The organism is Tsuneonella sp. HG222 (genome assembly GCF_053819185.1).
Genome location: NZ_JBSOQZ010000001.1, coordinates 556643 through 652500 on the forward strand (window position 1 = coordinate 556643; position 95858 = coordinate 652500).

Genomic DNA, 95858 nt, shown 5'->3' on the forward strand with positions numbered 1-95858 from the left:
CGCACTATCGATTGCCTTAGTGACGAGGCTTCCAATGCCCGAGTTGAGCACGATTATGATCAGAGCAAGCCATCCGGTAAGCCTTACCGTTTCCGGCCAGGAGAACGTGCGCTGCCGAGCAAGCGCACCACTACCGACGATCATCGCGACAGCGAGTATCAGCTTCCAAGCGAAGGAGAGATCGGATTGCGCTAGCATCAAAGCGGCCACGATGAAGGCGATGCCACAGCCGACATCGAAGGCTCTAATGCGAGCGAGATCCATTATTCCCTCCAACCGTCCCGCGGGCATCTAAACACGGCACATCCCTAGCCACAAGGCTGCGGTCAGTCCGTGCATTTGTGTGCAGTCTTAAAAATCGACCGACAACCACAGAACCATTACAGAACCTACGTTTCCGCACACTGTCCGTCAGCGCTACGCGCATGACCCCAACCTATCTCCCTTGGTTCCACTATCGGGAAGCCGGTCGAAGGTTGGGGTCATGCGCTCCACTTCGTTTCGCTTAGACGGACAGGTGCGGACCATTCGCTAAAGGACAAAACTTTTTCACGGTACAATGGTACTGGACCACAGTTCTTGCCCGGTCCGTACAAGCCGCACATCCTGTTACTGCACGGTGATCCCTGCGGCTCGGGGCGGCGGGCACTCGACACATGCACAACCATTACATTGGACAACCTGGCACTGGCAAAACCGAACATATTCTCACAACTACCGACGCAGCGATCCAAGCTGACGAAGCGGTAATTTTCATAGACCCAAACGGTGATGCGGTGGATCGGCTCGCCACGATCATTCCCCCACGACGGTACAATCACACCGTTCTTTTCGACTTTTCCAGAGAAGATGAGGTACCGGTTTTCAACTTCCTCGGTGACGGCAAAAACGCGCCATTGATCGCTTCAATCAGCGCTGAAATGGTGAAAGACGTTTCCGGCTATGAGGACACCGCCACGCCGGTTTTGTGGAACTACCTGTTCTTTTCCTTTGCTGCGCTCAGCGAGGCCAAGGAGCCGTTGTATGGCTGGCGCTACATCCTCACTGACCCGATGTACCGATCGAGCGTCCTTGACCGTGTAACGGACATAGAGGTCCTGTCCTTTTGGGAGGACCATGAAAGCTACAAACCTCAGAGGCAGTCAGAGCTCATTGCTTCCTGTTTGAACAAGGCCACGCTCTTGATGAGCGACCCGCGTATCAGACGATCGCTCGCGATGTCCGAGATGTCCTTTAACGTATCGGACACGCTTAAGCGGGGCATTCTTTTGGTGAAGCTACCTCAGCGCATTCTCTCAAAGCCGCGGGTGGAGCTCTACGGCTCCCTGTTGATCTCTGGTTTGCTCCACCATGCTGAACGCCGCAACGGGGCGATCCCGCTCAATTTCATCACCGATGATAGCTGGCTGTTTGCGCCGTCAGTGATCAAGCAGCTCGTAGCCTCTCCACCAGGGGCGAACATCCGCGCGACCGTGGTCCAGCAGTACATCAAGCAGCTCAAGCCCGCTTGCTACGATGCCGTGGTGGGCGCCGCTCAGATGACCTATATTTTTCGTACCTCACGTGACGATGCCACGGCTTTGTATGACCGCATGGAGCTCGATCAGAAGCGCACCACACGCTTCGATCAACTGGTGCCATATCAGTTCCGCTTTGCCCCGTTCTGGTCCTCTCACCGCGCCGAATTTGCGGCGCTGCAAGATGGCCGCTATCCCGATGCTATAAAGGACATCCGCTGGCGAGCACGACGGGGACGGGTTGTGACGCCGCAGGAAGCGGACCGGGCTATTAGATCGCTCCGAGGGGGTTAGGCTTGATCTACGTCATCATCGCGATCGCAGTGCTCAACACCATTTTCAACGGTCGGCTAGCGCTGCGCTACATCAAAGACAGTCCAAACATCCCTGGCCTTCTCGTGTTCGCCAGTTGGGCGTGTGTACCGGCCGCGATCGCGCTGACCAATCCCCTCATTCACCAACTCCTTGTGGCTGTAGGGGCGGTGGCGCTCCTCTATCCGCTGATCTTGATGGTGATCGATCGCCATGTGGAGAAGCCAGCAGCCATCCAGGCACCACCTGAGCCAGTGGTGGAGCCAAAGGTACATCCTCAGCTCCCGGACGATCTACGCACCTCGCATACGGTGATTGTTTCCCTGTCTGGCCACGGCAAAACCCAGCTACTTCAAAGTCTGATCCTCGATGACATCGATAAGGATCAAACCGTCGTCGTTCTCGACAGCCAGACACACCTCATTCGCAACCTATTGAACGTGGTCCCAGCTAACCGCCTCACCTATCTAACGCCTACTGACACCGATTATCCGCTCGCGCTCAACCTCTTTGAGAAGGGGCAGGACCCCGAGCTCTTTGAGTATATTTTCAGTGCGCTCGATGCAGACATGACCTCGAAACAAGCGATGCTCTACCGCTACCTGGCGCGTCTCGTTTCGGCCATTCCCGGTGGCAACATCGCGACGATGCAAGAGCTCTTGGAGCGAGGCGGAACGGGCAAGTATCACGCCGAGCTCTCGACCTTGCCGCCGACCGTTCAGGCATTCTTTCAGAACGAGTTCAACACGCGCCAGTACGAGGAAACCAAGCAGCAGATCGGCCGCCGCCTCTACACCTTGCTCGAAAACGACAGCTTCCGGGCCATGTTCACGGCTAAGGAAATGAAGCTCAATCTCGCCCAGGAAATGGGCGAGGGCAGGGTAATCTTGATCGACGCCAGTAAGCGCGTTCTCAAGGGCAGCGCCTTCAAGATTTTCGGGCGCTTCTTCATCGCGCAGATCGCGAGAGCCATCTTCGAGCGAGAGCACCCATACGCCAAGCGGGTCTCCATCTACATCGACGAGTTCCAAGAGTACGCTCGGGAAGAAGAGTTCGTGGAGGAGCTGTTCACCCAGGCCCGCAAATATAACGTTGCCCTGACCGTGGCTTTCCAGTTTCTTGATCAGCTCCCTGTGGCCGTTCGGGCAGCTATCCTCTCGAACACGATCATAAAAATGGTCGGTGAGACATCTTCGGCAGACCGGCGGGCTATGGCGAATGAGATAGGGGTCCCTCACGAAAATCTCGCGCTCTTGCACAAGGGCACCTTCATGACGAAGGCGGGGCAACAGCGGTTCGGCTTCAAGGTCCCATTTGGACGTTTGGAGGCTGAGGGGCAGCGCACTAAAAAGGAGCTCAACCTAATCCGCGATGCTATGCGGCAGCGCTACGCCACAAGCGAAGATGACATTGTGCCGGAGCCGCTACCAAAAGGCGCCGATCCTTTCGCTGATGAGCCTACCTAGTTATCCACTTGACTGATTGCTGGTTATGTATGCGAGTGGTGTAAACCCTTGCGTACTTGTATGCGTTGTATATACTGTATGCATACAAGTTAACAACAAACAAGTATGAAATTAAACGATCTAAAGACCTACGAGCTCACATTCAGTTTTGACTACCTAAGCGGACCTAAAGATACTGAGGCTAGCCGGTTCGAGAAGGGCGAGCTCTTCTTCAACAACAACGAGTACGGTGTGTTCTATTCTGTAAAGGATGGTGCGCAAATCTCTCACGCTGTAGCCGCCAAGATGGGCCGAGAGATGAAAGCGAAGATGTTTATCGAGGCAACCGTTCAGCTTGTATGATGGAAACAGACAACAAGCAAATCCGCATCAATGCGGAAACCCACCGGAAGCTACTCGATTTGAAGGTTCAGGCAGTCCAGGTCCACGGCACCATGCCGTCCTATGACGATGTAATTTGCGACCTGATTGAAATTGCGAAAAACAACGACACAATTTACAATCGCTTCCGCTCCTCATAGTGACCTTACTCACCCATAGTACATAATCCCGCCCGTCCTATTTCGGGCGGTTTTGTGATGCTACAATGAGTGCATGACTGCACGCACTGAACTACCAGAGGAAGTGAAGACCGCGAGCGCAAAAGCGGCGAGCTTGGACGTGCTCCAGGTTATCTACGAGCACAACCTCATCCGGTCCCGGCTCATCCAAACGCTCTTGCCGCAGCGCCACGCCAGGGGCGTCTTGAACACCCTCATGATCCTCAAGAATGCGCGGCTCATCACCCGCATCACGATCGATCGCTACGACCCCGACGTGTATATGATCACGAGCGAGGGTGAGGACTTCCTTTTCAAGCACCGCGGCCGCCCCGACGTGGCAGTAAACTTCTATCGGCCTCGCGAGGATTACCGGATCGAGTTCGATCACAAGCTCGGTATCAGCCAGACGATCGGCAACGTCCGCGCTGGCCTCATGGAGACCACGGCCCGTTTCATCCCCCATGGCGAGATCACCAGGTTAGCGGGCATTCCCGACGACGTACCGCTCAAGCTCCGCGTTGAAGGTGGCTGCATGATCAAGGGCCAGTGGCGAGCCCTGCCGCCAAAATCGTACATCGAGCCCGATGGCATCTTTGGCGTGGAGTATGCGCCAGGCCAGGCAAACTACTTTGCCCTTGAGTATCAGCGCACCGGCAAGGTCCGCTCAGACACCCTCGTTGGGGTGTCTTCGATGCGCAAAAAATACGTGGGCTACGGCGACATCATCATCAACAAACGCTTCAAAGAGTGGGGCATCGCAAACCTCGCCGTGTTGAGCGTTTTCACTGAGGAGAAGGACCTGACAGCTTCGCTCAAGCTGTGCGGGGAAATGCACCCGATCGAGCAGTACCCGACAGGCGCGAGACCCTTCTATCACACGCTCCAGCTTCCCTTCCGGCTCACTGAGAACGGCTACAGCCGTGCAGCCTTACCGAACCCCGACTTGGCAACGGACAAGTGGCAGCGCGTCGGTTGTGACGATCGCGCCATCTATGAAAAAGGACCCGCTGTTTAGGCGGGTCCGGTATTAGAGCGAGCTGACGTACGCTTCGGCGCGTTCGAGCACCTTGGCGGCGTTCAGCAGATCGCCGGTGTTGAGAGCACCCGTGTTCTTGAGCTCGTCCCCGTCCTTGTAGACGCGTTCAAGCGTGACCGAGTGCCAGTCGCCGTTGGTACCGGCGTTCTTCCACACCGAGGCCGTGACGGCGCCGATGCGGAACTTCTTTACGGGAGCGTTCCCGGACATAAGGGACTACCTTTCTCCAGCGACGTGCTGGTGGGGAGCGCCCTTACGGAGTTGTGGCCCGCAGTCCTTCGGGTGACTTCCACACTAGCGTAATATCCCAGGGCGAGCCCCATCAACACACCGCTTTGCTGTGCTATCCGCCAAGACCATCGCAACGGGTTCGATCTCCCACGATGGTATTAGCGGTCTATCACGAGAGCCGAACATAAGCTCGGCGGACAGCACAGCAATCTACACCAATAGTACCACAAAAATGCTAGAATGTAGCAAGGTAGTACACAAAGGAGGCTGTGATGCCGTACCTCGACTTTGCTGCAATCAAGGAAGATCACACCATTGAGAGCGTCGCTGATCGCTTGGGCCTTGAGCTCAAGAAGAACGGCGCTCAACTCCGCGGGCCATGCCCGAGTGGGAAGGGTGGCGAGCGAGCGCTTGTCATTACCCCGGAGAAGGGAGCCTGGTACAGTTTCGGGCTCAACAAGGGCGGCGACTGCATATCGCTGGTGTCGCTCGTACACGGTCTATCCCCGAAGGACGCCGCCGCGTGGATCGTCGGGGATCAACAGCCAGAGAAGAAGAAGCCGGAAGCGGCCGAAAAGGAACGAGCGGCCGAAGAGCCCAGTGAGGGTTTCAAGCCGCTCGAATACCTAGTGTCCGATCACGATGCCGTTACTGCGCTTGGTTTCGACCCCACGTTCGCAGCATCGGTTGGTATCGGGTACGCCCCTAGAGGCGTCATGCGTGGCACCATAGCCGTTCCAGTAAGGAGTAGCAAGGGAAAATTGCTTGGTTACATCGGAGTGACCGACGCCAAGCTACCAAGCAACTGGCACCTCTAAAAACTTTTCTAAGCCCCGCCTAGTGCGGGGTTTTTTTCCAATTTCAGCCATCCGTATATTGGGGGTACATTACACTTTTTTTGCATTGGGGCACTCGGGAGAAATTTTTGCGCTTCTCATGCTTCCTCATAAGGTACTGTTTGATCTTACCTTCTCATCCGAACCGTTTTCAGATCCGAAAATATGTGATCAATAAGCGTTCCCTAGCAACGAGAGGAAGGGAACCAATGACTACTCGGAAACGCCGTCGTAAGACGAAGCCCACATGGGCTGCCTACCGTAAGGGTGTCAAGAAGGAGTTCAAGAGCATCGGCCGCGCCTACGCGAAAGAGGCGAAGAGCTGGTTCGGCTTCTAAGAGAGTGCCATGGCCAGCAAAGCCGATCCCCGAGCCCGCGGCTTCAACTACGGCTCACCTTCACGCGCAGGCGATCGCCCACCCATCTACTTCGAGGCAATGAAGATCGCCAACGCTCTCAGTCAGGAGGCAGCCCGCGCCGGTCAAGAAGCGTGGAGCCTCCAAATGGCGGCCAGGCATGTCCGAATGGCTTGTACGCCAGAAGAGCTGGAGCGAACAGTCGAAAACCTAGAACGGGCAGTGAAGCCCTACCTCAACTGATACAACTAACCCCGCTCTCACCAAGCGGGGTTTCTTCTTGCATGGTACAATTTTGGTAGTTTGGTCTTTAACAAGAGGAGACTACCAATGGGTTTGATGCTTCATGCGGGCGCCGAGCCCGTTCCTTATGGCGAGCTTCGCCACCTTCCCATCCCCGCAGCCACTGCAACCCACGTCCCGATCGCCCACCAGGCGGTCGTCGATATGGTGAAATACAGCCTGGGCTTCTTCGGCCATGAAGTCGTCGAGGAAGACTACGGCGTCACCCCGGACGGCGCGCGCTTCTTCGGCCTTCTCTCGCTTCGCAGCCAGTACGGTGATTACACCGACACGGTTGGATTGCGGAACAGCCACGACAAGAAGTTCCCGATCGGCATCAGCTTCGGCAGTCGCGTCTTCGTTTGCGATAACCTCGCATTCGCGGGCGATCACGTCATCCGCCGCAAGCACACCGCCAACGCCAAGCGCGACCTTCCCGGCCTCGTTGCCGAGGTGGTGGAGCCGCTTCGCGATCAGCGGTTGCTTCAAGCTCAGGTGTTCGACGGCTACCGGCGTCGGCGTCTCGAAGTACATGAGGTCGATGCTGCGATCATGCAGCTCTACCGCCGCGAGGTCATCAACGTGACCAGGATCGCGGATGTGCTCGAAGCCTACGAGAAACCACCCCATGATTGGGGAGGGGAAACGGCCTGGCGCCTCTTCAATGCCACCACGTTCGCTCTTGCGGGCAAGGTGGCAGAAAACCCCGCCAGCACGCGTGCGCTGCACGATGTCATCGACGGCTACTGCCCTCCGGTGAACACCAAGCAGCTCGCATTGCCGCACTTTGCTTAAAGCCAGAGCCATTCCTTCGGGGATGGCTCTTTCTTTCGCATTTGCAGGCTACTGCCGACTGTAGTCCTGACTATCGTCGGCAAGGTAAACACCATCGCCGAGGTGATTTCTCGCCCGCTGCGTCGAGAGAACCCTAATCTTGTTTTGTGCGACCGGCCGTAACTGCAGGCCGGTTTCCTCGTGCACGTAATACCCGACCGTTCTGTCCCAATCCAACCGGACTGGCACCGCCTCACTCTCCCCTGCTTCGCAATACCAAGCTCTGAGTTCAATCGCTCTGTTGCTAGTGCGCGACTGTTTGATTGAGATACACCCTGGTCCACCATCCTCCCATTTGGTTCCAACCATGGTGCGAGTGAATGCTACCTCGCTCGCTACACGGGCCTCATGGCCAGGTCCTGTTCCAGGATGGGGAGGGGGTGGAGCCCAGGTTCCATTCTCGGGCTTTACAATTGGCGTAGTTCGCAGAGTGTTTGTGCCATTCGTCTTCACGGTCACAGTTTCTCGAAGGCCAGGTCGGGCGGGAGGGGAGATTACTGCATTTTCCTCAGGACGGCATTCAAGGCGAGCCTTTAGGAGGGAGCTCTTCCGATTGGCCCAAGCGACATCCTTCTCCACCTTCGTCCGGCGGCTGATCGGGATGGTCTCCAGAATCTCCGGCTTACCTTTCTCATCATGGACTATCACGTCGCAGGTGCCAGGCCGACCAATTACGTTTGTCGGTGCCGTGCTAATCGCGACTTTTGCGGCAGAATTTGCATGGGCCTGGGCTGAAGTTGGGCTTACACCTGATCTCGGCGGCAGCGATCCTTGCCAAGTGGGCGACAGCGAGCTTTCCGGGCAATGAGTGTAAGTTTGGCCACCAAAATTATAGCTGGTTGGGCTGATCACTCGCACCCTGATGGGCACCTCTTTGCCAGTCTCGCGATCAAAGACGTTATCGCCCCAGGTCGAACCGCTTATAGGCTTGGGATAGACATTGGGGATCCTCCCCGCCGAGATGAACTCGCCATTGAACCATTGCAGTGTCGCATTGGACCCTTGGCTACAGCGCGTCCCGGAAGCGACGTAGGCTCCAACTTTGACCGGCATTTCTTGCGCCGCAGCGTTGGAAGACGCCAACCATAGGGCACTTGCGGCCGCCACGCAGATCGCAGAATAACGTGCCTGACGCTTGATCATACGTTCGCCCTCCCGGAGCCTCGAATAGAGCCCGAATTGCATAGAAGAGCAAGCTACAACGGGACTACGACTGGCTCCAGCCAGGCGGGATGATCGGCCCCGCTAGCTTCGCAAGTCTAAGCTCAAGTTGGGTAGACAGCTCCGCCAAACCCTCATCGTTGTTTAGGTACCCTAGGTACCGATGATGCTGCACATCAAAGGGCACATCGGTTTTATGCTGCGCGATGGGGACCACTGTCTTCCCGAGCGTATGGGCGATGCCACACTCGTAAAATACGTTCGGGTTTCGGCCGCTAAAGTCGCAAATGACGATGCTGGAGCGCCAGATCAGCGAGAACACGTCCTGGATGATGGTAGAGTGCTCCCAGATGTCATCGACGCGCTTGCAGGACAGCCCAGCAGCCGCACAGGCCGCTTTGATCGCCGTGTAAACTCGGGAGAAGCCAGGATCGAACGGCATCATGACAGCGACCAAAGAGGGATCGACGGGCGCGTCAGGCACCTCAAAGATCGTCGGAGTGAAGAACACGCGCTTCTTGCCGTTGGCACCAGGTAGGACCACGCCACCACCAGCTTTATCGAGCACGAAGTTTTCGATTACGTCGATATTGCCTTGGCTTTTTGAGACCATCGTAACTAGCATATCGAGGACATGGCCGGGGTAGTCATCGTCGCCAAAATCCCAGCTTCTCAGCAGCCGTTGGTGACCCTTGACCTCATTGAGGCAGCCGGTGAGCAGACCGAGTTCAAGCCAGTTTTCCCGGTCGAATTTCTCAGCGATCGCAACCTTAAGAGGGATGATCCGGCGCTGTTCGTCTTCGTTGAGGTGCATCGCTCTCGCCTATCCGAGATTTCTAGGACGTGCCAGTTCCCTCCCCTGCCGAGCTGTGTCACTCCTCCGAGCCATATTTAGAGCCATCGAAGGCAGCAGGGTAGTGGTGAAGGGGTTTGAGCTATCCCCATGCAGCAGACCAGGTTGGGCTGCACCAGACTGTTATAATCAACGCAAGGTCGCGGTTTATCAGCCAATCTTCATCTATTGAAACTCACTGATCGAGCACACCTCATTGTCTTAGCTTGGTACGAGCGGGGCATTGAGCGCGGGGTCTACCTCCGGGATGTACCCTTTCACGATTTAACGCCCGAGCACCGGGACCAGCTCTTTCAAGAGGCTCAGATACTAGCCCGCCGAACTCCCCTGCTACCAGTCCGAAAACGCAAGCAATGGGATCGCCGCCGCTGGATATGGATGGAGCATGGAAGCAAGCGATGATACAATTTCTATAATGTCAACTACCAAGTCCAAACCAAAGAAAGCTGCGCCCGTCGGCCGTCCTAGCAAATACACTCCTGTCGTATTGACGCAGACGCGGGAGTACATCGCATCGTGCCGGGACAGCGTGAAGCTCTTTCATAAGACCCGCGGCGACAAGTCTGACACGTTCGAGCGACTGGTGTTCGCCAATATCCCGACCAAGGAAGGGCTAGCGCTCCACTTAGGCGTGCACCGGGATACTGTGCAGGAGTGGGCCAAGCATCACCCGGAATTTTCCGTCGCTTTAGAGCAGCTCGATCAAAAACAGCGCGACATGCTCATCAAGGGAGGGCTCTCAGGCCAGTACAATCCCATGATCACAAAACTCGTTCTCTCATCCAACCACGGCATGAGGGAGAAGACCGACGTGACTAGCGACGACAAGCCGCTGCCAACCCCAATCATCAATGTTTCAGGAGACAACAGCCACCCGGAAGATCAAGCGGCTTAGCAAGCGCATACGGGCCGTTCAGGGCGGTACCTCAGCCTCTAAGACCATCAGTATTTTGCTGATCCTGATTGCCCTGGCGCAATCAGACGATCCTAGCTCCCCCACTCTCACGTCAATCGTTTCCGAGAGCCTACCGCACCTCAAGCGAGGTGCCATTCGTGACTTCCTACGCATCCTCAAGGAGCATGGGTACTACGACGACACCAGGTGGAACCGGTCCGATTTTGTCTACACCTTTGAGACCGGCAGCCAGATCGAATTCTTCTCGGCCGATCAGCCAGACAAGCTCCGCGGGGCACGTCGCCAGCGCCTCTATATCAACGAGGCCAACAACGTCGATTTTGACGCCTTTGAGCAGCTTGAGGTGCGTACCAGCGACGCCATTTGGCTCGACTGGAATCCGAGCTCCGAGTTCTGGTTCTACACCGACGTGGTGGGGAAGCGGGACGACGTTGACCACATCACGATCACGTACCTGGACAATGAGGCGCTAGACCCACGGACCGTCGCATCGATCGAGCAGCGCAAGAACCGGCCGCAGTGGTGGAAGGTCTACGGCTTAGGCGAGCTAGGGGAGATCGAAGGCCGCATCTACACAGGCTGGCAGGTTATCGACGAGCTGCCGCACGAAGCCAGGCTCAAGAGCATCGGACTCGACTTCGGCTACACCAACGATCCAACCGCAGCGATAGCAATCTACGAGTATAACGGCGGGCTCATCTTCGATGAGGTGATCTACCGCAAAGGCATGAGCAACAAGGCTATTGCCGACGCTTTAGGGACCTACGAAGGGGCCCTTGTGCTCGCCGACGGCGCAGAACCCAAATCTATTGATGAAATCAGACTGTACGGCATCAACATCATGGCCGCGACCAAGGGACCGGGGAGTGTCAACCAAGGCATCGCTTTCATCCAGGACCAGAAGGTGTCCGTCACCAAGCGGTCCACTTGGCTCTTAAAGGAGTACCGAAACTACATGTGGCTCAAGGACAAAGCGGGCAAGGTCACTAACAATCCGCAGGACTATGACAATCACGGGCTGGACGCCTGCCGGTACGGCAGCGGTGCAAAGCGGGCAGGGCTGCTATTCGCCTAATGTATAATCTTCTTATATGCGCAATCCCTTTCGAGGACTACTAAAAACCAGAAGCAAGTCGGTCACAATCCACAAACTGCCAGGCTTAACCGGCTTTGATGGCCTCAAGGACATCGCCAGCCTCAGCTCATACAAGGACAGCCTGTACCTCTTTATCGGCGTATCAATGATCGCCAAGCGCGTCGCTGGCATCCCGTTTGAGCTTTACAAGATCAAGAACAAGAAGGGCGACGTGGCGGAGGTGTTCGATCACCCGCTTCTAGCGCTCATCAATGACCCCAACGACTTCCAATCACCCCGAGAGTTCATGGAGCTTTCGACGGCCTACTACCTGCTTTCCGGGGACTGTTTCTGGTTGCTCGATAGGGAAGGCAGCACCATCAAACAGATGGCCACCCTCAAGCCGGACCTGGTTGAGATCGCCCTGGCGCCGGACGGCCGTACCATCGTTGGCTACGAGTACCGCACGGACACATTGCAGCGCTTCGCGCCCGAGGACGTGCTTCACATCCGCAACATTGATCCAAACAACCCGCTCCGCGGTATCGGCATTGTGACCCCGGCTCGATCCCGCATTCTGACCGAGACTGAGGCCACCGCCTACCAGGCCAATTTCTTCAAAAACCAAGGCCGACCGGACATGGCCGTGTTCGCGGACGTGGACGTGACTGAGGGCCAAGCCGACGATTTCCGCACCCGCTGGCGCAACGTGTTTGGTGGACGGGGCAGCAGCACGGGTAGCGTGGGGATCTTCGGCCGCAACGTGAAGTCGGTCCAAGAGCTCAACAAAACGCCGAAAGAGATGGATTTCATCGCGACCCAGCAGTTTCTTCGCGACGATATTCTGGCAGCGCTCCGCATCCCCAAGGCCATGGTCACGAGCGACGACGTGAACCTCGCAAACGCCAAAGAAGGCTACCGTGTCTTTCTCCAGGAAGCGGTTATTCCCGTCTTTGGAGCCTTCCTAGACGCCATCAATCACCGGCTTGTGCCCCAAGTGGATATTTCAGTTTTTTTCAGTTTCACGGACCCTGTGCCGGTCGATCGTGAGGTGCTTTTGAAGGAGGCTACCGAACTCAAGAGCAAAGGGATCATCACCGCTAACGAAGCCCGGTCCCTATTCAACTACGAGGCGCTTGAAGGCGCTGACGAGCTCGCCACCCAGCAAACCAATCCAGCGCTCACCGAGACTGCCAAGCAGTTCATCCGCAAACGTCCGCTACTCGTGAAAAAGCTCGACGTGATCGAGAAGATGGCAGGGGTGCTTTTGCGCGAAGAGCCCAAGCGCCAAATGAACAGCATCTTCACCAGCCAATCGCAAAAAGAAGCCTACGCTAAGGCATTCAATGACCGCGCCGATCGCAAGGCTGAGAAGGTCAAGGAAGCGCTCGATACCTTCCACGACGGCATGTTGAAGCGCATCCTCGATAACGAGCTCAGTCCGACCACGTTCATGGACCTGATTGGCGAGAAATCAGCGGCTAAGGCCACGTTCGGTCCGATCATGACGAACCTGTACAAGGAGGCGGGCCAGGAGGCTCTAGATGCTCTTTTCAGGAAGTCTGGCGAGCACTTCTTCGTCGATGCGGTCCTACTCGCAGCGATCGACGGCCGAGTGAGCTTCTTCACCAACTCAATGGTCGAGACCACCTTCCAGGTGCTCAAAGAGAAGATCACAGACGGCATCAAAGAAGGCCAGAACCCCGAGAAGATCGGCCGCAACATCCGAGACTACTTTGATGACATGAGCGTCAAGCGCGCTCGCACGATCGCGCAGACCGAGACCAACTTCGTACTCTCGAAAGCGACCGATGACGCCTACCAGCAATCCGCCATCGTGACGGGTAAGGAATGGCTGACCGTAGGCGATGAGAAGGTCCGGCCGGAGCACGCCGACAACAACGGGCAGATTGTCCCGAAAGGTGCCGCGTTTCCGAACGGTGAGAGCCACCCTGGCGAACACTCAGTGAATTGCCGCTGCGTGCTTCTACCAGCGGTTTAGCAGGAGCGTTTCTTCATCATGATATAATTTTCAGTATGAAAACAGAGTACAAGGCCAAGGCTGCGGAGAAGGTAGGAAAGCGAGTTGATTTAGACCTTACCACCAAGGCCGTCTCAATCGATGACGACAAGCATACCGCGACCTTTGTCATGTCCACTGCCGCGATCGATCGCCACGGCGACATCGTTGACCAGGACAGTTGGATTCTGGAGCACTTCGCCAAGAATGCTCCCTTGTTTTGGGGCCACCGGTCCAACGATTACCCCCTCGGGAAGTGGTTGAAGGTTTGGCTTGAACCAGACCTCGATAACCCCGGCCAGAAGATGCTTATGGGCGTCGCTGAGTTTGCCGTTGAGGTACACGCAGACATCAAGCGAGCCTGGGATCACGTCGTTCGCGGCGATCTCAACATGGTCTCAGTCGGTTTCATCCCGCATGTCGTTGAGTACGATGAGCACAAGGACGCGTTCATTCTCAAGGAGTGCGAGCTGATCGAGTGTTCCCTTGTCGGTATTGGCGCCAACCGTAGCGCTCTGATCAAGGACGCCGATCTAAAGGACAGGCTAATAGACATCAAAAAGGACATTGAGGACAGCATTGAAGCAGCCGACCCGGCCGCCATCCGAAAGCGCAATGCTATACTCATGTTGAATAAGGCAGTCCGACAACTCCAAAAGTGAGCGATACCACCGTACCCCTGCAATGGGCGCTCTATTAACACCTAACTACCAATTTAATGTTGAAATTTTTCAAGCTCATCAATGGTAAGAAGATTTACTGTGATGAGAAAGGCGCCCTTATCCAGAAGGATGGCGCAGATGTAGAGGTTGAAGCAGAAGACACAGAAGCAGTCGATATCGACAGCGGTGTTGATGAAGCCACCAAGATGCTCGCGGAGGCGATGCGGAAGGCGGTTGAACGCGGCGACAAGGCTGCGGAAGCGTCCCTCACTAAGACGATGGAAGCCGTCGAAAAGTTCTTCGACGCTTTGGAGGAAAAGGCCAAGGGCCGCACCAGCAAGGTGACGGTGGATGCTGATAAAAAGGCTTCATTCGACGTTGAAAACGTCGTCAAAAGTCTAGCCGAGGTGAAGAGCGGTAACCGTCAATCGGTTGCGTTCGAGATCAAGAGCAAAGCGGACCTCGATTACCTCGCGAAGAGCACTGCCAAGGATGACCTCACTGGCGATGTGATCCTTCCAGACCTGCAACCAGGCATGGAGCGAGCACCGGTCCGTGAAATCTTCATCGAGCAGATCGCTGACACCCAGGAAACCACGTCAGACTACGTCTCGTACGTGGAAGTGACTGGATCGACGGGCGATCCGGCGACCACCGCTGAGCTCGGCACCATTCCAGAGAAGGACTTCACCTTCCAGGAATACAAGAAGCCCGTTCAAAAGATCGCTGTTGCTAACAAGCACTCAGTCGAAATCTTGAGCGACGGTCCAGAGCTGGTGAACGCCATTCGTGGCTTCCTCGCTGAGGACGTGAACCTTGTAACCGACACTCAGCTCCTCTCCGGAAACGGCACAGCGCCGAACCTCCAGGGCGTGCTTGGTGTTGCGGTCAACCTCAACACGTTGATCACTTCGTCAGGTCAAATCCTCGCCAACGCCACCCACGCGGACGTGCTCCGTATTGGTGCGACAGCGATCAAGAGCGCTGGAAAGGGCAAGTTCCGCCCAACCCACGTTTTGCTTCACCCAACCGATGTTGAAACCCTAGAGCTCACTAAGGACTCAAACGGTCAATACGTCCTTCCTCCGTTCATCACGGCTGACGGCACTCGCATCGGCGGAGCGGTTGTAATCGAGAACACAGCAATCACTGCGGGGACCTTCCTCATGGGAGACTTCCGCAAGCTGCACGTTCGCCGCAAGGGTGGAGTTGAGGTTGAGATCACAAACTCAGACGGTACTGACTTTGTGAAGGACATCATCACCATCAAGGTACGTCGCCGTCTAGTGTCTTACATCAAGACCAACGACAACGCAGCGTTCCTCACTGGTACATTCGCTACTATCAAGACTAACCTCGCTTCATAGGTATGAAGGCCGGAGACATTCTTGAGAGCTACGGTGTCAAATTCGCCAAGGTAGTTCGGGTCAGTGAAGACGGCGGCATGTTTAGCCTCAGCGCGTGGGTACCGTCCCGCGAAGCCGCAGAGGTTGAGACAGTCGCAGTGATCACCCTCAACGAATTTGGACTTTCCCAGGTTGTGAAGGGTGGGGCCAACGTCCCAGGAGCAGTGCCAGCGGAAACGGTGCCAGTCACCACCCGCCGCGGCCGAAAGCCCGCTGCCAAAGTAGAGGAGGAAGCTGAAGACGCTTCTGAGGAGGAAGCTGAATAGCTTGTAGGGGAGGGGAGTTCGCTCGCCTCTCCACTCAAGCGATGAGCTTGGTATTAAAAGGATTAAGACAATCGGCTTATAGCAGCATTTAACAAACTCAACGGCTTCGTTGAGCACGTCGCAGAAGGCGTCCACAACCTCGGCTCAGGGCAGCTCGCGGTTGCTCTTACAAACACCGCTCCAGGATCAGAAGGCACTCCGCCTACAGGCGCCACGGGGACCAACATCCTCGCGAACCTGACGCAGATTTCGTACACGAACCTTTCGTCTCGAAACGTCACCACGTCCGCATCCGCGCAGTCAGGTGGCACGTACAAGCTCACCCTGGCAGATCTTACGCTCACCGCATCAGGTGGTTCAGTCGGTCCATTCCGCTACATCTACCTGTACAACGACACCCCAACGTCGCCAGCGGACCCGCTCATCGGTTACTACGATTACGGCAGCTCGATCACGCTAGCCGACGGTGAAAGCCTCACCATCAACTTCGACGACACCAACGGCGTTCTGACGATCGCTTAGGTACAAAAGCAAACACCCGGCCAGCGCCGGGTGTTTTGTTATACTTTGAAAAATGGCCATTTCTCTCAAAACAGCAGGTTCATGGGCGCGAGTAGTAACTGATCCAAGCAGCGTCACCATTCCAGGCTCACCAGCGGCCGGGGATCGCATGTTCCTATTTGCGACATGGAAAACGTACTCAATCACTGTCGCTGATCCATCCGGATGGACGCCGATCGGCACCCCCTTCACGGACGGCGCAGTAGCGGGAAGCAGTTCGATCGGTTCAGTCAAAGTCATGGCTTGGTACCGAGACTGGCAGCCCGGCGACGCCAACCCGTCTCTCGATTGGTCCGCCGCGCCGACAGAAGCCCATGCCGTTATCATGCTCTGGCAGAAGGGCGCGGGAGAGACTTGGGGCACCCCAACAACAGTTACCGCCGCAATGACGAATTGGACCACGAGCTCACAGACCGTTTCCGCAAGCTCAACGACCGATGTCCCAAGCGGCTCGGTTGTAATGGGTCTCATCGGCATCCGCGACGACAGCGCGACCATGACGAGACCGACGACCGGGATAGACGCGGCGGCCGGAATAACTTGGAGCGGGAATTATGTTGAGAGCCCCGCCACTCACTTCAGTTCTTCTGTAGGGAACGATATGTCCGGAGACCTCGGGCATCGTTTCGTAACGACCGGAGCGGCCGGGGCCACGTTGCGCATGACCGGTACTATATCAGCATCGGAAACAGGCGCGGCGAAGTGGGTTGTCCAAGCACTAGCCCCGACAGTAGCACTCAACACACCAGCAGACGCGGGTGCGGTATCGGACACCACGCCAGACCTAACGTTCACAGGCACCGATCCCGCCAGCGCAGCGCTTAGGTATAAAGTCGAGGTGGGTGTCACTAGTGGGTTCGCTTCGGAAAACGCTCACCAGACGCAAAGCACGAACAACACCTTTCAAGAGGTCTACGGCGGCACAGCCGGATCAGGCGAGAGTCTCCAAGCTCGGGGTCAGGCGTTCACTCCTTCTGAAACTCTTTATGTCACAAAGATTTCGCTTAAACTCTCCAAGCAAGGTACGCCCACTGATAATATCCTAGTAAAGATAACAAGTAGCTTAGGCGGAACCGTCTTGGCAACTTCGAGCGGTGTGGGAGGTGGAACGCTCAACGGATCGGCGATAGATTACGAATTTACCTTTTCAACGCCTCCGATTTTACAGTCAGGCGTAAAATACTTCATGGAGGTCACCCGGTCCGGCGCCCGCGACGCTGCAAACTCCTACCGATGGCACAGCTCTAACACTGACCATTTTGCGAGCAACGACCAGTATTTCCGCTCAAATAACTCGTGGTCGTTCAACAGTGCAGCAGACTGTTGTTACATCCTGTACACAAGCCCGGTATTGCTAAGCAAGGTGTCTGGCACGGACGCCGGTTTCTCCGGCAGCCCCGACAACTCCGATCCATTTGCATCAGCCCAGGCCGTCACTTACACGGTCCAGTCTGCTTTGCCTGACGGTACTTATTACTGGCGGGTTGCAGCAATCGAGCCGACCTTAGGTGCGGGGTATGGTCCGTGGAGCAGCACCAGGTCCTTTACCCTCTCCGCCGGAGCTTCCCCGCTAGATGCCACTGTCGCAGCCTTCACTTTAACCGGCACAGCTACCGGCCTCACCCGCCAGCTCAGACTCACCGCTGACCTCCGCACTTATGCTCTGACCAGGATCGCAGCCGTCCTGGCCAAGCTCTATCGCCTGACCGCCGATGTTCGCACTTACAGCCTGACAGGGGTAGCAGCAGACTTCCGCCGCGCCTTACGAATGCCAGCCACAACAGCCACGTTCTCACTCTCAGGCACCGCTACAGGGACGTACTACAACCGGCGCCTCACAGCCGACCAGGCCAGCTTCACACTCACCGGCGTAAACGCCACGATCGCCCGCACTACCGTCATGGCCGCCGCGGTATCGAGCTTCGCTTTGACGGGAGTTGCAGCCACTTTCCGCCGCTCGCTGCAAATGCCAGCTACGGTCTCCAATTTCACGCTTTCAGGCGTGGCTACTCCAACCACTAAGCAATCTCGCTTCAATGCCGATCCTGCTGCCTTTGTGCTGACCGGCTACGCCACCGCTTTCCCGCGGGCCAACGTCATGCTGGCATCAACTGGCGTCTTCACTCTGACCGGAACAGCGACAGCGCTCAATCGAGCTCGCTCAATGCCCGCTACCGTAGCGAGCTTCACCTTGACCGGGATCGCCGCCCAGACAGGCTACAATCGCCGCCTAGCGGTCACTGTGGCCAGTTTCAGCGTCACTACCGTCTCAGCCACGTTTTCGCGCGCGTTGAGGCTTGTGGCAGCTCTGGCGACCTATTCACTCACTGGCATAGCGACGCCAACTGTGAAGACGTTCGCGGTCCAGGCAAACCTGAGTGCATTCAACCTTACTGGCATCGCAGCGACCATCGCCCGCACCAGTGTAATGCCAGCAGGGATCGGCAACTTCACACTGACCGGCAATGCCGCTGAATTTGCCAACCTAGGCGTTCTCGAGGCCGACCGGCAGACCTACGAACTAGCTGGTATTGCCGTGCAGCTCCTACGAGCTCGCAGAATGGCCGCAGAGACAGCAAATTTCGCACTCTCAGGCGTTTCTGTGTCGTTACCCCGCACATTGGCCGTCCTCGCACAGACAAGCGCTTACAGCCTCGCAGGGACCGTCACACGCTTCCCGATCACTATGCCCGCGGCAGTCGGTACCTTTACGCTGACCGGCAATGCAGCCGCTATCCAGGCAAGCGGCTCACTTCCGATCGATACAGCCAGCTTCACGATTACCGCCCAGGCAGCGACGCTGACCAAGAGCTACCGTCTTGATACAGCGCCAGCTACGTTTGCGTACACCGGCAATGCAGCCGACATCGCCAAGGCGAACATCCTCTTTGCGCTCCAGGCTAGCTTCACACTGACAGGCAGAGCGGCCGGGATCACTAAAGCAAGCCGTCTAACGGCTGATCCAGCGCTCTACACCGGGGCAGATGCCAGTGCAGGGCTGACGGTGAGCCGCCGATGCGTTCCAAGCACGGTCTTATTTGACCTCTTAGGCATCGATATCGGCCTGATTTACGCTTCGCCATTCAGCGTCGAAAAGGGAGAACTTGTGCTCACCCTGAATCCGGCAAGTTTCGGGATCTCTTATCCGCCCGTTGAGGACCCTTTTTCCCCATCTGGCAGCCCATTTTCACGAGCAAATTCCCTGTTCTCTGCCGGTGTCAGTCCGTTCAATCGGTCGGCGCGACCCTTTACACCTCGGAATCCTATTGGAACTCGCCCGCCTAGCGGATAACACTCCTATTGGTAGCGTATGAGAGCGCGAAATCCTAATGCTTGGGAGGGCACAATGTCATTTAGTCGTCTGATTGCATTAGGGTTTCTGGCTAGTTTACCTAGCACCGCGAACGCAAGCGACACGAGGCCAACTCGCGCCGAATTCAAAGAATGGGTCGGAACAGGCGCCACGAGTTCCTATGCGTACATTTGCAAGGTGTCCTTGAAGGCGGGAACGCTCAGCCTTCGCGTCGCACCAAATGGAAAGAAAATAGGAACCCTCCCCAACGGCTACGATTTCGATCTGGGTGACGTAAGGGATACTCCAGACGGTCGGACGTGGTATCGGGTTAACCCTTTTGCCGGACGAAATCACCGTGGTTGGGTCTTGTCTGATCATGTTACTTGTGATGCTGAGCACTTGGGTTAGCTAACGAATGCTATAATTGGCGGAATGCCAATCTATACCACGAAAGCTCAGGTCCAAAACTATCTCCTGACCACCATCGATTCGTCGTTCGATGCCCAGCTTGCCGCCTACATTGCCGCCATGAGCGAGCACTGCGATGAGCTTGCAGGGTTTCCGATCTTCCGGGAAGACCCGGAGACGTACACCTACGATGGCGACGGAACCTGTGTGCTACTCACCAAACCGGTCCACACCATCACCGAGATCACGGTCGATGGCACCGCGCTGGACCTCGATGACGTACTCCAGAGCCCGTACAATTCGCCGATCAAAAAGTTGCTCAAACTCCGTTCCGGGGCCTTCACCAACGACTACGCCAACGTCACCGTCACCATGACGCACTGCCTTTCGGTTACACTTCCAGAGAAGATAGCGTGGGCCTCTACCGTCTTTGTGGCCTTGATCGTGAACCAGGTGAACAACCAGGGCGAGGCCGTCCAGTCTGAGAAGATTGGCGAGTACCAAGTGAGCTTCCGATCGCAGAAAGACCGGGCAGACTACGAGCTCGCGAAGCAGATCGTCTCATCACTACGCCCCATAACCTTCTAGCTATGCTCGACAGCCACTTCACCGACACCGCCACGATCGCCCGACGCTCAGTGCTCGGGAATAAGACCACCTACGCTACCGTGGGTGACCCATTTGCTTGTCACATTCAGCCGATCGATGACACGTTCGCCACTGGCGAGATGGGCCGGGGAGGCAAAGCATATCGGCTCTTTTCACTGGCTGAGGTCCGCATTGGCGACCGCCTCACCGACCAGAACGACAAGCTGTATGAGGTCTACGGCGTCAAGCACCACACCTTCCGAGCCCGCTCACATTACGAGGGGACTTTACGCAGCGTATGAGGATCGAGCTTGACCTAGAAGCGGCAGTGTTAAGTGCCTTTCTCAAGCGTTATCCCCAGGCAACAGCCGAGAGTATCAATACATTTAAGGACCGTGTGGGTTACAAGCTCGAAGCGGAGAGCAAGCGGAACGCTCCGGCAGTGACAGGCAACCTTCGTCGCCAAATTTTCTACTACCGCGGGAAGCTAGGCGCCAACCTGCTTTCCTATGCCGAATACTCCCCATACGTTCACGGCGCCCCTTTCTATAAAAACCGCACCAAGCGGCGTGAGACTAAGTTCTTCACCGCCACGCTTCGGGATCAGCGCAGCTTTATCAAGGACGAGGCCAGGGCCATCATTAAACGCGTGCTAAAATAACGATATATGAGTTATCTACCTGAGGATATTCGCACAGCGATCATCAACCGTATCAATGATGTTTCTGAGGCGCATTCGACGTTTTACCGGGCGCCAAGTCCGGCGATCGACGCAGACTGGCCAGCTTATATCCTCGAATACGGGGACAACGAGAACGTGTGGGCCGGGACCGAGACCGACAAAAAGGTCTTCATGTTCAATTTGTACGTCGCCTACGCCTTCAACCCGGCCGATGAAGCCAGCATTGAGCTCGCGGAAACCGCCATTTCTGACGCAGTGGGCGAGCTTTATCGCGTCGTTTTTGAGAAGCCTGGCGTACTTAACCTGCCAAACGGCTGGTGCCGCGCATCGAGCGTGAGTTGGGGCTTTGGCGGTACCGAAGACGTGCCACTTCGCATGGCCATGATGCAGATCAGCGTGACGGTCCACCAGGATCGCAGCGCGTAGTGCTATAATCTTTGTATGAAAAAGGACATTAACAGCCGTGCCGATGGCATCACCAAGGACATAGTGCCTCAGGAGGAGAGTGTGCAGACATTCACCATCCCGTCACTAGGTATCTCTGTTGAAGCAAAGAGCATGAATGAGGCGCTTGAAAAAGCGAAGGAGGTTATCAAATCTAACAATTAGGGTATGACATACGTACGAGGTGAGGATATTGCATTAGGTGTGGCGATGGAGTCTACTCCAGGCACCTTTGTAGCGGCACAGGATTACGTTCGCAGCCGCGATCCACACAGCATCCAGACCATCGTCGAAAAGGCGACCATCAAAGAAACCAAGCTGACCGGCGTGGCCTCACACGGCGACGTGATCACGATGAAGAAGGTGGAGGGGGACATCCCACTCAACCTGCGTTTCCGCACGATCGGCTACTTCCTCAAGTCACTTCTCGGCGGCCTAAACAGCGCCACCGAAGCCGGTGAAACCATCGTGTATCGCCACACTGTCACGCTGAACACAGCGGTAGCACAGCCAACCCTCTCGCTATCCCACGCCCGGGGCGCTCACACCCACCGTCAAATCCCTGGCGCAGTCGTGACCAAGATGGCGCTCAACTTCCCGATCGACGACGTGATCAATGGCACCGTTTCGATCAAAGGGCTCACCGAGACCGATACCTCAAACTTCACCCCTTCATTCAACACCGGCGACCACCTGGCGCCTCACCACATGGTGACCGTCAAGATCGCATCGGCCGTTGCTGGCCTTGCTGGCGCGACAGCTATCAACGTCACAGACATGGCGATCGAGATGGACCGAGCCAGTCGCGAGCGAGTGGCCCTCAGTTCGACCAGTCCTCTTGGCTTCATCGCCTCGCTCTTGAGCGTGTCCGGCTCATTCAAAATGGACAAGGACGATGAGACTTACCGAGCCCTGGCTATCGCTGGCACCGCCCGAGCGATGGAAATCAAAATCCGCAACACTGATCAGACGATCGGAACCGCGGCCAAGCCAGAGCTAACCATCACCCTGCCAAACGTCACTCTCGACACCAGCGAAGAGCGACCATTGGACGATACCGTTACCGAAGAGATCAAGTTCGTTGCTCACTACGACGACACTGAAGCGAAGGCGATCACCTGTTCACTTGTCAATCTTAAGGCCACCTACGTGTAATCTATGGACCTAATTAAAACCGTTGAAACGCCAATCGGCAAGCACAAGGTGGAGTTCAAAACACTCCTGACCGTGGCGGAAGCTGAGCGGGTCAAAACTGCGCAAATGGAGTTCATTCAGACCAAGGATGGCGTCGAGTTTGCCGTCACTAACACGGCGCAAGTCACCCTCGCTGAGAAGCACGAGCTCTTAAAAGTCTCAATCATATCAATCGACGGCGACGCCACCGACTGCTTCGATCGCATCCAGAAGATGTATGAGCCCGATGGAGCGTTCGTGTACGCCAGCATCCTAGAAGCGCAAAAAAAAATGAAGGACACGATCTCCGCGGAGTAGCGCAGATTTGCCACTACATGGGGTGGGATTACCAGACGTTCTACCAACAGCCAACGCCATTCATCAAGGCGGTGGTACAATTAATGCAAGATGGAATCCAACGTACGAATAAAGATTGATGCTCTAGACGACACCAAGGCGGCTTTTTCTAGCCTAAGGGGTAATATTGAAGGGGTCCGCAAGCAGGTCGAGAAGACCAGGCTAGACCTCTCATCGGCTCGAGAAGGATTTCAGCAGATCGCCCTGGTCGGGGGTGCTGCCTTTGCCACCATCGGGGCGGCGTCATTCAAAGCGATCAAAGCGGCCAGCAACCTCGGTGAATCAATCAACGCTGTGAACGTCGTGTTCGGCGAAGGCGCTGATGAGATCCTCAAGTTTGGCGAGAACTCAGCGCGAGCAGTGGGCCTTTCCCAAGCTGCCTTCAATCAGATGGCCACCATCACCGGCGCGCTCTTGAAAGACACCGGCGTCACCATGGACGAGGTGGCGGGCAAGACGAACGACCTGGCAGTCCGTGCTGCCGACATGGCCTCAGTTTTCAATACAGATGTGCAGGATGCCATGAGCGCCATTAACCAGGCCATCCGCGGAGAGACAGAAGCCATCCGACGATACGCTGGGGACGTGACTGACGCCTCCCTTCAAACCTACTTGCTAAGTCAAGGCATCGATCGAGAAGTGGCGTCGCTCACTGAGGCTGAGAAGCGCCTTTACCGTGTTGATTTGATCATGGCGCAGACCGCTGTGACAGCCAACGACTTCGCGAACACCAGCGACGGTTTAGCGAACCGCCAACGCATACTCAGCGCGGAGATTGAGAACCTTTCAGCGACCCTTGGAGCGCAGCTTTCGCCTGTCCTTGTGAGCGTCCTTGATGCTGTGAAGCCGGTGATTGAGAATGTCGGCCACTGGATTCAACAGAACCCTGAGCTCGCCCGGAACATCATCCTCGTGACCGGCGCGGTTACCGGTCTCATGACCGTGCTAGCGGCCATCACACTTACGCTCTTAGCCTTTAACCCGGTGGCCATCATGATCATTGCGACGATCGCGGGCATCGCCGCAATCGTCTATTCCGTTCGAAACGCCATGCAGGAGTTTGGCGTGTCGTGGGCCGAAGTCTGGGAGGGGGTCAAAAACGCTACAATCGCGGCCGTCGATGCCATGCTGGGTCCACTTGATGAGATCGTAGTGGCCGTCGCAAAGGCTCTAGCCGCCCTGAGCAAGTTACCTGGCGTGAAGCTAGGAGTGAGCGTCACAAAAAAGGCATTCAAAAGCGTCTCGGACATGTTCCAGCCCCGCGCCATGGGCGGTCCCGTCAACAGCGGCACCCCTTACATGGTGGGCGAAGTTGGCCCTGAGCTATTTGTACCAGGTAGAAGCGGCACCATCGTGCCCAACAACGCCCTTGCCGGAGCCGGTGGACCAACCATCAACCTATACATCAGCGGCACCTTCCTAGATGACCGCAGCGCCGCCAAGCGCCTAGCCGACCAGATCATGTCTGAGCTCCGCAATAACACCCGCCTATGATCGTAATCACGCACAACGGCACCGACATCACAGACAAGATTGCTGCCTCGCTTGAGATCAATGACGAACGGAACAGCACCCGCAACACAGCCAGGTTCACCGTTGAAAAGGGACCAGGCGGCTTCACTCCGGTCCTTAACGCCGAGATCATCATCACCTCAGATGGTGAGCGTATTTTTGGCGGCTCGATCATCGCGCTAGAGACCCGCGTCGAGGCTCCACCGACTGTAATTTACAGCGTCGAGTGCGTGGATTTTAGCTTTCAGATGGACCGCAAACTCGCGACCGAGCGGTACGAAAACTACACCGCTGAGGATATCATTGACGACCTTCTGACCACCTACGCGCCAACCTACACGGGCACAGCCGTTTCAGCGCCTCAGACGATCAGCAGCATCAGTTTCAACCGCCTCACTCTCTCAGAGTGCTTCGACAAGATCGCCAAGCTCAACAACTACCTCTGGTACGTGGACTACTACAAGGACTTGCACTTTTTTGAGCGGGAAGGGGAGGAAGCCCCGTTCGATCTCACCGACGACAGCGGCAACTACATTGTCTCCAGCTTGCGCATCAAATCCGACCTTTCTCAGCTCAGAAACAAGATCTTCGTTCTCGGGGGCGAGCAGCCGTCAGATACCGTGCGGACCACGCTACACGCGGGCGATGGGGAGCGCACCGAGTTCGCCACCAACTTCAAATTTGCCGGAGAGCCAGTGGTGGAGGTGAACGGCGTCGCCAAGACCGTGGGCCTTGAGAACATCAATACTGTAGGCTTCGATTGCTATTGGAGCTTCCAGCAGAAGTACATTCGCTTCGCCACGCCACCGCCCGCACCAGGAGTTGGCACGACCAACATTGAGATCACAGGCTACCCGCTTGTGCCTGTCATCACCGAGGTCCCAGACAACGAGAGCATCGTTGAGTTTGGCGAGTTCGAGCACTTTGTCAGCGAAAGCACGCTGACCACCCAGGACGAGACGATCGATCGCGGAATTGCCGAACTTGAAGCGTTCGCAGCCGAGCTCTCCGAAGCATCTTTTGATACCTACACCGCGGGCCTTCGCACCGGGCAGCTCATCAACATCAACTCCACACTTCATGGAGTGGACGCTGATTACGTCATCCAGAGCGTCAGATTCCGGCCGTATCCGAATGGGAGCAGCTTAGAGGGTGTTTGGTCCGTCCAACTGGCTTCGACGGCCTCTCTGACGCTAGTGGAGGCGCTGCGCAGCCTCTTGAAGAAGGAAGAGCTCCAGGCAGACGAGATGGAGGTCCTGTTGGCCTTCTTCACATTCAGGGACGAGGCGACGGGATCGGACGATCTTGACGATGCCACCTACTCAACCGGCCCGTACCTTTGGAACACGGCCGAGTGGGGATATTCCACATACGTGTAGCGCCTAGCGTGGCGCGACCAGCCCACACTGTGGCAAGAACGGTGAATGCAGATCATTCGCGACGATTTGAGCGACCGCTTGGTTCATCTTACCAAAGGCCCCGACGCGTTGCTCAATTTCATCAATATCCTGAACACCCGTACCCTCTTGGGGGGCACGGGATTTATCAAAGGCAGTCACCGCTGCGTTTGCTTTAGCGAGGCGCCAGTCTCCAAGCTCCCGCAGATTTTGGCCATGCCGCACGAGACCGTGAAATACCGGCCATATGGCGTCATGTTCAAGAAGCAGTGGGTGTTCGCGAAGGGCGGCCGTCCCGTGATCTACCAGCCCGATCCAGACTACTCGAAGCTCCCACCCGAGAAGCAGCACCTTCACGTCCGTTTTTGGCTGTCTGACCACTACAACATCGATCACACCTGGGAGCGGGAGTGGCGGATCAAAACCGACGAGTTGAAGTTCACCCCGCAGGACGTGACAGCGTTGGTTCCCACCAGGGACATTTCCGATCGCATCAAGGCTGTGTTCGCGGAGAAGGCGGCCGAGGAAGGGAAAACTGAGCCGTATCCCTGGCACCACATCGTCTTGGAAGACTTAGGTATCCAAATGAAGGATTATCTCGACGGGTCCTAACCGTGAGCTCATGTATAATTGAGGCATGATAAAAAACGGCCAGCAGGTCCTAGACACCGACTTCATAATTTTAACGACAGCGGGGGAGGCACTTTCAGCCCGAGACGCCTGCTACATTTCTTCATCAGACGGCAAAGCATATAAATGCGATGCCGATGACCTCACAAAAATAGACTTCAAAGGCTTCGCCCAAGAAGGCGCTGCGCTAAATGCGACGGTCCGGCTTGTCCCCGAGGGGATGATGACCGGCTTCACCGGCCTTACTCAGAACGGCATTTACTTCCTAAGCGGTACCGCAGGCGCAATCACCACCACTGCTCCGACCAACAAGCGGATTGTTGGGGTGGCGATGAGCACCACCACAATCAAACTTTTCACCGGTTTCTCGCGCATCGAGCTCAAGACGTTCACGACCCCTGGCGCGAACACTTGGACGAAATATCCCGGCCTCGCGATGGTCTTTGTGAAGGTCCAAGCAGCCGGTGGCGGCTCTGGAGGAGCGACGAATGAATTTACATGCAGTGGTGCGGGAGGAGCCTACACCGAGGGGTGGCTGTCTGCCGCTTCTCTAGCCGCAACTGAGACTGCGACTGTGGGGGCGGGAGGAACAGCCGGGACCAGCAGCGGCAATGGAGGCACAGGAGGCACTAGCTCTTTTGGAACTCACTTAGTGTGCGCCGGAGGTGTTGGCAGCACCCGGGGCTCTGCCACCCCTCCCTCAGGAGGCACGGTGTCAACGGCAGGATCATTTTCAATGGCTGGGAGCACCGGATCGTTTGCATTAAGAAACGATGACGGAGGCACTGTTGAGGCGAGAATTATGCAAGGGCCTGGTGTGGGGTACTTGTCCGGTTGGGTACCCGCTACATTTGAAGATGGGAACGACCGTGACTACTACGGCCCGACCGGACGAGGCTATGGTTATGGCGGCAGGATCACCGGCCAGGACAGTCAGCCAAGCGGCATAGCGGGCCAAGCTGGGGGGCAAGGCATTATCATCGTCGAGGAGTATTACATTTAAGCCGATAGCATGAAAATCCACACAAATTCGTACGCTCGCGGCTTCCTCGAAATTATCTCAGTCGATGCTAAAACCGGGCTTGAAGTCTGGCGATCGCCAAAAATGCACAACCTCATTTTGGATGCGGGCTTGGCATTGATCGCTCAGCACCACGCAGGGGTGACGACCAACGCCCTTGCAATCACGTCTCTCGAAATCGGTAGCGGCAGCACCGCAGTATCAGGCTCGCAGACGGCGCTTGTGACTCCGGTCCTCACTGGCGTCACACCCACCGAAACTGCCCCCAGCGGAGCCAGCATCGAGCTCGAATTTTTCATAGTAGATGGGGACCTTACTAACGGCACCTATAGAGAGGTGGGCTTACGCGCTGGCGCCACCCTCTACACCCGAGCGCTCTTCACCACCCCATACGTTAAGGCTTCCGGCCGCAACACAATCATTCGGTACACGCTTAGCTACGCCGCGGCTTAGGTATGAAGATACTCGCCAACATCTTTCTGGCGATCGTGATCATCTTTGTTTGCCTCGGGAGCATGGTCTACGACCTTGTGAGTAAGCAAAATCAAGGCCGGTAGGCGTATGGCATAATATATCCATGAGCAAAGACAACGACCAGGGGAACCACCAAACCTTCCGCTGGAATATCAACTCCGGCGTCATCCTGGCCATCGCTGTACAAACAATCGCAGCGATCTTTTGGGCGGCATCGTTGCAGTCCCAAGTTTATGAGAGCCGTGACGACATCGCCAAGCTGGAGTCTCGCGTCGATAGCATCGACGGCGATATTCGAGACATCTTGGTCGGCATCGAAGCGATTAAAGGCAAGCTCGGGATCGAGAGCAAATCTAACTAAACCGTATGAAGGCCATCCGCATAAAGCTGATCACCACGGACAAGACACTGCTTTCGTGGCGTACGCTCAAGGCAAAATTGGCTGCAATCCAGGCAGAGCTTGACCAGATCGAGAATGGGACAGTCTCCCTTGAGATCGAGCACCGCAACATCGTCCCCACAGTGAAAGACGGCCGGATCACCCACGAGTGGATGGACGGGCTTTCCCGCCCATTGCTTGACGAGGGATACACCTTCGTCGGGCTCCACATGAGCGACGCGCAGCGGACCAAGTGGGGAGTGAAACCGAGCCTCAATGGCAGCTTCAATCGAGACTATGATCTAATCCAGGAGTTCTACCTTTGGGCCGACGAGCACACCCGCCGCGTCCGGTTCAATCAGTTCATCCAAACTTTCATCCACGAGTTCCTTCACGGCTTCAACCAAGGCGCCGGATTGGAGGACGACACCCATGAGCTTCACGCCGACGGGGATATCCGGGGCGCGTGTGCTGGGAAGGATTGGGATGACTTTGACCTAACCCGTCGAAACCAAGAGAAGCAGGTTTCGATCCTCAGGCGAGTGATCGCTATGCTCCAGATCAAGCGGCCGAGCTTGCTCACAGCAGCTACCAAGCGATTGGGGACCGACGCTTCGCCCAAGGACCTGGCGCCAGACACCATAGGATGCGCGGAGAGCGTCACAAACATCATTCGCGACGTTCTACCGGACTTCCCCATCATCACCGGCACAGCGAGTCTCAAGGCCCGTCTCGACACCGATCCTCGCTTCCGGCGATCGGAAGTGGCGACACCTGGCACGATCATCTTGAGCCCGACTGGCAGCAGCACGAGCAAAAAGGTGACCAATGGCCACGTCGGTATCATCGGCCAGTTCGGCATCATGTCTAACGACAGTGCTACCGGGAAATGGGAGCAGAATTACACCGCAACAACGTGGCGACAGCGGTGGGGAGATAACGGGTACGAAACGTACTACTATCAGCTAATCTAATTTATATGATCGAGAAATTGAAACTAGTCTGGGCCTTCCTCGTGAAGTCCTCAGCCGATCCACGCAAAGCGTCGCTCGCAGTCATGGGCTTCGGCGCCATGTTCATGACCGCTTTCACCGCTGAAATCCTGCCAGCTATTCGAATCTTTTGCGAAGCGGGCTACCTTTGCGGGCTAACCGATCCAGGGCTCATCACCACTGCCAACAATCTCATCGAGCTTGCCGGTGACATCGTGTTCCTGGCGCTCATGGGAGTGTCCATCGTGGCAGCCTTCATCGGGACGGTCCGCAAGGCTTGGACCTTGCTCAACGGTACCAATCCTGTGGTCTATGAGGTAGAATAATAGCGGTCGCGACACGACCACCTTGGCCCATTTTCTCGCAAGGAGTTTGTGCCAATAACTCACCCACCGCAGCGAGAGCTTGGTAAGACTCTCACTAGTATGCAAAAGGCCCCCAGGTGGGGCTTTTTGTTTATACACACCCCGTCTAGTTGCGATTTCTTACTAGTAAGATATACTAGTAAGTAAGGCGCTGAACGCCGAATTTATCCACCTAACAAACAAGCTATGAACGCACCAGACGAGGGCACCGCACCCGTGACGCTGTCCCGCTTGGCTAGGTTCTTCCAGGACCAGGCCGACGAGCTGCGAAAGCTCTTATCAACCCGATCAGACGAGCATGGCCAGGTCTTCTAGCGAGCCGACCAACAAGCTCAACGAGCGCCTACGCGAGATCGATGCCCTTCCGTACAGCGATGGATGGAAGGAGAGCCAGCGCCGCGGAGCAATCCGCATGGCCAATACCATCGAGAGCACGGGCGACCGGCGCTTGAAAATTGCTCAGGAAATCGACCGACCAACGCACCCATCACCGGATCACGCAGACTTTGCGGAACAGCGGAAATGGGAGGACGCGACCGACCATTCTTAATCAATAAAAATAGAACGTATGAACCATGACTTTTTCGCCAACGCTGGCGACGACTACGAGGTACCAAAAAGCGATGCGCCTTATCTGAAATTCAAGGAGCCAGGGACCTACAAGTTCCGCCTACTCGACAAGCCGATTTTCGGTTGGGAGGGCTGGGTCATTGCCGATGGTAAAGACAAGCCGATCCGGTTCGACTTCAATGAGAAGCCGACCGATGTATCCCGATTTAAACGAGGAGAGCTCAACCACTTTTGGGCGATGCCAGTGTGGAACTTCCATACCAACCGCGTGGAGGTGCTAAGCCTCACAACCAAGTCGATCCAGACCGCGATCGAAGGGTACGCCCGCAACGAAGATTGGGGATCACCGCTCAGCTACAATTTGACCGTCACTCGCGAGGGGACGACCAAGGAGAACACCAAGTACACAACCATGCCGTCCCCTCACTCTGAGCTCCAGGACGACATCAAAGCGGCTTGGAATCAGGTCAAAGCCGAGGGCTTCGACATCACGGCGATCCTACGAGACGAAGACCCATTCAACCCAGCGACGAAGCGAGCGCAAACCGCTCCACCGCCGCCACAAACGTACCAGCCAGCGCCTACGCCAGCGGAAGACCTGACCCAGGAAGACACCGAGCCGCGGTACATCGAGGAAGAGCCGCCAAACTAGCCTATGAAGCCGATCACCAAATTGCAGCGCGAAGTGATCACGGCACACCTGATTGATCCGAAGAGGGTCACCCAGGCCGACGTGATCCGCCGCCTCAAGCTAGGCAGCTCGAACAACTTTTATCGGCTCGTGTACCGCTGTGTACGCGAGAAATAATCAGTCACTATGCGAAAATTTCTCAAAGTCGCGGCGCTTGCTCTAATGAGCTGGGCACTGGCCTACTTAGGAGCTACGACAGACCTTACGGATATGCGCGGCTGGTACTTTGGAGCTTCAACGGTACTCGCCCTAATCACAACATTATTCGCACTTCAAAGTTTTGACTAACCTATGAAACCACACGAAGAGGCGGCTGAGTTCCGCTACCACGATATCGCGAAGCCGCACCGCCGCATCCAACGCGATCGCACCGCCGCGCAACAGATCAGCGACAAGCACTTCCGCCAAGCAATGACCGCTATGTTTGCGTCACTCGTTATCGGACTGGTTTTGCTAACGCTCTAGGCCATGAGGACGCTCCAAGAGCGCCTCGCCAGTTACCTCATCAAGCGCCCGTACCAGTGGGTAGCCAAAGGCTTCATCGAAGACCTGGCGCGGGAGACGATGGGCGTCACCGCCGAAACCGTCGGCCGACGCCTCAGAGTGCTACACGAGGTATGCGGGACGCTTCCGCCAGACCGACCAACTTCCGAGCACGAAACCGCGATCAAGCTACTCCAGGGCGGCAAGATCGAGGTTGAGTATCGGGGGAAGAACCACGCTCACTACCGTTATGTGCCACCTAAGAGCCGCGAGGTCCGCAGGGTGGAGATCAGAGAAGGGAGGGCCGTGGAGATTATCGAACATCTAACAACTGAAATATGAACAAATTTAGACGAGCAACAGCGATCGTAGCAGCAGCCTTTGGCCTCCTATTCATCTTTGCCGCCATTGACGGAACCGACATCCAGCTAGGCTTTGGCGTCACCTTACTCACCTTGGCGTTGATGGGCTGGGAGTAAGGTATGAGCACCCACGGTCACCCCGGCAAACTAAAGCCGCACAATCCGGTCCCGAACCGAGTCCGCACCCATCATTGCAGCGGATGCGACAAGCCAGGCCATACGATTCGCCGCTGCCCGACCCTCAGAAAGCCGCATGATAAAATGTAGCTAGAAGCACCTGAGGAGATGGCCATGAAGCGCAACGAGTGTGCGGGTTGTGGCTTACCACTTCACCCGCCCGCAGATGATGCACCGGACCGGGACCGATACTGTCTCCAGTGCGTGGCAGATCAGATCGCGGACATGATGCTCCAATCACTCAAGAAACCCACCAGACACTAGGAGGTACTATGCGATGCACGTTCAATGTCTCGTATGCTGCCGCAAGGTGGCGATTTCGGAGAGACCTGGTGGTCGCACACTGGTATATTGCGAAGGCCACTGTTGCTTTGAAACTACATTCGTACTTTCGCACCACGTCATTCTTCGTGGGGTACAAGTACCCGTGTGGTCAACATGCGCATCGGGGAAGGAGTCGTGAAGCGCGTCGCTGAGGCGATCTTGATCGCACTGGTCGCGCTCACCCTCTTCATAGTCGGCATCATGGCGCTCGTCGCCTTGCGAAGGGAGGTGATCAAACATCTTGCTGGCAGGTAAGCTGCCAAGGGAGCCTTTCGAGGCTCCCTTTCTCTGTCTCTAGAAACGAAAAAAGGGCGCCCACCAGGCCCCTTTCTCCGCGTACATATCTAGCCATTTCTGGAGGTCCAGCATCATCGTGCTAAGTCTGCCCCAGCCAGCCATCGCTCGATCAACGAACGGGCTGGTATGCGGTCATTATGGGATCGCGAAATGAAGGTTCTGTGAGCTCGACTTGTCCCCACCACGGCAAGCGCTGATCATCGATCTCTGCTATGATCAAAGTAGGGCCGATTTCATATTTGTTCGGCCTTACTTCAAGCATTTCTTACGAGACAAAAGGCTCCGCTGTTACCGGAGCCTTTTGCTATAATGGGCGGGTCCCGTTTCATAGCGGCGGGACACTCTCTCTCAGCTTGTCATAGGGCTGGCAAATCCACCTAGCGTTCGGGTGGATTTTGCTTTGTACGGTATGATGAGTAGGTGAAATTCACGGTCTACGGCAACCATCTTGATCCTAAAGGTAATCCAATCGGCTACTACCGCACCACGCAGGGCGCGAAGTGGAAGCCAGAAGCCATCCGCTACAACCTTTGGAAGAGCCACGTCGTCGCTGCCTACATCGACGCTGGGGGCACTGTGAACGCTACAGGATACAAGCCGCTCAAGACAGGTAAGGAGAAGTGGCTACTCACCACAATGAGCTACTTTGCCAACGATGTTCGCCCCGATCCAGACAATGTGCAGAAGGGTGTGGCCGATGCGATCTTTGTCAACGACAAGTACGTCATTGGCACCTACGACTTTGCTTTTGATCATGAGTGCCCGCGGGTCGAGATAGAAATCCACAGAGTTGTCCCCAGCGTGACCATTTGACGCTTCATGTGCGCTTCACGTACAATATGGGAGCATGACTCAAACAACAAATTTGAATGTTGCCACAGCTAACCCAACTCTTGGGTCATGCAAATCCCGATGGGTTGGCGCTGGAAGCATTCAATCCAGGCACGCTTAACAGGCGTGCTTTTTCGTACATTCACATCACCACGTCGAGGCTCTTGCGCCTGACGAAAAACAGCAAAAGCAAAAGAGTTAGTGGTCTTTTTGCCCTGTCTGTTCGTCCACTTGATGCCTACACTTTGGCACTAACCCGACCCTTTAGAAAGGAAGGGGATGAGTGAACGGACGGGGGAAAGAGCACACTAGCTTCGCAACGCCCGCAAATCAGAACGCCATGAGCAATCGTGGCCTCCAATATGCGGGGGTTGAGTGGATAGACGAGCGCTAAGTTGAGACCCGCTAAAACGGATCGCCGCCAAACGGCTTTCTTGAGAAGGGAAAAGGTAGCACCGACCAGGATGCCTACCACTTACGCTCTGAGTTCTACGGTGATGGAAAGAGAGAACCCGCGCATTATCCAGGTCTTGGAGAAGGCGAAGCTGTATCGATCCTATGGAAACTGAACCCACCCCACAATTTACAAAAATTTCGGCCGCTTTGGATTTTTCGCGCTTTCAGGTTGCAAAGCCAGAGAAGCGCGAACCGACCGAGCGAGAGCACTACACCCAGCTCACCGCTAAGCTCATCGGCCGATCCTTCATGGCAGCCGCTACCCTCATGGGCGACTGGCCACTGGAGAAGATCATTCGCCACTACGAGCTTTGCACCAAACACTGTGGCGACATGCCAGGGGACGTGAAGTGGTGGTGGCTTCGCAAAAAAGAGAAACCTACGCGCGCCTGATCGGCGTCGCGTTGCTCTGCATCACTACGGCCCCACCGCGTTCAACGGTAGTCCGCCGCACGGTATCGACTCCGACGTAACCGACCTCGAAACCGACGCGGTTCACTTCCTGAGGATGACCGCCAAATGCCCCATGCAGGATGTCCAGAAACTCAACGTCTCCGACGTTTTGAGGCGCAGGCGAGGGGTTGTTGCGAGGCGAGGGAATCGTAGCCGGAAACAGGTACACGCATGGCGGAGGGAGCTCATACGGCCCAACGACAGTGTGCCGTGTGGGATCGACCTCTAGCTTGGGGCACGGACGGCCGATCGTACCACAGACCATATCCCAAACGATCAGCCCATCTACGAGCTGTTCCCGCTCGATTATCTCAGCCGACAAGCGAGTGTGAATGCCGGACCAAACGTTGTGTCGGGGATCTGCGCCCGGGTTGGTGCAGACCGACCACAGCACAAACTCATGGCAATGCGGCGGCCGGGAAAAGATGTTGGTGTTATTCCCGTCGAGACAGCCCTTGAGCTCGATCGCGCAGATGCGGCCCGAGGGCAGCTCGACGATGTAATCGTGACGGTTGGACTCCCCGGCACTCTCCCAATTCAGGATATGCCCGCGCTCTTGCAGCCAGTTGAGGACATGAGATGCAAAGGTACGCTTTTCTCGCATGGTCGCGGAGAACTGACCGCGGATGCGTTCGATCGCCCCGCGGAAGAGCCCGCTGTCGTAGAAATTTTGCTCATCGAGGTTGTGATCGCCAAGCGTGTGAGCCTGCGTCTTCAGCACCTCCGCAAAGGCAACGATGCGCTCGCGGAGCTCATCGTTGGCCGCGCAAGGGATGATGCTCATGCGGCTTTTTTCGTCTGGGCCGCTAGTTGCACCAAGAGTGGATCAAAGAGCTGGTCCCTCAGGTATGCCACCACGGGCACCGCCACGCCGTCACCGATCAAGTGATATGCCTCATTGTATGCGTCCGGGAGCTTGTAGCCCTCGTCCATCCCCATCAATCGAGCAGCTTCCCGCGGCGTCATGAGACGCGAACGAGTTTTGCGGCCCTTCACTTCAATGACGATCTGCCGACTGGACCCACCAGACGGAGTTCGCAGGCACCCTGCGATGCCATCAAAGCGCACTTCGGTACGGACCGTTTTGACGCCCTTGGTCACACGAGTGCGCCGGTAAGCGGTGCCATACATCTTCACGCCAGCATCCCTGGCTTTCTTCACCTTTTTGCGGTTGATCTCGCTCATGCGATCGATGAGTGTTTTCGTCTCAGCTTCGCTGTGCCACTCGACATCGACCGGATCGACTTCAAGCAGCTCTTCGAGAGATTTCCGCGTAACATTCGGCGCAGCGAGTGACCAATCGATCCAAGCCTCTATGACCGGCTTGAGCTTGGGCTCTTCAGCAGCGCGTTCCTTCATTCGGGCGTATGCAGCGGACACCCTCGTATCGATATCAGTAAGGCCAGCCCGCTCTTTCAACTGCGCAGGTACGAGGATGTCATTGCGGACGCCGATGAGAAACATCCGCGGGCGAGATTGCGGAACGAACAGCGCCGCATCGACCACCCGAGCGCCGACGTTGTAGCCCGCGTTCACGAGCGCCAGGCACAACTCTTCAAAGTCCCTGCCATCGTGCGAGGTCAGTGTGGCGGGCACGTTCTCAAGCGCGATGATCGCCGGGGCCCGATCGTCCTTGATGAGTGCTTCCATCAGCCGCCAGAACGGCCAGAAGACGCCCGAACGCTCACCTTTGAGGCCAGCGCCACCACCAGCAAGTGACAGGTCTTGGCAGGGGAAGGACGCCCACACGAGCTCCGGCGAACCGGGTAAATCAGTGGTCTTCAGCGTCTTCACGTCAGCCGCTTTCATCACCTCAGTTTGCCAGTTTTCCTCGTAGGTAACTGCCTTCTTGAGATCGATGTCGTTGGCGAACAGGCATTCCCAGTCTTCCCCCAAGCCCGCGCGAGCCATTCCGGCACCTGCAAAAAACTCGTAGAATTGCCTAACCATGCTCGTCACGATGCCAGAACAAAGTGAGAACGTCGAGTGACAAAGCGGGACAACGGGCCCCTTACCAGATCAGAGACAATGGCGCGGGTGCGATCCAAAGACACTTCCCCTGAGCTCGCCCTTCGCCGGGCACTCCACGCGGCCGGGCTTCGCTACCGCTTGCACGCGCGGCTTCCGGGTAGTCCAGATATAGTGTTTGGAAAAGCCCGCTTGGCCGTCTTTGTCCACGGCTGCTTCTGGCATTCTCATGACGGTTGCAAGCGCGCTCGCATACCATCGACCAGACAGGACTATTGGATACCGAAGCTCAAGCGCAATGTTGAGCGTGATCAAGCCAGCATCGAAGCGCTAATAGGGCTCGGGTGGAGGGTAATCGTCGCTTGGGAGTGCGAACTTAGCGGAGAGCGGCTTGCGCGGCAGGTGGCAGAAGTCATAAGGGCTGCACGGATGCCGGTGTAGCTCAGGGGTAGAGCAACCGCCTTGTAAGCGGTAGGTCTTCGGTTCAAATCCGAACTCCGGCACCACCCACCGAAAGCGACTATCGAGCGACTAGCGCTCTTTTTTTCTTAGAAAATCAACGCTGGACAGCCGTTTACAAAACCGCTGCACTACCACTGTGCTAAGCCGGCTCCGGATGGCCTTTGCGTCACGGAACGCCGAAGGTCCAGCCCTCCGTTCGCGCGACGTCGCCAGTCATGGCGGCCGGATGCCACAGCTCTTCCTGCCCGGCGACGAGGCGCAGCCAGGCGGCGGTGGCGAGCGCGTCGGACGCGTGGTCGTCGATTGCGCCTTCCCCCTCCACGGGCTGCGAATCGAGCGCTCGAAGTGCGGTGTTCAGCGCTTCGAACGTGCGCATCTTGGCTGTCCCGGCGCTGCGCCCGGCGCGAAGCGCGGCGATCGTGGTGTAGATCTCGGCGATGACCGATCCGGCAGGCGGCAGCGGATCGATCGGCCAGACCGGCACCCGGCCGCCCAGCGCGTGAAGTACGCGCATGCCGGTCAGGCTCGACTTGCCGACCTGCGCCGCGCCGACGAGGTTGAAGTTCGAGATCGGCCGGCAGCCGAGGCGCGCCTGCTCCAGTTCGGTCACCCGGAAGCGGCCGCGGCCGTGGCCTGCCCCGTCGCAGCGGAACGCCGCGCCCTCGGTCGCGCCGTCGCGGAAGAACGGCGCGGCGGCGGGATGGCCGACCAGGCCCTGTGCGGCGAAATGGGGATCGCCCAGGCAGTGGCGATCGACCAGCGCCCAGAGCGACCTGGCGTCGGGCGGGCTTTCGGCCCAGCCGGGGAAGTAGGCGCCGCAATCGACGAAGGGCAGGGCGATCCCCAGGTCGAGCCCGACGAGCGTGTCGGGCGGCAGGTCCAGCAGCAGCGCCAGCACCTCGGCCCGCGACCAGCGATGGCGGGCGAGCGCCGGCGCGCCGCCGCCGGCATGGGCGACCGCGACCGCGATGCCCCGGTGCCGCTCGCCCGCGGCGCCCGACCAGTCGATGGCGACGTAATGCCGGAAGCGGCTCACGCCGTGCCGCACCCTGCGGGACCGCTTGCCGGGGCCATGATCCAGCCGCTGTCGCGTGCCCTGTAGGTGAAATGCCGGCGGACCGCCGGATCGGTCACCCAGCCTTCGCTGGGCACATCCTCGTTGGCGACGGCCGAGACCTCGAGGCAGCGATCCCCCTCCCAGCGGTCGATCTGCCACTGGAAGAGGAACGGCAGGTCCTCCTCCTTGGCGAGCAGCGTCACGCCGACCGGATCGATCCGCCAGACGGCCAGCCCCTGCAGCGCGCCGTAGCCGGATTCGCTCCACTCGAGCGCGGCGAGCAGTTTGCCCGAGGGGGAATTCTTCGGCGGCTGGCCGGTGTCGATCTCCTGTCCCGCGCCGCTGCGGTCGACGAGCAGGTGGCCGTAGGATTCGTAGCCGGTCCAGCCGAACGAGAGGAAGCGCCCGTCGGCCGACAGCTCCATCGCATCGGCTTTCTCCATCCAGCGGGTGTCGACGCAGTAGGTCCCCCCGCCCAGCGTGTGCACGGCGTAGACGTCCACGCTCGCCGAGACGATCGCGGCCAGCGCGGGCGGGACTGGCAGGGGCGCGCTGCGGATGCGCTCGGCATCGGCGAGCGGCTCTGCGAGTTTGCATGAGGAAGCATCTGGTGGGCCGGCGGCCGTGGCGACGGCGACCAGCGCCCGCGCATCAGCGGGCTCGGGCGACGGCGGCAGTCGATCGCAGGCGGCGAGCGCCAGGACGGCAAGGCCGCCGGCGGCCCTCATCCCTCGCCCTGCCTCTCGCCCCGCAGCTTGTCCCAGTATTCGAGCCGCTTGCGGACCTCGCGCTCGAACCCGCGCTCGACCGGCTCGTAGTAGGTCTGCGGCGTCATGCCGTCGGGCCAGTAGTCGGCGCCGGAAAAACCTTCCTCCGCGTCGTGGTCGTAGGCGTAGCCCGAGCCGTAGCCGATGTCCTTCATCAACTTGGTCGGGGCGTTGAGGATGGTGCTGGGCGGCTGCAGGCTGCCGGTCTCTCGCGCGCTCTTCCACGCGGCCTTCTGCGCCTTGTAGGCCGCGTTCGACTTGGGGGCGGTGGCGCAATAGAGGCAGGCCTGGACGATCGCCAACTCGCCCTCCGGGCTGCCGAGGAACTGGTAGGCCTCCTTCGCGGCGATGCACTGGGCGAGCGCCTGCGGATCGGCCAGGCCGATGTCCTCCACGGCTGCGCGCGTCAGGCGGCGCAGCACGAACAGCGGTTCCTCGCCCGCCACCAGCATCCGCGCCATGTAGTACAGCGCCGCCTGCGGGTCCGAACCGCGCAGGCTTTTGTGCCACGCGCTGATGAGGTTGTAGTGCCCTTCGCGGTCCTTGTCGTAGACCGCGACCCGGCGCTGCAGGAACTGCCCCAGCGCGGCCGGGTCGAGCGGTTCGGCGATCCTGGCGGCATAGAGCGTCTCGGCCTGGTTGAGCAGGAAGCGCCCGTCGCCGTCGGCGCTGGCGACCAACGCCTCGCGCGCCTCGCGCGTCAAGGGCAGGGGGCCTTCCAGGTCCTCGGCGCGGTCGAGCAACTGGCCGAGCGCCGCGTGGTCGAGACGATGAAGGATCAGCACCTGCGCGCGGCTGAGCAGCGCGGCATTGAGCTCGAAGCTGGGGTTCTGGGTCGTCGCGCCGACCAAGGTCACCGTGCCACGCTCGACGAAGGGCAGAAAGCCGTCCTGCTGGGCGCGGTTGAAGCGGTGGATCTCGTCCACGAACAGCAGCGTGCGCTGGCCGGCCTGGCGGGCGGTCTCCGCCTCGGCAAAGGCCTTCTTCAGGTCTGCCACCCCGCTGAAGACCGCGCTGACCGCGTGATAGCGCATGCCGACGGCATCGGCGAGCAGGCGGGCGATGCTGGTCTTGCCGGTGCCCGGCGGACCCCAAAGGACCATGCTGGACAGGCGGCCGGCCGCGACCATCCGGCCGATCGCGCCTTCGGGCCCGGTCAAGTGCTCCTGCCCGATGATCTCGGCCAGCGAGCGCGGGCGCAGCCGGTCGGCCAGCGGCGCGTCGTCGCGCGGTTCGCCGGGCGCGGAAGAGGCGAGGGGAACGGTGTCGGGGAAAAGGTCGGCCATCGCCTGCGAACATAGGGTGCGAAAGATTTCGCTGCGAGCCTCTTGCATTGCGATTGCTTAAAGATATATCTTAGAGCTATCAAGTAAGGAGTTAACGATGCGAGATTTCGAGCGCGGCGTGCGCAACGCAATGAAAGCGGCCTTCCGGGCCAAGATGATGGCTGCTCGCTTCGGTGGCGGCGATGGCGGGGGCTTCGGGCCGGACGGTCCGTTCGGTCCCCACGGGCCTTTCGGTCCGCATGGGCCGTTCGGCCCCAGCGGACCATTCGGACCGGGCGGGCCCCGCGGCCCGCGCGGCGGGCGTGGCAGGCGGCGGTTCGACCGCGCCGAGCAGCGGCTGATCCTGTTGCGCCTCATCTCCGACGAGCCGCGCCACGGCTACGACCTGATCAAGGCGATCGAGTCCCTCTCGGGCGAGCACTATGCCCCCAGCCCCGGGGTCATCTACCCCGCCCTGCAGATGATGGCCGACGAAGGCCTGATCGCCGAGCAGGCGAGCGACGACCAGCGGCGCCTGTTCGCGATCACCGAGGCCGGGCGTGCCGTGCTCGAGCAGGAGGCGGAAGCCGCCGCCGAAGCGATGGAGCGGGTTACGGCGATGGGCGAGCGCGCCGAGCGCCACCGGTCCCCGTCGATCGAACGGGCGACCGCCAACCTCTACACCGCCCTGGCCCAGCGCCTCGCCGCGCGCGACGAGGGCGACGGCGAGGACCTGCCGCACCGCATTGCCGACCTGCTCGACGAGGCCGCCCGCAAGATCGAGCGGCTGTAAACTCAGCTCGCCTGTGATATGCCCTCCCACAGGGTCGCCCTGTGGGAGGGGACTATGACGGACATTTCGAGCGGGCCCGCGGTGGCCGACGGTGCGGATCCTGCAACCGGGGGCAGCGATGCGGCCGCGCCCTGGCACTTGTGGGCCGTGGGCGTGGTCGCGCTGCTGTGGAATTGCATCGGCGCCTACGACTACATTATGAGCCAGACGCGCAATGCCGATTACATGCGGATGATGACGGAGCCTTACGGCTACGACACGCAGGCCGCGGTCGAATACTTCGACAGCTTCCCGCTCTGGGCGGACACGGCCTGGGCCCTGGGAGTCTGGGGGGCGGTGGCCGGATCGGTCCTGCTGTTGCTGCGCAGCCGTTATGCCTTTCACGCTTTCGTCGTCTCGCTGATCGGGCTCGTCGGGGCCAATGTCCACAGCTTGCAGAACCCGTTGCCGGGCCTGAGCGATTCCGCGATGGCGCTGGGGATGACCGCCGCGATCACGGCGATCACGCTCCTGTTGATCTGGTACGCCCGGCGCCAGACTGCGGCGGGGGTGCTGCGCTGATCAGCGCCCGGCCGGCGCCTTTCGCGCGGCGATGAGCCGCAGATACGTGTCGGCCACGGCCTGGTTGATCGCGTCCCACGCATAGGCCTTGCTGCGGTTCGCGCCGGCGGCACCGTGCGCCGCGCGCAGGGCCGGGTCCTCGACGTAGCGGGCAAGCGCATCGGCAAAGCCGGCGATGTCGCCCGGATCCACCAAGATCCCGTTGACGCCGTCCGCGACGAGGCTGGTGCTGCCCGTCGCGCGCGCGGCGACTACCGGCACGCCGCAGGCCATCGCCTCCAACGTGACATTGCCGAAGGTCTCGGTGATCGACGGATTGAACAGCACGTCCATCGAGGCGACCGCGCGGCCCAGGTCGCTGCCGCCCTGGAAGCCGACGAACGAAGCACCGGGAAGGTTACTCTCGAACCACCCGCGCGCCGGACCGTCGCCGATGACGAGCACGCGGTGCGGCACCCCGCGGCGGGCGAGCTCGGCGATCGTCTGGGCGAACGCGTCGAGCCCCTTTTCCATGACCAGGCGGCCGAGAAAGCCGATGGCGACCGCGTCGGGCGCTATGCCATGGGCTTCGCGCCAGGCCAGGTCGCGCCGCTCGGGCGAGAAGACCTGGCGGTCGACCCCGCGCTCCCACAGCGAGATGTCGTCGTTCATGCCCTGCTCGCGCAGCACGTCGACCATCCCGGCCGAGGGCGTCACCAGCGCGTCGCACCGGCGGTAGAGCTGGCGAATCCAGTTTTCGACCCAGCCGGCGATGAAGCCCAGTCGGTAGTACTGAAAGTAGGTTTCGAACCGGGTGTGGACTGAGGCGAGGACCGGGGTGCCCCGTTCACGCGCCCACTTCACTGCGGCGCGCGCGGACTTGTCGGGTGCGGAGATGTGCAGCACGTGCGGATCGAAAGCGGCGAGGTCCGCCCGGACGCGGGCATTCAGGCCGAGCGGGAAGCGATACTCCGCGCGGGTGGGAATGGCCACCGACGGCAGCGAAACGAGCGTGCCTTGCGGCTGGAACGCCGGCTTGTCGATCGTGGGCGAATAGACCCGCACGGTGGCGCCCTGCCGCTGGAGATATTCGACGAGCCGGTTGAGCGCCTTGTTCGCGCCGTCGACCGTCATGTTATAGTTGCCGCTGAACAGGGCAATCCGCAGACCGTCGATCGTCATCGCGCGGGCCATAATCGGCTTTTGTGTGCTTGGCGAGGGGGCCCAAGCGGCTTGCCTGCACCACAGGCGAAAGCTGGCGCACGAACAACGGCCGCCTGCCGCTCACTCGCGAGTGTGGCTTTCGCACATCCCGGATCGCCGTGTGCCGGGCCGGCGAGGCCGCCGGGCGGGATGGCCGAGTGTGCCCCTTTGGCAACAGAAATCGTTTCCCCTGTTACGACTTGTGAACACGGCGATTGCGACGGGGAAACAGCCGGATTATCAAGCTACCTCTGGTAACGCCGCCATTGCCACCTGCAATCGGTGGCGCGGGCCGGAGGGAGATGGAGATCCTGATGCTGAAATGTGCTGCCGGCCGGGCCGGTTTCGTTCGTGCTTTCCTTCTGAGCGGGAGCGCGTTCGTCGCGTTTCAGGGTTCTTCCGCCGCAGCGCAGGATGCCGCTTCCCCGGCCGACGACTATACCGCCGAGGAAGACAGCGCGATCGGCAACGAGATCCTCGTTACCGCCACCAAGCGCGAACAGACGCTGCAGGACGTTCCGGTCGCGGTGACCGTGACGACCGCCGAGACCCTCGAGCGCGCGCAGATCCGCGACCTCAAGGACCTCCAGACGGTGGTCCCCTCGCTTGTCGTGGGCCAGCGCCAGAACCTGGGCAGCACCAACTTCTTCATCCGCGGTTTCGGCAACGGCGCCAACAACGCGGGTATCGAACCCTCGGTCGGCGTGTTCGTCGACGGCGTGTTCCGCTCGCGGACCGCATCGCAGATCACCGAACTGCCCGACGTGCAGCGGATCGAGGTCCTGCGCGGCCCGCAGTCGACCCTGTTCGGCAAGAACGCCTCGGCCGGCGTCATCTCCATCTCGACGGCCAAGCCCGCGTTCGACCTGGGCGGCTCGGCCGAACTGACGATCGGCAACTACGACCTGATGGTCGGCAAGGCCTACGTCACCGGCCCGATCAGCGAGAACGTGGCGTTCAGCCTCGCCGGCGGCATCAGCAAGCGCGACGGCTTCTTCAAGGACGGCCGCACGCTGGACCGCACCAACGAGCGCGATCGCTGGTTCACCCGCGGCCAGCTGCTGTTCGAAGGCGACAGCGGCCTGTCCGTCCGCCTGATCGCCGACTACGACAAGATCGACGAGAACTGCTGCGGCGTGGTCAACCTGCAGTCCGGCCCGACCTTCGCGGTGGTCACCGCGCTGGGCGGCAAGACCAACCCGACCAACGACCCATTCAGCCGGGTGGTCTACAACAACTTCAATTCGCAGAACCGGGTCAAGAACTACGGGGTTTCGGGGCAGGTCGATTTCGAGGTGGGCCCGGGCACGCTGACCTCGATCAGCGCCTGGCGCTATTCGCGCAACAACGCGCTGCAGGATCCCGACTTCACCAGCGCCGACCTGGTCTATCCCTTCCTGCAGGACACGACGGTCAAGACCATCACGCAGGAACTGCGCTGGACGGGCGAGATCGGCGACCGGATCAACCTGCTGCTGGGCGGTTTCTTCCTCAAGGACGACGTGAAGCTGAAGGGCCAGCTGCTCTTCGGCTCGCAGTTCCGCGCCTACGCCAACGCGCTCATCCAGGGCCTGAGCGGCGGCGCGCTCAACGTCGCGACGCTGGAACAGACCTTCGGCGCGCTCGAGGGCAACCCGGCCAAGTACGCCGGCCAGTTCGGACAGCAGGGCCGCGGGCTGACCGAGAACTTCGACCTCGACAGCCAGTCGCTCTCCGTCTTCGGCCAGGTGGATTTCGAGGTCATCGACGGCCTGACGCTGACGTTGGGCGGCAACTACACCGACGACAGCAAGAAGTTCCGCACCGATACCGTTAGCACCGACACGTTCTCGGCGATCAACCTCGATGCGCCGCAGTACGCACCGTTCCGCAACACCCTGCTGCGGCAGGGCGCGATCGCGCAGACCGTGGGTACGCAGCTCGGCCTGGGCCGTTCGGCAACGACGGCCGAAGTCACCGCCTTTGCCAGCGGCACGAGCCCGGCGGGCCCGGCAGGTGCAGCTGCTTTCCCGACGATCGTTGCCGGGGCTACCGCCTTCGCTAACGCCAACCAGAACAACCCGCTGGCCAATCCGCTCGGCGGACTGCGCGCCTACCAGTTCCTGCCGCCCTACCTCAACGTGCCGAACGCGGTCGAACCGGGCCGCACGGACGACAGCAACTTCAGCTACACGGCGCGTCTGGCCTACGACATCGGGAACACCCTGAACGTCTACGCAAGCTACGCCACGGGCTTCAAGGCGAGCTCGATCAACCTGTCGCGCGACGCCCGCCCGACGGCGGCGGATCGCGTGGCCGCCATTGCTGCGGGCATCGCGCCCAACAACCTGTCGGCGGGCAGCCGCTTCGCCGGACCGGAAGATGCGCGGGTGATCGAAGCCGGCCTGAAGTACAACGGCGGCGGGCTTTCGGCCAACCTGGCGGTGTTCGACCAGGAGATCGAGGGCTTCCAGTCCAACCTGTTCACCGGCACCGGCTTCGCGCTGCTCAACGCGGGCAAGCAGAGCACTTTCGGCGTCGAAGTGGAAACCCAGGCCAACATCAACGCCCTGACGCTGAACTTCGCCGCGACCTACCTCGATCCGAAGTACGACAGCTTCAACAATTCGGCGGTCGGCAACCTGACGGGTACCCGCCCGGCCGGCATCGCCAAGTGGACCGTCGTCACCGGGGCCCAGTACGAGGCCGATCTCGGCAACGTCTTGGTTATCCCGCGCGTGTCCTACCTGTGGTCGTCGCGCACCAAGGTGGTGGAAGGCCTGCCGGGCTTCCTGGTGCGCGGTGCCGACGGATCGATCGTCAACGCAGCCCCGGCCATCGCCGCGGCGGAACCGTTCACGGTGGAGCGCAACGACCTCACCGCCTCGATCGACTTTGAGATGCAGAACGGCCTGACCATCGGGTTCTGGGGCCGCAATCTGCTGAAGGACAACAACATCGAACAGATCTTCGACTCGGTTGTCCAGAACGGCGGCATCTCGGGTTACATCAACGATCCGCGCACTTACGGCGTAACCGCCCGCTTCAAGTGGTAAGCGGCTGAAAGCAAACGGAGGGAGAGGGGGCCTGCGGGCCCCCTTTTTCTTGGGCCCGCTACAGGCTCCGCAGCGACTGGGCCGGGCGGGCGCGCAGCAGCGGGAGCGACGCGCCGAGCGCGAAGGCAAGGACCAGCGCGAGGCCGGCACCGAGGACGCCGAGGATTCCGGCCCAGTCGGGCAGCCAGTCGAATTCGAACAACTGGACGACGACGAGCCAGGCCATGGCCGTACCCAGAGCCAGCGCCACGACCGCCAGGATCGCCGCGAGAAGGCCGAACTCGCCGAGCTGAAGTAGCAATAGCTGCCGCCGGCTGGCGCCGAGCACGCGCAGGATTACGCTGTCGTAGAGCCGCGCGGCGCGTGCCGCGGCAATGGCGCCGAGCAGGACCGCGATCCCCGCCAGCACCGCGACCGATGCCGCGGCGAGGATCGCCAGCGCCACCTGATCGAGGATCGTGCGCGCCTCGGTCAGTAGCGGACCGACCTCGATGACCGAACTCGAAGGGAAGACCGCAACCAGCCCGCCCAGCAGTCCGGGCGCTCGCGAGCCAGCAGGCAGCTCGATGGTCGCCGCCAAGTTGTGCGGCGCGTCGGCAATGGCATTGGGCGAAAACACGAAAACGTAGTTGAAGCCCAGGCTCTCCCAGTCGATGCGCCGGATGTTGGCGATGCGCGCCGTCCGCTCGACGCCGAGAATGCCGATGGTCAGGTAGTCGCCGATGGCCAGGCCGGTCGCCTGCGCCAGTTCCTCGTCGACCGAGACGAGAGGTTCACCACTGTAATTCGCCGGCCACCACTCGCCTTGTGTGACGGTGTTGCCTTCGGGAACGGTGGCCGCATAGGTCAGCCCGCGTTCGCCGCGCAGGCCCCACGCACCGTCCGGGAGTTCCTCCAGCTCGCTGACGCGGGTCATCGCGCCCTTCGGGCCGAAGGCGAGCACGGCGCCGCGCATCGTGGGCACGGTGCGGATCGCGGAACCCGGAGCCGCCGCCTCGACCATCGCGGCGAATTTCTCCGCTCCGTCGCGCGGGACGTCGAGCACGAAGTAGTCGGGCGCGCGTTCGGGCACCGAGCGGCGGATGTTGCCGTCGAGGCTCGACTGGATTCCGGCCAGCAGCACGAACGCCGTCAGCCCGAATCCCAGCGCGACGACCAGCGCCGTGGTGGCCGACCCTGGGCGGTGAAGGTTGCCGATGGCGATGCGCAGCAAAGGGTTGGCCGGGCGCGGAGCGCGGGCGGCCAGCCGGCGGATGCCCCAGCCAAGCAATGCTAGAAGACCGAACACCGCCACCGCGCCGGCCAGGAAGCTCGCCGTCAGCAAGGGCTGCGGGGCACCCGCGAATGCCAGCGCGACGATCCCGGCGAGGCCCAGGGCCACCGGCCTCGCCGCGCCGGAACCGATCCGGGCGAGGGGTGCCACACGGGCGCGCATCAGCGCCATGGCCGGGTAGTCGCGCGCCCGGGCGAGCGGAGGCGCGGCAAACACGGTGGCGACCAGCAGGCCGAACGCGGCGGCGCGAAGGAGAGCCCAGGGATCGAACGTCGCCCCGCTGCGAACCGGCAGCAGATCGCCCAGCGCGTTGGCCAGCAGCGGCGTGACGGCCACGCCCGCCAGTAGGCCCGCCAAGGTTCCGGCAATCGCCGCCGCGCCCAATTGCAGGGCATAGATGCGGGTGATGTCGCGGCTCGTCGCGCCGAGGATCTTCATCGTGGCGATGCTGGCGCGGCGCGCCTCGAGATAGGAGGAAACCCCGCCGCCGATGCCGATCCCGGCAATCGCCAGCGCGGCGAGGCCGACGAGGGTGAGGAATTCGCCCATCCGGCTGACGAAACGCTCTGCGCCGGGGGATGCGCGGTCGCGGGTGCGGGTGTCCAGCCCCGCCTCGGGGAAGCGTGCTTCCAGCGCTTCCTCGACCGCCTCTGGGTCGTCCGCACCCGAGAACCTGATCCGCGTCTTGCTTTCGTACATCGCGCCCGGCGCGGTCAGTCCTGCGGTTTCGGGCAATTCCTTGCGCACGATAAGCGTCTGGCCGAGCTGGAAGCCTTCGCTCAGCCGGTCGGGCTCCTCGCCGATGATGCCTCCGACCCGCAGCGTTGCGGTGCCAACCTTGATGTTGTCGCCGGTCGCTATGCCCAGCCGCTCCGCCGTGCCCTCTGCGACCCATGCCTCGTCCGCTGCCGGCGCGCCTACCGTGCGCCCGTCCGCCAGGGTGAAGCTGCCGTACATCGGCCAGCGCTCGTCGACGGCTTTCAGCTCGACCGGGGCGGTGGCCTCGCCGGCGCGCGCCATGGCCTGCATCCGATATCCCTCGGACAGCTCGCCGTAGTCGGCCAGCCAGGCGCGTTCCTCGTCTGTCAGCGGGCGCTGCCAGACCTCGACCTCGAGGTCGCCGCCCAGGATCGTCTGCCCCTGGCTGTCCAGCTCGCCGCGGATGGCAGAGGTGAGCGACCCGATGGCGGCGAGTGCGCCGACGCCGAGGAACAGGCAGACCAGCAGCAGCCTGAGCCCGCGAAAGCGCCGGTGGAGATCGCGCCGGGCTATGCCCCACGCGGCGCTCCAGCCGATGACGGGGGCGGTAGCCTGGCCCATCCTAGCGGCTTCGTCGCATGGCTGGGATCGTCACGCGCGGCCCGCCCGGTCGCTGGCGATCCGGCCGTCGGACAGCGTGACCACGCGGGCGCAGCGCTCTGCCAGCGCCGGATCGTGAGTGATGATCACCAGGGTCGAGCCGGTTTCGGCACGCCTGGCGAACAGCAGGTCGGCCACGGTCTCGCCGGTCGCGGCGTCCAGGTTGCCGGTCGGCTCGTCGGCAAAGACCAGCGGCGGGCGCGGCGCGATTGCGCGAGCGATGGCCACGCGCTGCTGCTCGCCGCCCGAAAGCTGGGCCGGATAATGGTCGAGCCGGTGGCCCAGGCCGACCGCCGTCAGCTCCTCCGCCGCACGTTCCCACGCGCCCGCTTCCCCGGCCAGTTCGAGCGGGGTGGCGACGTTTTCCTGCGCGGTCATGGTCGGCAGCAAGTGAAATGCCTGCAGGACCACGCCGATGCGGCCCCGGCGGGCGAGCGCGAGCGCGTCCTCGTCGAGCGCGGCGAAATCGGCGCCGGCCACCGCGAGCGAGCCGGAGCTCGCGCGTTCGAGCCCGGTGAGCACCGCCATGAGCGAGCTCTTGCCCGATCCCGAGGGGCCGAGCAGCGCCAGCGTCTCCCCCTGCGCGACGTCAAGATCGATGCCGCGGAGGATCTCGACCGCAGCAGGACCTTCGCCGAGCGTGAGTTTCAGATCGCGGGCGGAAATCACCGGAGGACTTGTCACGCCGCCGCGATGGCATAGGGATTGGCGATGAACAAGGAGACGCGGGTAATGAATTGTCGCTTCTGGGCCATCTCCGCAGTCCTCGCGCTGGCCGCCTGCGGGCCCGACGCCGAGCCGGTGGCGGAGCCCACGACCCGCGCGGGGGCCGAAGCGATGGCCGAGGCCCCCGTGCCGGTCATGGGCCCGGAAGTGCGCATCCTGGCGTTCGGCGACAGCCTGTTCGCCGGATATCGCCTGGCCGAGGCGGAGGGTTATCCCGAGCGGCTGGAGGCGGCTCTGCGGGCACGGGGCGTCAACGCGAAGGTGGCCGATGCCGGCGTCTCTGGCGACACCACGGCGGGCGGCAAGCAGCGCATCGCCTTCGTGCTCGATGCGATGGAGCGCGCCCCGGACCTCGCGCTGGTGGAACTGGGCGGCAACGATCTGCTGCGCGGCATTTCGCCCGAAGAGGCGCGGGCCAACCTCGTGGCGATCCTCGACGAGCTGAAGGCGCGCAAGGTGCCGGTCGTGCTCTACGGCATGCGCGCGCCGCCCAATGCGGGACCCGAGTACCAGGCCGCGTTCGACGGAATGTATCCCGCGCTGGCGAAGGAATACGGCGCCGCGCTGGTGCCGTTCTTCATGGCGCCGCTGCAGGCCGACCCGGCGCTGGTCCAGGCCGACCGCATTCATCCGACGGCAGAAGGCGTGCTGGAGATGGTCGCGGCCACCGTCGACACCGTGGCGGAAGCCTTGCCCGAACCGGCCGGCTAGACCCGCCGCGCCGATCCGTTCTCGATCCGCCAGACCGCCGCTTCGCCCAGAATGCCCTCGAACGGCGCCGGTTCGGTGCCGGTGAGCCAGACCTGCGCCGCGCCGCCGCGCAGGCGATCGAACAGTGCCTCGCGCCGCAGGGGATCGAGATGGGCGGCCACCTCGTCGAGCAGGAGGACACCGGGCCGACCCGCCGCGGCGAGCTCCGCATGGGCCAGGGTGATGGCGATCAGCATGGCCTTCTGCTCGCCGGTGGAACAGCTTGCGGCGGGCATGTCCTTGCCGGCCATCGTCACCGCCAGATCGTCGCGATGCGGGCCGCTCAAGGTGCGCCGCGCCGCCCGGTCGCGCGGGCGCTGGCGCGCAAATTCAGCCGATAGCGCCTCCAAGTCCAGCGGGCCGCCCGGGGCATATATGAGGGCGGGGCGGGCAAAGGGCTGGTCGGGCAGCGCGGCGAGCGCGCCGGTTAGCGAGGCGACGAGCGAGGCGCGCCCGGCCGCCAGCGCGGCCCCGGCCTCGGCCAGTTGCGCCTCGACCGAGGCGATCCAGGCGGTGTCCGGCTCGTCCTCACCCGCGAGCAGGCGGTTGCGCTCGCGCAGCGCCGCATCGTAGCGCGCCGCGGTGCGCGCGTGGCCGGGATCCAGCGCCACCGCCAGCCGGTCCATGTAGCGCCGCCGGTCGCCGGCGCTGCCGGTAAACAGGCCGTCCATCGCCGGGGTCAGCCAGCCGACCGCCAGCCACTCGCCGAGCGAAAGCGCGCTGGCCTCCGCGCCGTTGACCTGGACGACGCGGCGTGAGGGACTGTCGGGCCGGGTGCCGGTGCCGAGCATCACCGGGTCCCCCCCGTCGCCCCGCATCAGCGCCGCGCTGACGGCGAAGTGGCCCGCCTCGCTGCCCGCCATCTCGCCGAGCGAGGCGCGCCGGAGGCCCCGGCCCGGCGCGAACAGCGACAGCGCTTCGAGCACGTTGGTCTTCCCCGCGCCGTTCTCGCCATGCAGCAGGTTGAGCTTCGCCGCCCCGTCCAGCCGCGACGCGCGATGATTGCGGAAAGCGGAAAGGGTGATCCGGTCGAGCGCCATGAGCAGGCTGCGGACCTAGGCCAAGGCGGGCCGCCGAGCCACGGAAAACCTGCTTGCCGATACTTGGTGGAAAATCCCATCTTTGCGCGAACGGTACAGACGCGGAGAGAGCGGCAAAACGTCAAATAATTGAAGAACAAGGAGAAATCAAGTTTGGCACACCTTGTGCAACAATCTGTTCATCGGGAGGAAAGGTCCCCCGAACAGTGGAAGGAAATATGAGATGAACGCTTTTTCGAACTTCGCCGACCGCGCCATGGCCGTCTTCGCCGCCGTGAGCATGACCGCTTTCCTGCTCGTCGCCAGCTTCTCGGCCCCTTCGGCCCAGATCGTTTCGGGGATGGTCGCGTGAACGACATCGACAACCACAAGGGAGGTCTCCCCTCCACGGGGTTCCACCTCGACAAGGCCAACGGCAAGGTCATGGGCGTCTGTGCCGGCCTGGCCAACTCCTTCGGGCTCGACCCGCTGGCCTGGCGGCTGATCTTCGTGGTCGGAACGATTGCCGGTGTAGGCCTGCTGATCCCGGTGTATCTCGCGATCGGGCTGCTGGCGGATTGATCCGCCAGCGGCTCCGCCCGCCCGCCTACCGCTCCCGCGCGGCGTGGGCGAAGGGCGAGAAGTCGGTGTCGGTATCGAATACCTCGACACCCTCGCGGGCCTTCAGGAAATTGACCACGGCGTAGGTCACCGGCGTGAGGATCGCTTCCCACGCCGTCTTTATCAGCCACTGCGAAACGACCACCTGCCACAATTGCTCGGGCGGCCAGCCCGCCAGGCCGTAGAACGCCAGCGGATAGAAGATCAGGCTGTCCAGCCCCTGGCCAACAACGGTGGAGCCGATCGTGCGCATCCACAGGTGCCGCCCCCCGGACCACACCTTCATCCGCGCAAGGACGAAGGAATTGGCGAACTCGCCCGCCCAGAACGCCACCATCGAGGCGAGCACGATGCGCCACGAATTGCCGAACACGAACTCGTAGGCTTCCTGCCCCGGCCAGCCGGCGGCGGGGGGCAGGGCAACGACCACCGCCGCCATGAAGGCCATGAAGGCCAGGGCCGCGAACCCGGTCCAGATCACGCGCCGCGCATGGGCGTAGCCGTAGACCTCGGTCAGGACGTCGCCGATGATGTAGCTGACGGGAAAGAACAGCACGCCCGCGCCGAACGACCACTGCCCCCCGCCGGGCAGCGGGATGTAGCTCGGCTTGCTGGCGCCGATCAGGTTCGACAGCAGCAGGATCGCGACGAACGCGGCCATGATGTACTGGTAGTAACGGAACTGCGCACGTGCGCCGGCCGCCCCTTCCACCCGTTCGATCTGCCCCGTCATCGACCCGAAGGTAACGCGATTCCCACATGCGGGAAAGCGCGCTATGAGCCGCCGGGCACGCGCCCGTAGCTCAGCCGGATAGAGCACGGACCTTCTAAGTCTGGGGCCGGAGGTTCGAGTCCTCCCGGGCGCGCCATTCTCGCTGAAGGCACTTGATCCGGCGCTCTCACGCGTCCGTCGATGCGGCCTTCACTCCGCTACAGATGTGCGGCATCATCGGGCCTACGATTCATCGTGCAAATTCAAGGGGTCTCAAAATGAATTTCCGCAAGTCCGCCGCCCGGGCCGTATCGGTTCGCGCGCTTGCCGCAGTTCTGCTTTTCGCCGGTCCGTCGCTTCCGGCGCAGGCTCAGGCGCAATTGCAACAGGCGCCGGCGGCGGGGCAGGCCACCGGCATCCCGGCATGGGCGATCCCCAGCGCCGACCTGCCGGCCGATCCTGCGGTTCGCTTCGGCACCCTCGAAAACGGCATGCGCTATGCCCTGATGCAGCACGAGACACCCAAGGGCGCGGCCGCCATCCGCTTCACTTTCGATGCCGGCGTGCGCGACGAGATGGACGGCGAAATGGGCGTGGCCCACTTCCTCGAGCATATGGCCTTCAACGGATCGACCAACATCCCCGAAGGCGAGCTGATCAAGAAGCTGGAGCGGCTGGGCTTGGCCTTCGGGGCGGATTCCAACGCCGTGACCGATGGCGACAACACGACATACATGCTCGACCTGCCCAAGACCGACGACACGACGGTGAGCGAGGCGCTCGGCATCATGCGCGAAATGGCGTCCAACCTTACCATCGCGCCTGCGGCGGTCGACCGCGAGAAGGGCATCATCCAGTCCGAATCCCGCGTTCGCAACGTCCCCGGGAGGCGGCGCCTGGCGGATTTCCTGACCGTGGCACTGCCGGCCAACCGGATCGGACAGCGCATCTCGATCACGCCTGAGCAGATTGCCGGTACCGACGCGGCCGACCTGCGCGCCTTCTACACCGGCTACTATCGGCCGGATAATGCCACGCTGGTCATCGTGGGCGATTTCGACGTGGCGGCGATGGAGCAGAAGGTCCGCACCGCCTTTGCCGACTGGCGGGCCACGGGCAGCGCCCGCGCGCCCTACGCGCCGCCCGTCGCGGTGCCGCCGCAGCCGTTGTCCGGCTTCTTCGTCGATCCGGCGATCCCCGAGATCGTCGAGTTCCAGCGGCTGACCGATTACACCGCGCCGGCCAATTCCGTGGCGGGCCTGCGCGACGAACTGCTCAAGATCGTCGCGTCGCTCGCGCTGAGCAATCGATTGGCGGAAATCGCTCGCCAGCCGGACTCGCCGATCCTCGGCGGGCAGGCGGGCGAACAACCGCTGTTCCGCAGCGCGGACATGTTCGGCATGACGGTGATTGCCCGCGACGGAGAGTGGCGCAAGGCGCTCGCCATTGCCGAGCAGGAAATGCGCCGGGCCGAAGAGCACGGCTTCACCGCCTCGGAGATCGCCGAGGCCAAGGCCAACCTCGCAACGCAGTTGGCCAACTCGGTCCAGCAGGCCCAGGGGCGGCAGAGCGGCGCAATCGCCGACGCGATCGCCACCTCCTCGCGCGCGGACGAGGTCTATGTCTCGCCCGAAACGCGGCTTGCGGCCTACCAGGCGCTGGAGGCCGGCATCACGCCCGATGCCGTCGCCGGGGCCTTCCGCGCTGCCTGGCAGGGCGGGCCGACCGCGATCCACGTCTCGGCGAAGCAGGCGGTGGACGATCCCGCGGCGCAAATCGCCGCGGTGCTCGGGGAATGCCGCCAGGTCGCCGTGGCCGCCCCGGCCGAACGCCAGGCGGTGGCTTTCGCCTACACCGATTTCGGCCCTGCCGGGACGGTCGTGTCGGATACGGTCGCCGACGCCGGCATTCGCCAGGTGCGCTTCGCCAACGGCCTGCAGCTCAATCTCAAGCAGACCGATTTCGAACCCGGCCGCGTGCTGTACCGGCTGGACGTGGGGCAGGGGACCAGCACCTACCCGGCCGACAAGCCCGGCCTTGCTTTCATGACCAACCTGCTGCCGCAGATCGACGGGTTCGCCGCCCACGATGTCGACGAACTGCGGCGCATCACGGCGGGCAAGCAGGTCTCGCTGGCGTTCACCGGCGGGGCGGGATCGATGGTCGCGCAGGGCAACACGACCACCGACGATCTCGAACTGCAGTTGCAGCTTCTGGGTGCGCGGCTGACGGCACCGGGCTGGCGTGCGGAGACCGCGAGCCAGTGGGCAGGGGCGCAGCCCGTGCTGGCCAAGAACCTCGGGTCGGATCCGATGCAGATCGTGGGCCTGGCGCTGAACTACGGCCTGACGGGCGGCGACACGCGCATGGGGCTGGACAATCCGGCGAAGCTCTCTGGCCTCACGCTCGAGGATCTGAAGGCCGTCCTGGCGCCGCAACTGGCGCAAGGGCCGCTGTCGCTCGCACTGGTGGGCGATTTCGATCCCGCTGCGTCAATCGCGGCCGTGGCCAAGACGCTCGGCGCGTTGCCGGCGCGGGCCGCGCGGCAGGACGGGGTGACGGCCAAGGCTGCCTTTTCGGCCGACCGTTCGACGCGGGTGATCCGCCACGCCGGCGCCTCGGACCAGGGTGTCGTCGCTCTCAGCTGGCCGACGACCGACAATTCCGACCTGCGTTCGGTGCAGGAGCGCGAGCTGCTTTCGGCGGTGCTCACGCTGCGCCTGATCGACGAGATCCGCGAGAAGCTGGGCGCGACGTACACCCCGCAGTCGTTCTCGTTCGCGTCGCCGGTCTATGCCGGATACGGCCACCTGACCGCGCTCGCCCCGGCCGATCCCAAGCAGATGGACCTGGTGACGAGCACGATCCGGACCATCGCTGCGGGCCTTGCCGCCTCGCCGCCGAGCGAGGACGAGCTCGTTCGCGCCCGCGGTCCGCTGCTCGAGCGCTACCAGCGCGACGAGCGGGCCAACGCATCGTGGGCGGCGTCCGTCGCGCGTGCGCAGAGCGATCCGGAGGTCCTGGCCGACTTCACCGGCCGCGCCGCGGCGCTGCGCGCGATCGACGGGGCAGCGGTCCAGGCGGCTGCGCGCAAGTGGTTCTCCGAGATGCCGATCGAAACGCGCATCGTGCCGGCGGAAGGCTGAAACTGTCGGAATTCCTGACACTCGCCTCGGGTGTCAGGGTTTCGTTTACCATCGCCATCCGCAGAATTGCGCGCTTTCGCAATTCTGGCACGGGCTGTGCAAAGTAGGATGTGTCTTCGAACGAGGCGGGGCCTACCATCTGGTCCCCCAAGTCTCCGGCCCCGCCTCCCCGAAGACCCTCCCGACATTCCGTAATGCAGCCGCCCAAACGGCGGCCGTCAGGTGCGCCTTAGCGCGCCGGGTCCGGGTTCGAAGATGGCAGGGGCAGGCGAAAGGCCGCCAGGCAGGTCAGGACGCCTTGGCGACCTGCTTTTCGTCCAGCAGCGACTGCAGTTCGCCTGCCTCGTACATCTCCATCATGATGTCGCTGCCGCCGACGAATTCGCCCTTCACGTAGAGCTGGGGAATGGTCGGCCAGTCGGAGAACGACTTGATGCCCTGGCGGATTTCCATGTCCTGCAGCACGTCGACGCTCTCGTAGGCGACGCCGCAGTGGTCGAGGATCGCCACGGCGCGGTTGGAGAACCCGCACTGGGGGAACAGCGGCGTGCCCTTCATGAAGAGGACGACGTCGTTCTTTTCGACGATCTGGGAAATGCGCTCGTTGGATTCGGACATGGATATGCGCCTGCTGATTGGTTCTTCTGCCGCCTCAGTTGGGAACGGCGGTTGTCAGTTGCAAGGCGTGCAGTTCGCCGCCCATCCGCCCGCCCAGCGCCTCATAGACCAGCTTGTGCTGGGCGATGCGGCTCTTGCCGGTGAACGCCCCGCTGACGACGTGGGCCGCGTAGTGGTCGCCGTCGCCGGCGAGATCGCGGATCTCCACCGTCGCATCGGGCAGGGCCGCCTTGATCAGCGCCGCGATCTCGGCGGCGGGCATCGCCATGCGCTCAGCTCTCACTCATGAGCTGGCGGCGGGCCTCGACCGCCTTGTCGTCGAGAGCGGCGCGCACGGCGGCCTCGTCGATATCGCAGCCGGCACCGACCAGATCGCCGAGAACCTTGCGGATGACGTCCTCGTCACCGGCTTCCTCGAAATCGGCCTGGACGACTTCTTTGGCATAGGCGGAGGTTTCCTCCTCGGTCAGGCCCATCTTCTCGGCGGCCCAGTGGCCCAGCAGCCGGTTGCGCCGCGCGGCGACGCGGAAGGCGGTTTCCTCGTCCATCGCGTACTTGCGTTCCTCGCCCTTCTGGCGGTCGCTGAAATCGGTCATGGGTAAAATCCCTTCGGGTTCGAATCTGCCTGTGCGTTAGCCGCTGCGGCCCTCAGGCGGCAAGCCCGGTACCGCGCGCGACCCAGGGCTGGTGATTGCGCTGGCGGGCTTCGTAGGCCTCGATTGCATGTTCGCTTTGCAGCGTGATGTCCACGTCGTCCTTGCCTTCGACCAGGCAGAACTTGCGGAACTCGTCCATTTCGAAGCGCCAGCGGTCCTGGAACGGCGTGGTCACCGTCTGCGCCTCGACGTCGATGGTCACCGGGTCGGTCACGGCCACTTCCATCAGCCGGTCGATCGCCTCCTGCGGCAGGACCACCGTGACGATGCCGTTCTTGTAGGCGTTGCCGGCGAAGATATCGGAAAAGCTCGGCGCGATGACCGCCTTCACGCCCATGTCCAGCAGCGCCCACGCGGCATGCTCGCGGCTCGATCCGCAGCCGAAATTGTCGCCCGCGATTATGATCGGCGCGCCGGCATAGGCGGGATCGTCGAACACGTTGCCGAGCTCCGTCCGCACCGCCTCGAACGCGCCGCGTCCCAGGCCTTCGCGGGTCACGGTCTTGAGCCAGGCGGCCGGGATGATCAGGTCGGTGTCGACGTTCTTGCGGCCGAACGGATAGGCCCGGCCTTCCACCTGCTTGACCGCTTCCATCAGTCGGTCTCCGGCGGCTCGCCCGAAGGAATGGGCGGGACCTGGTCGGGCTGCGCGTTCTTGGCCTTGCGGCGGTTCACGTAGAGCATTGCGGCGGCAACCGCGGCCGAGCCGATGGCCCCGGCGATGGCCGCCTTGCCGGAGTTGGGGATGCGTTTGGTCATGACGCGATTCTTGGGCTCAGGGCGCCGCGCGCGCAAGTGGTCAGACGAGGAAATCGCCTACTCGCTGCCACAGCCGCGCTTTGTCCGCATAGGGCATGGCGGCATAGGCCGGGCTGGACGAGGGTAGCGGCAGGAGGTCCAGTTTGCTCGCGCCGAGCGACGCGGTGCCGATTTTCGCAGCGGTCGCCCCGTTGAAGGCGACGGCGCGCAGGCCCGGGAGGCCGGCCACCAATTCTGTCAGCGGATTATGCCGCGCGTCGCGGATCGCGGCGTCGAGGCTGCCTTTGCGCGTGGCGGAGGCAACCGTGTCCCACAGGCCCACGCCCGCGCCCAGCAAGGCGGCAAGGCGCGCCTCGTAGTCCAGCGGTTCGAGCTCGCAGCCGATCGCCTCGCCGGCAAGACGCCAGAAGAGATTTCTGGGATGCGCGTAATAGCGCCCGGCGGCCAGCGAACGCTCACCCGGCAGGCTGCCCAGGATGAGAACGCGGGTGTTGTCGGCCACCACGGGTGGAAAGGACGCCTTGCGGTTCATCGCCACGATCTAGCAAAAAAATCGGGCCGCGGGTTCGTGCCCGCGGCCCTCCTCTCCAACCGGAGAAAGGAAAGGCCCCGCGCGGTGTCTCCACCGGCGAGGCCATTTCCTGATCAGTCGTCGTCCTTGAGGAACGCGGGCATGTGGTCGGGGTTGCCGCCCTCGTTGCCGCCGCCGCCGTCACGATCGCCACGCGGGCGGTCGCTGCGGGGGCCGCGATCGCCGCCGCCACGCGGGCCACGGTCGCCCCCGCCACGCGGGCCGCGGTCGCGGTCGCCGTCACGGCGCGGGCGCCGGTCACCGCGATCGCCACGGTCTCCGCGGTCGCCGCGCGGTTCACGCGGTTCGCGGGCGGGACGGGTGTCCTCCAGTTCCGCGCCGGTTTCCTGATCGACGACGCGCATCGACAGGCGAACCTTGCCGCGCGGATCGATCTCGAGGACCTTGACCTTCACGGCCTGGCCTTCGGTCACCACGTCGGTCGGCTTCTCGACCCGCTCGTTGCGCATTTCGGACACGTGGACGAGACCGTCCTTGCCGCCCATGAAGTTCACGAAGGCGCCGAAGTCGACGATGTTGACCACCTTGCCGTCGTAGATCTTGCCGACTTCGGCCTCTTCCACGATCCCGGCGATCCACTTGCGTGCCGCTTCGATCTGGCTGAGATCCGACGAGCTGATCTTGATCACGCCCTCGTCGTCGATGTCGACCTTGGCGCCGGTTTCGGCCACGATCTCGCGGATCACCTTGCCGCCGGTGCCGATGACGTCGCGGATCTTCGACTTGTCGATCTGCATGGTCTCGATGCGCGGGGCATGGGCCGAGAGTTCGGTCCGGGCGGAGCCAAGCGCCTTGGTCATCTCGCCAAGGATGTGCGTGCGGCCGGCCTTCGCCTGCTCGAGCGCCTTGGCCATGATCTCCTGCGTGATGCCGGCGACCTTGATGTCCATCTGCATGGTGGTGATGCCGGCCTCGGTGCCCGCGACCTTGAAGTCCATGTCGCCGAGGTGATCCTCGTCGCCCAGAATGTCGGACAGGACCGCGAAGTCGTCGCCTTCCAGGATCAGGCCCATGGCGATGCCGGAAACCGGGCGCTCGATCGGAACGCCGGCGTCCATCATGCTCAGGCAGCCGCCGCAGACGGTCGCCATCGAGCTCGAGCCGTTCGACTCGGTGATGTCCGACAGGATGCGGATCGTATAGGGGAAGTCCTCCTTGCTCGGCAGCACCTGGTGCAGCGCGCGCCAGGCCAGTTTGCCGTGGCCGACTTCACGCCGGCCCGGGGCGCCGAAGCGGCCCACTTCACCGACCGAATAGGGCGGGAAGTTGTAGTGCAGCATGAAGGGCTGATAGCTCAGGCCTTCCAGCCCATCGATCATCTGCTCGGATTCCTTGGTGCCGAGCGTGGTCGTGCAGATCGCCTGCGTCTCGCCGCGGGTGAACAGCGACGAACCATGGGTGCGCGGCAGGAACCCGACAATCGCCTCGATCGGGCGGACCTGATCGAGCTTGCGGCCATCGATGCGCTTGCCGTCCTTGAGGATGGCGCCGCGCACGACGTCGGCCTCGACCTTCTTGGTCAGCTTGATCGCGGTCATGACGGTCTGGCCGTCGCGGTCGGCGAAGTGATCCTTGACCTTCTGGCGGGCCACCTCGAGCGCCTCGCGGCGGGTGCCCTTGTCGGTCGTGGCATAGGCCTTCGCGACGTCGTCGCCGATCAGCTGCTTGATCTCGGCCTTCATGGCCGAGTTGTCGCTGACGTTGAGGTCCCACGGATCCTTCGCGGCCTTCTCGGCCAGCTGGATGATCGCGCCGATGACCTGGCGGCAGGCGTCATGCGCGAACACGACGGCGCCGAGCATCTCCTCCTCGGTCAGCTCCTTGGCTTCGGATTCGACCATCATCACGGCGTCCTGGGTGGCGGCGACGACGAGGTCGAGGCGGCCATCTTCCAGCGCGGTGGTCTGCTTGGGGTTGAGGACGTATTCGCCCTCGATCATCCCCACGCGGCAACCGCCGATCGGGCCCATGAAGGGCACGCCCGAGATCGTCAGCGCGGCCGACGCGGCGATCATCGCCACGATGTCGGCCTCGGTCTCGCCGTCGAACGACAGGACCTGCGCGATCACGTTGATCTCGTTGTAGAACCCTTCGGGGAACAGCGGACGGATCGGACGGTCGATCAGGCGGCTGGTCAGCGTTTCCTTCTCGGTCGCCCCGCGCTCGCGCTTGAAGAAGCCGCCCGGGATGCGCCCGGCGGAGGAGAACTTTTCCTGGTAGTGGACGGTAAGGGGGAAGAAGTCCTGCCCTTCCTTGACCGACTTGGCGGCCGTGACGGCACACAGCACGACGGTTTCGCCATAGGTGGCGAGGACCGCGCCGTCAGCCTGACGGGCAATGCGGCCGGTTTCCAGAGTGAGGGTCTTGCCGCCCCACTCCAGCGATACGGTTTTGGTGTCGAACATTTGATTTCCTTCGACCCGCGGGCCCTATTGCCGGCGGGGTTTGCTGCCGGGTGTTCCGTCCCGGTCCGGTGCGGGGCCTTTTGACCCCAAGGCCCCTTCACCGAATTGTGAAGGATGCCAGATGCAAGAAGCGGCCCGCTTGGGGCCGCCTCCGCAGAAACTTACTTGCGAAGCCCGAGCTTCTGGATCAACGCATTGTACCGCTCGACGTCTTTCTTCTTGAGATAGGCGAGCAGGCTGCGGCGCTTGTTGACCATCATCAGCAGGCCGCGGCGCGAATGGTTGTCCTTGTGGTGGCCCTTGAAGTGCTCGGTCAGGTTGCGGATGCGCTCGGTGAGGATCGCGACCTGGACTTCGGGAGAGCCGGTGTCACCGGAACCCTGCGCGTTGTCCTTGATGATTTCCTGTTTCTTTTCGGCGGTAACCGACATTCTCTTTACTCCGCGGTATCGGGCAGGTTGAAACCCCTGACGACCTTGGCCGTCGCCCCGTCGGATTCCATCAGCGCCACCGGCTGGTTGCCGGCCATGGCGAGGAAGAGCCCGTCGGGAAGGGCATTTCCGGAAACGATCCGGCCCTGGCGGGCCGCCTGCACACTTTCCGGGTCGAGTTGGTGGGCCGGGATACCGTCCAGCCCCGCCTCGAGCGGCAGGAGGTGATCTTCAAGGGGCGCGCCCTTACCGATTTCGTTCAGCAAGTCCAGCGAAATCGCTTCGCTCTCGGCGAACGGCCCGGCCTTCGTGCGCCTGAGATAGGTGACGTGGCCGACGGTGCCCAGCGCGTGCGCGATGTCCCGTGCCAGGCTGCGGATGTAGGTCCCCTTGCTGACACTGGCGACCAGGGTCACGCTTTCGGCTAGCTCAAGCGGCGCGGCCGGGTCGTAGCCGTCGGGCCGCCCGGCGGTCGTGGCGAAGGCGGAGCGCGGGATGTCGAACTGCGCCCCGCTGGCGAGGGCGAGCGAATGGATCGTGACCTTGCGGGTGGCGAGGGTCACCTCCTCGCCCGCGCGCGCCAGGTCGTAGGCGCGGCGGCCGTCGACCTTGAGCGCCGAGAAGGCGGGCGGCACCTGCTCGATCGCGCCGGTGAAATGCCCGAGGATCGCGGCGAGCGCGGCAAGCGGCGGGCGCCGGTCGCTGGTGGCCACGACCTGCCCCTCGGTATCGAGCGTGTCGGTCTCTTCCCCGAAGGCGATGGTGAATTCGTAGGTCTTGCTGGCATCGAGCATGCGCCCGGCCAGCTTGGTCGCCTCGCCCAGTGCGATCGGCAGCACGCCCTCCGCCAGCGGGTCGAGCGTGCCCCCGTGCCCGATCTTGACCTTGCCGTAGCCGGCCTCGCGCAGGTTGCGCTTGACCGCCGCCACCGCCTGGGTCGAACCCAGGCCGCGCGGCTTGTCGAGGACGATCCAGCCGGTGGGCGCGGAGGGAGGCATCAATTGCTAGCGACGGCGCTAGCCAGCCGCAGGTACTGCTCGACCATCCAGTTGACCGGCGGGCCGATCGTGTTCGACAGGACGCCGAGGTCCGGCGCGATCCAGGTCAGCATGACGAGGCCGACGAACAACAGCATTCCGAACGGGCGCACCCGCTCGTAGGCGGCGGCCAGGCGCGGGGGCAGCAGGCCCTCCAGGATGTGCGACCCGTCGAACGGCGGAATCGGCAGCAGGTTGAACACCGCCAGGAACACGTTGATCAGGATGAACATCAGCAGGCCTGAACCGAGCAGGAGCTGCTCGCCGGCGGTGTCGAGGAGCATCGGCGTGCCCGTGTCGGAATAGCCGAGAGCCGCGCCGGCCGGCGCCAGCAGGCCCAGCACCACCGCGCCGATCGCGGCGAGCAGGAAGTTCGTCCCCGGCCCGGCGGCGGCCACGGCCATCATGCCGAAGCGCGGGTTGTCGAGCCGGTCCTTGTTGACCGGCACCGGCTTCGCCCAGCCGAAGATTGGCCCGCCGAACAGCGCCAGCGCGCCCGGGACCAGCAGGGTGCCCACGGGGTCGACATGGCGGATCGGGTTGAGCGTCAGCCGCCGCCGCTCCTTCGCGGTGGGATCGCCCAGCGCGAGAGCAACCCAGCCGTGCGCTACCTCGTGGAAGACGATGGCGATGACGAGTGCCGGGATCAGCACGATCGCCAGGGAGAGAGTATCGGACATTGCAGCCTAGATAGGGGGCCGCAGGTCAGCGCGCCAGCGCCTCGCGGAAATGGCGGCGGCACAGGGCTACATAGCGGTCGTTGCCGCCGATCTCGGTCTGCGCGCCTTCGCGCACGGCCTTGCCATCCTCGTCGACCCTGGCGTTCATCGTCGCCTTGCGGCCGCAGTGGCAGACGCTCTTCACCTCCTCGAGCGAGTCCGCGATCCCGAGCAGCACCGCCGAGCCGGGGAACAGGTCGCCGCGAAAGTCGGTCCGCAGGCCGTAGCAGAGGACGGGAATGCCGGCTTCGTCGGCCAGGCGCGCGCATTGCCAGACCTGCATCGCGGTGAGGAACTGCGCCTCGTCGATCAGCACGCAGGCGAGCGGGGTCGCGCCGTGGACCTCCATCGTATCGCGCCACAGGTCGGTGCCGGGGGTGTAGCGCCGCGCGTCGGCATCCAGCCCGATGCGGCTGCGCACCATGCCGTCGCTGCGCGTGTCGAGCGCCGCGGTCCACAGCATCGTGGCCATGCCCCGCTCGCGGTAATTGAAGTCGGCCTGCAACAGCGTGGTCGATTTGCCCGCGTTCATGCTGGCGTAGTAGAAATAGAGCTTGGCCATGGCGGGGGAACCTGACGCAACCGGGCGCGGACGGCAATTCAGCCCGCGTCGTCGTCCCCAAGATCGCGCGCCACCTTGGGATCGGCCAGCAGGCGCTCGATGCGGTAAGCCTCGTCGAAGCTCTCGTCGGGCTTGAACTGCAGCTTGGGTGCGAACTTGAGGCCCAGGCGCTTGGCCACCTCGCGCTGGAAGAAGGCGGTGTTGGTCCGCAGCGCCTTGAGCACGACGGCCTCGTCCTCGCCCAGCAGCGGCTTCACATAGGCCGCCGCGTTGCGCAGGTCGGGCGTCATCCGCACCTCGGTGACCGAGACGGCATGGGCGGTCAGCGTCTCGTCGTGCGCCTCGCCGCGCGAGAGCAGCTCGGACAGGATGTGGCGCACCCGTTCGCCCACCTTGAGCACGCGGACGGACTGCTGTTCGGGGGTGGATGCGGTGCGGGCCATCAGGCGAACTTCTCGATGATTCTTCTGATCGAACGGACGTTGCGCGCCGTTCCCTTGCAGCCGAGCCGGCTCTCGATGAACTGGCTCGTCAGCTTGGAATTGCCGGCGCCGTCGACGTAGTCGATGTGCAGCGCGCGGGTGCCGGGCGCAAGCTTTTCGGGCCCTCCGCGCGCCGCGTGATCGGCGATCAGCCGGTCGACCTGCTCGGCGGAAGGCTCGCCGGCCAGGAAATGGACGTGGACCAGCTTGTCCTCGCCTTTCCCGGCAAACGGGCTTTCGGCCAGCGCGGCCTCGAGGTCTTGCCTGGTGCGCACGGCGGCGAAGGTGCGGATGTCGAACCGGTCGGCCACGATATGGGCGATCTTGTCACCCAGTCCGTCGACCGGCCGGTCGTCATGGTCGAACAGCACGTTGCCGCTCGCCACGACGGTCTCGACGTTGTCGAACTCCTCGCGCTCTAGCGCCACGCGCAGATCGGCCATCGACAGCCGGTTGCCGCCCACGTTGATCGCACCGAGCAAGGCCACGTACCGAGTCATCGCCTTAACGGACAAGCATGACCAGACTGTTCACTACAAGCCCTGCGAGAACCGCTACTCCAATCCAGAAACAACCGGGGTGCCACTGTCGCTCGACCTCAAACAGCCGCAATGGTAGCCGACCGGTTCTGAAAGCGTAAACCAATCCGCCAATGGCGAGAAAGAGTGCGACGAGACCGAGCTTTTGATCGTCCGACATTCGCTTTCTCGTCGCCACCGAAATTACGGCTTTCGGCAGAACGCCTAAAGCGTCCGCTCGCGCTCCTCGACCTCGAACACCTCGAGCTGGTCGCCCGGCTTGATGTCGTTGGTGTCGGCCAGCACGACGCCGCACTCCAGGCCCGCGCGGACTTCGTCCACGTCGTCCTTGAAGCGCCGCAGCGAGGCGATGGTCGTGGCCGAGACGATGACGTCGTCGCGGGTGAGGCGGGCGTGCAGGCCCTTGCGGATGACGCCTTCCTCGACCAGCAGGCCGGCGGCCTTGTCGCGCTTGCCCGACTTGAAGACTTCCTTGACCAGCGCGCGGCCGAGAACGTTCTCGATCCTGAGCGGTCCGAGCACGCCGGCCATCTCCTTCCCGATTTCCTCGGTCAGGTGATAGATCACGTCGTAGTACATCATCCGCGTCTTGTTGCGCTCGACCAGCTCGCGCGCCTTGGGGTTGGGGCGCACGTTGAAGCCGATGATCGGCGCGCCGCTGGCGGCTGCCAGGGTCACGTCGCTCTCGGTGATGGCGCCGACACCCGAATGCAGCACGCGGACCTTGATCTCGTCGTTCGAGAGGTTGTGCAGCGCTGTGACGATGGCTTCGGACGAACCCTGCACGTCCGCCTTCACCACGACCGGGAATTCCTTCACGTCGCTGGTCAGACCCGCGAACATCGTGTCGAAATTGGTCGGGGCGAGCGCGGTGCGCTTCTCGGTCGCCTTCTCCTGGCGATAGGAAGCGACTTCGCGGGCCCGCTGCTCGTTCTCGACCACGGTCAGGCTGTCGCCCGCCTGCGGCACGCCGCCCAGCCCCAGGACCTCCACCGGGACCGACGGTCCGGCTTCCTTGATCTGCTTGCCCTTGTCGTCGACCAGCGCACGCACGCGCCCGCTCTCGGTGCCGACCACGAAGGTGTCGCCGCGCTTGAGCGTGCCGCGGGTGACGAGCACCGTGGCGACGGGGCCACGGCCCTTGTCGAGCTGCGCCTCGATCACGGTCGCCTCGGCGGCGCGGTCGGGGTTAGCCTTCAGTTCGAGCAGTTCGGCCTGAAGCATGATCTTCTCGATCAGTTCGTCGAGCCCGGCCTTGGTCTTGGCGCTGACTTCCACGTCCTGCACGTCGCCGCTCATCGCCTCGACGATGACTTCGTGTTCGAGCAGGCGCTCGCGGATCTTCTGCGCGTTGTACTCGTCGCGGTCGGCCTTGGTGATCGCCACGATCATCGGCACGCCGGCCGCCTTGGTGTGGTTGATGGCCTCGATCGTCTGCGGCATGATGCCGTCGTCGCCCGCGACCACCAGGATCACGATGTCGGTCACGTTGGCGCCGCGCTGGCGCATCTGGGTGAACGCCTCGTGGCCCGGCGTGTCGAGGAAGGTGATCTTGGCCTTGTCCTTGGTGGTGATCTGGTAGGCGCCGATGTGCTGGGTGATGCCGCCGGCCTCGCCCTTGACCACGTCGGTTCCGCGCAGCGCGTCGAGCAGGCTGGTCTTGCCGTGGTCGACGTGGCCCATGATGGTCACGACCGGGGGGCGCGGCTGCAGCGTGTCGTCGGGATCGGCATCCTCGGCCGCCACGATGTCGACGTCGCTTTCCGAAACGCGGGTGATGTTGTGGCCGAATTCCTCGACCAGCAGCTCGGCGGTGTCCTGATCGATCGTCTGGTTGACGGTGACCATCATGCCCATGTTGAACAGCGCCTTCACCAGGTCGGCGCCCTTTTCGGCCATGCGGTTGGCCAGTTCCTGCACGGTGATCGCCTCGGGGACGACCACGTCGCGGACCTGCTTCTCGCGCGGCTGGCTCTGACCGGCGAAGTGCGCACGGCGTTCCTTCTCGCGGGCACGCTTGAGCGCGGCGAGCGAACGGGCGCGGGCGCCCTCGTCCTCGTTGATTGCGCGGTTGACGGTCAGCTTGCCGCCGCGGCGGCGATCGCCGCCCTGGTTGCCGCGATCGGCTCCGCCGCGCGCGTCGGGGCGGCCGGGCTTCTTGTCGTCGCGCTTCTTCGGCGTTTCGGCCGGGGCGGGACGCTTGGTCTCGGGCCGGGCCACAGGCGTGAAGCGGCGCGGCGCGGGCGCGGCCGCGTCGTCGGCCGGGGCCTCGGGCTGTTCCGGCGGGGCCGGTTCGGCGGCGGGGACGGGGGCCGCAGCTTCCTCGGCGGCGCGCGCTTCGGCGGCCGCTTCGGCCTTGCGATTATCCTCGGTGCGGCGCTTCTGCTCCTCGGCGGACTGGCGAGCCTCTTCCTCCTCGCGCTTGCGGGATTCCTCGGCCTGGCGCAGGCGATCTTCCTCCGCCTCGCGCTGCAGACGCGCCACGCGCTCCTGCGGGGTTTCGCCGGCAGGGGCCGACGGCTTCTTCGGCGCGGGCTTGGGCGCAGGCGCGGGGGCCGGCGCCGGGGCAGGCGCGGCGACAGGTTCGGGCGCGGGCGCGGGCACCGGATCCCCGGGCTTGCGCAGCACGCGGCGCTGCTTGACCTCGACCACCACCTTGTTGGTGCGGCCGTGGCTGAAGGTCTGCTTGACCTCGCCGGCGTCGACCGACCGCTTCAGGCCGAGCGGCTTGCGGGCGCGGGGAGTTTCGTCGGTGTCGCTCATGGTCGGTTCTTCAGTCCTTCAAAAATCGGTCGTTCACAGCGGCATCGGAGCCACTGCCGGAATCGGCAGCCGCCTCGGCGACGCCCAGAAAGGTCAGCAGGCGCTGGAGCGGGGCGGCAACCCGCTCGGCAGATCGTTGGTCCGCCAGCGCCAGGTGGACGACATTGTCGCGGCCCAATGCCACAGACAGTGCCGCGCGGTCCAGTGGCAGGCGCGTGCCCGAAAGGCCAGTGCCTTCCGCGTCACGGCCCACACGCCAGGCCTGGTCGAGCTTGCGGCTGCCGTCGTCGCTCGCGTCGGCGGCGTGGTAGAGAGCGGCAACCTTGCCGCTGCGCGCCTCGCTGGCGATCCGGTCCGACCCTAGATAGAGACGCCCGGCGCGCATTTCGAGTCCCAGCCGGTCGGTCAGCGCCTTGCGCAGCGCGAATTCGGTCCGCTCGGACAGGTCGTCGGGGATCGCCAGCGGCCCGCCCTTGAAAGCGCGCAACAGCGCGCCCTTGAGCTTGCCGTTGGCGAGCGCCGCCGCCAGTTCGCCGCGCGAGACGCCGATCCAGGCCCCGCGCCCGGGCGCCTTGGCCTGGGCATCGGGCAGCACGTCGCACACCCCCTCGGCATTGGGGGGCGAGATCGCCAGCCGCACCAGCGCGTCGCGCTCGCCGTGCTGCCCGGTCAGGATGCAGCGGCGTTCAGGACAGGACCCGGCCGGCCCGGAATCGGACCGAGCGGTGCCCGCGGTGTCAGGATGCGCTAGCGGCTCATTGCGAGGATTCCGCACCGGCGGCCTCCTCTGCTGCGGCGGCGGGCGCCTGGGCGTCGGACGAAACCTCGTCGTCGAACCAGTGGGCGCGCGCGGCCATGATGATCTCGTTGCCCTGCTCTTCGTTCAGGCCGAATTCGCCCAGCACGCCGCCCTTGTCTTCCGGACGCGGACGGTCGCGACGCATCGGCGGGCCGTCGGTCGCCGTCTGGCGGCGGCGCGGCGCCTCGCGCTTCTTGGCGATCAGCTCGTCGGTCGCCAGGTCGGCCAGGTCGTCGAGCGTCTTGATGCCCGCCTTGCCGAGCACCACGAGCATCTGCTCGGTCAGGTGCGGGATGGCGGCCAGGTCGTCCTCGACGCCGAGTTCGCGGCGCTGGGCGCGATGGCTCTCTTCCTGCTTGGCGAGCGCTTCCTTGGCGCGTTCCTGCAGTTCTTCGGCCAGGTCCTCGTCGAAACCCTCGATGGTCGCCAGCTCCTCGAGCTCGACGTAGGCCACTTCCTCGAGTTCGGCGAAGCCTTCGGCCACGAGCAGCTGCGAGAGCGTCTCGTCGACGTCGAGCTCTTCCTCGAACATCTTGGAGCGTTCGGAGAACTCGCGCTGGCGCTTCTCCGAGGCTTCCTCCTCGGTCATGATGTCGATCTGGTGGCCGGTGAGCTGGCTCGCCAGGCGCACGTTCTGGCCGCGGCGGCCGATCGCCAGGCTGAGCTGGTCGTCGGGCACCACCACCTCGATCCGCCCCTCGTCCTCGTCGAGCACGACGCGGCTGACGGTGGCCGGTTGCAGCGCGTTGACCACGAACGTCGCGGTGTCCTCGCTCCAGGGGATGATGTCGATCTTCTCGCCCTGCAGTTCCTGCACCACGGCCTGGACGCGGCTGCCCTTCATGCCGACGCAGGCGCCGACCGGGTCGATGCTCGAATCGCGGCTGATGACGCCGATCTTGGCGCGGCTGCCCGGGTCGCGCGCGGCGGCCTGGATGGTGATGATGCCGTCGTAGATCTCGGGCACTTCCTGCGCGAACAGCTTCTTCATGAATTCCGGGTGCGCCCGGGTCAGGAAGATCTGCGGCCCGCGGTTGTTGCGTTCCACCTTGCTGATCAGCGCGCGCACGCGCTCGCCCACGCGGGCGGCCTCGCGCGGGATCTGCTGGTCGCGCCGGATCACGCCCTCGGCGCGTCCCAGGTTGACGATCACGTGGCCGAACTCGACCGACTTGATCACGCCGGTGATGACTTCGCCGGCGCGGTCCTTGAATTCCTCGAACTGGCGCTCGCGCTCGGCATCGCGGACCTTCTGGAAGATCACCTGCTTGGCGCTCTGCGCGTCGATGCGGCCCAGGTCCACCGGGGGCAGCGGGTCGACGATGTAGTCGCCCACCTTGGCGCCGGGCTGCAGCTTCTCGGCCTGCTTGACGTCGACCTGCTTGAAGTAGTCCTCGACCTCCTCGACCACCTCGACGACGCGCCACAGGCGCAGGTCGCCGGTCAGCGGGTCGAGCTTGGCCCGGATGTCGTTCTCGGCGCCGTAACGGTTGCGCGCCGACTTCTGGATCGCTTCCTCCATCGCCTCGATGACGATCGCCTTGTCGATCATCTTTTCGGAGGCGACCGAGTTGGCGATCGCAAGCAGTTCGGCCTTGTTGGCGGAAATCGGACTGGCCATCAGTCTTCGACCTTTTCTTCTTCGGTGGTTTCTTCGATTTCGTCGACGCCGCTGGCGTCGATCGGCTTGGTGGCGGCGATCAGCCGGTCGGTCAGGACCAGCTTGGCCGTCTTGATCTGGTCGAACGAGAGCGCGAAGCGGCCATGCTTGCGGTCGTCGACGACGATTTCCCCGTCCTCCAGCCCGACCAGCGTGCCGCGCAGCTTGCGGTGGTCGCCGGCGGGGCTTTCGAGCGAGACGTTGAGGTCGTGCCCGGCCCAGCGCTCGAAATCCTTCAGGCGGGTCAGCGGGCGATCGATCCCCGGGCTCGAGACCTCGAGCTGATAGGTGCCTTCGACCAGTTCCTCGCCCGCTTCCTCGATCGCGTCCATGCGGTCGGAGATGCGGCGCGACAGCTCCATGCACTGCTCGACCACCAGCTGCCCGCTTGCCGGGTCTTCCGCCATGATCTGCAGCGTGCGCTCGCCGTCACCCTCGGGTCCGGAGGCGAACAGCTTCACGCGCACGAGCTCGAAGCCGAGCGCCTGGGCCTCGGGTTCGATCACTTGTGTCAGGCGCGCGATATCGGCCATGCTTCTCCGTTCAATCGGCATCGGCGGGACAAAGCGGTTTCGGGCCGGCCCCGGGGGCGCCAGCACCAGACTCTGTTACCAATGTCGGGATGGCGGCCAGATAAGCGCGCATATCCAACTTTGCAACCGGAATCGCGTCAGACTTTCGCCGCCAGCCTTAGGGCGGTTTCCCGCACCAGCGCGATCATGTTGGGCACGCCCTGCGTGCGGTTGGAACTGAGCTGGTTCTTCAGGTCGAACGGCTCGAGCGCGGCGGCGATGTCGCACGCGGCGACTTCGGCCGCCGGGCGATCCTGCACCGCGGCAAGGACCAGCGCGACGATGCCCTTGGTGATCGCCGCGTTGCTGTCGGCCAGCCAGTGCAGCACGGTTTCGTTCCCTTCGGTCCGCTCGACCGGGTAGACCCAGACGCTGGCCGAACAGCCGCGCACCAGCGTGGCGTCGGTCTTCAACGGCGCGGGCATCGGTTCCAGCTCGCGGCCCAGCTCTATCAGCAGGCGATAGCGTTCGTCGGGATCGAGGAATTCGTATTCCTCGGCAATGTCGCTCAGTGGCCGCATGGCGCGCGCCCTATCAAGGCAGGGGCGGCGGGTGAAGGGAAAGGTTGCGGCGAGAAAGAGCAGGCGGGTATCCGGCCGCGGGACGGTCGGCCGGATACCCGCCCTGCCGGCGGGGCGACCCTAGAGGTCGACCCCGCTGGCAATGGCTTCGAGCTTGCGGATGCGTTCCTTGAGGTCGGCGATCTCGATCCGCGCGGCGCCTTCGCCGGTGCGGCTCTCGATCTCGCGGACCGGGCCCTGGTGGCCGCGGTAAAGCTCCAGTTCGCGGTCCTTCAGGGCCAGCCAGCCCTGCCAGCCCTTCAGCAGGGTGGCGGCGATGACCAGCAGCCCGATCAGGGCGCTTGCCGCAATCAGTGTTTCATTGGTCAGCATCGGCCGTGTCCTTCCCCGGAATTCACTTGTCGCGCAGTTTGTCGATCTCGTCCGACAGCAGGCGGCTTTCGCGCCCGTCGGTGGCGATGCGTTCGAGCACCTTGACCCGCTCGCGCAGTTGCTCGACTTCGCGCTGCAACGCGGGATCGTCGGCTGGCTGCTGTTGCTCGCCCCCCTTCCAGTCGAGGGTGACACCATTCTGATGGCGATGGCGCGACTTGATCACCTCGCTCACCGCGATGATGGCCACGATGACGACGATTGCGGTCCAGAAGGTCACTGCACGTTCTCCTTGCCCGCCCGCAGCCGCTCGATCTCCTGGCCGAGCTGGTAGCCGCTGTCGGTCACGATGCGCTCGACCACGGCCATGCGGTCCTTCATCGATCCCAGTTCGGCGCGCAGCTGCGCGTTCTCCTGGGTCACCAGTTTCACCCGCTCGTTCGCCTCGCTGGTCAGCTGCGGATGCATCGGCTTGCCCCACATCGATTCCAGCGGATAGCCGTTGCGGATCTTCAGCTTGGTGGTGTGCACCCAGGCCATGATCCCGGCGACCGAGACCACGCCGGTGGCGGCGATCGCCACCATGACCAGGACGAATATCTCGTGCGGCATCAGCGGATATCCCCTTCGCGGCTTTCGAGCAGCGCCTCGGTGCGGCGCGCGTCGCGCAGCGCCTCGATCTGGGTCGCCACGTCGTAGCCCTTGTCGGTCACGATGCGTTCGAGAACGCGGACCCGGTCCTCGAGCTGCTGGACATGGCTGGCGTACTGCGCCGCCCGCTCTGCCGTGTCGCTAGCGGTCGCCTTGACGTGCATCTCGGCCATCTTCTGCTTGTGCTTGGTCCAGATCGCGATGAGCGGAATGGACAGCGCGATAATGGGGATGAAGACGCCGATCGCTCCAGGGTCCATGATGAGTTTCCTCCCTTAGGGCGCTCAGCGCAGCCGCTCGATTTCGGCGGACAGGCGCGGGTTGCTGGTGACGTAGTAGGTCTCGACCTCCGCCAGGCGACGGTCGACGTCGCGGAAGCGGGCGCGGATCTCGCGGGCGGTCCGCTTGGGGCTCTGCCGCACGCGTTGCCAGTACTTCTTCTCTTGATCGTCGGCATAGAGTTCCGCCGGCTTCTTGTTGAGCAGCAGCCCGGCGATGAAGTAGAACGGAATTGTCGATCCGCCGGTCATCGCGGTCAGCACCAGCGCGCCGAGCCTGACCCAAAGCGCGTTGACACCCGTGTAGTCGGCAATCCCGGCGCAGACGCCCATCAGCTTGCCGTTCTGCTTGTCGCGATAGAGCGTGGTGTGCTTGCTGGTCACTTGCGGGTCTCCCTCTCGGCGAGCAGGCGGTCGAGCTCGCGCAGCGGCTGGTTGTCGACCTCCTTGTCGTGGACGAGGCGGGCCGGCTTGAAGTCGGGGCTGTCGGTTGCGACCAGGCGCTCGACCGTGTCCATCCGTTCGTCGAGCCGCTTGGCGAGGTTGTAGAGTTCCTCGAGCAGCACCTCGTCGTCGTTGGTGATCGTCGCCGCGGTCTTCCACTTCGTTATGTAGTGGAGAATGATCCACGGGAGGCCGAGAAATACGATGATGACGGGAATGGCATTCTCCACGGATCAGTCCTCCTTGTCGGTCGCGCTGCCGCTGAGACCCAGGGCGCGCTTCATTTGCTCGAGTTCGTCGGAAATCTTGTCGTCGTCCTGCAACGCGGAGATTTCGTCGGACAGGCTGGGCTTGCCGGTGCCGTCGGAAATCGACAGCGCTTCGGCACGGCCCTCGGCATAGTCGACCTTGCGTTCGAGCTGGTCGAACCGGGCGAGCGCGTCGTCGACCCGCTCGTTGGTCATCAGGCTGCGCAGCTTGACGCGGTTCTCGGCGCTTTCCAGCCGGGCCGCGATCTGCGTCTGCCGGCTGCGCGCCTCGCGCAGGCGGTTCTGCAGCTTGGCGATGTCCTGCTCGTAGGCCCGCAGCGCATCGTCGAGCACGGCGATTTCGGTCTTGAGCTGCTCGGCCATGTCGCCGGCGCGCTTCTTCTCCTGCAGCGCGGCGCGGGCCAGGTCCTCGCGGTCCTTCGACAGCGCGAGCGCGGCCTTGTCGGCCCAGTCGGCCTGGAGCTTCTCCAGCTTGACCGTGTGGCGGTGCATCTCGCGCTGGTCGGCGATCGTGCGGGCCGCGCTGGCGCGCACCTCGACCAGGGTCTCCTCCATTTCCATGATGATCATGCGGATCATCTTCGACGGGTCGTCGGCCTGGTCGAGCAGTTCGTTGAAGTTGGCCGCGATGATATCGCGGGTACGGGAAAAGATACCCATCCAGGTGCCTCCGGAAGAAAATTGGCCACGTAAGGGGGTGGGGCTGGTGCGCAGCCGCTCGATCTCGCGATCGAGCCGCGAGCCTTCGCTGCGTCCGGACAGGTGTCTGGACGACTGGCTGTCGCGGATCGGGCCGAAGGGGCCTTCCTCCTCGCTCATGCCAGCACCACCATCGGCAGACCCATGACGGAACTCGGGCTGGGCTCGGCCGGCGAACCGGCCACCTGGGCCAGCGTCGGCGCGGACAGCGCGAAAGTGACCATCATGACCACGCTCACGAGCGCGGCGATACCGAGCTTGCTGGTCAGGAAGTGACGGTCGAACATGGGGTATTCCTCCTCTTTGAACCTTGTTCACTCTTCAGCAAGGGGCGTGCCAAACTGGAAATACTGCAGTGTTCCAAGGGCTTGAGGAAATTTGGCGCTTGGGGAGTTGGTCACTATTGCCAGCAGTTGGGAATTTTCGCTAAATCTGGGTGCATGGAACGCGACGTGCAGTTTATCGGCCAATCGAGCGAATTTCTCGACGCGGTGGAGCGGACCAGCCGCGCCGCGCCGATGCGCCGCCCGGTGCTCGTCATCGGCGAGCGCGGGACGGGCAAGGAACTGATCGCCGAACGCCTGCATCGCCTCTCGACCCGGTGGGACGAAGCCCTCGTCACCATGAACTGCGCGGCGCTGCCCGAAACGCTGATCGAGGCCGAGCTTTTCGGCCACGAGGCCGGCGCCTTCACGGGTGCTACCAAGGCGCGCGTCGGTCGGTTCGAGGAAGCCGACCGGGGTACGCTGTTTCTCGACGAACTGGCGACCCTCAGCATGGGCGCGCAGGAGCGGCTGCTGCGGGCGGTCGAATACGGGGAGGTCTCGCGCATCGGCTCGAGCCGTCCGATCCGGGTCGACGTGCGGATCGTGGCGGCGACCAACGAGAACCTGCCGCGGCTGGCGGCCGAGGGTCGGTTCCGCCCCGACCTGCTCGACCGGCTGAGCTTCGAGGTCATCACCCTGCCGCCGCTGCGCGTGCGCGAAGGCGACATCATGGTGCTGGCCGACTACTTCGGCCGCCGCATGGCCGCCGAGATCGGCTGGGACCGCTGGCCGGGCTTTGCCGAGCACGTCGTCCGCCAGCTCGAGAACTACGGCTGGCCGGGCAACGTGCGCGAGCTGCGCAACGTGATCGAACGCGCGGTCTATCGCTGGGATGAATGGGACGAGCCGATCAGCTACGTCCAGTTCGACCCGTTCGACAGCCCCTGGATCCCGCAACCGTCGAATCGCGCGGTCGAGGGTGAGAAGACGTCGAAAAACGCGGATGAAATTCAGCACGGGCCGAACTACGATTCGATCCAGGATCTGCGCGGCGCGGTCGAGGCGCACGAGCGGGCGATCGTCGAACATCACCTGGGCCGCAATCGCTGGAACCAGCGCCAGACCGCCAAGGCGCTGGGCCTGACCTACGACCAGCTAAGGCATTGTATTCGCAAGCACGGCCTGACCGACGGCGACTAGCCGCGCAGGCTCTCCAGCCGCTTGAGATAGCGCGCGACCGTATCGATCTCGAGGTTGACCTCGTCGCCCTGCGCCAGTGCCCCCAGCGTCGTCACCCGGGCCGTATGCGGGATCATGTTAAGCCCGAATCGCACCGAGCCATCCGGTTGATCTTCCACGTGATTTACCGTCAGGGAGACGCCGTTCACGGTGACCGAACCCTTCTCGGCCAGGAACGGCGCGAGGTCCTGCGGGGCGGCGATCACCAGGCGGGTCGAATCCCCCTCGGCGCTGCGCTCCGCGACCGTCCCCACCGCGTCGACATGGCCCGAGACGATGTGCCCGCCCAGCTCGTCCCCCAGCCGAAGCGACGGCTCGAGATTGAGGACGGCGCCCTGCTCCCATGTGCCCCTCGCGGTGCGCGAAAGGGTCTCGGCAGACACGTCGACCGCGAACCACGCCGCGCCCGCGCTCCCGCCGCGCTCGACCACCGTCAGGCACACGCCCGCGCAGGCGATGCTGCCGCCGATGGCGATCCGGGCGGGATCGAACGGACAGGCGATGCGCAGGCGCAGGTCGCCGCGCTCCTCGCGCATTTCGATCGTGCCGATGGCGGAGACGATGCCGGTGAACATGCAGGCCTCCTAGCGTGCGGGCTCGAGGATTTCGAGAGTGTCGGCGCCCAGTATCCTGCTTTCGGTGACCTGCCACCCGGCAAGGCCCGCGGGAAACGCAGCGATGCCCTCACCGAAGGTCGTGGATGCGCGGTAGAGCAGGATCCGGTCGACCAGGCCCGCGCCGAGGAAAGCCTGCGCCACCTGCGCGCCGCCTTCGACCATCAGGTACTGGCAGTCGGCCAGGTCGCGGATAGCTTCTGGCGAGGGAAGGGCGGTCCAGCCAGCGGGCGCCGCGCCGCGTGTAAGAAGCAGTCGCCGGGGGCTGCGCTCCTCCAGACCGGGAAGCCTCACGTCCAGACGCGGCGCGTCGGCTCGCAAGGTGTTGCCGCCCACGAGGATCGCATCGTTGCGGGCCCGCTCCCGGTGCGCATGGGCGCGGGCGGCCTCGCCTGTAATCCACTTGCTGCTGCCGTCTGGCCGGGCGACGAACCCGTCGGCCGTAACGGCGAGCTTGAGCGTGACGAAAGGCCGGCCTTCATGGGCTTGCATCAGGTAGCCGGAGAGGCTTGCCCGGCAGCGCGCACCGTCGGCCAGCGTCAAGGCGATTCCTACTTCTTCCAGCCGCGCGATTCCGGCACCGGCGGTTCGCTGGTCGGGGTCGCCTATGCCGACGACTACGCGCGCTAAGCCGCTTTGCGCCAGCAGGTCGGCACAGGCCGGCCCGCGCGCGCTGCGATGGGCGCAAGGTTCGAGCGTGACATAGACGGTGGCGCCGCGCACGGCCTCGCCTGCCTCGGCCAGGGCTACAGCTTCGGCGTGCGGGCGCCCCCCGGGGGCGGTCCAGCCGCGTCCCACGACGATATCGTCCCTGATGATCAGGCACGCGACCGCCGGGTTGGGGCGGCTCAGCGGGCGGGCGCGCTCGGCCAGGGCCGCCGCAGCGGCAAGCCAGCGCGAATCCGCGTCATTCACCGGCGGTGGAGGCCTCGGCGGCGGCCGTCGCGGCGCGGTTGGCATTGATCTGGCGCTGCTGCTCGGCCTTGGCGGCGGCTTCGGCGGCCTCCTCGGCCTTAATCTTGCGTTCCATCTCGGCAACGTCGACGCCGGTCGCACGGCCCAGCGCGCGATACAATTCCTTGCGCCTCTCGACCCGGGCGGCGAGGATGGCCTCGGCTTCTTCCTTGCGCTTCTGGTTCGCCTGGTTCGACGCGACGATCTCCGCGTCGGTGCGGGTTTCGTCGAGCGTGCTGATGTATGTGATCGTCGGACGCTCGGGATCGGCGCGCTCGCTCTTGGGGATGAAGAGCATCATGATGGCGAAGGTCAGCGCCACGGCAATGCCGAGAATCTGCCAGCGGTAAGGCTGCGGTTGTCGCCAGGTGTCGAGAAAATCGCCCACCGCACCGCGCGGGGAGACGTTACGCCAGAAGCCCATGCCCGGAAGATAGGCGCATTGCCGACACAACGCCAGTGGTGCGCGCCTGGACCTGCGACGTCCGGTTGTTTCGCTACGACTGAATTGCCCATCGCCACGCGCGCCGATCCGTGCGAAACGCCCGAAAATCAGGGGCAAAGGTCGCAGACTCTATGCGTGATGTGTTAATCTACGGGGGCATGGCGATGCTCGCCGCGGCGGTGCTTGCGGTAATCTGGCTGTCGAGCCGCTACCAATCCTATCTCAACCAGACGCGCAACGGTTCGGGCAAGAAGCCCAAGCCGGTGTGGAAGCCGTTCTGGTACGACTGATCCCGGCACTCGTCGCAGAGAGGGAACGGTCTGGCGGTTGCGGATTGCGCCGCGCCGGGGTGGGATTACGGGGTCACGTTATAGTATAACGTCAAAAGGTCGATTGTCTTCGTGTCCATGGTTCGAGTTGCCTTTCTCGCCGGTGCCGCCGCGCTGGCTCCCCAGGTCGTCCACGCCCAGTCGTCAGACCAGGCCCCGCCGCCCGCACGCGAGCGGCCGGAGAGCGGCGACGATTTCCACGGTGATATCGTCGTCACCGCCAGCGGGCTCAAGCGGCTCGACCTGCTGGCCGGAACATCGGTGGTCACCGGCGACGACCTGCAGCGCAACCTCGCCGGGCAGGTGGGCGACATATTGGCAGATCTGCCCGGCGTTTCGGCGACCAGCTTCTCGCCAGGCGCCTCGCGGCCGGTCCTGCGCGGCTTCCAGGGGGACCGGGTGCGCGTGCTCGTCGACGGCATCGGATCGATCGACGCGTCGAATACCTCGGCGGACCATGCGGTTACGATCGACCCGCTGACGGCCGAGCGGATCGAGGTCCTCCGCGGCCCCGCGGTGCTGCTCTACGGCAGCTCGGCGATCGGCGGGGCGGTCAACGTGATCGACAAGCGCATCCCGCGCCGGGTTGGGACAGAGCCGGTGCATTTCGACGGCATCGTCGCGGCCGACACGGCGTACAACCTGCGCGAAGGCGGCGCCTCGGTGGACGTGCCGTTGTCGCGAACCATGGCTTTCCATCTCGATGGTTCCTGGCGCGAGACCGCCGACGTCTCGGTGGGCGGCGCCGTCGTCGCCGAGCCGCTTCGTGCGGACTTGCTGGCCGATGCGGCCGAGCATGAGGCGGAAGGCGAGAGCGGCGAAGCGGCCGAACTGCGCGAAGCGGCCACGATGCGCGGCGTCCTGCCCAACAGCGCAACGCGCACGGCTTCGGCCGGCGCCGGACTCGCCTGGATCGGCAGCACTGCCTCGCTCGGGGTGTCGGTGGGCTACTACGACACGAACTACGGCATCCCGGCGCGCCCGGGCGCCGGCCATCACCACGAAGAAGAGGATGCGGCGGCCGACGAAGGCGAGGCGCACGGCGAAGAGGACGTTTCGATCGGCCTCGAACAGGTCAGCGCCAACCTGCGCGGCGCGTTCTCCTTTTCGGGCGGGCCGTTCGAGGAAGTCCGTACCCGCTGGGGCTATTCGGATTACAAGCACATCGAGTTCGAAGGCGACGAGATCGGCACGACCTTCCTGGTCGACGGCGTCGAAGGCCGGGTCGAGCTGGTCCAGCGCGATCGCGGCGGGTGGCGCGGGTCGCTCGGCGCGCAGTATCTCCAGCGCAATCTCGAGGCGATCGGGGCGGAGGCCTTCGTGCCCCCCAACAGCACCGAGCAGGTCTCTCTTTTCGCACTGCAGGAGGTCGAGACGGGGCCGGTGGAATTCGAATTCGGCGGCCGGTTCGAACGCAGCGACATCGCCGCGCCCACGCTCGGCCTCTCGCGCCGGTTCGACACGCTGTCGGGCGCGCTCGGCGTGGCCTGGGAGCCGGGCGACGGGCTCCGTTTCGGCATAAACGGATCGCACTCGCAGCGCGCCCCCTCGGCTGAGGAACTGTTTGCCGACGGACCGCACATCGCGACGCAGCAATACGAGTTGGGCGATCCTGCGCTAACCAAGGAAAAGGCCTGGGGCCTGGAAGGCTATGTCCGCGGCAACCTGGGCCCAGCGCGGGTCGCGGTGGCGGTGTACCAGAACTGGTTCGACGATTTCGTCTATCTGCAGGACAGCGGCCTGATCGAAGACGACTTGCCCGTCTATGCCTATCGGCAGCAGGGCGCCCGGTTCTTCGGTATCGAGGCGGAGGCGAGCATGCCGCTGCTGCGGGCCGGGGCCGGCGACCTGGTGGCCGACCTGACGGGCGAGTACATCCGCGCCACGCTCGACGATGGCGACCCGGTGCCGCGCATCCCGCCGCTCAGCCTCTCGGCGGGGCTCGAATGGCAGTCCGACGCCTTCGACGTGCGCGGCGAGGTGGAATGGGTCGACCGGCAGGACCGGGTAGCCGGTTTCGAGACGCCGACCGACGGCTACACCACGGCGAACCTGTCGCTTGCCTGGAAACCCCTGCGCGGGTCCGACAACCTGACCGTCATGCTCCAGGGCGACAACCTGTTCGATGTCACGCGCCGTGCCCATGCCAGCTTCACCAAGGACTTTGCGCCGCTCAGCGGGCGCAACGTCAAGCTGAGCGTCCGGGTCAGCCTCTAGCCGAACGGCGCATAGAGACCGCGGCCGTGGTCCTTGAGCCAGCGGTCGGCGGAGGCGAGGTCGCCTTCGAACAGGCGGCGGAGCTCGGCGTGGAACGCCGGGGAGTGGTCGAAATGCGCCAGGTGAGCGACCTCGTGCGCCACAACCGACCGGCGCACCTCGTCGGGCGCCATGACCAGCCGCCAGTTGATGCGGATCGCCGCCGCGCTCGAACAGGAACCCCAACGGCGCTGGGCGCGCGACAGGCGCAGCGGCGAGGGCGGACGGCCCGCGCGGGTACAATAATGGGCCAAGTCCTCGCCCAGCAGCCGGCGCGCCTCGCCCTCCAGCCACCGTTGCAGGCGCGCGTGCAGGCTCTCGGCAGCCCCGCCGACGATCAGGCGTTCGCCATCGAGGCGCGGGGCGCGGCGGCGGCTCGCGGACCAGTCCACCGCCAGGTCGCGCCCGCGATAGCGCAGCGATCCGTCGGGCAGCGGCGGCACCGCCTCGGGGACTTTCGCCAGCTGATCCTCGAGCCAGTCGAGCCGTGAACTGGCGAAGACCAGCGCCTCGCGGCCCGAACACCATGTCGGCAGGGTGACGCGCACCTCGCTGCCGTCGGGCGCCAGCCGCATCGTCAGCCGACGGGCGCGCGCGTGATGGCGAATGGCGATGGGCAGGATGCGCCCGCCGATCTCCACCGCCGGATCGACCTGCGGCCGGCGCAGCCAGTCGATCATGCGTCCGCCTCCCACTCGACCACGTGATGCTCGAGCGGCCCGGCGTCGACCTCGCTGATCACCCGACCCGCCACGCAGGCTCCGGCGGCGATCATGGCCGCCCGATTTCCGGTCAGCAGGTGATGCCATGACGGCAGCGGGCGATCCTCGTGGCGGCGGCGGTAAGCGCAGGTCTCGGGCAGCCAGGGCACGGTACCCACCAGCTTGAGCGTCAGGCGCAGGCAATCGGGCACGAAGGCCTTGCGGTGGCGATAGTCGCTGCAGCGCGCGGTCTCGGTGTCGAGCAGCTTGCAGGCGACATTCGTCTCAGCGATTTCGCCGGTGTCCTCGTCTTCCAGCTTGTGCAGGCAGCATTTGCCGCAGCCGTCGCACAGCGCTTCCCATTCGTCGCGCGCGAGTTCGGCCAGCGGCAGTTCCCAGAAGCGGGTTCTCATCGCACCCATTTGTCGAGCTCGGCGGCGATCGCTTCGGGGCCCTGGTCGGTCGGCAGCAGCGCCAGCGGCTTGCCGTCGGGGTCGAACAGCGTGGTGTTGGACGAGTGATCCACCAGATAGCCGCCACCCTCGGACGTCTTGCCCTTGCCGTAGAACACCGCGAACGCCTTGGCCGCGGCGTCGATCTGCTCGGGCGTGCCGGTCAGGCCGATCAGCCGCGGATGGAAGTTGCTGGCGAACTCGCCGACGACCTCGGGCGTGTCGCGTTCCGGATCGACGGTGACGAAGATCGGCTGGATCTTCGCGCCGCGCGCCGGATCCTGCTCCTCGAACAGTTCGAGTCCCTTGCTGAAGCGCTGCACGTCGGTCGGGCAGACGTCGGGGCAATAGGCGTAGCCGAAATAGACGATGCGATACTTTCCGGCGAAGTCCGCCCAGTGCACGGCCTTGCCGGCGGAATCGACCAGGTCGAACTCGCCGCCGATCGCCGCGCCTTCCAGAGGCGGGCTTTCCGCGGGCCCGGCGGGCTGGCAGGCGGCGAGAGCGAGAACGGCGATCGATGTGAGGAGGGCACGAAGCATGGCCTTGCGGTTCATGCTCTGCTAACCGGCTGGCAGCAAGGGAAGTCCGCATCTTGAGCGCGGGCTTTCCGCATAAATTTCTGGAGGCAATCAGGTGGCATTCGCCCATCGAATCAAGCTGGCAGCCGTCGCGGGGGCGCTGGCGGCGGTCGCGGTCCCGGCTGCGGCGCAGGTCTATTCGGACGGTTTCAAGTTCCTCGAGGCGGTCGAGAAGAAAGACCGCGCGAAGCTGAACGAGATCTACAACAAGAGCCCCACCGTCATCGACGCGCGCGACATCACCAAGGGGCACACGGCGCTCCACCTGGCGACCCAGCGGCGCGATCTCGACTGGATACAGTATCTGATCGGTCTCAAGGCCAACCCGAACCTGACCGACAAGCAGGGCGTGACCCCGCTGATGCTGGCGAGTCAGATGGGCTGGGTCGAGGGCGTGTCCCTGCTGACCCGCAACGGGGCCCGGGTCGACGTGGCGAACAACGCAGGCGAAACGCCGCTGATCTCGGCGGTCCACCGGCGCGACATGGCGATGCTGCGCGTGCTGCTGCGCGCCGGGGCGGATCCGGAACGGCCGGACAATTCGGGCCGCTCGGCTCGCGACTATGCTTCGGTGGACAACACCTTCACCGCCATCCTGAACGAGATCAACCGCCTGACCGACAAGGGTGAGAAGGCCAAATCGGCGCAAGTCTACGGGCCGAGCTTCTGACGGTGGATCCGGCCGACGACCTGACGCTCGACGAGCTGCGGATCGCACTCGCGCCGCGCGTCGCGGAGGCGGCGATCTTCGACGGGTGGAACGACGCGGCGCTGGACAGCGCGGCGGCCGCGTCAGGTGTCGATCCCGCGGTAGCGCGGCTGGCCTATCCCGGCGGGGCGATGGACATGATCGCCGCATGGATCGCGCACATCGATGCCCGGATGATCGAGGCGTTCGCGCCCGAAATCGTAGCCGCCATGCCGATCCGCGAACGGATCCGCGCCCTCGTCTGGTTCCGTCTCGAGGCGGTTGCCGGCTTGGAAGAAGCGCTGCGCCGCGCGCTCGCCATCCAGGCCCTGCCGCAGAATCTGGTTCGCGCCGCAAAGCTCGGCTGGTCCAGCGCCGATGCGATGTGGCGCCTGGCCGGCGATACGGCGACCGACTACAACCACTATACCAAACGGGCGATCCTCGGCTCCATCTACGCCGCCACCCTGGCCGTTTTCGTCAGCGACGAGAGCGAGGACAAGAGCGAGACCCGCGCCTTCCTCGACCGCCGCATCGAAGGTGTGATGAAGTTCGAAAAGGCCAAGGCCCAGCTGCTCGGCAAGGACCGCGACCACTTCGACGTGATGCGTTTTCTCGGCCGCCTGCGATACCCGGCGCGTTAAACACTATTGCGAGCCAGTTGCAAATAGGGCGGCGTTCTGCCAACCCGCCCTCATGACCCTCGATCAACTCCCGCCCCGCGTCCGCGCCGAGATCGTCGCGATCGACTGGGCCGTGCTTTCGCCCGACGAAGCGAAGCGCCTGCGCGCGCTGGGTGTCGACGAGGGCGCGCGCGTGGCTGTGGCGCATCGCGGCGTGTTCGGCGGCCACGATCCGCTTGCGATCCTGATCGGGCGCATGACGCTCGCCATCCGCCGGGTCCACGCCGCGGCGATGACGGTGGAGGAGGTCTGACGTGAGCCGCCTGCGCACCGCCGCCCTCGTCGGCAACCCGAACTGCGGCAAGTCGGCGCTGTTCAACGTGCTGACTGGCGCGCGGCAGAAGATTGCCAATTATCCGGGCGTCACTGTCGAGCGCAAATCCGGGCGGATGCTGCTGCCCAGCGGCGAGCCGGTCGAACTGATCGATCTGCCCGGCTCGTACGCGCTCGATGCCGCCAGCCCCGACGAGGAAGTGACCCGCAAGGTCGTGCTCGGCGAGTTTCCCGGCGAGGCAGTGCCCGAGGTGCTGATCATCGTGCTCGACGCGGCCAACCTCGAGCAGCATCTCGTCTTCGCACAGGAACTGATCGAACTCGGCCGTCCGGTCGTCGTGGCGCTCAACATGGTCGACCTGGCCGAGCGCGACGGGCTGGTCCTCGATCCCGCGGCGCTCTCGGATGCTTTGGGCGTGCCGGTGGTCCCCACGGTGGCCGTGCGGCGCAAGGGGATCGACGCGCTGGTCGCGGCCATCGGCAGCGCCGAAACGGTCGCCGCCGAAGAACCCAAACATCCGCGCCCGCACGTCACGCTGCCGGAACGGCGGCTGGTGGCGCGCAACATCGCCAAGGCGGCGATCCTGTCGGAAACGGCCCGTCATCGCCTGCACGCCAGCCTCGACAAGGCATTGCTCCACCCGTGGCTGGGCCCGCTGTTCCTGTTCGCCCTGCTGTTCGTCATCTTCCAGGCGGTGTTCGCCTGGGCGACGCCGTTCGCCGATGCGCTCGATGCGGGGATCGGCGCGCTGATAGACCTGGCCAACGCAACCCTTCCGGCAGGGTTCGTGCGCGATTTCCTGACCCAGGGCGTGCTCGCCGGGGTCGGCTCGGTGGTCGTCTTCCTGCCGCAGATCGTGATCCTTTTCGCCTTCATCCTGGCGATGGAGCAGTCGGGCTACATGGCGCGCGCAGCGTTCCTGATGGACCGGATGATGGCCGGCGTCGGGCTGTCGGGCCGCAGCTTCATCCCGCTCCTGTCAAGCTTCGCCTGCGCCATTCCCGGCATCATGGCGACCCGTGCGATCGCCGATCCCAAGGACCGGCTGACCACGATCCTGGTCGCCCCGCTGATGACCTGTTCGGCACGCTTGCCCGTCTACGCGGTGATCATCGCCGCCTTCATCCCGGCGACCAACGTGGGCGCCGGCATAGGCCTGCAGGGGCTGGTGTTGCTGGCCCTTTACGTGGCCGGGATCGTCGGCGCGATGCTCGCCGCGCTGGTCCTGCGCCGCACGGCGACGAAGGGCGATGCCAGCGGATTCATCATGGAACTGCCCAAGTACCAGATGCCCCCGTTGCGCGACCTAGCCATCGGCCTGTGGCAGCGCGCCTGGATCTTCCTGCGCCGCGCGGGGACGATCATCTTCACCGTCACCGTCGTGCTGTGGGTGCTGCTCAGCTTTCCCCAGGCGGAGCCGGGCGAAAGCCAGTCGGAAGCGAGCATCGCGGGCCACATCGCCAGCGGGCTGGAAGTGATTGTCGAGCCTATCGGCTTCAACCACGAGATCGCGCTGGCGCTGATCCCTGCGATGGCTGCGCGGGAAGTCGCGGTCGCCTCGCTCGCCACGACCTATGCCGTCGATGCCGAGGACGAGGATGCTGCCGCCGCCGGCCTTGTGCCGCAACTGCAGGCTAGCTGGACCCTGCCGACCGCGCTTGCCTTCCTTGCCTGGTTCGTCTTCGCGCCGCAGTGCCTCAGCACCATTGCGGTCGCCCGGCGCGAGACGAACGGGTGGAAATGGCCCCTGTTCATGCTGGGCTACCTGTTCGTGCTCGCCTACGTATTCGCCGGGCTTACTTACTGGCTGGCTGTGGCCGCCGGGCTGTAGGGCTGGTGCGGGAAAAGTGCTGCGCGGCGGTTGCCGGGCAGCCTGCCGGACGCCTACATATCGGCGGAATCACATATCGGCTGGCGGTCGCCGCGGGCCTTTGACCCATTCGAGAGGAATCCCATGGCAGGCAGCGTCAACAAGGTCATCCTGATCGGCAACCTCGGTGCCGATCCGGAAGTGAAGAGCTTCCAGAACGGTGGCCGGATCTGCAACCTTCGCCTCGCCACGAGCGAGAACTGGAAGGACAAGCAGACCGGTGAGCGCAAGGAGCGTACCGAGTGGCACCAGGTCGTGCTGCAGTCCGACGGACTGGTCGGCGTGGCGGAGCGCTACCTGCGCAAGGGCAGCAAGGTCTACATCGAAGGTCAGCTTCGCACCCGCAAATGGCAGGATCAGTCCGGCAACGACCGCTACACGACCGAGGTTTCGGTCGGTGGCATCGGCGGCGTTCTGACCATGCTCGACGGAGCGCCGGGTGCGGGCGGCGGCGGCGGCGGCCAGCGTGGCGGCGGTGACTGGGGCGGGGGTGGCTCCAGCGGAGGCTCTGGCGGTGGCTCCGGCGGTGGCGGCTGGGACCGTGGGGGCTCCGGTGGCGGCGGCGGTGCCGCTTCCGGCGGCAGCTCGAACTTCGGCGACGATCTCGACGACGACATTCCGTTCTAGGCCGCGCCGGCAGGGCTGCCGCAAGGCGTAAGCATCATTTAAGGCGCAGTTTGGACGGAACTTCGATCCTTCCCCGGCCTTTTGAGTGGCAATGTCATCCACTGCCCTAGACCTGCTTGCGCCTCCGCCCATCGACGAGGCCGAATTCGCCCGAATCATCGAAGACGCCAGCTTCCCCTGCGTCGGCGCCAAGTCGGCGCTTGCCCGCGGAATGCTGAAGATCGTGCGGGGTCACGACATCACCAGCGCCTGGAACGACGTCACGATCCATTCCGAATTGATCGACTGGGCGCATGACTATTCCCGCGATCCGGGCGGGCTGCGCAGCCTGGCGATCGTGTTCGCCGAACCGGCTAACCTGTCGGAAGAAGCCTTCGAGGAGGCTATGTGGGAACGCATCCAGTCGCTCGCCGACAAGGATTCCTGGCGCGGCCAGCACTACGACCCCAAGGTCAGCCGCGATCCCGACGATCCGCATTTTTCCCTCAGCTTCGGTGGCGAGGCGTTTTTCGTGGTCGGGCTTCATCCCAATGCAAGCCGGCCTGCACGTCGCTTTCCGTGGCCCGTCATGGTCTTCAACCTGCACGCGCAGTTCGAACGCCTGCGCGAAGAGGGCCGCTACGAAAAAATGCGCCGGACCATCCTCGCGCGCGACGAGGAACTTGCCGGGGACATCAATCCCATGCTTGCGCGCCACGGCGAGGCGAGCGAGGCGCGGCAATATTCCGGACGTGCGGTGGACGCAAACTGGACTTGTCCGTTCCGCGACCCACGCGCCTGAACTGCGGCGTGGCGGCGCGCCTTGCGGGCCGGATCCAGCGACCAACACCAGACCTCGAGTTATCTTGAGCGTAACGCGGTGGGGAATGTCCGTGCAACATTTGCTGCTTTGACCGGCGTTTAAAGGGCGGTTAGCCGGGCGGTCCTGAAGAGGGGCCACTCATGCTGACTGATCTGTTTCTCAAGGGACGGTTGCGCCACGATCTTGACCCTCAAGAACGAGAGCGGATCGACGCGGCCGTCGCCGAAACCGTCGTGCTCAAGCCGCGCACCACCCTAGTGCGCAGCGGAGAATGGCTCGAGAACAGCTACTATCTCGTCTCCGGCACCATGCTGCGCCATATCGACGCGGCGCGCGGCAAGCGACAGATCGTGGGGCTGAGCGTGGTTGGTGATTTCGTCGACCTGCACGGCTATGCCATGAAACGGATTGATCACGGCGTCTCCTCGCTCGACGAGGTGACAGTGGCCCGTGTGCCGCACAAGGCCATCAGCGAACTCGTCCGTGAAATGCCGCACCTTGCGCGGGTCCTGTGGTTTTCCACCCTGCTCGATGCGGCCATGCACCGCGAATGGATCTTCCGGCTGGGGCGGCTGAATGCCGAAGGGCGCATCGCCCAGCTCATCTCGGAACTGTGCGCCCGGCTCGCCTTCGTGAACAAATTCGACGGACGCCGCCTGACGGTGCCCCTTCTGCAAAGCGATTACGCCGAAGCGTGCGGCATCAGCTTGGTCCACGCCAATCGCAGCTTTCGCCAGCTCAAGGACCGCGGCCTGCTCGACACTCTCGGCGACGGTTACATCGAGATCCGCGATCTTCCCGCGCTCAACCGGTTGAGCGAGTTCAAGCCCGACTATCTCTACGGCGACGGAAACCTGCAGGTGAGCGCACTGGTCGACGGATAGCCGGGCCCGGGAGCGCCGGACTTCAGTTCTTCTTCAGCGCGGCAAGGGCACCGAAGGGCCCGGCCTGGCCTTCGTCGAGCAGGCCCGCCTCGGTGCGGACCGTTTCAGCACCGGGACCCACGGCAAAGGGATCGATCGCCAGCGAAAGCGTCTGGGCGACCGCTTCTCCCAGGTCGAAGACGTGGCCGGCAAAGGGGATCTCGTCGAGTTCGTCCTCTTCCAGCTCGATTTCTTCGCCCGGCTCGGGGATCGCGGTTTCCGGCACGAAGCGCAGCACGATCGCCTCGCGAATCCGAACCGGCAGATCGTCGCCGGAAATGGCGCAGGACTGGATCACCTCGGCTTCCAAAGTCCCATCGGCGTCGATCGCCTCGCCGTCGGTCGTCAGCACGACCCTGGCGTCGAGACGCTGGATGGCGACCAGGCCGAAACGCTCGGCCAGCGCTGCACATTCGGCCTCGTTGGCCTCCAGGTGCAGTTCGCGCGAAGGCAAGTGCCGGCGGTCGATCGGGCGGGGGAACTCGCTCGCGCTCACCGCTCGATCCTCCCGGCCACGAGGTCGACCGGATCGGTTCGCGCCAGCGCTGCGGACAGCGCGCGCAGGCCCCGGGCCAGCGCCGGAATATCGGGCTGTTCGCCCAAGGTCACATTGCGCTCGGCAGCGTTTTCAAGCGCTTGATTGTCAGTTGCGGCGACGGCGCTGCGATAGGCGTCGAGCCGTCCGCCGAGCGATTCCATCAGGCGGCCCATTCGCTTGCCGACCACCAGATCGCCCACGCCGCTCTCGCGCAACTGGCCGTCCATGTCCTCGACGAAAAGCTCGGTCAGCAGCGCGCTCTCGGCAGCCCGCCCGGCAGCTTCCAGCCGCAAAAGCACGAAGGCGAGCACCGCGGTGATCATGTCGAAGCGGCCCGATACGCTGTCGGCCACGCCGCACTCGGCATACCAGTGCGGATCGCGGGCCGTCTCGACCGTCTTGTGCCACAGCGGGCGCAGCGCATCGCGCGGGTCGGGCGCGGTTCCGAGCAGGCGGGAAATCAGGTTCATGGGGATAGTCCGTCCATTCAGCAGTTGTTCAACGCCAGGGGCCGAAGCGCGCCGTTGCACAGCGGCGCGCCAGTCCCTAAGGCCAGCGCCGATATAAGCGCGCCGGCACCGCTGGCAATGTGCTCGAGATTACGGAGACGGTTTCGCGACATGATGGGCATTTTACGCATCGCGGCCCTGCTGGGCGCCACGACGATGGCGGCTGGATGCGCCAATATTTCCGAGCACCGGGGCTTCATCGTCGACGAGACGCTGGTCGGATCGGTCCAGCCGGGCGTGGATAACCGGCAATCGGTGGAGGCCACGCTGGGCCGGCCGAGCTTCATCAGCCAGTTCGGCAACCCCACCTGGTACTACGTCTCCAGCTTCACCAAGCAGGCGCCTTTCGGCCGCCCGCAGATCTACGAGCATTCGGTCCTGGCGGTCAATTTCGACCAGGCCGGCAACGTGTTGACCGCGCAGCGCACCGGGCTCGACCAGGTGTCGCGCATCAGCCCCGATGGTGACGAAACGCCGACGCTGGGCCGCGAGCGCACCTTCCTGCAGGACCTGTTCGGCAATATCGGCCAGGTCGGCGCCGGCGGCGCTGGCGCGGGTGGCCCCGGCGGTCCGTAGCCGATCCGCTTGAAGCCGTTCGGCTGGCGACCCATATCGCGCGCCATGGACGGACAGACTGACGATCGCGGGATGCCCCGCTGGCACGGCACGACAATCATCGGCGTGAAAAAGGGCGGCAAGACCGTCATCGCCGGTGATGGCCAGGTTTCCATGGGCAACACCGTGATGAAGCCCAACGCGCGCAAGGTCCGCCGGATCGGCAAGGACGACAAGGTCATCGCCGGTTTTGCCGGCGCCACCGCCGACGCCTTCACGCTGTTCGAACGGCTCGAGAAGAAGCTCGAACAGTATTCCGGCCAGTTGATGCGCGCCGCCGTCGAGCTGGCCAAGGATTGGCGCACGGACAAGTACCTGCGCAACCTCGAAGCCCTGATGATCGTGGCCGATGCCGACGTTCTGCTGGTGCTCACGGGCAATGGCGACGTGCTCGAACCCGAAGGCGGGATCGCCGCGATCGGTAGCGGCGGCAACTACGCACTGGCCGCCGCCCGCGCGCTCGATCCGTATGAAACCGACCCTGAGAAGATCGCCCGCCGCGCGATGGAAGTCGCTGCAGAAGTATGCGTTTTCACCAACGACCGGGTGACCTTGGAGACGGTTTAGGCCACAACCGCGCCGATGGATCGGCGCGGCTTTCTTGCATCCTCGACCGCGAGCGGGCTGCTCGCGGCTTGCGCCACGCCGGGCGTGCCGGTCGCTTCCGCAGGTGCGGCCTGCCTGCCGCGGGTCAAGGTCGATCGGTCGCGCGTGATCCGGCTGGTCGCCGGTCCGCGGCCATACCGATCTTCGGGCTTCGTCGTCCGCGCCGAGCCGCTGGGGGCCAAGCGGCTGGTGCACAATTACGGGCACGGCGGATCCGGAATCACGCTCAGCTGGGGCTCGGCACGGCTGGCGGTCGATCTCGGCCTGCCCGACACGTCGGGTCCGGTCGCCGTGCTGGGCGCGGGCATCATGGGCCTGTCGACCGCGCGGCTGGCGCAGGAGCGCGGACGTGCGGTGACGATCTACGCCGCCTCGCTCCCGCCCGAAACCACCAGCAACATCGCGGGCGGCCAGATCAAGCCGTCGCTCCTCTATCGTTCCGGCGCGGTCGACGACGCCTGGCGGGCACAGTTCGCAGCGGCGCTCGCCTATTCGTGGCGGCGTTTCCAGATCATGGTGGGCGACGATTACGGCGTCCGCTGGCTGCCGACCTACGAGCAGGACTTAGGCGCGCCTGGCGGCATCGACGCGCTCGTCCACGCGGGATCGGTAGAATTGCAGGGGCCGGCCAATCCCTTCTCCGCCTATGAAGTGCGGCGCTATGATACGATGTACGTCGAAGTTGGTCGCTACCTGACGCGCCTGACCGAGGACTTCCTGCTGGCAGGCGGCCGTTTCGTGGTCGGCGCGCTGTCTTCTCCAGACCAGGTGGCGGCTCTCCCGGAGGCGACGGTGTTCAATTGTACCGGCCTCGGCGCGCGCGACCTGTTCGGCGACCGGGAGATGATCCCGATGCGCGGGCAGCTGGCCGTCCTCCTGCCACAACCCGAAGTGCGATATGCCTACGAACTGCCCGGCGGCTACATGTTCTCCCGGCCCGACGGGATCATCCTGGGCGGCACTTATGAACGCGGCGTCGAGGAGGCGGTGACCGAGGAGCCCGCCATTTCGCGCATCTTGGCGGCCCACGCCCGCCTCAACAGCGGCTGCGCTTCTTGAACCCGCCGCCGCCACACCCAAATTGCGGCGCATGACGGGATCTTCCATCGAAAGCCTCACTCCGAAAGCCATTGTCCGCGCGCTCGACGAGCACATCATCGGCCAGTCCGATGCCAAACGCGCGGTGGCCGTGGCCCTGCGCAACCGCTGGCGCCGGCAGCGCCTCGGCGCCGACCTGCGCGACGAGGTCACCCCCAAGAACATCCTGATGATCGGCCCCACCGGGTGCGGCAAGACCGAGATCAGCCGGCGGCTCGCCAAGCTGGCCGAAGCGCCCTTCGTCAAGGTGGAGGCGACCAAGTTCACCGAGGTCGGCTACGTCGGCCGCGACGTCGAGCAGATCGCCCGCGACCTCGTCGAGGAGGCCATTCGTCTCGAGAAGGAACGCCGCCGCGAGGCGGTGCGCGAAGCAGCCAGCAAGGCGGCGATGGATCGCCTGCTCAAGGCGCTCGTCGGCGAGAGCGCCAGCGAGGCGACCCGCGAGGCGTTCCGCCAGCGCATCACCCAGAACGCGATGAACGATACCGAGGTCGAGATCGAGATCGAGGACGCGCCGCAAATGCCGTTCGACATCCCGGGCGGCGGCAATGTCGGGATGATCAACCTTAGCGAGATGTTCGGCAAGGCCATGGGCAAGCAGAACATGAAGCGCCGCAAGCTCAAGGTGCCCGACGCCTGGGACAAGCTGGTCGACGAAGAGGCCGAAAAGCGGATGGACCAGGACGATGTCGCCCGTGTGGCCCTGGCGAACGCTGAGACCAACGGCATCGTGTTCCTGGACGAGATCGACAAGATCGCCGTCAGCGATGTGCGCGGCGGCTCGGTCAGCCGTGAGGGCGTCCAGCGCGACCTGCTGCCGCTGATCGAGGGCACGACCGTCGCCACCAAGTATGGGCCGATGAAGACGGACCACATACTGTTCATCGCCAGCGGCGCGTTCCACGTCGCCAAGCCGAGCGACATGCTGCCCGAGCTGCAGGGCCGCCTGCCGATCCGGGTCGAGCTTCGCAGCCTGACCGAAGAGGACTTCGTGCGCATTCTTGCCGAGACCAAGGCGAACCTGGTTCAGCAGTATCGCGCGCTCCTCGCCACCGAGGACGTGACGCTCGACTTCACCGACGAGGCCGTGGCCGCGGTCGCCAAGATCGCCGCGCAGGTGAACGAGAGCGTGGAGAACATCGGTGCCCGCCGCCTGCAGACGGTGATGGAAAGGCTGCTCGAGGATCTGAGCTTCGAGGCGGAGGACCGCACGGGCGAGACCGTGAAGATCGACGCGGCCTATGTGCGCGAGCGCCTGTCCGACCTCGCCGGCGACAGCGACCTGAGCAAATACATCCTCTGAACGACGAATTCAGCCGCGACAGCGGGTCGAATTTTCATCAGGTGGTCGGATCGTCGCCGTTCGTGCGGCGGATGGATTCGACCAGCGCGCGGTCCTGCGGATACCAGAATTCGAGGTGGCACTGCTCGCACACCCCGTCGAGCTGATCGACCAAGGGTGTCGCCTTTGCCGCGTCGTGCGCCTTGGCCGCAGCCGCGAGATCGGCCATGTGCGCGGCCAGCACACCGGCGAAATTGCGGAAATCCTCGGGGTTCGCATCGATGCTCTTCTGCACTTGCGCCGCCGATGATCCGAAGTCGCTGTCCTCGTCGGAAATCTTCACGCCCGGTTTGGCCAGCACGATCTTCTGCATGGTGGCGAGCTGGTCCGCCCCCTCCTTCACCCCCAATGCGAGCCGCGCCAATTCCGTCCATTGCGCGTCCGTCAGCCTGGCAGGATCGATCGCCGCATTTTCGTCGAGCGCGGTATTGGTGACCTCCCAGAGAGGGTCGGCCATGCCGTCGATCTTCTCGACCATGATCTCGTGCACGGTGACCTCCTGCGGCGGGGCAGGCTTCGAACAGGCGGTTACGGCGACGGCGAGCAGGAGCGGGGCAAGGGCAGGCACACGCATGGCAGGAATCCTCGGCTCTGGGATGGAGCGGAGAGGGTGCGCGCGGGGCCGGAGGGCGACAAACGATTAACGGTAACGCGGCCGCTACACGCGCGTTACACCGCTATTCGGCCGCCTCGCCCAAAGCCTCCTGCTCGTGGGCCTGCCTGGCCCACATCTCCGCATACAAGCCATCGCGGCGCAGCAGTTGCGAGTGCGTCCCGTGCTCGGCAAGGCGGCCTTCGTGCATCACATAGATCAGGTCGCTGTCGGCAATGGTCGATAGGCGGTGCGCGATGGACAGACTCGTGCGATGTTCCGACACGCGCCTGAGGGTGCCCAGGATGTCCTGCTCGGTCCGGGTGTCCAACGCGCTCGTTGCCTCGTCGAGCAACAGGATGGGCGGGTTCTTGAGCAGCGTGCGGGCGATCGCCACGCGCTGCTTCTCGCCGCCCGACAGCTTGAGCCCGCGCTCGCCGACTTCGGTGTCGAATCCGTCGGGCAGCTTGCGGATGAAGGGCAGGATCGCCGCGTCGCGCGCCGCGGCGACGACCTCGTCCTCGCCCGCGCCTTCCCTGCCATAAGCGATGTTGTAGCCGATGGTGTCGTTGAACAGCACCGAGTCCTGCGGGACGATGCCGATTTGCCGGCGGAGCGAATCCTGCGTGACTTCGCGAATGTCCTGGCCGTCGATCAGGATGCGGCCCGCCCACGGATCGTAGAAGCGGAAGAGCAGGCGGCCGATCGTGCTCTTGCCCGCGCCCGATGGGCCGACGATGGCGACATGGCCGCCGGCGGGCACCTCGAAGCTGAGGCCATGCAGGATTTCCCGGTTGCGGTCGTAGCCGAAGACGACGTCCTCGAACACTACGGTCGGCCGGCGCACTAGTATCGCGGGCGCTCCGGGCACGTCTTTCACCTCGATATCGGTGTCGATCAGGCGGAACATCATCGCCATGTCGATCAAGCCCTGGCGGATCGTGCGGTAGACCCAGCCGAGCATGTCGAGCGGGCGGAACAACTGGGTCAGGAAGGTCTGGATCAGCACCAGGTCGCCCGGCGTCAGGTTGCCCTTGCTCCATTCCCATACGGTGAAGGCCATCGCGCCCGCCATCAGCAGGTTCATGATCGTCGCCTGCGCGATGTTCAGCAGGCCGAGCGAGTTCTCGCTCTTGATCGCTGCCTCGGCATAGGCCCGGGCGGCCGAGCCGTAGCGTTCGCGCTCTCGCTTCTCGGCCCCGAAGTATTTGACCGTCTCGTAGTTGAGGAGCGAATCCACCGCGCGGGCGAGCGCGGTTCCGTCGAGCTCGTTCATCTGCGCCCGCAGCTTCGTGCGCCACTCGGTGATGGTGCGGGTCAGCCAGACGTAGGATACGACCGCGACCGCGGTGGCCGCGACCATTTCCCAGCCGAACTTGAAATAGAAGATGCCGGCGACGACGAGCAGTTCGACCACGGTCGGCAAAATGTTGAACAGCAGGAAGTAGATCATCGAGTTGATCGACTTGGTCCCGCGCTCGACGATCTTGGTCACCTCGCCGGTGCGGCGCGACAGGTGGAAGCGCATGCTGAGCAGGTGCAGGCGGCCGAAGACGTCCTCGGTCAGCTGGCGCACCGCGTCCTGCCCCACGCGCTCGAAGATGATGTTGCGCACGTTGTCGAACGCGACGACGGCGAAGCGCCCGGCCGAGTAGGCCAGGACCATGCCGAAGGCGACGGCCACCGCGGCCCCGGTTCGATCCGCCATGGCATCGACCGCACCTGCGTAGGCGAAGGGCAAGGCCAGAACGACCCCCTTGGCAAGCAGCACGAACAGCGCGGCAAACGCGATCCGCCGGCGCAGATCGGGGCGGTCCGCAGGCCAGAGGTACGGGAAGAATCGGCGAATCGTGCCCCAGTCGGCAGGATCGCGCTTGATAGTTTCGCTCTCGTTTGTCCCGTCCGCGCTCATCGCCTGCCAAGTGGGGCCTTGGCCCCTCCTTGGCAATGCCGCGGGCGGTCAGAGGTAGTGGTGGTTGCCGATGGGCGCGTGCGGATCGGTGGGCAGGTCGAACAGGATCTTGCGCTGTTCGAAGTCGATCGCGACGCGTTTGAACATCCGCAGTTCGCGCACGCCCAGCACGAGCGCCGGCTGATCGTGCAGGTCGAGTGCACGGAACGAAGGCGAGTCGGCGAACACGACGGGAAGATTGTTGATCTCCATCCGGCCGAAGCTGAGCGCCCGTGTCTGCCGCGAGGTACCCGACAGGGTGATCCCGTTTACGTCGGTCATGGTGGTCTCGCCCATGTCGCGCGTATGGCGCAGCCTGGCGAGCAGGGCATGGTTGCCCACGCTCCCTTGCGCGCCCGTATCAATCAACACCTGGACCGGGACGCCGTTCAGCTTGGCATTCGTGATGATCAGCTGGCCAAGCCGCGGGCGCGCCTTGACGACAATCTCGTAGCCGCGATTGCCGCCCAGTTCGCGCGCATCGGCAACATGCATTTCGTTCTTGTCGAAATCGAGCAGCACGCGCTGGCCCTGCAGGCTGTCGAGGCCGACGATCCCGTCCGCTCCACCGATATTGGCCCGCTCGAGCAAGGGAGCATTCTGGATGTTGATCGTTCGCGTTCCGAGCGAAAACTCGGGCACCTCGGCAACTTCCACCGGCCGCCGGCTCGCCATGCCGACGAGTATCGCATCGCGCCGATCGTGCAGTTTCAAATGATCGGCGAGGATGGTCGAGAGGACCGTCGCCTGGGCGCCGGTATCGATCATGAAGCGGAACGGGCCCTGGCCCATGATCGTCACGGGCACTGTCAGGCGCTCATAGCGCTCCTCGCCCATTGCTATCTTGTCGGCTTCTTCGGTCGGAACGTGCGCTTCCTCGAACGTCGTGGCGGCGGTCGCGCTCCCGGCCGCGACGGCGGCCAGTAAGAGGTACCAGCTCATAGCCTGTCTCCCAAAGCGCCCCCGCGCCTGGCCGGAGCGCTCGGGCATACTACCACGAGATTGGGACAGGCGGAAACGAGATCAGGCGGCGGCGGGCAAGGCCGTGGCGCGATTGCGCAAGAGGGCCATCACCTCGCCGAACGTCTCGCGCGATATGACGAGCAGGAAGGCAATGTAGGCCAGGCCTCCGACGGCGATGCCCGTCACCAGCCTTTGCCATTCCGGCAACCCGTGCAGCTCGCGGCCCGCCGCGACCACGACGAAAGCCATCCCTGCACTCGCGAGCAAGGGAGGAGCGATCGCGCCGAGCATTCCGCGTGCATTTATCCCGAGGATGGACCGCGCCTGGATGTAAGTTGCCAGGGGCAGGAGCGGAAAGGCGATCAGCCAGGCCATGGCGAGACCCGTCGTCCCCCAGCGCAGCCCGGCGAGATAGGCCAGCGGCATTATCAGCGCGCCGAAGACCGCGGCGCGCATGGTGATCTTCACATGGCCCATCGCGTTGATCGGCGGGGCGAAGAGGATGTGCAGGGTAAAGGCAGGCATCGCCAGGCCGAGGATGGCGACGAGTCCCGACATTTCGGACCATTTCGACCCTAGCACGACATGCACCGCGTCGGCCGCAACCGCCGAAAGGCCGAAGTAGAGCGGGCAGGTAACCAGCAGGACCAGCTTGACCGCCTTGAGGAAGGCCGGGCCCAACTGCTCCGGGCTGTTCTGCAGCCGCGCGTAGGCGGGGAAGGC

General features: G+C 63.3%; 109 protein-coding genes and 2 tRNA genes (2 of these 111 running past the window's edge). 60 read left to right on the forward strand and 51 right to left on the reverse strand.

What is annotated here, in order from left to right; translation table 11 throughout:
- On the reverse strand, positions 1-264 hold the beginning of the coding sequence (locus ACWPMZ_RS02735; RefSeq protein ID WP_455702480.1) for a hypothetical protein. The gene continues 780 nt to the left of window position 1, outside the view; the window shows 264 of its 1044 coding nt (coding positions 1-264); it begins with the start codon at positions 262-264; the stop codon falls past the left edge of the window.
- A 392-nt stretch (positions 265-656) separates the two neighbouring features.
- Between ACWPMZ_RS02735 and ACWPMZ_RS02740 the strand changes: the two genes are divergently transcribed.
- From ACWPMZ_RS02740 to ACWPMZ_RS02760, 5 genes are all read left to right on the forward strand, one after another.
- Complete coding sequence (locus ACWPMZ_RS02740; protein WP_455702481.1) at positions 657-1811, forward strand: hypothetical protein; 1155 nt, start codon at positions 657-659, stop codon at positions 1809-1811.
- Between the two features lie 2 nt (positions 1812-1813).
- Positions 1814-3295 (forward strand): type IV secretion system DNA-binding domain-containing protein, encoded by a 1482-nt coding sequence (locus ACWPMZ_RS02745; RefSeq protein WP_455702482.1) that lies wholly within the window; start codon positions 1814-1816, stop codon positions 3293-3295.
- A gap of 105 nt (positions 3296-3400) precedes the next feature.
- On the forward strand, positions 3401-3637 hold the full coding sequence (locus tag ACWPMZ_RS02750) for a hypothetical protein (protein ID WP_455702483.1): 237 nt from the start codon (positions 3401-3403) through the stop codon (positions 3635-3637).
- Positions 3634-3816: a hypothetical protein gene (locus ACWPMZ_RS02755; protein ID WP_455702484.1), complete on the forward strand. Its 183-nt coding sequence runs from the start codon at positions 3634-3636 to the stop codon at positions 3814-3816. Before ACWPMZ_RS02750 ends, ACWPMZ_RS02755 begins: the two co-directional genes overlap by 4 nt.
- A gap of 73 nt (positions 3817-3889) precedes the next feature.
- Entirely contained in the window at positions 3890-4852 is a 963-nt protein-coding gene (locus ACWPMZ_RS02760) for a hypothetical protein (protein WP_455702485.1), read from the forward strand.
- A 12-nt stretch (positions 4853-4864) separates the two neighbouring features.
- On the opposite strand, the gene ACWPMZ_RS02765 is transcribed toward ACWPMZ_RS02760, so the two are convergent.
- A complete protein-coding gene (locus ACWPMZ_RS02765) occupies positions 4865-5083 on the reverse strand; it encodes a hypothetical protein (RefSeq protein ID WP_455702486.1) in 219 nt (72 codons plus the stop codon).
- A 293-nt stretch (positions 5084-5376) separates the two neighbouring features.
- Between ACWPMZ_RS02765 and ACWPMZ_RS02770 the strand changes: the two genes are divergently transcribed.
- The 3 genes from ACWPMZ_RS02770 (at position 5377) to ACWPMZ_RS02780 (ending at position 7373) form a co-directional block, all read left to right on the forward strand.
- Positions 5377-5922: a CHC2 zinc finger domain-containing protein gene (locus ACWPMZ_RS02770; protein WP_455702487.1), complete on the forward strand. Its 546-nt coding sequence runs from the start codon at positions 5377-5379 to the stop codon at positions 5920-5922.
- A gap of 365 nt (positions 5923-6287) precedes the next feature.
- Positions 6288-6539 carry a hypothetical protein gene (locus ACWPMZ_RS02775; protein ID WP_455702488.1) on the forward strand — a complete coding sequence of 84 codons (252 nt, stop codon included), beginning with the start codon at positions 6288-6290 and terminating at the stop codon, positions 6537-6539.
- Between the two features lie 87 nt (positions 6540-6626).
- Positions 6627-7373 (forward strand): DUF932 domain-containing protein, encoded by a 747-nt coding sequence (locus tag ACWPMZ_RS02780; protein WP_455702489.1) that lies wholly within the window; start codon positions 6627-6629, stop codon positions 7371-7373.
- A 1246-nt stretch (positions 7374-8619) separates the two neighbouring features.
- On the opposite strand, the gene ACWPMZ_RS02785 is transcribed toward ACWPMZ_RS02780, so the two are convergent.
- On the reverse strand, positions 8620-9387 hold the full coding sequence (locus ACWPMZ_RS02785; protein ID WP_455702490.1) for a hypothetical protein: 768 nt from the start codon (positions 9385-9387) through the stop codon (positions 8620-8622).
- Positions 9388-9841: 454 nt separating this feature from the next.
- On the opposite strand from ACWPMZ_RS02785, the gene ACWPMZ_RS02790 reads away from it, so the two are divergent.
- The 28 genes from ACWPMZ_RS02790 (at position 9842) to ACWPMZ_RS02925 (ending at position 34633) form a co-directional block, all read left to right on the forward strand.
- On the forward strand, positions 9842-10321 hold the full coding sequence (locus ACWPMZ_RS02790; protein WP_455702491.1) for a terminase small subunit: 480 nt from the start codon (positions 9842-9844) through the stop codon (positions 10319-10321).
- Positions 10278-11417 carry a PBSX family phage terminase large subunit gene (locus ACWPMZ_RS02795; protein ID WP_455702492.1) on the forward strand — a complete coding sequence of 380 codons (1140 nt, stop codon included), beginning with the start codon at positions 10278-10280 and terminating at the stop codon, positions 11415-11417. The genes ACWPMZ_RS02790 and ACWPMZ_RS02795 overlap by 44 nt, the downstream gene beginning before the upstream one ends.
- A 16-nt stretch (positions 11418-11433) precedes the next feature.
- Complete coding sequence (locus tag ACWPMZ_RS02800) at positions 11434-13419, forward strand: phage portal protein (protein ID WP_455702493.1); 1986 nt, start codon at positions 11434-11436, stop codon at positions 13417-13419.
- 35 nt (positions 13420-13454) lie between these two features.
- Entirely contained in the window at positions 13455-14099 is a 645-nt protein-coding gene (locus tag ACWPMZ_RS02805) for an HK97 family phage prohead protease (protein WP_455702494.1), read from the forward strand.
- A gap of 56 nt (positions 14100-14155) precedes the next feature.
- Complete coding sequence (locus tag ACWPMZ_RS02810) at positions 14156-15466, forward strand: phage major capsid protein (protein WP_455702495.1); 1311 nt, start codon at positions 14156-14158, stop codon at positions 15464-15466.
- 2 nt (positions 15467-15468) lie between these two features.
- Positions 15469-15771 carry a hypothetical protein gene (locus ACWPMZ_RS02815; RefSeq protein ID WP_455702496.1) on the forward strand — a complete coding sequence of 101 codons (303 nt, stop codon included), beginning with the start codon at positions 15469-15471 and terminating at the stop codon, positions 15769-15771.
- Between the two features lie 574 nt (positions 15772-16345).
- Positions 16346-19624, forward strand: a complete 3279-nt coding sequence (locus tag ACWPMZ_RS02820) for a hypothetical protein (protein ID WP_455702497.1) — start codon at positions 16346-16348, stop codon at positions 19622-19624.
- 435 nt (positions 19625-20059) lie between these two features.
- Positions 20060-20623 (forward strand): hypothetical protein, encoded by a 564-nt coding sequence (locus ACWPMZ_RS02825; RefSeq protein ID WP_455702498.1) that lies wholly within the window; start codon positions 20060-20062, stop codon positions 20621-20623.
- A gap of 2 nt (positions 20624-20625) precedes the next feature.
- Positions 20626-20925: a hypothetical protein gene (locus tag ACWPMZ_RS02830; protein ID WP_455702499.1), complete on the forward strand. Its 300-nt coding sequence runs from the start codon at positions 20626-20628 to the stop codon at positions 20923-20925.
- Complete coding sequence (locus tag ACWPMZ_RS02835; RefSeq protein ID WP_455702500.1) at positions 20922-21284, forward strand: hypothetical protein; 363 nt, start codon at positions 20922-20924, stop codon at positions 21282-21284. The genes ACWPMZ_RS02830 and ACWPMZ_RS02835 overlap by 4 nt, the downstream gene beginning before the upstream one ends.
- A gap of 6 nt (positions 21285-21290) precedes the next feature.
- Positions 21291-21731, forward strand: coding sequence for a hypothetical protein (locus ACWPMZ_RS02840; RefSeq protein WP_455702501.1), 441 nt, complete (start codon positions 21291-21293; stop codon positions 21729-21731).
- Positions 21732-21746: 15 nt separating this feature from the next.
- Positions 21747-21914 carry a hypothetical protein gene (locus ACWPMZ_RS02845; RefSeq protein WP_455702502.1) on the forward strand — a complete coding sequence of 56 codons (168 nt, stop codon included), beginning with the start codon at positions 21747-21749 and terminating at the stop codon, positions 21912-21914.
- Positions 21915-21917: 3 nt separating this feature from the next.
- Positions 21918-22904 (forward strand): phage tail tube protein, encoded by a 987-nt coding sequence (locus ACWPMZ_RS02850; protein ID WP_455702503.1) that lies wholly within the window; start codon positions 21918-21920, stop codon positions 22902-22904.
- A gap of 3 nt (positions 22905-22907) precedes the next feature.
- Complete coding sequence (locus ACWPMZ_RS02855) at positions 22908-23240, forward strand: hypothetical protein (protein WP_455702504.1); 333 nt, start codon at positions 22908-22910, stop codon at positions 23238-23240.
- Positions 23241-23330: 90 nt separating this feature from the next.
- Positions 23331-24773, forward strand: a complete 1443-nt coding sequence (locus ACWPMZ_RS02860) for a phage tail tape measure protein (RefSeq protein ID WP_455702505.1) — start codon at positions 23331-23333, stop codon at positions 24771-24773.
- Entirely contained in the window at positions 24770-26170 is a 1401-nt protein-coding gene (locus ACWPMZ_RS02865) for a hypothetical protein (RefSeq protein WP_455702506.1), read from the forward strand. The genes ACWPMZ_RS02860 and ACWPMZ_RS02865 overlap by 4 nt, the downstream gene beginning before the upstream one ends.
- 45 nt (positions 26171-26215) lie before the next feature.
- A complete protein-coding gene (locus tag ACWPMZ_RS02870; RefSeq protein ID WP_455702507.1) occupies positions 26216-26800 on the forward strand; it encodes a hypothetical protein in 585 nt (194 codons plus the stop codon).
- A gap of 25 nt (positions 26801-26825) precedes the next feature.
- Positions 26826-27821: a glycine-rich domain-containing protein gene (locus ACWPMZ_RS02875; RefSeq protein WP_455702508.1), complete on the forward strand. Its 996-nt coding sequence runs from the start codon at positions 26826-26828 to the stop codon at positions 27819-27821.
- 9 nt (positions 27822-27830) lie between these two features.
- The gene (locus ACWPMZ_RS02880; protein WP_455702509.1) at positions 27831-28292 is read left to right on the forward strand and encodes a hypothetical protein; all 462 of its coding nucleotides are present in this window, start codon (positions 27831-27833) and stop codon (positions 28290-28292) included.
- Positions 28293-28416: 124 nt separating this feature from the next.
- A complete protein-coding gene (locus tag ACWPMZ_RS02885; protein ID WP_455702510.1) occupies positions 28417-28674 on the forward strand; it encodes a hypothetical protein in 258 nt (85 codons plus the stop codon).
- A gap of 5 nt (positions 28675-28679) precedes the next feature.
- A complete protein-coding gene (locus ACWPMZ_RS02890) occupies positions 28680-29666 on the forward strand; it encodes a hypothetical protein (RefSeq protein ID WP_455702511.1) in 987 nt (328 codons plus the stop codon).
- 5 nt (positions 29667-29671) lie between these two features.
- A complete protein-coding gene (locus ACWPMZ_RS02895; protein WP_455702512.1) occupies positions 29672-30010 on the forward strand; it encodes a hypothetical protein in 339 nt (112 codons plus the stop codon).
- Between the two features lie 451 nt (positions 30011-30461).
- Complete coding sequence (locus ACWPMZ_RS02900; RefSeq protein ID WP_455702513.1) at positions 30462-30599, forward strand: hypothetical protein; 138 nt, start codon at positions 30462-30464, stop codon at positions 30597-30599.
- 18 nt (positions 30600-30617) lie between these two features.
- On the forward strand, positions 30618-31271 hold the full coding sequence (locus ACWPMZ_RS02905; RefSeq protein ID WP_455702514.1) for a hypothetical protein: 654 nt from the start codon (positions 30618-30620) through the stop codon (positions 31269-31271).
- A gap of 3 nt (positions 31272-31274) precedes the next feature.
- A complete protein-coding gene (locus tag ACWPMZ_RS02910) occupies positions 31275-31427 on the forward strand; it encodes a hypothetical protein (RefSeq protein WP_455702515.1) in 153 nt (50 codons plus the stop codon).
- Positions 31428-31778: 351 nt separating this feature from the next.
- On the forward strand, positions 31779-32135 hold the full coding sequence (locus ACWPMZ_RS02915) for a hypothetical protein (protein ID WP_455702516.1): 357 nt from the start codon (positions 31779-31781) through the stop codon (positions 32133-32135).
- Positions 32136-33373: 1238 nt separating this feature from the next.
- A complete protein-coding gene (locus ACWPMZ_RS02920; protein WP_455702517.1) occupies positions 33374-33766 on the forward strand; it encodes a RusA family crossover junction endodeoxyribonuclease in 393 nt (130 codons plus the stop codon).
- A 576-nt stretch (positions 33767-34342) separates the two neighbouring features.
- A complete protein-coding gene (locus tag ACWPMZ_RS02925; protein ID WP_455702518.1) occupies positions 34343-34633 on the forward strand; it encodes a hypothetical protein in 291 nt (96 codons plus the stop codon).
- On the opposite strand, the gene ACWPMZ_RS02930 is transcribed toward ACWPMZ_RS02925, so the two are convergent.
- Both ACWPMZ_RS02930 and ACWPMZ_RS02935 read right to left on the reverse strand, forming a co-directional pair.
- On the reverse strand, positions 34620-35477 hold the full coding sequence (locus ACWPMZ_RS02930; RefSeq protein WP_455702519.1) for a hypothetical protein: 858 nt from the start codon (positions 35475-35477) through the stop codon (positions 34620-34622). The two genes, ACWPMZ_RS02925 and ACWPMZ_RS02930, sit on opposite strands and share 14 nt — an antisense overlap.
- The gene (locus ACWPMZ_RS02935) at positions 35474-36643 is read right to left on the reverse strand and encodes a DNA cytosine methyltransferase (RefSeq protein ID WP_455702520.1); all 1170 of its coding nucleotides are present in this window, start codon (positions 36641-36643) and stop codon (positions 35474-35476) included. The genes ACWPMZ_RS02930 and ACWPMZ_RS02935 overlap by 4 nt, the downstream gene beginning before the upstream one ends.
- Before the next feature lie 36 nt (positions 36644-36679).
- On the opposite strand from ACWPMZ_RS02935, the gene ACWPMZ_RS02940 reads away from it, so the two are divergent.
- Both ACWPMZ_RS02940 and ACWPMZ_RS02945 read left to right on the forward strand, forming a co-directional pair.
- Positions 36680-37102 carry a very short patch repair endonuclease gene (locus ACWPMZ_RS02940; RefSeq protein WP_455702521.1) on the forward strand — a complete coding sequence of 141 codons (423 nt, stop codon included), beginning with the start codon at positions 36680-36682 and terminating at the stop codon, positions 37100-37102.
- Positions 37093-37167: transfer RNA gene (locus ACWPMZ_RS02945), tRNA-Thr, on the forward strand. Before ACWPMZ_RS02940 ends, ACWPMZ_RS02945 begins: the two co-directional genes overlap by 10 nt.
- Positions 37168-37289: 122 nt before the next feature.
- Here the strand turns inward: ACWPMZ_RS02945 and ACWPMZ_RS02950 are convergent.
- From ACWPMZ_RS02950 to ACWPMZ_RS02960, 3 genes are read right to left on the reverse strand one after another with little or no spacing between them, the layout of a single operon-like run.
- Complete coding sequence (locus ACWPMZ_RS02950; protein WP_455702522.1) at positions 37290-38159, reverse strand: hypothetical protein; 870 nt, start codon at positions 38157-38159, stop codon at positions 37290-37292.
- Positions 38156-38908 carry a hypothetical protein gene (locus tag ACWPMZ_RS02955; RefSeq protein ID WP_455702523.1) on the reverse strand — a complete coding sequence of 251 codons (753 nt, stop codon included), beginning with the start codon at positions 38906-38908 and terminating at the stop codon, positions 38156-38158. Before ACWPMZ_RS02955 ends, ACWPMZ_RS02950 begins: the two co-directional genes overlap by 4 nt.
- Positions 38905-40233 (reverse strand): replication-associated recombination protein A, encoded by a 1329-nt coding sequence (locus tag ACWPMZ_RS02960; protein ID WP_455702524.1) that lies wholly within the window; start codon positions 40231-40233, stop codon positions 38905-38907. Before ACWPMZ_RS02960 ends, ACWPMZ_RS02955 begins: the two co-directional genes overlap by 4 nt.
- A gap of 97 nt (positions 40234-40330) precedes the next feature.
- Here ACWPMZ_RS02960 and ACWPMZ_RS02965 point away from each other — a divergent pair, with 97 nt between their 5' ends.
- Both ACWPMZ_RS02965 and ACWPMZ_RS02970 read left to right on the forward strand, forming a co-directional pair.
- The gene (locus tag ACWPMZ_RS02965; RefSeq protein WP_455702525.1) at positions 40331-41005 is read left to right on the forward strand and encodes a PadR family transcriptional regulator; all 675 of its coding nucleotides are present in this window, start codon (positions 40331-40333) and stop codon (positions 41003-41005) included.
- Positions 41006-41059: 54 nt separating this feature from the next.
- On the forward strand, positions 41060-41566 hold the full coding sequence (locus tag ACWPMZ_RS02970; protein WP_455702526.1) for a hypothetical protein: 507 nt from the start codon (positions 41060-41062) through the stop codon (positions 41564-41566).
- Here ACWPMZ_RS02970 and ACWPMZ_RS02975 read toward each other — a convergent pair whose 3' ends face one another.
- Entirely contained in the window at positions 41567-42727 is a 1161-nt protein-coding gene (locus ACWPMZ_RS02975; protein WP_455702527.1) for a glycosyltransferase family 4 protein, read from the reverse strand.
- Between the two features lie 335 nt (positions 42728-43062).
- Between ACWPMZ_RS02975 and ACWPMZ_RS02980 the strand changes: the two genes are divergently transcribed.
- The gene (locus ACWPMZ_RS02980; RefSeq protein WP_455702528.1) at positions 43063-45783 is read left to right on the forward strand and encodes a TonB-dependent receptor; all 2721 of its coding nucleotides are present in this window, start codon (positions 43063-43065) and stop codon (positions 45781-45783) included.
- A gap of 58 nt (positions 45784-45841) precedes the next feature.
- Here ACWPMZ_RS02980 and ACWPMZ_RS02985 read toward each other — a convergent pair whose 3' ends face one another.
- Positions 45842-48376: an ABC transporter permease gene (locus tag ACWPMZ_RS02985; protein WP_455702529.1), complete on the reverse strand. Its 2535-nt coding sequence runs from the start codon at positions 48374-48376 to the stop codon at positions 45842-45844.
- A 30-nt stretch (positions 48377-48406) separates the two neighbouring features.
- Positions 48407-49099, reverse strand: a complete 693-nt coding sequence (locus tag ACWPMZ_RS02990) for an ABC transporter ATP-binding protein (RefSeq protein WP_455702530.1) — start codon at positions 49097-49099, stop codon at positions 48407-48409.
- A 27-nt stretch (positions 49100-49126) separates the two neighbouring features.
- On the opposite strand from ACWPMZ_RS02990, the gene ACWPMZ_RS02995 reads away from it, so the two are divergent.
- Positions 49127-49852, forward strand: coding sequence for an arylesterase (locus ACWPMZ_RS02995; protein ID WP_455702531.1), 726 nt, complete (start codon positions 49127-49129; stop codon positions 49850-49852).
- Here the strand turns inward: ACWPMZ_RS02995 and recF are convergent.
- Positions 49849-50931, reverse strand: coding sequence for a DNA replication/repair protein RecF (gene recF / locus ACWPMZ_RS03000; protein ID WP_455702532.1), 1083 nt, complete (start codon positions 50929-50931; stop codon positions 49849-49851). The genes ACWPMZ_RS02995 and recF overlap by 4 nt on opposite strands.
- 223 nt (positions 50932-51154) lie before the next feature.
- On the opposite strand from recF, the gene ACWPMZ_RS03005 reads away from it, so the two are divergent.
- Together ACWPMZ_RS03005 and ACWPMZ_RS03010 are read left to right on the forward strand one after the other, a co-directional pair.
- The gene (locus ACWPMZ_RS03005) at positions 51155-51283 is read left to right on the forward strand and encodes a hypothetical protein (RefSeq protein WP_455702533.1); all 129 of its coding nucleotides are present in this window, start codon (positions 51155-51157) and stop codon (positions 51281-51283) included.
- The gene (locus ACWPMZ_RS03010; RefSeq protein ID WP_455702534.1) at positions 51280-51492 is read left to right on the forward strand and encodes a PspC domain-containing protein; all 213 of its coding nucleotides are present in this window, start codon (positions 51280-51282) and stop codon (positions 51490-51492) included. The genes ACWPMZ_RS03005 and ACWPMZ_RS03010 overlap by 4 nt, the downstream gene beginning before the upstream one ends.
- A 25-nt stretch (positions 51493-51517) precedes the next feature.
- Here ACWPMZ_RS03010 and ACWPMZ_RS03015 read toward each other — a convergent pair whose 3' ends face one another.
- Positions 51518-52264: a queuosine precursor transporter gene (locus tag ACWPMZ_RS03015; protein WP_455702535.1), complete on the reverse strand. Its 747-nt coding sequence runs from the start codon at positions 52262-52264 to the stop codon at positions 51518-51520.
- 59 nt (positions 52265-52323) lie between these two features.
- On the opposite strand from ACWPMZ_RS03015, the gene ACWPMZ_RS03020 reads away from it, so the two are divergent.
- Positions 52324-52400: transfer RNA gene (locus ACWPMZ_RS03020), tRNA-Arg, on the forward strand.
- Positions 52401-52521: 121 nt separating this feature from the next.
- Complete coding sequence (locus ACWPMZ_RS03025; RefSeq protein ID WP_455702536.1) at positions 52522-55389, forward strand: M16 family metallopeptidase; 2868 nt, start codon at positions 52522-52524, stop codon at positions 55387-55389.
- 288 nt (positions 55390-55677) lie between these two features.
- Here ACWPMZ_RS03025 and grxD read toward each other — a convergent pair whose 3' ends face one another.
- The 26 genes from grxD to ACWPMZ_RS03155 form a co-directional block, all read right to left on the reverse strand.
- Complete coding sequence (gene grxD, locus ACWPMZ_RS03030; protein ID WP_455702537.1) at positions 55678-56007, reverse strand: Grx4 family monothiol glutaredoxin; 330 nt, start codon at positions 56005-56007, stop codon at positions 55678-55680.
- Between the two features lie 34 nt (positions 56008-56041).
- Positions 56042-56275: a BolA/IbaG family iron-sulfur metabolism protein gene (locus ACWPMZ_RS03035; protein WP_455702538.1), complete on the reverse strand. Its 234-nt coding sequence runs from the start codon at positions 56273-56275 to the stop codon at positions 56042-56044.
- A 4-nt stretch (positions 56276-56279) separates the two neighbouring features.
- Positions 56280-56603, reverse strand: a complete 324-nt coding sequence (locus ACWPMZ_RS03040; protein WP_455702539.1) for a DUF1476 domain-containing protein — start codon at positions 56601-56603, stop codon at positions 56280-56282.
- Between the two features lie 52 nt (positions 56604-56655).
- Complete coding sequence (leuD, locus tag ACWPMZ_RS03045) at positions 56656-57258, reverse strand: 3-isopropylmalate dehydratase small subunit (RefSeq protein ID WP_455702540.1); 603 nt, start codon at positions 57256-57258, stop codon at positions 56656-56658.
- Positions 57258-57422: an isopropylmalate isomerase gene (locus ACWPMZ_RS03050; RefSeq protein ID WP_455702541.1), complete on the reverse strand. Its 165-nt coding sequence runs from the start codon at positions 57420-57422 to the stop codon at positions 57258-57260. The genes leuD and ACWPMZ_RS03050 overlap by 1 nt, the downstream gene beginning before the upstream one ends.
- 40 nt (positions 57423-57462) lie before the next feature.
- Positions 57463-57954, reverse strand: a complete 492-nt coding sequence (locus tag ACWPMZ_RS03055) for a DNA-deoxyinosine glycosylase (RefSeq protein ID WP_455702542.1) — start codon at positions 57952-57954, stop codon at positions 57463-57465.
- Between the two features lie 113 nt (positions 57955-58067).
- A complete protein-coding gene (pnp, locus tag ACWPMZ_RS03060; RefSeq protein ID WP_455702543.1) occupies positions 58068-60419 on the reverse strand; it encodes a polyribonucleotide nucleotidyltransferase in 2352 nt (783 codons plus the stop codon).
- A gap of 161 nt (positions 60420-60580) precedes the next feature.
- On the reverse strand, positions 60581-60850 hold the full coding sequence (gene rpsO / locus ACWPMZ_RS03065; RefSeq protein ID WP_455702544.1) for a 30S ribosomal protein S15: 270 nt from the start codon (positions 60848-60850) through the stop codon (positions 60581-60583).
- A gap of 5 nt (positions 60851-60855) precedes the next feature.
- Entirely contained in the window at positions 60856-61848 is a 993-nt protein-coding gene (truB, locus tag ACWPMZ_RS03070) for a tRNA pseudouridine(55) synthase TruB (RefSeq protein ID WP_455702545.1), read from the reverse strand.
- Positions 61848-62567 carry a site-2 protease family protein gene (locus ACWPMZ_RS03075; protein WP_455702546.1) on the reverse strand — a complete coding sequence of 240 codons (720 nt, stop codon included), beginning with the start codon at positions 62565-62567 and terminating at the stop codon, positions 61848-61850. The genes truB and ACWPMZ_RS03075 overlap by 1 nt, the downstream gene beginning before the upstream one ends.
- 25 nt (positions 62568-62592) lie before the next feature.
- Positions 62593-63168, reverse strand: a complete 576-nt coding sequence (locus ACWPMZ_RS03080) for a thymidine kinase (protein ID WP_455702547.1) — start codon at positions 63166-63168, stop codon at positions 62593-62595.
- A gap of 38 nt (positions 63169-63206) precedes the next feature.
- Positions 63207-63611 (reverse strand): 30S ribosome-binding factor RbfA, encoded by a 405-nt coding sequence (rbfA, locus tag ACWPMZ_RS03085; RefSeq protein ID WP_455702548.1) that lies wholly within the window; start codon positions 63609-63611, stop codon positions 63207-63209.
- Positions 63611-64150, reverse strand: a complete 540-nt coding sequence (locus tag ACWPMZ_RS03090) for a DUF1697 domain-containing protein (protein WP_455702549.1) — start codon at positions 64148-64150, stop codon at positions 63611-63613. Before ACWPMZ_RS03090 ends, rbfA begins: the two co-directional genes overlap by 1 nt.
- A gap of 243 nt (positions 64151-64393) precedes the next feature.
- The gene (gene infB, locus ACWPMZ_RS03095) at positions 64394-66952 is read right to left on the reverse strand and encodes a translation initiation factor IF-2 (protein ID WP_455702550.1); all 2559 of its coding nucleotides are present in this window, start codon (positions 66950-66952) and stop codon (positions 64394-64396) included.
- A gap of 10 nt (positions 66953-66962) precedes the next feature.
- Positions 66963-67727, reverse strand: coding sequence for a DUF448 domain-containing protein (locus ACWPMZ_RS03100; RefSeq protein ID WP_455702551.1), 765 nt, complete (start codon positions 67725-67727; stop codon positions 66963-66965).
- Entirely contained in the window at positions 67708-69372 is a 1665-nt protein-coding gene (nusA, locus tag ACWPMZ_RS03105) for a transcription termination factor NusA (protein WP_455702552.1), read from the reverse strand. Before nusA ends, ACWPMZ_RS03100 begins: the two co-directional genes overlap by 20 nt.
- Complete coding sequence (gene rimP, locus ACWPMZ_RS03110) at positions 69372-69944, reverse strand: ribosome maturation protein RimP (RefSeq protein ID WP_455702553.1); 573 nt, start codon at positions 69942-69944, stop codon at positions 69372-69374. The genes nusA and rimP overlap by 1 nt, the downstream gene beginning before the upstream one ends.
- Before the next feature lie 137 nt (positions 69945-70081).
- On the reverse strand, positions 70082-70504 hold the full coding sequence (locus tag ACWPMZ_RS03115; RefSeq protein ID WP_455702554.1) for a SufE family protein: 423 nt from the start codon (positions 70502-70504) through the stop codon (positions 70082-70084).
- Between the two features lie 120 nt (positions 70505-70624).
- The gene (locus tag ACWPMZ_RS03120) at positions 70625-70876 is read right to left on the reverse strand and encodes a hypothetical protein (protein ID WP_455702555.1); all 252 of its coding nucleotides are present in this window, start codon (positions 70874-70876) and stop codon (positions 70625-70627) included.
- 22 nt (positions 70877-70898) lie between these two features.
- On the reverse strand, positions 70899-71156 hold the full coding sequence (locus ACWPMZ_RS03125; protein ID WP_455702556.1) for a hypothetical protein: 258 nt from the start codon (positions 71154-71156) through the stop codon (positions 70899-70901).
- Entirely contained in the window at positions 71153-71488 is a 336-nt protein-coding gene (locus ACWPMZ_RS03130; RefSeq protein ID WP_455702557.1) for a hypothetical protein, read from the reverse strand. The genes ACWPMZ_RS03125 and ACWPMZ_RS03130 overlap by 4 nt, the downstream gene beginning before the upstream one ends.
- Positions 71488-71787, reverse strand: a complete 300-nt coding sequence (locus ACWPMZ_RS03135) for a hypothetical protein (RefSeq protein WP_455702558.1) — start codon at positions 71785-71787, stop codon at positions 71488-71490. The genes ACWPMZ_RS03130 and ACWPMZ_RS03135 overlap by 1 nt, the downstream gene beginning before the upstream one ends.
- A gap of 24 nt (positions 71788-71811) precedes the next feature.
- Positions 71812-72189, reverse strand: coding sequence for an envelope stress response membrane protein PspC (gene pspC / locus ACWPMZ_RS03140; protein ID WP_455702559.1), 378 nt, complete (start codon positions 72187-72189; stop codon positions 71812-71814).
- Entirely contained in the window at positions 72186-72479 is a 294-nt protein-coding gene (pspB, locus tag ACWPMZ_RS03145; protein WP_455702560.1) for an envelope stress response membrane protein PspB, read from the reverse strand. Before pspB ends, pspC begins: the two co-directional genes overlap by 4 nt.
- Before the next feature lie 3 nt (positions 72480-72482).
- Positions 72483-73337: a phage shock protein PspA gene (gene pspA, locus ACWPMZ_RS03150; RefSeq protein WP_455702561.1), complete on the reverse strand. Its 855-nt coding sequence runs from the start codon at positions 73335-73337 to the stop codon at positions 72483-72485.
- On the reverse strand, positions 73334-73504 hold the full coding sequence (locus ACWPMZ_RS03155; protein WP_455702562.1) for a hypothetical protein: 171 nt from the start codon (positions 73502-73504) through the stop codon (positions 73334-73336). Before ACWPMZ_RS03155 ends, pspA begins: the two co-directional genes overlap by 4 nt.
- Positions 73505-73657: 153 nt before the next feature.
- Here ACWPMZ_RS03155 and pspF point away from each other — a divergent pair, with 153 nt between their 5' ends.
- Positions 73658-74683: a phage shock protein operon transcriptional activator gene (gene pspF / locus ACWPMZ_RS03160; protein WP_455702563.1), complete on the forward strand. Its 1026-nt coding sequence runs from the start codon at positions 73658-73660 to the stop codon at positions 74681-74683.
- Here the strand turns inward: pspF and ACWPMZ_RS03165 are convergent.
- The 3 genes from ACWPMZ_RS03165 to ACWPMZ_RS03175 are packed head-to-tail and all read right to left on the reverse strand — an operon-like array spanning position 74680 to position 76852.
- Positions 74680-75297 (reverse strand): riboflavin synthase, encoded by a 618-nt coding sequence (locus ACWPMZ_RS03165; protein WP_455702564.1) that lies wholly within the window; start codon positions 75295-75297, stop codon positions 74680-74682. The two genes, pspF and ACWPMZ_RS03165, sit on opposite strands and share 4 nt — an antisense overlap.
- 9 nt (positions 75298-75306) lie before the next feature.
- Positions 75307-76251, reverse strand: a complete 945-nt coding sequence (gene ribD / locus ACWPMZ_RS03170; protein WP_455702565.1) for a bifunctional diaminohydroxyphosphoribosylaminopyrimidine deaminase/5-amino-6-(5-phosphoribosylamino)uracil reductase RibD — start codon at positions 76249-76251, stop codon at positions 75307-75309.
- Positions 76244-76852, reverse strand: coding sequence for a hypothetical protein (locus tag ACWPMZ_RS03175; RefSeq protein ID WP_455702566.1), 609 nt, complete (start codon positions 76850-76852; stop codon positions 76244-76246). Before ACWPMZ_RS03175 ends, ribD begins: the two co-directional genes overlap by 8 nt.
- Positions 76853-76866: 14 nt before the next feature.
- On the opposite strand from ACWPMZ_RS03175, the gene ACWPMZ_RS03180 reads away from it, so the two are divergent.
- Both ACWPMZ_RS03180 and ACWPMZ_RS03185 read left to right on the forward strand, forming a co-directional pair.
- Complete coding sequence (locus tag ACWPMZ_RS03180; RefSeq protein ID WP_455702567.1) at positions 76867-77025, forward strand: hypothetical protein; 159 nt, start codon at positions 76867-76869, stop codon at positions 77023-77025.
- A 117-nt stretch (positions 77026-77142) separates the two neighbouring features.
- Positions 77143-79281 carry a TonB-dependent receptor gene (locus ACWPMZ_RS03185; RefSeq protein ID WP_455704154.1) on the forward strand — a complete coding sequence of 713 codons (2139 nt, stop codon included), beginning with the start codon at positions 77143-77145 and terminating at the stop codon, positions 79279-79281.
- Here ACWPMZ_RS03185 and ACWPMZ_RS03190 read toward each other — a convergent pair.
- The 3 genes from ACWPMZ_RS03190 to ACWPMZ_RS03200 are packed head-to-tail and all read right to left on the reverse strand — an operon-like array spanning position 79278 to position 81015.
- Positions 79278-80000 (reverse strand): M48 family metallopeptidase, encoded by a 723-nt coding sequence (locus tag ACWPMZ_RS03190; protein WP_455702568.1) that lies wholly within the window; start codon positions 79998-80000, stop codon positions 79278-79280. The two genes, ACWPMZ_RS03185 and ACWPMZ_RS03190, sit on opposite strands and share 4 nt — an antisense overlap.
- Positions 79997-80443 carry a YcgN family cysteine cluster protein gene (locus tag ACWPMZ_RS03195; protein WP_455702569.1) on the reverse strand — a complete coding sequence of 149 codons (447 nt, stop codon included), beginning with the start codon at positions 80441-80443 and terminating at the stop codon, positions 79997-79999. Before ACWPMZ_RS03195 ends, ACWPMZ_RS03190 begins: the two co-directional genes overlap by 4 nt.
- Positions 80431-81015 carry an SCO family protein gene (locus ACWPMZ_RS03200; RefSeq protein ID WP_455702570.1) on the reverse strand — a complete coding sequence of 195 codons (585 nt, stop codon included), beginning with the start codon at positions 81013-81015 and terminating at the stop codon, positions 80431-80433. Before ACWPMZ_RS03200 ends, ACWPMZ_RS03195 begins: the two co-directional genes overlap by 13 nt.
- A 94-nt stretch (positions 81016-81109) precedes the next feature.
- Between ACWPMZ_RS03200 and ACWPMZ_RS03205 the strand changes: the two genes are divergently transcribed.
- From ACWPMZ_RS03205 to ACWPMZ_RS03235, 7 genes are all read left to right on the forward strand, one after another.
- Positions 81110-81724 carry an ankyrin repeat domain-containing protein gene (locus ACWPMZ_RS03205; protein ID WP_455702571.1) on the forward strand — a complete coding sequence of 205 codons (615 nt, stop codon included), beginning with the start codon at positions 81110-81112 and terminating at the stop codon, positions 81722-81724.
- Positions 81725-81726: 2 nt separating this feature from the next.
- The gene (locus ACWPMZ_RS03210; protein ID WP_455702572.1) at positions 81727-82386 is read left to right on the forward strand and encodes a COQ9 family protein; all 660 of its coding nucleotides are present in this window, start codon (positions 81727-81729) and stop codon (positions 82384-82386) included.
- A 52-nt stretch (positions 82387-82438) separates the two neighbouring features.
- The gene (locus ACWPMZ_RS03215) at positions 82439-82678 is read left to right on the forward strand and encodes a FeoA family protein (RefSeq protein ID WP_455702573.1); all 240 of its coding nucleotides are present in this window, start codon (positions 82439-82441) and stop codon (positions 82676-82678) included.
- Between the two features lies 1 nt (position 82679).
- Positions 82680-84530 carry a ferrous iron transporter B gene (feoB, locus tag ACWPMZ_RS03220; RefSeq protein WP_455702574.1) on the forward strand — a complete coding sequence of 617 codons (1851 nt, stop codon included), beginning with the start codon at positions 82680-82682 and terminating at the stop codon, positions 84528-84530.
- Positions 84531-84653: 123 nt separating this feature from the next.
- Positions 84654-85196, forward strand: coding sequence for a single-stranded DNA-binding protein (gene ssb, locus ACWPMZ_RS03225; RefSeq protein WP_455702575.1), 543 nt, complete (start codon positions 84654-84656; stop codon positions 85194-85196).
- Positions 85197-85287: 91 nt separating this feature from the next.
- Positions 85288-85977 carry a guanitoxin biosynthesis heme-dependent pre-guanitoxin N-hydroxylase GntA gene (gene gntA, locus ACWPMZ_RS03230; RefSeq protein ID WP_455702576.1) on the forward strand — a complete coding sequence of 230 codons (690 nt, stop codon included), beginning with the start codon at positions 85288-85290 and terminating at the stop codon, positions 85975-85977.
- A 161-nt stretch (positions 85978-86138) separates the two neighbouring features.
- Complete coding sequence (locus ACWPMZ_RS03235) at positions 86139-86882, forward strand: Crp/Fnr family transcriptional regulator (RefSeq protein ID WP_455702577.1); 744 nt, start codon at positions 86139-86141, stop codon at positions 86880-86882.
- Between the two features lie 22 nt (positions 86883-86904).
- On the opposite strand, the gene ACWPMZ_RS03240 is transcribed toward ACWPMZ_RS03235, so the two are convergent.
- Complete coding sequence (locus tag ACWPMZ_RS03240) at positions 86905-87417, reverse strand: YceD family protein (RefSeq protein WP_455702578.1); 513 nt, start codon at positions 87415-87417, stop codon at positions 86905-86907.
- A complete protein-coding gene (locus ACWPMZ_RS03245; RefSeq protein WP_455702579.1) occupies positions 87414-87929 on the reverse strand; it encodes a ubiquinol-cytochrome C chaperone family protein in 516 nt (171 codons plus the stop codon). The genes ACWPMZ_RS03240 and ACWPMZ_RS03245 overlap by 4 nt, the downstream gene beginning before the upstream one ends.
- Positions 87930-88082: 153 nt before the next feature.
- Between ACWPMZ_RS03245 and ACWPMZ_RS03250 the strand changes: the two genes are divergently transcribed.
- Genes ACWPMZ_RS03250 through hslU form a run of 4 tightly spaced genes read left to right on the forward strand, consistent with a single transcriptional unit; the run spans position 88083 to position 91590 of the window.
- A complete protein-coding gene (locus ACWPMZ_RS03250) occupies positions 88083-88544 on the forward strand; it encodes an outer membrane protein assembly factor BamE (protein WP_455704155.1) in 462 nt (153 codons plus the stop codon).
- 45 nt (positions 88545-88589) lie between these two features.
- The gene (hslV, locus tag ACWPMZ_RS03255; RefSeq protein WP_455702580.1) at positions 88590-89150 is read left to right on the forward strand and encodes an ATP-dependent protease subunit HslV; all 561 of its coding nucleotides are present in this window, start codon (positions 88590-88592) and stop codon (positions 89148-89150) included.
- Positions 89151-89165: 15 nt separating this feature from the next.
- Positions 89166-90248: an FAD-dependent oxidoreductase gene (locus tag ACWPMZ_RS03260; RefSeq protein WP_455702581.1), complete on the forward strand. Its 1083-nt coding sequence runs from the start codon at positions 89166-89168 to the stop codon at positions 90246-90248.
- A 31-nt stretch (positions 90249-90279) separates the two neighbouring features.
- On the forward strand, positions 90280-91590 hold the full coding sequence (gene hslU, locus ACWPMZ_RS03265; RefSeq protein ID WP_455702582.1) for an ATP-dependent protease ATPase subunit HslU: 1311 nt from the start codon (positions 90280-90282) through the stop codon (positions 91588-91590).
- A gap of 37 nt (positions 91591-91627) precedes the next feature.
- Here hslU and ACWPMZ_RS03270 read toward each other — a convergent pair whose 3' ends face one another.
- The 4 genes from ACWPMZ_RS03270 to ACWPMZ_RS03285 all read right to left on the reverse strand — a co-directional run.
- A complete protein-coding gene (locus ACWPMZ_RS03270) occupies positions 91628-92203 on the reverse strand; it encodes a cytochrome c (RefSeq protein WP_455702583.1) in 576 nt (191 codons plus the stop codon).
- 103 nt (positions 92204-92306) lie between these two features.
- Positions 92307-94133, reverse strand: a complete 1827-nt coding sequence (locus ACWPMZ_RS03275; protein ID WP_455702584.1) for an ABCB family ABC transporter ATP-binding protein/permease — start codon at positions 94131-94133, stop codon at positions 92307-92309.
- Between the two features lie 48 nt (positions 94134-94181).
- Entirely contained in the window at positions 94182-95114 is a 933-nt protein-coding gene (locus ACWPMZ_RS03280) for an aspartyl protease family protein (protein WP_455702585.1), read from the reverse strand.
- Between the two features lie 81 nt (positions 95115-95195).
- Positions 95196-95858, reverse strand: the 3' end of a protein-coding gene (locus ACWPMZ_RS03285; RefSeq protein ID WP_455702586.1) for a lipopolysaccharide biosynthesis protein. The gene runs 813 nt beyond the window's last position; the window shows 663 of its 1476 coding nt (coding positions 814-1476); its start codon lies beyond the right edge, outside the window; its stop codon occupies positions 95196-95198.

Excerpts from the sequence above, each read along its gene's own strand:
- ACWPMZ_RS02740 (WP_455702481.1), top strand. The coding sequence starts at position 657 with ATGCACAACCATTACATTGGACAACCTGGCACTGGCAAAACCGAACAT.
- ACWPMZ_RS02750 (WP_455702483.1), top strand. The coding sequence starts at position 3,401 with ATGAAATTAAACGATCTAAAGACCTACGAGCTCACATTCAGTTTTGAC.
- ACWPMZ_RS02755 (WP_455702484.1), top strand. The coding sequence starts at position 3,634 with ATGATGGAAACAGACAACAAGCAAATCCGCATCAATGCGGAAACCCAC.
- ACWPMZ_RS02760 (WP_455702485.1), top strand. The coding sequence starts at position 3,890 with ATGACTGCACGCACTGAACTACCAGAGGAAGTGAAGACCGCGAGCGCA.
- ACWPMZ_RS02765 (WP_455702486.1), bottom strand. The coding sequence starts at position 5,083 with ATGTCCGGGAACGCTCCCGTAAAGAAGTTCCGCATCGGCGCCGTCACG.
- ACWPMZ_RS02770 (WP_455702487.1), top strand. The coding sequence starts at position 5,377 with ATGCCGTACCTCGACTTTGCTGCAATCAAGGAAGATCACACCATTGAG.
- ACWPMZ_RS02775 (WP_455702488.1), top strand. The coding sequence starts at position 6,288 with ATGGCCAGCAAAGCCGATCCCCGAGCCCGCGGCTTCAACTACGGCTCA.
- ACWPMZ_RS02780 (WP_455702489.1), top strand. The coding sequence starts at position 6,627 with ATGGGTTTGATGCTTCATGCGGGCGCCGAGCCCGTTCCTTATGGCGAG.
- ACWPMZ_RS02785 (WP_455702490.1), bottom strand. The coding sequence starts at position 9,387 with ATGCACCTCAACGAAGACGAACAGCGCCGGATCATCCCTCTTAAGGTT.
- ACWPMZ_RS02790 (WP_455702491.1), top strand. The coding sequence starts at position 9,842 with ATGTCAACTACCAAGTCCAAACCAAAGAAAGCTGCGCCCGTCGGCCGT.
- ACWPMZ_RS02795 (WP_455702492.1), top strand. The coding sequence starts at position 10,278 with ATGTTTCAGGAGACAACAGCCACCCGGAAGATCAAGCGGCTTAGCAAG.
- ACWPMZ_RS02800 (WP_455702493.1), top strand. The coding sequence starts at position 11,434 with ATGCGCAATCCCTTTCGAGGACTACTAAAAACCAGAAGCAAGTCGGTC.
- ACWPMZ_RS02805 (WP_455702494.1), top strand. The coding sequence starts at position 13,455 with ATGAAAACAGAGTACAAGGCCAAGGCTGCGGAGAAGGTAGGAAAGCGA.
- ACWPMZ_RS02810 (WP_455702495.1), top strand. The coding sequence starts at position 14,156 with ATGTTGAAATTTTTCAAGCTCATCAATGGTAAGAAGATTTACTGTGAT.
- ACWPMZ_RS02815 (WP_455702496.1), top strand. The coding sequence starts at position 15,469 with ATGAAGGCCGGAGACATTCTTGAGAGCTACGGTGTCAAATTCGCCAAG.
- ACWPMZ_RS02820 (WP_455702497.1), top strand. The coding sequence starts at position 16,346 with ATGGCCATTTCTCTCAAAACAGCAGGTTCATGGGCGCGAGTAGTAACT.
- ACWPMZ_RS02825 (WP_455702498.1), top strand. The coding sequence starts at position 20,060 with ATGCCAATCTATACCACGAAAGCTCAGGTCCAAAACTATCTCCTGACC.
- ACWPMZ_RS02830 (WP_455702499.1), top strand. The coding sequence starts at position 20,626 with ATGCTCGACAGCCACTTCACCGACACCGCCACGATCGCCCGACGCTCA.
- ACWPMZ_RS02835 (WP_455702500.1), top strand. The coding sequence starts at position 20,922 with ATGAGGATCGAGCTTGACCTAGAAGCGGCAGTGTTAAGTGCCTTTCTC.
- ACWPMZ_RS02840 (WP_455702501.1), top strand. The coding sequence starts at position 21,291 with ATGAGTTATCTACCTGAGGATATTCGCACAGCGATCATCAACCGTATC.
- ACWPMZ_RS02845 (WP_455702502.1), top strand. The coding sequence starts at position 21,747 with ATGAAAAAGGACATTAACAGCCGTGCCGATGGCATCACCAAGGACATA.
- ACWPMZ_RS02850 (WP_455702503.1), top strand. The coding sequence starts at position 21,918 with ATGACATACGTACGAGGTGAGGATATTGCATTAGGTGTGGCGATGGAG.
- ACWPMZ_RS02855 (WP_455702504.1), top strand. The coding sequence starts at position 22,908 with ATGGACCTAATTAAAACCGTTGAAACGCCAATCGGCAAGCACAAGGTG.
- ACWPMZ_RS02860 (WP_455702505.1), top strand. The coding sequence starts at position 23,331 with ATGGAATCCAACGTACGAATAAAGATTGATGCTCTAGACGACACCAAG.
- ACWPMZ_RS02865 (WP_455702506.1), top strand. The coding sequence starts at position 24,770 with ATGATCGTAATCACGCACAACGGCACCGACATCACAGACAAGATTGCT.
- ACWPMZ_RS02870 (WP_455702507.1), top strand. The coding sequence starts at position 26,216 with ATGCAGATCATTCGCGACGATTTGAGCGACCGCTTGGTTCATCTTACC.
- ACWPMZ_RS02875 (WP_455702508.1), top strand. The coding sequence starts at position 26,826 with ATGATAAAAAACGGCCAGCAGGTCCTAGACACCGACTTCATAATTTTA.
- ACWPMZ_RS02880 (WP_455702509.1), top strand. The coding sequence starts at position 27,831 with ATGAAAATCCACACAAATTCGTACGCTCGCGGCTTCCTCGAAATTATC.
- ACWPMZ_RS02885 (WP_455702510.1), top strand. The coding sequence starts at position 28,417 with ATGAGCAAAGACAACGACCAGGGGAACCACCAAACCTTCCGCTGGAAT.
- ACWPMZ_RS02890 (WP_455702511.1), top strand. The coding sequence starts at position 28,680 with ATGAAGGCCATCCGCATAAAGCTGATCACCACGGACAAGACACTGCTT.
- ACWPMZ_RS02895 (WP_455702512.1), top strand. The coding sequence starts at position 29,672 with ATGATCGAGAAATTGAAACTAGTCTGGGCCTTCCTCGTGAAGTCCTCA.
- ACWPMZ_RS02900 (WP_455702513.1), top strand. The coding sequence starts at position 30,462 with ATGGCCAATACCATCGAGAGCACGGGCGACCGGCGCTTGAAAATTGCT.
- ACWPMZ_RS02905 (WP_455702514.1), top strand. The coding sequence starts at position 30,618 with ATGAACCATGACTTTTTCGCCAACGCTGGCGACGACTACGAGGTACCA.
- ACWPMZ_RS02910 (WP_455702515.1), top strand. The coding sequence starts at position 31,275 with ATGAAGCCGATCACCAAATTGCAGCGCGAAGTGATCACGGCACACCTG.
- ACWPMZ_RS02915 (WP_455702516.1), top strand. The coding sequence starts at position 31,779 with ATGAGGACGCTCCAAGAGCGCCTCGCCAGTTACCTCATCAAGCGCCCG.
- ACWPMZ_RS02925 (WP_455702518.1), top strand. The coding sequence starts at position 34,343 with ATGGAAACTGAACCCACCCCACAATTTACAAAAATTTCGGCCGCTTTG.
- ACWPMZ_RS02930 (WP_455702519.1), bottom strand. The coding sequence starts at position 35,477 with ATGAGCATCATCCCTTGCGCGGCCAACGATGAGCTCCGCGAGCGCATC.
- ACWPMZ_RS02935 (WP_455702520.1), bottom strand. The coding sequence starts at position 36,643 with ATGGTTAGGCAATTCTACGAGTTTTTTGCAGGTGCCGGAATGGCTCGC.
- ACWPMZ_RS02955 (WP_455702523.1), bottom strand. The coding sequence starts at position 38,908 with ATGAGGGCCGCCGGCGGCCTTGCCGTCCTGGCGCTCGCCGCCTGCGAT.
- ACWPMZ_RS02960 (WP_455702524.1), bottom strand. The coding sequence starts at position 40,233 with ATGGCCGACCTTTTCCCCGACACCGTTCCCCTCGCCTCTTCCGCGCCC.
- ACWPMZ_RS02965 (WP_455702525.1), top strand. The coding sequence starts at position 40,331 with ATGCGAGATTTCGAGCGCGGCGTGCGCAACGCAATGAAAGCGGCCTTC.
- ACWPMZ_RS02970 (WP_455702526.1), top strand. The coding sequence starts at position 41,060 with ATGACGGACATTTCGAGCGGGCCCGCGGTGGCCGACGGTGCGGATCCT.
- ACWPMZ_RS02975 (WP_455702527.1), bottom strand. The coding sequence starts at position 42,727 with ATGACGATCGACGGTCTGCGGATTGCCCTGTTCAGCGGCAACTATAAC.
- ACWPMZ_RS02980 (WP_455702528.1), top strand. The coding sequence starts at position 43,063 with ATGCTGAAATGTGCTGCCGGCCGGGCCGGTTTCGTTCGTGCTTTCCTT.
- ACWPMZ_RS02985 (WP_455702529.1), bottom strand. The coding sequence starts at position 48,376 with ATGGGCCAGGCTACCGCCCCCGTCATCGGCTGGAGCGCCGCGTGGGGC.
- ACWPMZ_RS02995 (WP_455702531.1), top strand. The coding sequence starts at position 49,127 with ATGAACAAGGAGACGCGGGTAATGAATTGTCGCTTCTGGGCCATCTCC.
- recF (WP_455702532.1), bottom strand. The coding sequence starts at position 50,931 with ATGGCGCTCGACCGGATCACCCTTTCCGCTTTCCGCAATCATCGCGCG.
- ACWPMZ_RS03005 (WP_455702533.1), top strand. The coding sequence starts at position 51,155 with ATGAACGCTTTTTCGAACTTCGCCGACCGCGCCATGGCCGTCTTCGCC.
- ACWPMZ_RS03015 (WP_455702535.1), bottom strand. The coding sequence starts at position 52,264 with ATGACGGGGCAGATCGAACGGGTGGAAGGGGCGGCCGGCGCACGTGCG.
- ACWPMZ_RS03025 (WP_455702536.1), top strand. The coding sequence starts at position 52,522 with ATGAATTTCCGCAAGTCCGCCGCCCGGGCCGTATCGGTTCGCGCGCTT.
- grxD (WP_455702537.1), bottom strand. The coding sequence starts at position 56,007 with ATGTCCGAATCCAACGAGCGCATTTCCCAGATCGTCGAAAAGAACGAC.
- ACWPMZ_RS03035 (WP_455702538.1), bottom strand. The coding sequence starts at position 56,275 with ATGGCGATGCCCGCCGCCGAGATCGCGGCGCTGATCAAGGCGGCCCTG.
- ACWPMZ_RS03040 (WP_455702539.1), bottom strand. The coding sequence starts at position 56,603 with ATGACCGATTTCAGCGACCGCCAGAAGGGCGAGGAACGCAAGTACGCG.
- leuD (WP_455702540.1), bottom strand. The coding sequence starts at position 57,258 with ATGGAAGCGGTCAAGCAGGTGGAAGGCCGGGCCTATCCGTTCGGCCGC.
- ACWPMZ_RS03050 (WP_455702541.1), bottom strand. The coding sequence starts at position 57,422 with ATGACCAAACGCATCCCCAACTCCGGCAAGGCGGCCATCGCCGGGGCC.
- ACWPMZ_RS03055 (WP_455702542.1), bottom strand. The coding sequence starts at position 57,954 with ATGAACCGCAAGGCGTCCTTTCCACCCGTGGTGGCCGACAACACCCGC.
- pnp (WP_455702543.1), bottom strand. The coding sequence starts at position 60,419 with ATGTTCGACACCAAAACCGTATCGCTGGAGTGGGGCGGCAAGACCCTC.
- rpsO (WP_455702544.1), bottom strand. The coding sequence starts at position 60,850 with ATGTCGGTTACCGCCGAAAAGAAACAGGAAATCATCAAGGACAACGCG.
- truB (WP_455702545.1), bottom strand. The coding sequence starts at position 61,848 with ATGCCTCCCTCCGCGCCCACCGGCTGGATCGTCCTCGACAAGCCGCGC.
- ACWPMZ_RS03075 (WP_455702546.1), bottom strand. The coding sequence starts at position 62,567 with ATGTCCGATACTCTCTCCCTGGCGATCGTGCTGATCCCGGCACTCGTC.
- ACWPMZ_RS03080 (WP_455702547.1), bottom strand. The coding sequence starts at position 63,168 with ATGGCCAAGCTCTATTTCTACTACGCCAGCATGAACGCGGGCAAATCG.
- rbfA (WP_455702548.1), bottom strand. The coding sequence starts at position 63,611 with ATGGCCCGCACCGCATCCACCCCCGAACAGCAGTCCGTCCGCGTGCTC.
- ACWPMZ_RS03090 (WP_455702549.1), bottom strand. The coding sequence starts at position 64,150 with ATGACTCGGTACGTGGCCTTGCTCGGTGCGATCAACGTGGGCGGCAAC.
- infB (WP_455702550.1), bottom strand. The coding sequence starts at position 66,952 with ATGAGCGACACCGACGAAACTCCCCGCGCCCGCAAGCCGCTCGGCCTG.
- nusA (WP_455702552.1), bottom strand. The coding sequence starts at position 69,372 with ATGGCCAGTCCGATTTCCGCCAACAAGGCCGAACTGCTTGCGATCGCC.
- rimP (WP_455702553.1), bottom strand. The coding sequence starts at position 69,944 with ATGGCCGATATCGCGCGCCTGACACAAGTGATCGAACCCGAGGCCCAG.
- ACWPMZ_RS03115 (WP_455702554.1), bottom strand. The coding sequence starts at position 70,504 with ATGCGGCCACTGAGCGACATTGCCGAGGAATACGAATTCCTCGATCCC.
- ACWPMZ_RS03120 (WP_455702555.1), bottom strand. The coding sequence starts at position 70,876 with ATGCTGACCAATGAAACACTGATTGCGGCAAGCGCCCTGATCGGGCTG.
- ACWPMZ_RS03130 (WP_455702557.1), bottom strand. The coding sequence starts at position 71,488 with ATGCCGCACGAGATATTCGTCCTGGTCATGGTGGCGATCGCCGCCACC.
- ACWPMZ_RS03135 (WP_455702558.1), bottom strand. The coding sequence starts at position 71,787 with ATGGACCCTGGAGCGATCGGCGTCTTCATCCCCATTATCGCGCTGTCC.
- pspA (WP_455702561.1), bottom strand. The coding sequence starts at position 73,337 with ATGAGCGAGGAGGAAGGCCCCTTCGGCCCGATCCGCGACAGCCAGTCG.
- ACWPMZ_RS03155 (WP_455702562.1), bottom strand. The coding sequence starts at position 73,504 with ATGTTCGACCGTCACTTCCTGACCAGCAAGCTCGGTATCGCCGCGCTC.
- pspF (WP_455702563.1), top strand. The coding sequence starts at position 73,658 with ATGGAACGCGACGTGCAGTTTATCGGCCAATCGAGCGAATTTCTCGAC.
- ACWPMZ_RS03165 (WP_455702564.1), bottom strand. The coding sequence starts at position 75,297 with ATGTTCACCGGCATCGTCTCCGCCATCGGCACGATCGAAATGCGCGAG.
- ACWPMZ_RS03180 (WP_455702567.1), top strand. The coding sequence starts at position 76,867 with ATGCGTGATGTGTTAATCTACGGGGGCATGGCGATGCTCGCCGCGGCG.
- ACWPMZ_RS03185 (WP_455704154.1), top strand. The coding sequence starts at position 77,143 with ATGGTTCGAGTTGCCTTTCTCGCCGGTGCCGCCGCGCTGGCTCCCCAG.
- ACWPMZ_RS03190 (WP_455702568.1), bottom strand. The coding sequence starts at position 80,000 with ATGATCGACTGGCTGCGCCGGCCGCAGGTCGATCCGGCGGTGGAGATC.
- ACWPMZ_RS03195 (WP_455702569.1), bottom strand. The coding sequence starts at position 80,443 with ATGGGTGCGATGAGAACCCGCTTCTGGGAACTGCCGCTGGCCGAACTC.
- ACWPMZ_RS03200 (WP_455702570.1), bottom strand. The coding sequence starts at position 81,015 with ATGCTTCGTGCCCTCCTCACATCGATCGCCGTTCTCGCTCTCGCCGCC.
- ACWPMZ_RS03215 (WP_455702573.1), top strand. The coding sequence starts at position 82,439 with ATGACCCTCGATCAACTCCCGCCCCGCGTCCGCGCCGAGATCGTCGCG.
- ssb (WP_455702575.1), top strand. The coding sequence starts at position 84,654 with ATGGCAGGCAGCGTCAACAAGGTCATCCTGATCGGCAACCTCGGTGCC.
- gntA (WP_455702576.1), top strand. The coding sequence starts at position 85,288 with ATGTCATCCACTGCCCTAGACCTGCTTGCGCCTCCGCCCATCGACGAG.
- ACWPMZ_RS03235 (WP_455702577.1), top strand. The coding sequence starts at position 86,139 with ATGCTGACTGATCTGTTTCTCAAGGGACGGTTGCGCCACGATCTTGAC.
- ACWPMZ_RS03245 (WP_455702579.1), bottom strand. The coding sequence starts at position 87,929 with ATGAACCTGATTTCCCGCCTGCTCGGAACCGCGCCCGACCCGCGCGAT.
- ACWPMZ_RS03250 (WP_455704155.1), top strand. The coding sequence starts at position 88,083 with ATGGGCATTTTACGCATCGCGGCCCTGCTGGGCGCCACGACGATGGCG.
- hslV (WP_455702580.1), top strand. The coding sequence starts at position 88,590 with ATGGACGGACAGACTGACGATCGCGGGATGCCCCGCTGGCACGGCACG.
- ACWPMZ_RS03260 (WP_455702581.1), top strand. The coding sequence starts at position 89,166 with ATGGATCGGCGCGGCTTTCTTGCATCCTCGACCGCGAGCGGGCTGCTC.
- hslU (WP_455702582.1), top strand. The coding sequence starts at position 90,280 with ATGACGGGATCTTCCATCGAAAGCCTCACTCCGAAAGCCATTGTCCGC.
- ACWPMZ_RS03270 (WP_455702583.1), bottom strand. The coding sequence starts at position 92,203 with ATGCGTGTGCCTGCCCTTGCCCCGCTCCTGCTCGCCGTCGCCGTAACC.
- ACWPMZ_RS03275 (WP_455702584.1), bottom strand. The coding sequence starts at position 94,133 with ATGAGCGCGGACGGGACAAACGAGAGCGAAACTATCAAGCGCGATCCT.
- ACWPMZ_RS03280 (WP_455702585.1), bottom strand. The coding sequence starts at position 95,114 with ATGAGCTGGTACCTCTTACTGGCCGCCGTCGCGGCCGGGAGCGCGACC.